This window comes from Sphingobacterium sp. NGMCC 1.201703 (assembly GCF_047784615.1).
Classification (GTDB): domain Bacteria; phylum Bacteroidota; class Bacteroidia; order Sphingobacteriales; family Sphingobacteriaceae; genus Sphingobacterium.
The window spans coordinates 634,388-749,730 of record NZ_JBLOHD010000001.1 but is presented as its reverse complement, the minus strand read 5'-3'; the positions used below and the strand labels follow the sequence as shown (position 1 = coordinate 749,730).

General features: G+C 40.7%; 105 protein-coding genes, 3 tRNA genes, 1 pseudogene and 1 riboswitch (1 of these 110 cut by a window edge). Of the genes and pseudogenes, 45 read left to right on the top strand and 64 right to left on the bottom strand.

All coding sequences use genetic code 11. The features are described 5' to 3' along the window. From ACK8HY_RS02995 to purH, 5 genes are all read left to right on the top strand, one after another. Positions 1 to 928, top strand: partial view of an OmpP1/FadL family transporter gene (locus ACK8HY_RS02995; protein WP_077435484.1) — the 3' portion only. The gene continues 671 nt to the left of window position 1, outside the view; 928 of the gene's 1,599 nt are visible here — the last part of the coding sequence; its start codon lies beyond the left edge, outside the window; the stop codon is at positions 926 to 928. Positions 929 to 1,041: 113 nt separating this feature from the next. Beyond that, positions 1,042 to 1,797, top strand: a complete 756-nt coding sequence (locus ACK8HY_RS02990) for a hypothetical protein (RefSeq protein WP_416132734.1) — start codon at positions 1,042 to 1,044, stop codon at positions 1,795 to 1,797. 11 nt (positions 1,798 to 1,808) lie between these two features. After that, entirely contained in the window at positions 1,809 to 2,726 is a 918-nt protein-coding gene (locus ACK8HY_RS02985; protein ID WP_416132733.1) for a LysM peptidoglycan-binding domain-containing protein, read from the top strand. A 35-nt stretch (positions 2,727 to 2,761) separates the two neighbouring features. Continuing rightward, on the top strand, positions 2,762 to 3,400 hold the full coding sequence (locus ACK8HY_RS02980; protein WP_077435490.1) for a uridine kinase family protein: 639 nt from the start codon (positions 2,762 to 2,764) through the stop codon (positions 3,398 to 3,400). Between the two features lie 115 nt (positions 3,401 to 3,515). Then, entirely contained in the window at positions 3,516 to 5,042 is a 1,527-nt protein-coding gene (gene purH, locus ACK8HY_RS02975; protein WP_416132732.1) for a bifunctional phosphoribosylaminoimidazolecarboxamide formyltransferase/IMP cyclohydrolase, read from the top strand. Positions 5,043 to 5,094: 52 nt separating this feature from the next. Here purH and ACK8HY_RS02970 read toward each other — a convergent pair whose 3' ends face one another. Next, positions 5,095 to 5,466: a YkvA family protein gene (locus tag ACK8HY_RS02970; RefSeq protein WP_077435494.1), complete on the bottom strand. Its 372-nt coding sequence runs from the start codon at positions 5,464 to 5,466 to the stop codon at positions 5,095 to 5,097. Between the two features lie 311 nt (positions 5,467 to 5,777). Next, the gene (locus ACK8HY_RS02965) at positions 5,778 to 5,903 is read right to left on the bottom strand and encodes a hypothetical protein (RefSeq protein ID WP_262507816.1); all 126 of its coding nucleotides are present in this window, start codon (positions 5,901 to 5,903) and stop codon (positions 5,778 to 5,780) included. 870 nt (positions 5,904 to 6,773) lie between these two features. Between ACK8HY_RS02965 and ACK8HY_RS02960 the strand changes: the two genes are divergently transcribed. Both ACK8HY_RS02960 and ACK8HY_RS02955 read left to right on the top strand, forming a co-directional pair. After that, the gene (locus ACK8HY_RS02960; RefSeq protein WP_416132731.1) at positions 6,774 to 8,552 is read left to right on the top strand and encodes a hypothetical protein; all 1,779 of its coding nucleotides are present in this window, start codon (positions 6,774 to 6,776) and stop codon (positions 8,550 to 8,552) included. 258 nt (positions 8,553 to 8,810) lie between these two features. Continuing rightward, positions 8,811 to 9,521: a DUF4397 domain-containing protein gene (locus ACK8HY_RS02955; protein ID WP_077435498.1), complete on the top strand. Its 711-nt coding sequence runs from the start codon at positions 8,811 to 8,813 to the stop codon at positions 9,519 to 9,521. A gap of 106 nt (positions 9,522 to 9,627) precedes the next feature. Here the strand turns inward: ACK8HY_RS02955 and ACK8HY_RS02950 are convergent, their stop codons facing one another. Beyond that, positions 9,628 to 9,933, bottom strand: coding sequence for an FtsB family cell division protein (locus tag ACK8HY_RS02950; protein ID WP_077435500.1), 306 nt, complete (start codon positions 9,931 to 9,933; stop codon positions 9,628 to 9,630). Positions 9,934 to 10,170: 237 nt separating this feature from the next. Here ACK8HY_RS02950 and lpxB point away from each other — a divergent pair, with 237 nt between their 5' ends. Both lpxB and ACK8HY_RS02940 read left to right on the top strand, forming a co-directional pair. Beyond that, on the top strand, positions 10,171 to 11,286 hold the full coding sequence (gene lpxB / locus ACK8HY_RS02945; RefSeq protein ID WP_077435942.1) for a lipid-A-disaccharide synthase: 1,116 nt from the start codon (positions 10,171 to 10,173) through the stop codon (positions 11,284 to 11,286). Between the two features lie 56 nt (positions 11,287 to 11,342). Further along, complete coding sequence (locus tag ACK8HY_RS02940; RefSeq protein WP_077435502.1) at positions 11,343 to 11,978, top strand: hypothetical protein; 636 nt, start codon at positions 11,343 to 11,345, stop codon at positions 11,976 to 11,978. A 78-nt stretch (positions 11,979 to 12,056) separates the two neighbouring features. On the opposite strand, the gene ACK8HY_RS02935 is transcribed toward ACK8HY_RS02940, so the two are convergent. The 4 genes from ACK8HY_RS02935 to ACK8HY_RS02920 are packed head-to-tail and all read right to left on the bottom strand — an operon-like array spanning position 12,057 to position 15,138. Continuing rightward, positions 12,057 to 13,136, bottom strand: coding sequence for a DUF3810 domain-containing protein (locus ACK8HY_RS02935; RefSeq protein WP_416132730.1), 1,080 nt, complete (start codon positions 13,134 to 13,136; stop codon positions 12,057 to 12,059). Positions 13,137 to 13,142: 6 nt separating this feature from the next. Beyond that, the gene (locus ACK8HY_RS02930) at positions 13,143 to 14,201 is read right to left on the bottom strand and encodes a nucleoid-associated protein (RefSeq protein WP_416132729.1); all 1,059 of its coding nucleotides are present in this window, start codon (positions 14,199 to 14,201) and stop codon (positions 13,143 to 13,145) included. Positions 14,202 to 14,210: 9 nt separating this feature from the next. After that, the gene (locus ACK8HY_RS02925; RefSeq protein WP_416132728.1) at positions 14,211 to 14,834 is read right to left on the bottom strand and encodes a histone deacetylase; all 624 of its coding nucleotides are present in this window, start codon (positions 14,832 to 14,834) and stop codon (positions 14,211 to 14,213) included. Beyond that, positions 14,746 to 15,138: a hypothetical protein gene (locus ACK8HY_RS02920; RefSeq protein ID WP_416132727.1), complete on the bottom strand. Its 393-nt coding sequence runs from the start codon at positions 15,136 to 15,138 to the stop codon at positions 14,746 to 14,748. The genes ACK8HY_RS02925 and ACK8HY_RS02920 overlap by 89 nt, the downstream gene beginning before the upstream one ends. A 174-nt stretch (positions 15,139 to 15,312) precedes the next feature. On the opposite strand from ACK8HY_RS02920, the gene ACK8HY_RS02915 reads away from it, so the two are divergent. Genes ACK8HY_RS02915 through ACK8HY_RS02905 form a run of 3 tightly spaced genes read left to right on the top strand, consistent with a single transcriptional unit; the run spans position 15,313 to position 18,037 of the window. Beyond that, positions 15,313 to 15,954, top strand: a complete 642-nt coding sequence (locus tag ACK8HY_RS02915; protein ID WP_416132726.1) for a YceH family protein — start codon at positions 15,313 to 15,315, stop codon at positions 15,952 to 15,954. A 3-nt stretch (positions 15,955 to 15,957) separates the two neighbouring features. After that, the gene (locus ACK8HY_RS02910; RefSeq protein ID WP_416132725.1) at positions 15,958 to 17,148 is read left to right on the top strand and encodes an MFS transporter; all 1,191 of its coding nucleotides are present in this window, start codon (positions 15,958 to 15,960) and stop codon (positions 17,146 to 17,148) included. A gap of 1 nt (position 17,149) precedes the next feature. Next, entirely contained in the window at positions 17,150 to 18,037 is an 888-nt protein-coding gene (locus ACK8HY_RS02905) for a DUF72 domain-containing protein (protein WP_416132724.1), read from the top strand. A gap of 91 nt (positions 18,038 to 18,128) precedes the next feature. Here ACK8HY_RS02905 and eno read toward each other — a convergent pair whose 3' ends face one another. From eno to ACK8HY_RS02860, 9 genes are all read right to left on the bottom strand, one after another. Then, positions 18,129 to 19,424, bottom strand: a complete 1,296-nt coding sequence (gene eno, locus ACK8HY_RS02900; RefSeq protein ID WP_077435516.1) for a phosphopyruvate hydratase — start codon at positions 19,422 to 19,424, stop codon at positions 18,129 to 18,131. Positions 19,425 to 19,636: 212 nt separating this feature from the next. After that, on the bottom strand, positions 19,637 to 20,737 hold the full coding sequence (gene carA, locus ACK8HY_RS02895) for a glutamine-hydrolyzing carbamoyl-phosphate synthase small subunit (RefSeq protein WP_077435518.1): 1,101 nt from the start codon (positions 20,735 to 20,737) through the stop codon (positions 19,637 to 19,639). Positions 20,738 to 20,966: 229 nt separating this feature from the next. Further along, a complete protein-coding gene (locus ACK8HY_RS02890; protein ID WP_416132723.1) occupies positions 20,967 to 21,278 on the bottom strand; it encodes a DUF2752 domain-containing protein in 312 nt (103 codons plus the stop codon). Further along, the gene (locus ACK8HY_RS02885; protein WP_077435522.1) at positions 21,278 to 21,631 is read right to left on the bottom strand and encodes a TM2 domain-containing protein; all 354 of its coding nucleotides are present in this window, start codon (positions 21,629 to 21,631) and stop codon (positions 21,278 to 21,280) included. The genes ACK8HY_RS02890 and ACK8HY_RS02885 overlap by 1 nt, the downstream gene beginning before the upstream one ends. Positions 21,632 to 22,137: 506 nt before the next feature. Further along, positions 22,138 to 23,136, bottom strand: a complete 999-nt coding sequence (obgE, locus tag ACK8HY_RS02880; RefSeq protein ID WP_077435524.1) for a GTPase ObgE — start codon at positions 23,134 to 23,136, stop codon at positions 22,138 to 22,140. A 38-nt stretch (positions 23,137 to 23,174) separates the two neighbouring features. Next, positions 23,175 to 23,744 (bottom strand): adenylate kinase, encoded by a 570-nt coding sequence (locus tag ACK8HY_RS02875; RefSeq protein WP_077435526.1) that lies wholly within the window; start codon positions 23,742 to 23,744, stop codon positions 23,175 to 23,177. A 74-nt stretch (positions 23,745 to 23,818) separates the two neighbouring features. Then, a tRNA-Arg gene (locus ACK8HY_RS02870) sits at positions 23,819 to 23,892 on the bottom strand. A 172-nt stretch (positions 23,893 to 24,064) separates the two neighbouring features. Next, a tRNA-Arg gene (locus tag ACK8HY_RS02865) sits at positions 24,065 to 24,138 on the bottom strand. Between the two features lie 27 nt (positions 24,139 to 24,165). Further along, a tRNA-Arg gene (locus tag ACK8HY_RS02860) sits at positions 24,166 to 24,242 on the bottom strand. A 186-nt stretch (positions 24,243 to 24,428) separates the two neighbouring features. On the opposite strand from ACK8HY_RS02860, the gene ACK8HY_RS02855 reads away from it, so the two are divergent. Beyond that, the gene (locus ACK8HY_RS02855; RefSeq protein ID WP_416132722.1) at positions 24,429 to 25,256 is read left to right on the top strand and encodes an alpha/beta fold hydrolase; all 828 of its coding nucleotides are present in this window, start codon (positions 24,429 to 24,431) and stop codon (positions 25,254 to 25,256) included. 132 nt (positions 25,257 to 25,388) lie between these two features. On the opposite strand, the gene ACK8HY_RS02850 is transcribed toward ACK8HY_RS02855, so the two are convergent. After that, the gene (locus tag ACK8HY_RS02850; RefSeq protein WP_077435530.1) at positions 25,389 to 25,724 is read right to left on the bottom strand and encodes a DUF3276 family protein; all 336 of its coding nucleotides are present in this window, start codon (positions 25,722 to 25,724) and stop codon (positions 25,389 to 25,391) included. Positions 25,725 to 25,988: 264 nt separating this feature from the next. On the opposite strand from ACK8HY_RS02850, the gene ACK8HY_RS02845 reads away from it, so the two are divergent. The 6 genes from ACK8HY_RS02845 to ACK8HY_RS02820 all read left to right on the top strand — a co-directional run bounded on the left by ACK8HY_RS02845 (position 25,989) and on the right by ACK8HY_RS02820 (position 31,572). Continuing rightward, positions 25,989 to 26,870, top strand: coding sequence for a LiaF transmembrane domain-containing protein (locus ACK8HY_RS02845; RefSeq protein WP_077435532.1), 882 nt, complete (start codon positions 25,989 to 25,991; stop codon positions 26,868 to 26,870). 3 nt (positions 26,871 to 26,873) lie between these two features. Further along, a complete protein-coding gene (locus ACK8HY_RS02840; protein WP_077435534.1) occupies positions 26,874 to 27,920 on the top strand; it encodes a sensor histidine kinase in 1,047 nt (348 codons plus the stop codon). Beyond that, positions 27,913 to 28,653, top strand: a complete 741-nt coding sequence (locus ACK8HY_RS02835; protein ID WP_416132721.1) for a LytR/AlgR family response regulator transcription factor — start codon at positions 27,913 to 27,915, stop codon at positions 28,651 to 28,653. The genes ACK8HY_RS02840 and ACK8HY_RS02835 overlap by 8 nt, the downstream gene beginning before the upstream one ends. A 31-nt stretch (positions 28,654 to 28,684) precedes the next feature. Continuing rightward, positions 28,685 to 30,127: a serine hydrolase domain-containing protein gene (locus ACK8HY_RS02830; protein ID WP_416132720.1), complete on the top strand. Its 1,443-nt coding sequence runs from the start codon at positions 28,685 to 28,687 to the stop codon at positions 30,125 to 30,127. 321 nt (positions 30,128 to 30,448) lie between these two features. Further along, positions 30,449 to 31,423: a 2-hydroxyacid dehydrogenase gene (locus tag ACK8HY_RS02825; protein WP_416132719.1), complete on the top strand. Its 975-nt coding sequence runs from the start codon at positions 30,449 to 30,451 to the stop codon at positions 31,421 to 31,423. Beyond that, entirely contained in the window at positions 31,420 to 31,572 is a 153-nt protein-coding gene (locus tag ACK8HY_RS02820) for a hypothetical protein (protein ID WP_175992009.1), read from the top strand. Before ACK8HY_RS02825 ends, ACK8HY_RS02820 begins: the two co-directional genes overlap by 4 nt. Here the strand turns inward: ACK8HY_RS02820 and ACK8HY_RS02815 are convergent. Next, positions 31,569 to 32,435 carry a mechanosensitive ion channel family protein gene (locus tag ACK8HY_RS02815; RefSeq protein ID WP_416132718.1) on the bottom strand — a complete coding sequence of 289 codons (867 nt, stop codon included), beginning with the start codon at positions 32,433 to 32,435 and terminating at the stop codon, positions 31,569 to 31,571. The genes ACK8HY_RS02820 and ACK8HY_RS02815 overlap by 4 nt on opposite strands. 147 nt (positions 32,436 to 32,582) lie before the next feature. Here ACK8HY_RS02815 and ACK8HY_RS02810 point away from each other — a divergent pair, with 147 nt between their 5' ends. The 6 genes from ACK8HY_RS02810 (at position 32,583) to ACK8HY_RS02785 (ending at position 38,315) form a co-directional block, all read left to right on the top strand. Next, positions 32,583 to 33,449 carry a helix-turn-helix domain-containing protein gene (locus ACK8HY_RS02810; RefSeq protein WP_077435544.1) on the top strand — a complete coding sequence of 289 codons (867 nt, stop codon included), beginning with the start codon at positions 32,583 to 32,585 and terminating at the stop codon, positions 33,447 to 33,449. A gap of 2 nt (positions 33,450 to 33,451) precedes the next feature. Next, the gene (locus ACK8HY_RS02805; protein WP_077435546.1) at positions 33,452 to 33,877 is read left to right on the top strand and encodes a DUF983 domain-containing protein; all 426 of its coding nucleotides are present in this window, start codon (positions 33,452 to 33,454) and stop codon (positions 33,875 to 33,877) included. Positions 33,878 to 33,903: 26 nt separating this feature from the next. Next, positions 33,904 to 35,082, top strand: coding sequence for a cysteine desulfurase family protein (locus ACK8HY_RS02800; RefSeq protein WP_416132717.1), 1,179 nt, complete (start codon positions 33,904 to 33,906; stop codon positions 35,080 to 35,082). Between the two features lie 80 nt (positions 35,083 to 35,162). Then, complete coding sequence (locus tag ACK8HY_RS02795) at positions 35,163 to 35,489, top strand: HesB/IscA family protein (RefSeq protein ID WP_077435550.1); 327 nt, start codon at positions 35,163 to 35,165, stop codon at positions 35,487 to 35,489. 340 nt (positions 35,490 to 35,829) lie between these two features. Further along, positions 35,830 to 36,876, top strand: coding sequence for an aspartate--ammonia ligase (gene asnA, locus ACK8HY_RS02790; protein WP_254846206.1), 1,047 nt, complete (start codon positions 35,830 to 35,832; stop codon positions 36,874 to 36,876). A gap of 134 nt (positions 36,877 to 37,010) precedes the next feature. Continuing rightward, positions 37,011 to 38,315: a DEAD/DEAH box helicase gene (locus ACK8HY_RS02785; protein ID WP_077435552.1), complete on the top strand. Its 1,305-nt coding sequence runs from the start codon at positions 37,011 to 37,013 to the stop codon at positions 38,313 to 38,315. Between the two features lie 84 nt (positions 38,316 to 38,399). On the opposite strand, the gene ACK8HY_RS02780 is transcribed toward ACK8HY_RS02785, so the two are convergent. The 4 genes from ACK8HY_RS02780 to ACK8HY_RS02765 all read right to left on the bottom strand — a co-directional run bounded on the left by ACK8HY_RS02780 (position 38,400) and on the right by ACK8HY_RS02765 (position 42,920). After that, positions 38,400 to 39,128 (bottom strand): menaquinone biosynthetic enzyme MqnA/MqnD family protein, encoded by a 729-nt coding sequence (locus tag ACK8HY_RS02780; RefSeq protein WP_416132716.1) that lies wholly within the window; start codon positions 39,126 to 39,128, stop codon positions 38,400 to 38,402. Further along, positions 39,121 to 39,747: a histidine phosphatase family protein gene (locus tag ACK8HY_RS02775; RefSeq protein WP_416132715.1), complete on the bottom strand. Its 627-nt coding sequence runs from the start codon at positions 39,745 to 39,747 to the stop codon at positions 39,121 to 39,123. The genes ACK8HY_RS02780 and ACK8HY_RS02775 overlap by 8 nt, the downstream gene beginning before the upstream one ends. Before the next feature lie 17 nt (positions 39,748 to 39,764). After that, positions 39,765 to 40,964, bottom strand: a complete 1,200-nt coding sequence (gene mqnE, locus ACK8HY_RS02770; RefSeq protein ID WP_077435558.1) for an aminofutalosine synthase MqnE — start codon at positions 40,962 to 40,964, stop codon at positions 39,765 to 39,767. A gap of 132 nt (positions 40,965 to 41,096) precedes the next feature. After that, positions 41,097 to 42,920 carry an ABC transporter ATP-binding protein gene (locus ACK8HY_RS02765; protein ID WP_416132714.1) on the bottom strand — a complete coding sequence of 608 codons (1,824 nt, stop codon included), beginning with the start codon at positions 42,918 to 42,920 and terminating at the stop codon, positions 41,097 to 41,099. Between the two features lie 268 nt (positions 42,921 to 43,188). Between ACK8HY_RS02765 and ACK8HY_RS02760 the strand changes: the two genes are divergently transcribed. Together ACK8HY_RS02760 and ACK8HY_RS02755 are read left to right on the top strand one after the other, a co-directional pair. Then, on the top strand, positions 43,189 to 44,349 hold the full coding sequence (locus ACK8HY_RS02760; protein ID WP_416132713.1) for a pyridoxal phosphate-dependent aminotransferase: 1,161 nt from the start codon (positions 43,189 to 43,191) through the stop codon (positions 44,347 to 44,349). A gap of 124 nt (positions 44,350 to 44,473) precedes the next feature. Next, positions 44,474 to 45,313, top strand: coding sequence for a prephenate dehydrogenase (locus ACK8HY_RS02755; RefSeq protein WP_416132712.1), 840 nt, complete (start codon positions 44,474 to 44,476; stop codon positions 45,311 to 45,313). Between the two features lie 184 nt (positions 45,314 to 45,497). Here the strand turns inward: ACK8HY_RS02755 and ACK8HY_RS02750 are convergent, their stop codons facing one another. The 3 genes from ACK8HY_RS02750 to ACK8HY_RS02740 form a co-directional block, all read right to left on the bottom strand. Further along, the gene (locus ACK8HY_RS02750; protein WP_416132711.1) at positions 45,498 to 46,685 is read right to left on the bottom strand and encodes a hypothetical protein; all 1,188 of its coding nucleotides are present in this window, start codon (positions 46,683 to 46,685) and stop codon (positions 45,498 to 45,500) included. Between the two features lie 81 nt (positions 46,686 to 46,766). Further along, entirely contained in the window at positions 46,767 to 47,150 is a 384-nt protein-coding gene (locus ACK8HY_RS02745; RefSeq protein WP_416132710.1) for a hypothetical protein, read from the bottom strand. 100 nt (positions 47,151 to 47,250) lie between these two features. Further along, complete coding sequence (locus ACK8HY_RS02740) at positions 47,251 to 49,851, bottom strand: TonB-dependent receptor (RefSeq protein ID WP_416132709.1); 2,601 nt, start codon at positions 49,849 to 49,851, stop codon at positions 47,251 to 47,253. Positions 49,852 to 50,258: 407 nt separating this feature from the next. Between ACK8HY_RS02740 and ACK8HY_RS02735 the strand changes: the two genes are divergently transcribed. The 12 genes from ACK8HY_RS02735 (at position 50,259) to ACK8HY_RS02680 (ending at position 61,095) form a co-directional block, all read left to right on the top strand. After that, entirely contained in the window at positions 50,259 to 50,885 is a 627-nt protein-coding gene (locus ACK8HY_RS02735; protein WP_077435572.1) for a Crp/Fnr family transcriptional regulator, read from the top strand. A 152-nt stretch (positions 50,886 to 51,037) separates the two neighbouring features. Next, the gene (locus tag ACK8HY_RS02730) at positions 51,038 to 51,892 is read left to right on the top strand and encodes an NAD(P)-dependent oxidoreductase (RefSeq protein WP_416132708.1); all 855 of its coding nucleotides are present in this window, start codon (positions 51,038 to 51,040) and stop codon (positions 51,890 to 51,892) included. Positions 51,893 to 52,003: 111 nt separating this feature from the next. Then, the gene (locus ACK8HY_RS02725) at positions 52,004 to 52,747 is read left to right on the top strand and encodes a dienelactone hydrolase family protein (protein WP_416132707.1); all 744 of its coding nucleotides are present in this window, start codon (positions 52,004 to 52,006) and stop codon (positions 52,745 to 52,747) included. 133 nt (positions 52,748 to 52,880) lie between these two features. Beyond that, on the top strand, positions 52,881 to 54,044 hold the full coding sequence (locus ACK8HY_RS02720) for a hypothetical protein (protein ID WP_416132706.1): 1,164 nt from the start codon (positions 52,881 to 52,883) through the stop codon (positions 54,042 to 54,044). 52 nt (positions 54,045 to 54,096) lie between these two features. Continuing rightward, positions 54,097 to 54,939 carry a VanW family protein gene (locus ACK8HY_RS02715; RefSeq protein WP_416132705.1) on the top strand — a complete coding sequence of 281 codons (843 nt, stop codon included), beginning with the start codon at positions 54,097 to 54,099 and terminating at the stop codon, positions 54,937 to 54,939. Positions 54,940 to 55,113: 174 nt separating this feature from the next. Next, positions 55,114 to 55,206: riboswitch (TPP riboswitch) on the top strand. 79 nt (positions 55,207 to 55,285) lie between these two features. Further along, entirely contained in the window at positions 55,286 to 56,089 is an 804-nt protein-coding gene (gene thiM, locus ACK8HY_RS02710; RefSeq protein ID WP_416132704.1) for a hydroxyethylthiazole kinase, read from the top strand. Next, entirely contained in the window at positions 56,079 to 56,711 is a 633-nt protein-coding gene (thiE, locus tag ACK8HY_RS02705; protein WP_416132703.1) for a thiamine phosphate synthase, read from the top strand. Before thiM ends, thiE begins: the two co-directional genes overlap by 11 nt. Then, positions 56,708 to 57,550, top strand: a complete 843-nt coding sequence (thiD, locus tag ACK8HY_RS02700) for a bifunctional hydroxymethylpyrimidine kinase/phosphomethylpyrimidine kinase (protein WP_416132702.1) — start codon at positions 56,708 to 56,710, stop codon at positions 57,548 to 57,550. The genes thiE and thiD overlap by 4 nt, the downstream gene beginning before the upstream one ends. After that, positions 57,534 to 58,187, top strand: a complete 654-nt coding sequence (gene tenA / locus ACK8HY_RS02695) for a thiaminase II (protein ID WP_416132701.1) — start codon at positions 57,534 to 57,536, stop codon at positions 58,185 to 58,187. The genes thiD and tenA overlap by 17 nt, the downstream gene beginning before the upstream one ends. 224 nt (positions 58,188 to 58,411) lie before the next feature. Further along, positions 58,412 to 59,155, top strand: a complete 744-nt coding sequence (locus tag ACK8HY_RS02690; protein ID WP_416132700.1) for a GIN domain-containing protein — start codon at positions 58,412 to 58,414, stop codon at positions 59,153 to 59,155. Between the two features lie 232 nt (positions 59,156 to 59,387). Continuing rightward, positions 59,388 to 59,918 (top strand): DUF1572 family protein, encoded by a 531-nt coding sequence (locus tag ACK8HY_RS02685; RefSeq protein ID WP_416132699.1) that lies wholly within the window; start codon positions 59,388 to 59,390, stop codon positions 59,916 to 59,918. A gap of 289 nt (positions 59,919 to 60,207) precedes the next feature. Continuing rightward, on the top strand, positions 60,208 to 61,095 hold the full coding sequence (locus ACK8HY_RS02680) for a helix-turn-helix domain-containing protein (protein ID WP_416132698.1): 888 nt from the start codon (positions 60,208 to 60,210) through the stop codon (positions 61,093 to 61,095). Here ACK8HY_RS02680 and ACK8HY_RS02675 read toward each other — a convergent pair. The 20 genes and pseudogenes from ACK8HY_RS02675 to ACK8HY_RS02580 all read right to left on the bottom strand — a co-directional run bounded on the left by ACK8HY_RS02675 (position 61,092) and on the right by ACK8HY_RS02580 (position 77,614). Next, the gene (locus ACK8HY_RS02675) at positions 61,092 to 61,892 is read right to left on the bottom strand and encodes a hypothetical protein (RefSeq protein WP_416132697.1); all 801 of its coding nucleotides are present in this window, start codon (positions 61,890 to 61,892) and stop codon (positions 61,092 to 61,094) included. The two genes, ACK8HY_RS02680 and ACK8HY_RS02675, sit on opposite strands and share 4 nt — an antisense overlap. Positions 61,893 to 61,918: 26 nt before the next feature. Then, a complete protein-coding gene (locus ACK8HY_RS02670; RefSeq protein WP_416132696.1) occupies positions 61,919 to 62,809 on the bottom strand; it encodes an urea transporter in 891 nt (296 codons plus the stop codon). Positions 62,810 to 62,852: 43 nt separating this feature from the next. After that, positions 62,853 to 63,644 (bottom strand): urease accessory protein UreD, encoded by a 792-nt coding sequence (locus ACK8HY_RS02665; RefSeq protein ID WP_165306253.1) that lies wholly within the window; start codon positions 63,642 to 63,644, stop codon positions 62,853 to 62,855. A 2-nt stretch (positions 63,645 to 63,646) separates the two neighbouring features. Beyond that, positions 63,647 to 64,285 (bottom strand): urease accessory protein UreG, encoded by a 639-nt coding sequence (gene ureG, locus ACK8HY_RS02660; RefSeq protein WP_077435600.1) that lies wholly within the window; start codon positions 64,283 to 64,285, stop codon positions 63,647 to 63,649. Positions 64,286 to 64,296: 11 nt separating this feature from the next. Next, positions 64,297 to 64,986, bottom strand: a complete 690-nt coding sequence (locus ACK8HY_RS02655) for an urease accessory protein UreF (protein ID WP_416132695.1) — start codon at positions 64,984 to 64,986, stop codon at positions 64,297 to 64,299. 13 nt (positions 64,987 to 64,999) lie between these two features. Further along, positions 65,000 to 65,545 (bottom strand): urease accessory protein UreE, encoded by a 546-nt coding sequence (locus ACK8HY_RS02650; protein WP_416132694.1) that lies wholly within the window; start codon positions 65,543 to 65,545, stop codon positions 65,000 to 65,002. A gap of 9 nt (positions 65,546 to 65,554) precedes the next feature. Continuing rightward, on the bottom strand, positions 65,555 to 66,139 hold the full coding sequence (locus ACK8HY_RS02645) for a hypothetical protein (RefSeq protein ID WP_346084622.1): 585 nt from the start codon (positions 66,137 to 66,139) through the stop codon (positions 65,555 to 65,557). A gap of 145 nt (positions 66,140 to 66,284) precedes the next feature. Next, entirely contained in the window at positions 66,285 to 68,006 is a 1,722-nt protein-coding gene (gene ureC / locus ACK8HY_RS02640; RefSeq protein ID WP_108632385.1) for an urease subunit alpha, read from the bottom strand. A gap of 65 nt (positions 68,007 to 68,071) precedes the next feature. Then, positions 68,072 to 68,377 (bottom strand): annotated as a pseudogene (ureB, locus tag ACK8HY_RS02635) (urease subunit beta); the annotation flags it as partial. Between the two features lie 18 nt (positions 68,378 to 68,395). Further along, entirely contained in the window at positions 68,396 to 68,698 is a 303-nt protein-coding gene (gene ureA, locus ACK8HY_RS02630) for an urease subunit gamma (RefSeq protein WP_077435612.1), read from the bottom strand. A 159-nt stretch (positions 68,699 to 68,857) separates the two neighbouring features. Continuing rightward, positions 68,858 to 69,268 carry a hypothetical protein gene (locus ACK8HY_RS02625; protein WP_416132693.1) on the bottom strand — a complete coding sequence of 137 codons (411 nt, stop codon included), beginning with the start codon at positions 69,266 to 69,268 and terminating at the stop codon, positions 68,858 to 68,860. Between the two features lie 113 nt (positions 69,269 to 69,381). After that, on the bottom strand, positions 69,382 to 71,820 hold the full coding sequence (locus ACK8HY_RS02620; protein WP_416132692.1) for a TonB-dependent siderophore receptor: 2,439 nt from the start codon (positions 71,818 to 71,820) through the stop codon (positions 69,382 to 69,384). A 177-nt stretch (positions 71,821 to 71,997) separates the two neighbouring features. Then, positions 71,998 to 72,579: a GNAT family N-acetyltransferase gene (locus ACK8HY_RS02615; RefSeq protein ID WP_416132691.1), complete on the bottom strand. Its 582-nt coding sequence runs from the start codon at positions 72,577 to 72,579 to the stop codon at positions 71,998 to 72,000. Positions 72,580 to 72,648: 69 nt separating this feature from the next. Next, the gene (locus ACK8HY_RS02610; RefSeq protein ID WP_416132690.1) at positions 72,649 to 73,476 is read right to left on the bottom strand and encodes an ABC transporter ATP-binding protein; all 828 of its coding nucleotides are present in this window, start codon (positions 73,474 to 73,476) and stop codon (positions 72,649 to 72,651) included. Then, complete coding sequence (locus ACK8HY_RS02605) at positions 73,473 to 74,489, bottom strand: FecCD family ABC transporter permease (protein WP_416132689.1); 1,017 nt, start codon at positions 74,487 to 74,489, stop codon at positions 73,473 to 73,475. Before ACK8HY_RS02605 ends, ACK8HY_RS02610 begins: the two co-directional genes overlap by 4 nt. Beyond that, positions 74,486 to 75,487 carry an ABC transporter substrate-binding protein gene (locus ACK8HY_RS02600; RefSeq protein ID WP_416132688.1) on the bottom strand — a complete coding sequence of 334 codons (1,002 nt, stop codon included), beginning with the start codon at positions 75,485 to 75,487 and terminating at the stop codon, positions 74,486 to 74,488. The genes ACK8HY_RS02605 and ACK8HY_RS02600 overlap by 4 nt, the downstream gene beginning before the upstream one ends. Beyond that, a complete protein-coding gene (locus tag ACK8HY_RS02595) occupies positions 75,477 to 76,025 on the bottom strand; it encodes a hypothetical protein (RefSeq protein WP_416132687.1) in 549 nt (182 codons plus the stop codon). The genes ACK8HY_RS02600 and ACK8HY_RS02595 overlap by 11 nt, the downstream gene beginning before the upstream one ends. Before the next feature lie 13 nt (positions 76,026 to 76,038). Then, the gene (gene hypB, locus ACK8HY_RS02590; protein WP_120258501.1) at positions 76,039 to 76,767 is read right to left on the bottom strand and encodes a hydrogenase nickel incorporation protein HypB; all 729 of its coding nucleotides are present in this window, start codon (positions 76,765 to 76,767) and stop codon (positions 76,039 to 76,041) included. Between the two features lie 13 nt (positions 76,768 to 76,780). Beyond that, positions 76,781 to 77,125, bottom strand: coding sequence for a hydrogenase maturation nickel metallochaperone HypA (locus ACK8HY_RS02585; protein WP_077435628.1), 345 nt, complete (start codon positions 77,123 to 77,125; stop codon positions 76,781 to 76,783). A 90-nt stretch (positions 77,126 to 77,215) separates the two neighbouring features. After that, on the bottom strand, positions 77,216 to 77,614 hold the full coding sequence (locus tag ACK8HY_RS02580; protein WP_416132686.1) for a hypothetical protein: 399 nt from the start codon (positions 77,612 to 77,614) through the stop codon (positions 77,216 to 77,218). 204 nt (positions 77,615 to 77,818) lie between these two features. Here ACK8HY_RS02580 and ACK8HY_RS02575 point away from each other — a divergent pair, with 204 nt between their 5' ends. Then, positions 77,819 to 78,559 carry a YqjF family protein gene (locus tag ACK8HY_RS02575; protein ID WP_416132685.1) on the top strand — a complete coding sequence of 247 codons (741 nt, stop codon included), beginning with the start codon at positions 77,819 to 77,821 and terminating at the stop codon, positions 78,557 to 78,559. A 90-nt stretch (positions 78,560 to 78,649) separates the two neighbouring features. On the opposite strand, the gene ACK8HY_RS02570 is transcribed toward ACK8HY_RS02575, so the two are convergent. Both ACK8HY_RS02570 and katG read right to left on the bottom strand, forming a co-directional pair. Further along, on the bottom strand, positions 78,650 to 78,949 hold the full coding sequence (locus ACK8HY_RS02570; protein ID WP_416132684.1) for a hypothetical protein: 300 nt from the start codon (positions 78,947 to 78,949) through the stop codon (positions 78,650 to 78,652). A gap of 322 nt (positions 78,950 to 79,271) precedes the next feature. Further along, entirely contained in the window at positions 79,272 to 81,551 is a 2,280-nt protein-coding gene (gene katG / locus ACK8HY_RS02565) for a catalase/peroxidase HPI (RefSeq protein WP_416132683.1), read from the bottom strand. Between the two features lie 268 nt (positions 81,552 to 81,819). Between katG and ACK8HY_RS02560 the strand changes: the two genes are divergently transcribed. Further along, on the top strand, positions 81,820 to 82,401 hold the full coding sequence (locus tag ACK8HY_RS02560) for a DUF4126 domain-containing protein (protein WP_416132682.1): 582 nt from the start codon (positions 81,820 to 81,822) through the stop codon (positions 82,399 to 82,401). A gap of 154 nt (positions 82,402 to 82,555) precedes the next feature. Here the strand turns inward: ACK8HY_RS02560 and ACK8HY_RS02555 are convergent, their stop codons facing one another. The 8 genes from ACK8HY_RS02555 to ACK8HY_RS02520 all read right to left on the bottom strand — a co-directional run bounded on the left by ACK8HY_RS02555 (position 82,556) and on the right by ACK8HY_RS02520 (position 89,994). Then, positions 82,556 to 83,008 (bottom strand): Hsp20/alpha crystallin family protein, encoded by a 453-nt coding sequence (locus ACK8HY_RS02555; protein WP_120258507.1) that lies wholly within the window; start codon positions 83,006 to 83,008, stop codon positions 82,556 to 82,558. A gap of 107 nt (positions 83,009 to 83,115) precedes the next feature. Next, the gene (locus ACK8HY_RS02550) at positions 83,116 to 83,409 is read right to left on the bottom strand and encodes a hypothetical protein (RefSeq protein WP_416132681.1); all 294 of its coding nucleotides are present in this window, start codon (positions 83,407 to 83,409) and stop codon (positions 83,116 to 83,118) included. A 247-nt stretch (positions 83,410 to 83,656) separates the two neighbouring features. After that, positions 83,657 to 83,995: a hypothetical protein gene (locus ACK8HY_RS02545; RefSeq protein ID WP_416132680.1), complete on the bottom strand. Its 339-nt coding sequence runs from the start codon at positions 83,993 to 83,995 to the stop codon at positions 83,657 to 83,659. Between the two features lie 10 nt (positions 83,996 to 84,005). Then, positions 84,006 to 84,563 carry an RNA polymerase sigma factor gene (locus tag ACK8HY_RS02540; RefSeq protein WP_199768592.1) on the bottom strand — a complete coding sequence of 186 codons (558 nt, stop codon included), beginning with the start codon at positions 84,561 to 84,563 and terminating at the stop codon, positions 84,006 to 84,008. Between the two features lie 202 nt (positions 84,564 to 84,765). Further along, positions 84,766 to 85,746 (bottom strand): FAD:protein FMN transferase, encoded by a 981-nt coding sequence (locus ACK8HY_RS02535; protein WP_416132679.1) that lies wholly within the window; start codon positions 85,744 to 85,746, stop codon positions 84,766 to 84,768. 41 nt (positions 85,747 to 85,787) lie between these two features. Beyond that, positions 85,788 to 87,986, bottom strand: coding sequence for a PepSY domain-containing protein (locus ACK8HY_RS02530; RefSeq protein WP_416132678.1), 2,199 nt, complete (start codon positions 87,984 to 87,986; stop codon positions 85,788 to 85,790). 6 nt (positions 87,987 to 87,992) lie between these two features. Then, positions 87,993 to 88,478, bottom strand: a complete 486-nt coding sequence (locus tag ACK8HY_RS02525; protein ID WP_077436736.1) for a DUF2271 domain-containing protein — start codon at positions 88,476 to 88,478, stop codon at positions 87,993 to 87,995. A 4-nt stretch (positions 88,479 to 88,482) separates the two neighbouring features. After that, positions 88,483 to 89,994 carry an ankyrin repeat domain-containing protein gene (locus tag ACK8HY_RS02520; protein ID WP_416132677.1) on the bottom strand — a complete coding sequence of 504 codons (1,512 nt, stop codon included), beginning with the start codon at positions 89,992 to 89,994 and terminating at the stop codon, positions 88,483 to 88,485. A 308-nt stretch (positions 89,995 to 90,302) separates the two neighbouring features. Between ACK8HY_RS02520 and ACK8HY_RS02515 the strand changes: the two genes are divergently transcribed. Next, positions 90,303 to 91,250, top strand: coding sequence for an alpha/beta fold hydrolase (locus tag ACK8HY_RS02515; RefSeq protein WP_416132676.1), 948 nt, complete (start codon positions 90,303 to 90,305; stop codon positions 91,248 to 91,250). 184 nt (positions 91,251 to 91,434) lie between these two features. On the opposite strand, the gene ACK8HY_RS02510 is transcribed toward ACK8HY_RS02515, so the two are convergent. The 4 genes from ACK8HY_RS02510 to ACK8HY_RS02495 all read right to left on the bottom strand — a co-directional run bounded on the left by ACK8HY_RS02510 (position 91,435) and on the right by ACK8HY_RS02495 (position 97,879). Then, positions 91,435 to 92,514, bottom strand: coding sequence for a family 43 glycosylhydrolase (locus ACK8HY_RS02510; RefSeq protein WP_416132675.1), 1,080 nt, complete (start codon positions 92,512 to 92,514; stop codon positions 91,435 to 91,437). 123 nt (positions 92,515 to 92,637) lie between these two features. Continuing rightward, the gene (locus ACK8HY_RS02505; protein WP_416132674.1) at positions 92,638 to 94,482 is read right to left on the bottom strand and encodes a glycoside hydrolase family 2 protein; all 1,845 of its coding nucleotides are present in this window, start codon (positions 94,480 to 94,482) and stop codon (positions 92,638 to 92,640) included. 29 nt (positions 94,483 to 94,511) lie between these two features. Then, the gene (locus tag ACK8HY_RS02500) at positions 94,512 to 96,557 is read right to left on the bottom strand and encodes a beta-L-arabinofuranosidase domain-containing protein (RefSeq protein ID WP_416132673.1); all 2,046 of its coding nucleotides are present in this window, start codon (positions 96,555 to 96,557) and stop codon (positions 94,512 to 94,514) included. Between the two features lie 158 nt (positions 96,558 to 96,715). Then, a complete protein-coding gene (locus tag ACK8HY_RS02495; protein WP_416132672.1) occupies positions 96,716 to 97,879 on the bottom strand; it encodes an aldose epimerase family protein in 1,164 nt (387 codons plus the stop codon). 172 nt (positions 97,880 to 98,051) lie between these two features. Here ACK8HY_RS02495 and ACK8HY_RS02490 point away from each other — a divergent pair, with 172 nt between their 5' ends. Together ACK8HY_RS02490 and ACK8HY_RS02485 are read left to right on the top strand one after the other, a co-directional pair. Beyond that, on the top strand, positions 98,052 to 101,207 hold the full coding sequence (locus ACK8HY_RS02490; RefSeq protein WP_416132671.1) for a ligand-binding sensor domain-containing protein: 3,156 nt from the start codon (positions 98,052 to 98,054) through the stop codon (positions 101,205 to 101,207). A gap of 2 nt (positions 101,208 to 101,209) precedes the next feature. Continuing rightward, complete coding sequence (locus ACK8HY_RS02485; protein WP_139351142.1) at positions 101,210 to 101,977, top strand: response regulator; 768 nt, start codon at positions 101,210 to 101,212, stop codon at positions 101,975 to 101,977. A gap of 328 nt (positions 101,978 to 102,305) precedes the next feature. Here the strand turns inward: ACK8HY_RS02485 and ACK8HY_RS02480 are convergent, their stop codons facing one another. From ACK8HY_RS02480 to ACK8HY_RS02460, 5 genes are all read right to left on the bottom strand, one after another. Then, positions 102,306 to 104,483, bottom strand: coding sequence for a hypothetical protein (locus ACK8HY_RS02480; RefSeq protein WP_416132670.1), 2,178 nt, complete (start codon positions 104,481 to 104,483; stop codon positions 102,306 to 102,308). Between the two features lie 176 nt (positions 104,484 to 104,659). Beyond that, on the bottom strand, positions 104,660 to 105,472 hold the full coding sequence (locus ACK8HY_RS02475) for a DUF3823 domain-containing protein (RefSeq protein WP_077436727.1): 813 nt from the start codon (positions 105,470 to 105,472) through the stop codon (positions 104,660 to 104,662). A gap of 149 nt (positions 105,473 to 105,621) precedes the next feature. Continuing rightward, positions 105,622 to 107,682 (bottom strand): RagB/SusD family nutrient uptake outer membrane protein, encoded by a 2,061-nt coding sequence (locus ACK8HY_RS02470; RefSeq protein ID WP_077436726.1) that lies wholly within the window; start codon positions 107,680 to 107,682, stop codon positions 105,622 to 105,624. Between the two features lie 21 nt (positions 107,683 to 107,703). After that, on the bottom strand, positions 107,704 to 110,883 hold the full coding sequence (locus ACK8HY_RS02465; RefSeq protein WP_077436725.1) for a SusC/RagA family TonB-linked outer membrane protein: 3,180 nt from the start codon (positions 110,881 to 110,883) through the stop codon (positions 107,704 to 107,706). 112 nt (positions 110,884 to 110,995) lie between these two features. Continuing rightward, positions 110,996 to 112,453, bottom strand: a complete 1,458-nt coding sequence (locus ACK8HY_RS02460) for a glycoside hydrolase family 76 protein (protein ID WP_416132669.1) — start codon at positions 112,451 to 112,453, stop codon at positions 110,996 to 110,998. Between the two features lie 391 nt (positions 112,454 to 112,844). Between ACK8HY_RS02460 and ACK8HY_RS02455 the strand changes: the two genes are divergently transcribed. After that, complete coding sequence (locus ACK8HY_RS02455; RefSeq protein ID WP_416132668.1) at positions 112,845 to 115,331, top strand: kelch repeat-containing protein; 2,487 nt, start codon at positions 112,845 to 112,847, stop codon at positions 115,329 to 115,331. The last annotated feature ends 12 nt before the right edge of the window (positions 115,332 to 115,343 follow it).

The window sequence follows — 115,343 nt, the reverse complement described above, 5'->3', positions numbered from 1 at the left end:
CCTGTCTTTCGGAGCAAATTACAGCAATAAATTGTACTTAGGGGCAGCGTTGGGATTTACAGCTTTTAGTTATGACAATTCAAGCTGGTTTACAGAGTATGGCCAGACAATGAATGTCGCACAAATGACAAAAGCGAATCCAAAGTCCGACTTCTTAAAACCAGGCGCCGAATATGCTAGTAAACGTGAAATGTTGGATAAGGACTATGAGTTGTACGATGACTATGCACAAGTGACCGACGGTACAGGTGTAGATTTCAAATTAGGGGTAATATACAAGTTTACACCTACCTTCAGTATGGGTTTTACAGCGAAATCACCGACATTTATGAGCGTCAGAGATGAGTCTTACAGCAATTCGGAGTTCCGTTATTTTAAGCCAAATGAAGATAAGTCTTTTAAAGAATACCGCACCAGCGATAAAGCAGGTTATAGCTATTTAGAGTATAATATGAATACACCATATAAACTCTCCGTAGGCGCCAGTCAGGTATTTTCCAGCGGCTTGATTACCGCGGATGTAGAATGGGTGGATTATGGAGCGATGCGTTTCAAAGATGCTGGGGCTGCTAATAAAACCTTGGAGAAAGACATGAACCAAAACATTAAAAACGCGTACCAAGGTGCATTTAATGCGCGTATCGGTGGTGAAGTTTTGTTTGACAACGTCTTTAGTGGTAGAGCTGGTTTCAACTATAGTGGTAACCCCTATAAAAATGCAGATTATACAAACTATACCGCTTCTGTGGGTATAGGTGCAAAACTAGGTCGTGGGATGTATATCGATTTGACAGGAGCCTATAATGCTGTCAATTACAAAGAAAGCCCTTATACTATCGATGAAGATTTTTGGAACACTGCCAGCCCTGCCGCAGATATAAAAAATCAACGAACAAATGTCGTTTTGACAATCGGTTCAAAATTTTAAGCGATTTTTCTCGATAAAACGTCCAGCCCGTCTGGACGTTTTTCATTTATTACAATCCCACCAATTATAATTTAAAAGCTTTTAGTAAATTTGTCCTCTTGGTTGAAAATCACATGACAAATCAGAAAGTCTCAAAAGCGTTCAATGTTCTATTTACTTATCCCATCTGGCGGATCGAGATCGATGCCGAGAATAGACTGATAGCGATAGAGACGAGGAATCCAGCAGACACACTCCCCTATTTTAATGTGATTTCTTTTGAAGGGGCTAATATTCTTCGGGACTTCAAAGCCATCAGCAAAGAGTGGGTATTGGCTGGAATTCAATGCCAGAAACTGATCCTAAAAAAAATCTCGGATACTTCACCCATCGATGCTGGCATCCAAATTATAGACTGTTATCAACCTCAACGACAGGAAACCTGGTTTAACTACATTTTTCTCGAGATGGTCAGGGATGCTATCCTGCTTAGGCCCAAAATGATCGCGCAAGGATTGCAATTGTTTTTAGATCTAAAGACAATGTCCATAGAAGATAAAAAGGAGGCATCTTTTAAACCTTTTGACAGCCAAATAGTCTACCCAGTAATTTACAATGGTCAAACACCCCATTTTTTGACAGATTTCACAATAGATGACGAAATTTGGCTAAATGTTTTGGAGGACTATTTTATTTGGGCTTTCTATGAAAAAAACAACGATAATCACTATCAAATCCGGATAGTTCGATCAACAAAAGATAGGTTAATTGACGCTGTTGTTGCAGTAACTCAATTGCCGCTAAAGTTTTTCAACATCTATTTTCTTGTTAACAAACAAATATTCCTTTTGACAGACAATAAACGGGAGTTTGTTTCGTATTTAGTATAATTGCAAAATATATGAAACTATTATTCGAATTAAATACATATAAAAAGGTAGCCATTTTATCAATTTCTATGCTATCTCTTCAACAGGTTGAAGCTAAAAATTTCACTTTCACACCGACCACCGCGATCCCCGACTCCGTTGGGACAGAAGTAGTCAATGGTGAAGAATTTGTCCTTTTCAAAATAGAAAAAGGAGATAATTATTACCAACTCAGCAAAAAATACAAAACCACGGTGGGGCAGCTGACGCAGATAAATGGAAACGGTACATTAAGTATCGGACAGATTGTTAAAGTCCCAACTGGTCGAAAACCAAGTCCTATTGCGAATAAAACGCCTAACAACACAGCACAACAGAATCCGCGTGATCCACAACAAGGTTTTACGGCATATATCGTTGGCGAAAAAGAAACCTTATATGCCATATCCAAAAGATTTGGTATCACTGTCGAAGATATCAAAAAAGCCAACAACCTAAAAAACAATACCATTAGTGGTGGTATGAAATTAATGATCCCAAATCAACCGCTACCGCCTGAAAGGCCAAAATTGGTTGAACCTAAAGGCGTTGAAGTCGTTGCTTCCGATTCTACAAACGATGACGATAAAGAAGAGAATCAGATTTCAACAAACCGCTACGGAATACGTGAAAAAGCTGAGCGGGGCATCGGTGTCTGGATGGATGGTTTGTCCTCCCAGGGAACAAGTAATCTCGCCCTCCATAAAAGTGCGCCCGTAGGGACAATCCTAAAAATCACCAACCCAATGACTAAAAGCGTTACGTACGCAAAAGTAGTCGGTAAATTTAATGACAATGCCGAAAACCAAAATGCCATTGTTGTGTTATCAAAGTCCGCAGCGGCAAGTATTGGAGCATTGGATAAACGCTTTCAGGTAGAGATCGCCTACGGATTACCTTTAGAAAATTAATTAAAATAAAATAGCTCTTGCAGCGCAAAACAAGAATGAATAACAAACCGTATGTCATAGGGATTGCCGGAAGCAGTGGTTCTGGAAAAACTTTTTTTTTGAATAGCTTTTTGAAACACTTCAAAACTGATGAAGTGACATTGATTTCCCAAGACGACTATTACATTCCTGCCAATACAAAAACGCAGGAAGAAAATAGACTCTATAATTTTGATATCCCCACATCCATAGACAGAGAAGCTTTCTATAAAGACATCAAAGCACTCTTTAATGGAGAGACAATTTATAAAGAGGAATATACATTTAATAATCCTTCCTTAACACCAAAAATGTTAGAGATAAAACCGGCTCCGATATTGATTATTGAAGGACTTTTCATTTTCTATTACACAGAAATAAATGCGCTTATAAATCATAAGATATTCTTGAGCGCTGATCAGGATATCGCACTCAGAAGAAGACTGCATCGCGATTTGGTTGAACGTGGTTATTTTGAGGATGATGTGATGTACAAATGGGTGAATCACGTCCTCCCCTCCTACAACGAGTATTTATTACCGTTTCAGGATTCTTGTGATCAGGTCATATTCAATAATACAGACGAGCCTGAACCGATTTGGGATATTACCAATCAGATTTCTGAAGAGCTAAAAACAAAACTTAATTTAGTATAACGTAGATAAAGACGGGCTTAGGTATGAATAAGCCCGTCTTTATTTAAAAGTGCTTGATTTATTGACATCAAGATTTTAAATTCATATCTTTGCGCCACGAAACAAATCCATCATAATGAACCATCCTGTAAAGATTAAAAATGCTTTGGTTTCAGTCTATTATAAAGACGGCCTAGCTCCTTTAGTTGAATTATTAAACAAATACGGTGTTACATTCTATTCCACTGGTGGGACAGAAACATTTATCAAAGATTTAGGTATAGATGTCGTTCCAGTTGAAGACCTGACCAGCTACCCTTCGATTTTAGGAGGCCGTGTAAAGACCTTACACCCAAAGGTGTTTGGTGGAATTTTAGCGCGCCGTCCGCTTGAATCGGACCAACAGCAACTTGCTCAGTATGAAATACCAGAGATCGATTTGGTTATCGTAGATTTGTATCCATTTGAAGAAACCGTTGCTTCTGGAGCTTCCGAGCAAGATATCATCGAAAAAATCGATATCGGTGGAATCTCATTGATTCGTGCAGCAGCGAAAAACTTTAATGATGTTGTGATCATTTCTTCCAAAAATGATTATAAAGCGCTTGAAGAGATCCTAGCCAACCAAGAAGGTCATACTTCTTTGGAGCAACGTAAGGAATTTGCGAAACGTGCCTTCAATACATCATCCCATTATGATACAGCAATCTTCAATTATTTCAATCAAGAGAATCCAATTGAAGTTTTTAAACAATCCGAGCAAAACGCTCAGGTATTGAGATACGGTGAAAACCCGCATCAAAAAGGTGTTTTCTTTGGCGACCTGGATAACATGTTCGATAAATTAAATGGCAAAGAGCTTTCGTACAACAACCTTGTTGATGTAGATGCCGCTGTGGCTTTAATCGACGAATTTGAACAACCAACGTTTGCGATCCTAAAACACACCAATGCATGTGGAGTGGCGTCAAGACCAACAATTAAACAAGCTTGGTTAGATGCCTTGGCCTGCGATCCAGTTTCAGCATTTGGCGGTGTTTTAATCACCAATGGCGAAGTGGATGGCGAAACAGCAACAGAAATCAATAATCTATTCTTCGAGGTTCTCATCGCACCTTCCTATTCGGAGGAGGCAATTGCTATTCTTACGGCCAAGAAAAATAGAATTATCTTGGTTCGCAAAGATGTAAAACTACCTAGCCAACAGTTCAAAACCTTATTGAATGGTGTCATTCTTCAAGATAAGGACAATACAATTGAGGGGCCTGAGCAAATGGTAACGGTAACAACAGTAAAACCTACAGCTGAACAATTGGAAGATTTATATTTTGCGAATAAAATTGTAAAACATACAAAATCCAATACCATTGTCTTTGCTAAAAATGGTACCTTGTTAGCATCGGGTGTTGGCCAAACATCAAGAGTCGATGCCTTAAAGCAAGCCATTGAAAAAGCAGTTTCATTTGGTTTTGACTTGAAAGGTTGTTCAATGGCATCAGATGCTTTCTTTCCTTTCCCTGACTGTGTAGAAATCGCATCGGAGGCAGGTATTGCAGCCGTATTGCAACCGGGTGGTTCGATCAAAGATCAATTATCCATTGATATGGCTAATGAAAAGGGCATTGCAATGGTAACTACTGGCGTGAGACATTTCAAACATTAAGAACAATTCAATCACCTCATAAAAAAAGCTACTTTTTACAAAGTAGCTTTTTTTATTTGTTGACCGGCCAGCCCAATCGCTCTGATTTGTATCGTTCGATTTCTTCCGAAAGTTTCCGGATAGCATAGGCAACAATAGCAACGTCATCTAACCAACCCCCTACAGCAATAAAATCCGGAATAGCGTCTACAGGAGAAACCACATAAATAATCGTCCCGATAATAATGGATAGATTCCAGCTATTCATTTTAAACTTTCCCGTAATTGCATCCTTGCACATGGCGATCAGTAATTTAAAATCGTCAACATAACTACCAAGATTTTTGGCCTTAGATTCTGCTTGTGACAGCTCCGCTTCCGTAATTTTACGATGTCTAAAGCGCTCAAACATACCCGATGCAATCTTTTTGATTCTACTGTTCATAACTCAAAATTATCAATAATTTTTGATTAGCCAAACTGTTCCCTTCGTCCCTATAGTCTCTCATTATCTTAATCTATATACTGATCATTTTTCCTATTCCCCGTGACACGTCCTAATAACCTACTGACCATAAAACTGCCTACAGTCCTAGTGCAGCCATTAATATTGTCTGTACAATATCTCCAATAGAAAAGCTCACCCAGGTAGAACATATCCTACCGCCTAATGCCGAAATAATAATACATTCCATTTCATAATATCTTCCTTTCCAAATCGAATTGTCATATTCTTTCCTTTTTGATTTTCGTCCGTTAATTGTTCGGATAGGACTGTCTCTTTATCTGCCCAGGATCGGAAACTTTAGGAAGACTCCCATATTCCTTTAAAGCCTTCTTCAAAATTCCCAATCCAACCACGAAATATTTTAATATATTCATTGCTTTGGCCTGAAATTTTATCATTGATCTATACGAGCAGCTTACAAGAGTAGTGACTTTTAAAATTGTCAAAAGAAGGATGACATCAAACTGAGATCATATTTCAGAATAATGTGAGAAATCTAAAGTTAAATTGCGAAACAACTTTATATTGTCATGTTTTAAAAATGTGCTTTTAGTTTTTAATTGTTTATCGAATTTTGACTCAGTTATATATTTATGTTATTTCGTCTGAATACAGAAAAAAGAGATTTTCCATTAAGATCATCTTTCAAATTGAACGAGTCAGCACACAGCATAATATTGATTATCACCCAGAGATTCGTTTGTTAAAACCGTGTTACAAGCGGTAATCTGATATATTCATACCGCATAAATAATTTCGTGCTATTATTCCTTGTTGACCTAAGTACTAGATCTTATGGATAATGTATACACATACTATTCTTCATTTAACCTCGGCCTTACAGCCCAAGTATAAATAATGCACTTCACTTTTTTTCGGATTTAACTACCTTATTTTTAAAGTATTTCATAAAAAAATAGTCAATTTCTCGGGTTCTTTGATGCAAAATTATAGTTTGGAGAAAAATAAATTATCTTGATCCGCTATTGTGTAACATCTTTTGATACTATCCCATAACGGATGTCATCCGTGCGGAACTTGATTGTTCCCTCCCATCCACAGCATCTACATTCATCTTTCATAAATCCATTAAAAAATAAATCACTGAAAGAAATAATATTATTAAAAAATCTACACTTTTGTGTAGTATTAATAATGAAACACAAAACTTAACTTTAGATAAATAAAAAACTACACTCTAGCTACAATAAATAAATTAAAGAAAAATATAAAAATAAATATATATGAACAAAAACTTTTTAATTCTGCCTCTATCGGTATTTCTTTTAAACATTTCTTGTAAAAAAGACATACAAAATCAATCCGAAAATATGCTCAACACTGAGAGTTCGACCGAGAAATCCAATCTACAAACCTTTTCAATAATTCTGTCCAAGGCAGTAAGTAAAAATAAGCCTTTAAGAGATTTCATAAAGGCCGAAGCATTAAAACAAAAAGATAACGACTTTGATGTTATATATGAATTATGCAAAAACGAAAAAATAGCTGACAATAAAACATTCAGGGATATTTTAATTGAAAATGAAACTTTCGAAGGAGCTATTACAAAAATTGAGACAGAACTACCTACAATTACAGTCCTTGTCCCGACATTACCAAATGATAGTTTTACTCCCTACAATTGGTCCACTGAAAACCAAATACCGATGATAGGTTATGTAAATAATACAGATGTGAACATGTATTTAAATGGTGAAAAGAGTATGACCTTAAAGAACGGACAAGTCCCTGGATTTCCCACCCTAGTGGTGAAAAATAACGAAAGAATAAGAATCCGTGCCGCTGGGATAAAAGCATCAAGCAAGTCCCCCTTAAATACAACTCAACTCGAATTCGTTCATGAAGCTTATGATGGCATAAATAATCCAACTAAACCCTATTCGGAAGCTAAAGCAGAATCGATTACAAAGTTAAATGCATCTGCAACTAGGTTAGCTTCAGCAAATATAGCTTCCAATACATTCGATGCTCCTTATTATTTTGAAACGTCGCAAATTTTAACAGATGCCTATAACAAATTTTTGCCACAAAATGGAGGTTGGCAAAGAGATTATATCTATTATAATTTAGAAAATACTCCAGACGCGAAGGGCGGCTTAAACCAAACAATGACTGAAAGTATAATGGCAATAAAAATTAACCCAAGCGCATTAAGCATAATACAAGATGAAGGAGATCCGACTTATAATACAAATTTTACCATCAGAGCTAACGAAGGCGTTTATTCCACTGCCAAAATGTGGACAGAAGGTAACTTCGACGTACAGATAGATGTTGTCACCAGTGATGTACAGGGTGGTGGATCAGCGATTTCACAAGTTCTCTCAATTCCGGCAATAGAACTCTTTGATGTTCAGTATACGACACAAGGTTATGGAAATCCTAGATACGGTGATTATACAACTGTTTATACTTTTAAGGAAGTTTTACCAAAATATTATTACTGTAACATTCCAATTAAGGAGTGGAATCTGCAACATATGGGTTACACCTGGAAAATCTCAGTAAGAGAAAATGACAAAGCAACTACTTATATTGACAGCGAAAAAGTTTCTACCAAATTTGCTACTAATTTTTCAATAGAACCTGCTACAGGGATATTAAAAAAAATAGGCCTTAAATTTGGGGCCTCCGCTGAAAAAGTACAAGAAGTAACATCTACCGTTCAAAGAACGCAAGAAAACGATTTTATAGGTGATGCTCTAGTTAGTTTTGGCGACGCAGTACTAACTTCCGGTAACAAACTGGAAGATACTCAGATAAATTCATTTATAGTAGATCTTAAGACCAAGGCTAGAAGAGAATCTGCTACAAAATATGTAAATCACGTTGCTACAGCGAGAACTGGTACTAATCCTAGAAATCCAGGCCCGCCACCTTTTTATTCAGCCGAGCAGAATGACATCAAAGCAACGGCTAAAAATGTATATTCATTATCTAACTTTAATAAAGTTTACAATAATAACTTTGAAATCGTAATGGTTCCGGTATACAAATATTAAAGATTTACAATTAAGATAACTTTGGCCAATAATCATAATAAATATGCTTATTGGCCATTTTTTTGTTATTAATCTTTATATATTTCAATTCCTTATCTCAATGAATAAAATAATCTTTAAACTTGAAATGCTAATAACAATACAACCACAATTTTATTATTTTTACAGCCAACTGTAGCAAAGTGTATCTCATCTCCGTATAATAGACAACACAAGCGCAATGTGTTTTACACAAAAAGATTTTAATATTACAAGGTTATGAAAAACTATAGATTATTTAATTTTATTGCTATCGCAGTAGCGACATTCTTCCTATCCAGTTGCTTAAAAGATAACGACAACCAACGAATTCCAGGTGCGTTATTTACCATGGTCAATGGGTATACTGACGCCAATGCGGTTGTATATTACGCCGACGGGGGGCCATTACAAAGTCCATATTATCCCTTGGATTTTAAAAGCTATAGCCAAGTAGGCCTATTTACGGGGGCTAGAAATATAAAGATATCATCGGAGTATAACAGTGCCCTGGTTGATACGACAGTGACGATCAAAGACAGTACAATTTATACCTCATTTGTTTATGGTAACAAAGCGAAGCCAGTGCAGGTGATTACAACCGACAAAATCAACAAAGAAATTAAAAACACGGAATCCGGTGTACGTTTCTTTAATTTTGCTGAGGGAACTGACCAAGTAACCCTACAAATCGGTACCCAGGCTTCTCCGACAGAATGGACCAACCGTGCAAAAGAAACACAAAATTCAGCGACGGCTCATCAAGGTTTTATCGCACAAAAAAGTGGAACCTTTACAGTTATTGCTAAAGATAAAGCTGGGAAAACCATTGCAACCCGTAAGGATATCAAATTGGTCGAAAATTATTACTATTCATTGATATTGATCGGCAAGGCAAATGATGAGAAAAAACCGCTATACATTGGTTTAGTAGCGCAGGCTGCAAATTAAAATACCCCTTTTCTATATACTAAAAAAGACCATCGTATTCATATGATGGTCTTTCTTTATTTTGTACAATATACCGCTCTAACGGATAGCCCTTTTTCGCTGAAAACTAAGGTGTTTCTTTGGGCGCAACTTTAGAGACCACATAGATATCCTCATTATCCTTTTTCATCTTATATTTCTCCCGTGCAATACGTTGCACCTCCTGTGGATTGGATCGAATGTCATTTATCGTTTTTATAATCGCTGCATTTTCTTTTAGATAAAAGGACCGCTCTGTCTCCAAGTTGGCTTTTTGCTTTTGATAACTGTATTGTGTCGCAAAATCATTTCGATCAAAAAACAACATCCACACCAAAAAAGCCAAAGTGGCTAATAAATACTTATTTCTTATTAAAGACCATAATCGTTGCATAGGACAAAAATACTATTTAGCTTTTATACTCCTGATAATTTCTTCCAAAGTTAAACATCTTTAATAAAGATATGGAATAATGTACTCAAATTCATCATATCCTTAGAATAATCTTATCTTTAACAATTCGAAACAACATTAATATTCCGATGAAATATCCGTATTTGAAAAGCATAAATAGCGTGAAAAATAGAATGGATGTTTCATATGGCCATTAAAAGAATAAATCATTTACATATGAAATACTATATCATTGCTGGCGAAACATCAGGTGACCTACATGGAGCCAATCTCATCAAAGCACTTAAAATAGAGGATCCCACAGCTACATTCAAAATAGTTGGCGGTGATTTAATGCAGGAAGCCGCTGGAGAAAATGCATTGATACATACTTCAGCGATGGCTTTTATGGGTTTTGTGGAAGTTTTGAAAAACCTGGGCAAAATAGCTAAAAATTTGAAAGCAGTAAAAAATGATCTGTTGAAAGAAAGACCCGATGCTGTTATACTCATCGACTTCCCAGGCTTCAATTTAAAAATTGCCGAATTTGCCAAAAAACATGGTATCAAAACATGTTATTATATTTCACCAAAAGTATGGGCATGGAATCAGGGGCGTGTGAAAAAAATCAAAAAAATTGTCGATCATATGTTCTGCATTCTACCTTTTGAGGTTGATTTCTATAAAAAATGGCGGATGCCGGTCGATTATGTGGGCAATCCCCTGCTCGATGCTATTTCAGCCTATTCTTTTAATCCGAAATTCAGGGATGAAAACGGTTTTACAGACAAACCAATCATCGCCTTACTGCCGGGCAGCCGAGAAATGGAGATTTCCAAACTTCTTCCCATTATGGCCGAACTCCCCTACTTCTTCCCCGTGCATCAGTTTGTCATCGCCGGTGCACCTAATTTTGCCGAATCTTATTACAAACAGTTCATGAGGGGGATCGATATTCCGGTTATTTTCAATCAAACATATGATATCCTAAACAATGCGGAGGCCGCAGTAGTCACCAGTGGTACCGCGACACTGGAAACAGGTATATTAAAAGTTCCGCAAGTTGTCGTATACAAGGCAAATGCAATATCGGTTTGGATTGCCAAATTAGTGGTTAAAGTGAAGTTTATTTCATTGGTAAACCTGATAAACAACTTTCTATCTGTAAGAGAGTTAATTCAAGAAGATTGCACAGCATACGATATTTCGTTTGAGGTCGGTGAACTGATAAACAACAAGGCACATCGGGCGAGCGTGTTAGAAAATTACGATATCCTCGCCGAAAAACTGGGCACACCGGGTGCCTCGGAAAAAACGGCTAAATTAATTGTAAAATATCTTAGTAAAAATTAAACTCTTTGGGCTTTCAATTGTCAAACTACTAATTAGTTACATATAATTAAAGCTTTATGAAATCGAAATTTATTTTAGGCTTTCTTTTTTGTGTCGCATTTACCTTTGTGGGTAAAGCGCAAGAAACACAGCATTTCTCCAAGCTTGAAATTGGAAAAAAAGCCAAGAAAAATATTGACAGCAAAGACTCCACCGCAGTTATCCATATTGATACATTGATCATGAAGGATAATTCCACCCTTTCCTTTTACGGAAAGAAAAATGTCAAAATCACCATTGGTTACGCGGAGATCGGAAACAAGGCAACTTTCTATGGGACCGATGGTAAGAATAACGGCGCCAATTTTGATATTAACGCCAATTTTCAAAAATTGGGTTCACTGTATATTATTGCGAAAGGCGATGATGCATTTAATGGAACCAAAACATTCCCTAATGGAAATGGTGGCAAAGTGAAAGTTACCCTGGCAACAGGAAGTATAAAGCCACAGGCAACAGATAAGAAATCACCAAATTATATCTATGCCGATGTCGTAGCGGGCGGCAGAGCTGTCAATGCAAACACAGATTTGAGAAATATCTATGATCGGATCAAAACCGCTCCTACAGGCCTTAGAGGTTTGCCACAAGGGCAGATTTACTCCGGTAGCGCAGGGACGGAAGGTTCCTTTGAGCTGATTTCTACCCAATAGGGAGAACGGGACAACATAAGCTAAAAAAGCATCAATATGCATATTGATGCTTTTTTAGTGTCTGTTTTTTTTACAAATTTAATGACAGCCTCTCCTTTTTAGTTCATAGGCCAATACCAATCTTGTCATCCGGTCGTATCTTGCCATTCCCTCCTTCTGATTGTTATGTGTTAGGTATTGATTGTAAAACAATCCCATCAGATCGTTGATCCAACCGGTATAGTCACTCCAAAATAAGCGTTCATCAGCGATATCAGCCAGTACCAGCTTGCTTAATCTTGTTTGATATTCCTTCGAAAGATCTGGATACATGCCGCGCAATTCTCCAAGCATATACAATGTTGTTTGCAAATAAGCGGAATAGCGATAAAAGGATTGCGGATGATGCTGCAATCGGACAAAAGCGATAAAATTGGCTTCATCCTCAAACCCTACCCCTTGTTGGTGGGCGAGCTCATGTACATATGTAAACGGAAAAGATAAAGCTGGCATGGCATAATTTACCTGCGCTTCGTGTGTAAATGGATTGAAATAACCTGAAACACCGAAATACGAAGCAACCACACTGTTTAGAGGCGATTTGGCCTGTACCTGGCTACCTGATAAAAAAGATGAAAATGTAGTATCATTTTTCACCCAATTCGCTAGATCCGCCCGTATATGATCTTTCCGATCTGCCCATTGTGCAGGATTGACCTGTTCCCGCAAGGCATTTGTACTATCCAGGTATTCATCGAGTACCATGAGATAGTCAGCAAGCTTCATGCTATCAACCTGCAGCTTTGCATTCACACTGATCGGCTTCCGATAATAATTTAATCCCCAGGAGATATAGAAAAAAATATATAGCCCAAGCAATAGGTTTACGATAAATAAAAAGGTTCGGCAGGCATCCGACCATTTTTTACCCCATAGCTTGCGTATAAGATTAACCAGCCAATAGAGCAGAAAAATAACCGTGAAGGCGTAAAAAATATCCCCTATGCTAAAGGGAATATAGCCAAAAATAAATTTTGGAATATGACCATAAAACCGATAAAATCCCCGTGCATAAAATTCCTCGATCCATAAACTACTGCTTTCGATCAACGATAAAACGAATAGCAGCCCGATGAATGATCCAAAAATAAAAACAGCTATTTTATCGCGCTTTGTCATAAATTATTAGCTTTCGTTTTCGAAATAGACCTTATAATAGTTCATCCCTTTATCTTCATCAAATCCCTTCTCAAGGTATTCCCGTTTTCCATGCACATAGATATGAAAGTTCTTGTCCAATTTGAGTACAGACTTGTAGGACGATTCCATCTTTTTGACAGCTTTATCCGCTATTTCGAAACTTGACTGAAAGGGTGAATCAAATTCATTTTCAAAGCCAGCTTTATAGTCCTGGAATAGGGCTATCGCCTGGGGATTTCCCAACACTTCTTCTTCAAATTCCTCCTGAACAAAAGTTTCCTTTTCTTTAAAGTAGTTCATGGATTTATTCATCAAATCAATCTTATCGGCCTTCTCCAGTTCAAATGTTTCATCGAGTTTCTCCTGAACAAAATTCTTATAGACTTTTAAGTAGTTGCCTGTCTGATTGAAATTGTCGTTACGCACGCGCAGTTTTAGAAACTCGTCTTTCCAATACACCGCTTCCTGCTGTCTATTGGTCTGATCCAGTACCAGCACCTTATAGCCCTCCTCTTCCTCAACATTGATGATAATACATCCTTTGTCCAACTTGTTGATGTTGATTGCCTCCTGCTCATATTCCAAGGTGAAAGCCCCTTGTTCAGGATATACCTTTAGGTAAGTCTCTTTGTTTTCCGATTTAAATATACCAATAGCATCGTGTTCCTCGCCTTCAATCTGCACATTTTTTAACGCTACCACATACACTTCCCCTGCTTTAATCTTGGGATGGTTGGACACCTCATATAGGTGTTTCGAGATCTGCTGAGAAAAATCGTGAAAGGGTAACTGCTCCTTAAAGTACTGGCGAACAAAATAGAACACCTCGTTCAGATCCAGTTCTTCATTGGGATGATATAGACGATATACTTCGTTCACTTTCGCAAAGGGGCTCATAAAGTACTGCATCAAAAGTCCGGGCAATACTTCATCGCCTTCAAGGGATACAGGGGCGTCAGACAGGATATAAAACTCATCCTGTGCTTTGTTTCCTACACGGTGTATAGATAATGCTTCAAAAGTTGCGTCTTGGTGAAAAAACATATTCTTATTTTATAAATTATATAAATCTATTGCTATTTTAAATGTTTGACAATGTGCATTGACAATATCTTTGATCTGCGGAGAATAGCCGCCCCCCATGCTTACCTGAACAGGAATATGCTGCTGATGACATAGTCCCAATACAAGTTCATCCCTTCGCGCGCAGGTTGCTGGACTTAAATTCAATTTTCCTAGTTTATCGGTTCCCAAGATATCTACACCTGCCTGATAAAAAACTAAATCAGGCCGGATACGCTCAAATAAATCCCGCAGATTCTCATCCAGGATCTCCAAATATTCTTTATCTGTTATATTTTCAGCGAGTCCGATATCTAAGTGAGAACGCTGCTTGATAAAGGGGTAGTTCTTCTCTCCATGCATCGAAAAGGTAAACACCTGCTGATGCCCTTCGAATATATGCGCTGTCCCATTGCCCTGATGTACATCCAGATCAATGATGAGTATTCGATTTGCAAGCTTCTGTTGTAATAGATAACCTGCAGCTGTCGCTTGATCGTTCATCAGGCAAAAGCCTTCACCGAAATCATGGCCAGCGTGGTGGGTCCCACCTGCAATCGTAAAAGCTACCCCATATTTTAAGGCATAAGCTGCAGCCTGAATCGTTCCATCCAAAAATATAGCGTTCGCGGTCTACTAAGCTCTTGCTTAAGGGAAATCCGATCCTGCGTACCATTTTTGCATCCAAAGTCAAATCAAACAGTTTCGTCACGTAAGCCGGGTCATGGACCAGACAACAGGTTTCAAAACTCGCCAGCTCAGGTCTGAAAAAATTAGCTTCATTGGCCAATCCCTCATGTCTCAGCTGCAGCGGGATCAACTCGTACTTTAACATCGGAAAGCGATGTCCTTCTTTGACCGGATGGATAAACTCGGGATGAAAAGCTATCTTAAGCACTTTAAATCTTATTTTATTCATGCGAAGATAATAAAAACTAAAGCAATCCCATTTTATCCAACAATATCAATCGGATATTTTGGAGTTGTATAGGAAAAAGGGCATCTTTGGGTAAGAACAAATCTTCAGTTTGATGTCAGCCGTCGTTTGACGTTAAACTTATATTCGATCATAAATAGATACATTAAAAATAATATGGAAACGACTAATTTGCCTCAATTGTCTGCAATGGAACAGCGTGTCCTAGGCTCCCTGATTGAAAAATCAAAGGTAACCCCCGAATATTATCCAATGACAATCAATAGCTTACAAGCCGCATGTAATCAAAAAACTTCACGCAAACCTGTCGTTCAATACAGCGAAGAAGACATCGTCAATACACTGGATATCCTGAAAAAGAGAGGGTTGATTTCGACCGTTATCGGTGGTGGATCCCGGGTCACCAAATATAAGCACAATTTTGCCATACAGTTTCCTCTCGTGCCATCCGAACTGACTATTATTTGCCTATTACTTCTCCGTGGGCCAATGACAGCCGGTGAAATCAATTCAAATGCCGGAAGATTATACGAGTTTGAGTCCTTAGGTGAAATTAATGAACAATTGGAGAAGCTTGCTCAAGAGGGCTATTTGAAAGCTCTTCCCAAACAAGCCGGACACAAAGAGGTACGTTATATCCATCTGCTGGGAGATGTAAATATGGAAGCTTTTGAAAGTAGCAATAATCCATCAAGTGGGGCCGCAGATCCTGCGCTATTGGAACGTATCGGACAACTCGAACAGGAAGTCGCTGAATTAAAACAGAAGTTTCAGGAATTGTGGGACGAACTACATTAATCGATGACGAATACCACTGATTCCAAAGCAGGATTATCCCAGGCAACCTTATGGTTGATGACCATTGCTACAGGCCTGGTTGTCGCCAACAACTATTATAATCAGCCACTACTGGGACTAATTGCCAAAGACCTAGATCTTAGTGAAGCCACAGTAAGCAATTCAGCCATGTTAACACAAATTGGTTATGCCTGTGGACTTCTATTGATTGTTCCCCTGGGCGATATGTTTAAGAGAAAGAAAATGATCTTAATTGATTTTATATTCATTATTCTCTCATTGGCCGGAATGGCACTTTCCCAGTCTATTGCAGCTATCCTCAGCTTTAGTTTTTTGATCGGATTTACGTCCGTAATACCACAGGTTTTTGTTCCTATGGCGGCAGAGCTCGCCTCGAAGGGGAAACAGGCAGCTGCTATAGGTATGGTCATGTCAGGGTTATTGATCGGTATCCTATTATCGCGCGTGGTCAGCGGATTTGTCGGTTCCTACTTTGGCTGGCGCGAAATGTATTGGATTGCTACGGTGATCATGATCATTACTGCAATGGCCATCGCGATCAAATTACCCGAAGTTAACCCTAATTTTAAGGGCACTTATAAGGAATTGATGCTTTCAGTATGGAACTTTGCCAAAAAACAACCGGTGCTGCAATTGGCTGCATTTCGTGGTGCAATGGGATTTGGCGCCTTTTCAGCCTTCTTTACAACCCTGGTATTCCATATCCAAGGGCCACCATTTTTTGACGGTCCAGCTACCGCTGGTGCATTTGGCCTTGTGGGTGCCTGCGGTGCCCTTGCAGCTGCTTTTGTCAATCGGATGACCGTATACATGGGTACCGCAAAAATTATCCGCTACGCAATACTATTGATGATCTTTAGCTGGCTGCTTTTTGCGTTATTCGGCAACTATTATTGGGGTCTGATCATTGGGGTGATCCTCATCGATCTTGGATTACAGTCCATGCACATCTTAAATCAGAGTGATTTCTACGCGCTCAATCTTGGCGCCAATAATCGCCTGAACACCGTTTATATGGTCAGTTATTTTATCGGTGGTTCAACAGGCACCTTTTTTGCTGCGCAAGCATGGCAGCATTTCCAATGGCCGGGGGTTATTGCCGTTGGCACGACATATAGCCTTTTAGCTTTGCTCGCACACTTATTATTTGATCATAAACTAAGAAAAAACTAATATGAAATTTGGCCAAGTAGATCATCCCGAAGAGGTAGATTTCACCCTACCAGCTACTCCAAAAGAGACTTTAGCCCTTTTACAGCATTTCAAAAATAAAGAACCATTTGAAGTATATGTCGGCTGTGCAAAGTGGAACAAACAGGATCTAAAGGGTTTTTATCCAAGAGGCACAAAGGACGAACTTGTTTACTATGCCAATCAATTTAACAGCATCGAACTCAATGCCACCTTCTATAATTCACCCAGCCTGGAGCAGGTAGAAACCTGGAAGAAGAAAACTCCGGCAGATTTTAAATTCTTCCCCAAAGTTCCACAGTCGATCAGTCATTTTAGCCGATTGCTTAACGCAACGGATAAAGTCAAGTTATTTACAGATGCTGTGGTTCGATTTGATGAAAAATTAGGTATGGTCTTTCTGCAAATGCATGACAACTATAGCCCAAAAGACATGGTGCGGTTAAAATTATTCTTGCACGACTGGCCAAAAGATGTTCCCTTAGCATTGGAAGTCCGAAATAAGGACTGGTTCTCAAAAGCTGAAGTAACGAATGAACTCTATACCTTGTTGGAGGAGACCGGTGTGACCAATGTATTGGTGGATACGGCGGGCAGAAGGGATATGTTGCACATGCGGATGACTACACCTGTCGCCTTTATCCGTTATGTCGGCGCCAACCATGCATCGGATTACGCGCGTCTGGATAATTGGATAGAAGTACTAAAACTTTGGCGGGATAATGGATTACAGAAACTGTATTTCTTTATCCATCAGAATGTTGAAATTGAGTCGCCTCTGCTGGCAACCCACTTTATTAAGAAAATGAATGAAACATTTGATTTGAACCTTAAATATCCTAATAAAGCAACAGGCAATACCTTATTTTAACGGGGTATTCTCTTTTCCAGAATAAAACTATTCCTAAAAAAAGTAAGGCCTAATCCGTGGATTAGGCCTTACTTTTTAGGATAGGGTAAACCTATTTTTTTGCATATTTAAAGTTTTTGCCGATGAAGCGAGCATTACCGCCCAATTCTTCTTCGATACGCAACAACTGGTTGTATTTAGCCATACGGTCAGAACGGGAAGCTGAACCTGTTTTGATTTGACCACAGTTCAAAGCAACCGCCAAGTCAGCGATCGTCGCATCTTCTGTTTCACCTGAACGGTGAGACATTACTGAAGTGTAACCAGAATTTTGCGCTAAAGTCACTGCATTGATTGTTTCAGTCAATGAACCGATTTGGTTTACTTTGACCAAAATAGAATTTGCAGTATGGGTATCGATACCTTGTTGAAGACGTTTTGTATTTGTTACGAAAAGATCGTCACCTACCAATTGAACGTGATCGCCAATTTTATCAGTCAATGTTTTCCAACCAGCCCAGTCATCTTCAGCCATACCATCTTCAATAGAGATAATAGGATATTTCGCTGTCAATTCTGCTAAATAGCTTGCTTGTTCTTCGCTAGAGCGTACTGCACCTTTATCACCTTCAAATTTAGCATAATCGTATTTACCGTCTTTGTAGAATTCAGAAGAAGCACAATCCAATGCTAAACAGATGTCTTGACCTGGTTTGTAACCTGCGATTTCAATTGCTTTCAATACGGTCTCGATAGCATCTTCTGTACCTTCAAAAGTTGGCGCAAATCCACCTTCATCACCCACTGCAGTAGAAAGACCTCTATCGTGTAAGATTTTCTTCAATGTATGGAATACTTCTGTTCCCCAACGTAATGCTTCAGAAAAAGAAGGAGCACCTACTGGCATGATCATAAACTCTTGGAATGCGATAGGCGCATCGGAGTGCGATCCACCGTTGATGATGTTCATCATCGGAATAGGCAGGGTATTGGCATTCACACCGCCAATATAACGGTATAAAGGTTGACGTGACTCTTGTGCTGCTGCTTTTGCTACCGCCAAAGAAACACCTAGGATAGCGTTTGCACCTAAATTACCTTTGTTTTCACTACCGTCTAAATCAATCATGATTTTATCGATGGCATTTTGCTCGAAAACATCTACGCCTTCCAAAGCTTTCGCTATTTTGGTATTTACATTTTCAACAGCTTTCAAAACACCTTTACCCAAGTATTTTGACTTGTCGCCGTCGCGCAATTCTACTGCTTCGTGAACACCTGTTGAAGCACCTGAAGGAACAGCTGCACGACCAACAAAACCATTTTGTGTAGTAACATCTACTTCAATTGTAGGGTTACCGCGCGAATCCAAAATTTGACGCGCATGAACATCGATAATTAAACTCATCTCTTTATTAGACTATAATTTATTTTCATTACTTAGTGTAAATAAGACACACTCTTATCTACAGTCATTTTTCACAACCAAATATAACAAAAAATGTATTTAATCCGTCATTTATTGTGAATAAAATATGACCAATCTGAATAATTGGTTCTGCAAATCGCATAAAAAACCCTCCACGATAGGGAGGGTTTTTTATGCGATGCTATGTTTGCTTAGTTTTTGATCATTGCGACGAAATCATCAAACAGGTAACGTGAATCGTGTGGACCTGGGGATGATTCAGGGTGATATTGAACCGAGAACGCTTTTTGACCTTTGATACGGATCCCTTCGATAGATTGGTCGTTCAAATTAACGTGCGTTATCTCCACATTTTCCGAATTTTGGATATCTTCAGCTACAACACCAAAACCATGGTTTTGTGAAGTAATTTCACAACGGTTAGCGATAATATTTTTGACAGGGTGATTGATACCACGGTGTCCATTATGTAATTTGCTTGTGCGGATACCATTAGCCAGCGCTAAAATCTGATGACCTAAACAGATCCCAAACATCGGCTTGTTTGCATTCAGGATAGATTTTACGGTTTCGATAGCATAATCCATTGGTGCAGGATCACCGGGGCCATTTGAAATAAAGTAACCATCAGGATTCCATTTTTCCATTTCCTCAAATGTTGTCTTAGCCGGGAAAACTTTTGTATAAACATCACGTGCCTCAAAATTGCGCAGGATATTTTTCTTGATCCCCAAATCCAGCACAGCTACACGTAAAGATGCATTTTCATTTCCGAAGAAATAAGGCTCAGTAGTCGTTACCTTAGAAGACAGCTCAAGACCATCCATCGAAGGAACTTTTGCCAATTGGCTCTTTAATTCCTCAACGTCTAGCGTTTCCGAAGAAATGATTGCATTCATCGCGCCTTTATCACGGATATGTCTTACCAATGAACGTGTATCCACATCGGAAATACCCACCAAATTTCCCTCCTCAAAGTAGCTTTGAATAGACTCATCAGCCATTTTACGGCTATAGTTGATGTTGTAGTTTTTACAAACTAGTCCCGCAATCTGAATTTGATTTGATTCGGTATCGTCCTCATCAATACCATAGTTACCAATATGGGCATTGGTTGTTACCATGATTTGTCCAAAATAAGATGGATCTGTAAAAATCTCTTGATAACCGGTTGTTCCTGTATTGAAACAGATCTCACCAGTAGTCGTACCAATTTTACCAGCGGCTTTACCGTGATAAACTGTACCATCTTCTAAAACTAAAATTGCAGGCAATTTGCTGTAGTTGGTCATTATCGATGTAATATTATAAAATGTGTATCTCTTCTGTTCTGAATCTTAAAGCCTTCCCTATTGGATATAAAAAAAGCCCTCAAATGGGCTAAAATATGAATTAACAATGCATTACGACGATTGACAAACCGTTTCCTAAGGCACCTACCAATAAAGACTCTACTTTAATTTTCACGGGAGACAAAGTTACGACATATCAATTAAAAGTGAAAAACATTTTTCAATTATTTTACAGGGAATCAATTTGTCTTTGTCTAAACCGCCAAAAGTCTCTTAAAATCAAAAAGATGACTACAGGAACGATTCCAAAAATCATTGGATTTGCAGACCAGGCATAGGCCCATTCCATTTTCAGCAGCGCAATTAATGCAGTTGTCAGACCGCAACCGGGACATTCATATCCGGTCACTGCCTTCCAAAGACAAGGAATGAGGATATGAATATCCGACAGCATATACAATACAATTGCAGCGCTAAAATATCCCATAACAATGGTATAAATCCAATGTAATCGCAGATATTTCAGCACCATATAAGCCATTAATTATTATTTACGGGACTTTTGATGTATTGCCCATCTTTATCCTTATACCTTCCAACAATGATCATAATCAGATCGATAAGCGACCAGATTCCACATCCACCCAAAGTAATCAACTGCAGAATAGCTGTTCCGATCTGCCCTAGATAGAAGCGATGTCCTCCGAAAGGCCCCAGAAACAAACAAAATAACAAAGCGGGCAACCAGCGATCATCCTGGATACTGCGATTCTGCTGGAAAGGTTGATTCGCATAGAATATAGGTTGTTTAACACCACAGAGCGGGCAGACCTCAGCTTTAACGTTAATTAGCTGACCACATTCTACGCAATATTTTTCGTCTTCTGATTTCATTTAGATTTTTTTGGCGATGGAACTAAAAACCAGTATCCACCAGGGTTTAAATAATAGGTTGAAATTAATAAAAAAACTTAAAAAACAAATTATATCCAACGCCTTATTACCTACCGCGAATGGAGAATGATCTATAACTGCAATAACTGCGTTCTTTTTGTTACATAAGCGCAGCTTTTTCCTTTATTTTTTTTTCAGCAAGTCAGAAACAATTAGTGACCAACTTTAGCCTTTCGACATTATTTGCTCAGTGATTGTTCAGTGCTTGTTCAGTGATCACTCAGTGCAGACTGAATAAACAGTGAATGAGAACTGAATAATCACTGATTGAAAATTGTGTTTAAGTCGAAGTTGGTATTTGAATGTATCAGTTTTAATGCTTACCTTAATTCTTTATTATCAGCCAATTTGAGCAATTATCAAAAAGGGGATATTGACCACCATTCATATAAACAGGAAAGGCGCTTCATGTCAGAAGCGCCTTTCCTGTTTATATTTTTCAACTCTTACGAGTTTATTGCTTTCCAGATCATATCTTTCAAAGGCAGAATATTTTTACCAGTGACGGATGAGATGAAAATATGTGGAAGCCCTTCAGGAAGCTGCTGTTCCATTTCCTTCTCTAATTCATCATCGAGCATATCAGACTTTGTAATCGCCAATAACTTGGGTTTATCTGCTAGCTCTGGATTATATGCTGTTAATTCATTCAGCAAAATGCCATACTCTTCCGCTATCGTCCGGTCAGTATCGGCAGGCACCATAAAGAGCAGGACAGAATTTCTTTCGATGTGTCGTAAGAAGCGATAGCCAAGCCCCTTCCCTTCGGAGGCGCCTTCAATAATACCCGGAATATCAGCCATTACAAAGGAACGATTATCGCGGTAACTTACCATACCGAGATTAGGCACCAACGTGGTAAATGGATAGTTGGCAATCTCCGGTTTTGCTGCTGAGACTACGGATAATAAAGTTGATTTACCCGCATTTGGGAAACCTACCAAACCGACATCCGCCAGTACCTTGAGTTCGAGAATAATCCATTGCTCTTTACCCGGCATTCCTGATTGTGCAAATCGAGGAGTCTGTTGGGTCGCCGATTTGAAATGCCAGTTACCAAGACCGCCTTTCCCTCCGGGAACCAAGATCTTGGTTTCGCCATCCTCGGTAATATCAAACAAGACCTCTCCAGTTTCGGCATCTTTGGCAATAGTACCCAGTGGCACTTCCAATATTTCATCATGGCCAGTTGCACCAGTCCGTAGCGAACTGCCACCTGATTCACCATTGGAAGCAATGATATGTTTACGGTACTTCAAATGGAGTAAAGTCCAAATATTCGTTGTTCCTTTTAGGATGATATGACCACCGCGGCCACCGTCGCCGCCATCGGGTCCCCCTTTAGCTGTGTGCTTGTCCCGATGCAAATGAGCCGAACCTGCCCCGCCATGTCCCGAACGACAACACACTTTCACATAATCAACAAAATTCGATCCTTGCGCCATTACAATATATTACAGTCTAAAAAAAGTATGTATTTCAATTAATAATTATCGATAATATCCGTGAGGTTTTTGAAAATTGTATCGATATCACCGATTCCATCCACCTTGGATAATTTACCTTGTGCTTCATAATAAGGCAACACATGAATTGTTTTTGTAAAATACTCATCAATGCGTTTTACCAATTTATCAGCATCATCGTCTGAACGGCCAGAGATCTCTCTACGTTTAGCGATGCGCGCTTTCAATTCGTCTTCATTTACATCCAGTGCGATTACAACTGAGATTGACGTGTTGATACCTTCCAAAAAAGCATCCAATGCCTCAGCTTGAGCAACAGTACGTGGAAATCCGTCAAAAATAAATCCTTTTGCATCAGGATTCTTTTTCACTTCCTCTTCCAGCATTGCTATCGTAATCGAATCTGGCACTAAATTTCCCTCAGCAATAATCTGGCTTACTTGTTGACCAAGTGGCGTTTGACCTTTAATATGTGCTCTAAAAATATCACCGGTTGAAATATGGATCAATTGATATTTTTCAATAAGCTTTGCAGATTGAGTTCCCTTACCTGCACCCGGAGGGCCAAATATTACAAGGTTTAGCATAGTTTTATTTAAGAAATTAAAACGAGTTAAAAAATAAAAGCCTAATCACAGATGATGACTAGGCTTTTCAGTCGTGCGCTCCAAGGGAGTCGAACCCCTAACCTTCTGATCCGTAGTCAGATGCTCTATCCAATTGAGCTAGGAGCGCATTAAACCATTACGTTTAGAACTCTGTCCCATTTGTTTTGGTGACGCAAATATAGTCAGAATTCATTTTTTTACAAATTTTTTTTCAAAAAGAAGTTTCCACACCCCTCAATATCCTCCCCTTTCTTCACCTTCTTTTACAAAAAAAGCCAATCTTTACGATTGGCTTTTTGTGCACTCCAAGGGAGTCGAACCCCTAACCTTCTGATCCGTAGTCAGACGCTCTATCCAATTGAGCTAGGAATGCCTCTTTTTAGTATACAGAGACTGTATATGGTGCGCGCCAAGGGAGTCGAACCCCTAACCTTCTGATCCGTAGTCAGATGCTCTATCCAATTGAGCTAGGAGCGCCGGGCTTCCAAAACAAATACGTATCCTTTTCCGTTTTGGTGATGCAAATATCGACATATTTATGGATTTAACAAACATTTTTTCTCTTTTTTTAACTTTATGAAACAACATTTCGTTTATCTCGTTGATAATATTATATTTAAAATATCAACTTTTTTTTTCAGACACTGACAAATGTTATTATTCATGAGCAAAAGAGAATTAAAACTCAGCAAAATCCGTATTGGAGACATCAGCATCTCGTATTATATCCGCCCCAGCAAATCATACCCTGCCCCTAAAACCGTCCTATTTATCCATGGGTTCCCTTTCAACAAGAACACCTGGAAGCAACAATTGCTGGATCTTGACGAAGAATACACGGGGATTGCCATTGATGTGAGGGGACACGGCTTGAGTACCAATGGGCATGGCTTCTTTTCCGTCGATGTGTTTGCAAAAGATCTTGTTGAATTTATCCGGAAATTGGATCTCAATCATGTTGTTCTCTGCGGCATCTCTATGGGGGGCTATATTGCCCTGCGCACCTATGAGCTGATCGGTCAACAGTTAGCAGGTTTGGTTTTATGTGACACCAACTCCCTTGCGGATGACAACAAAGCCAAACAAAAACGCTTTGATTCCATACAGGCATTACTTAAATATGGTCGGAGACCATTTGCCATCGGCTTTACGGAAAATGTATTTTACGAAAAAACGATTCAGGAAAATCCCGAGGCCGTCGAGCTCATTAAAAGCTGTATTCGTAGAAATGAACTTTCCAGTATCTGTGCTACACAACTTGCACTAGCTTCTCGTACAGACACATCACATTCCCTAAGGACGATTATTATCCCTACACTGGTCATTAAAGGCAAACACGATAAATTGATGAGCGAAGAACAGACGAGTATTCTTATTGAAAACATCCCTGATGTTAGGTTTATGGAGTTTGAGGAGTCGGGACATCTGCCAAATCTTGAAGAGCCCGAAAAGTTCAATAGGGTATTGAATGAATTTTTAAGCAGTATATAATATAAGATTGTCGCGACAACGAAGCGATCATGAAGTGATCATAATATCAAGAGATAAGAAAAGTCCGAACACAAAAAAAGCCACATTCGTGGCTTTATTTCTTTTTTCATTGAGATTTCATCCTAAGATACGTTAGAACGAAAAATCATCTTTTGAACGACCATCGGCTTCTTCAGCGTAGGCATCGTCAAAGTTAGGCTCATAACGTTTTTCGATTACTTCCTGATTAGACTTAATGTAATTGACAACATCTGTCAAACCTTCCGCAAACTTTTCAAAATCTTCTTTGTATAAGAAAATTTTATGCTTAATAAACTGGCCATCCTCAAAGCGCTTCTTGCTTTCTGTGATAGTAATGTAGTAATCGTTCGATCGAGTTGCTTTTACATCAAAAAAATAAGTTCGCTTACCTGCTCTCACCTTTTTTGAAAAAACCTCTTCACGCTCTTTGTTTTCAAAATCTCCCATTGGTTGTTATTTAAGTTTAAAGTAATCTTAATCTTTGATAAATATATAATAATTCATTTTAATCCACCAAATAATATTAAAAAAAAAGACAATAAACCGTAAAAATGGCATATCCATTCCATAGGCAATGGATAAAAATTAAACAACAAGATTTTTTACCGACGAAATCAGTACATTTACCGAAAATATAAGTTGTATTACCTAAAGCGAATATGTCTAGTTTATTTATGCGCCTATCTTTGAGTCATAAATAGTAAAAACATTATGGAAAAAGAACCCATCATACCAAACAGCAATAACAGCCGCAATATCGTTGGAGCGATTGTGATTATTATAGGTATATTCCTATTATTACATAATTTAAATTTAGGAGACTGGTTTCCGGGCTGGTTATTTGGATGGCAAATGATTTTAATCATTATCGGACTGGTCATCGGGATAAACTCCCAATTTCAGAAGAAATCAGCGATAATCCTTTTGATTATTGGCGGTGCCAGCCTGATCTCTCGCATGATGCGTACGGACTTTGGTTCGGTAACGGTCCCAATTATCATCATTTCTCTTGGGATTTATTTCATCATGAGTAAACGGAAACCACCCATGGTTCCACCTACTTATCCAAATCCGCCTCAGGATCCTTACGACTGGGACAAACGGGTGAATATAGCAACGGATAATCCCGTAGACACTACAGCCCCGGATGTTGAAGCAAAACCTTTTAACGATCAATACGGATCAAGCCAACAAGCCTCGCCTAACGCGCAGGCTTTTGGCAACAAAGAGAATAGCTCATTTCATCAGTCTTTTGAGGACAGCCTTAATCTAAATTCGATTTTTGCGGGCCAAAAGAAAGTCATCTATTCCAAACAATTTAGAGGCGGTAATTTGACCAATGTCTTCGGAAGTATTGAACTGGATCTCACAAAAGCGGATATCCAACAGCCGATTGTCATTGACACCTTTCAGTTGTTTGGCAGCGCACGCATTATTGTACCGCCGCATTGGACGGTATTCAGTAATGTAGCCTCGATCTTAGGATCTGTCGATGACCGAAGATTCCAGACGATTTACAACCCTGACACCGATAAAAAGATCTATATCACCGGAACATGTATATTGGGCAATTTAACGATAAAAAATGCTTAATAGATGAAAAACAAACTGTCTCTCAGTGTTAAAAGTCGATTAATAGGCATTATTTGTATATCCGTATTTATCGGATATCTTGCATTACAATATTTACTGATGCTACGCTCGGGATTTGATGCCCAACTAGCATTTAAAGATTCGTTGATCAATAGTGCTGTGATGATGTTTTGCTGCTATGGTATGTCCTCCGCATTAAATTTCTACACACCACAACCCCGCGAGATATGGAAGGTACTGATTATAGGCTTAATAATGGCCGCCATCAGTACTGGGTTGAGCCGTTTTCTAATGAACTATTTTATTCAGCCCAACTTTATCACGCTACTGGATTTAACACTACCTTTTCGTGGTATTGTTAACTTCCTTATCCTCACTTCTGTTGCTATTATCAATATCGTCTGGAATATCCAGGAAGATAATATCAATAACATCAAACGGAAACAAGAGTCCGAAAATCTACTTCGCGAGGCGGAGCTCTATAATTTAAGGCAGCAATTACAGCCTCACTTTCTATTCAACAGCTTAAATTCGATCATCGCCCTTATTGGCGCCAATCCGGATGAAGCGCGCAACATGACATTTCAGTTGTCTGATTTTTTAAGGGGCACGATGAGAAAGGAAAACAATCAGATTATCACACTGGAAGAAGAACTGGACCATCTACAACTTTATCTTGATATTGAAAAAGTACGCTTTGGTCATCGCCTGAACACTTCCATCTCCTCTTCTGAGGAAATATTCAGCAATAAATTGCCAGCAATGATCATCCAGCCATTGGTAGAAAATGCCATTAAGCATGGACTATACAATATAACCGATCAGGTTGAAATACAAATTAAATGCACCTCACAGGAGGGACAGCTTCTGATCCAAATTACCAATCCATTTGATATCGAGGAGCAATCAAGCCCCAAAAAAGGTACCGGCTTCGGGCTTTCCAGTATTCAACGTAGATTATATCTCCTTTATGGTCGAAATGATCTTCTGGAGACACAGATTCAGGATAATATATTTACTAGCACCCTAAAAATACCTCAATATGATTAAAGTCGTTATCATTGATGATGAACCCTTAGCGCGCTCCATTATTGCGGGCTATTTAAAAAATGAAGCCGATGTAACCATTATGGCTGAATGCGGAGATGGTTTTGAAGGCGTTAAAGCTATCCAAACACATGCACCGGACCTGGTCTTTTTGGATGTTCAGATGCCCAAATTAACAGGTTTTGAAATGCTCGAACTGGTTGACGATCCACCCGCGATTATTTTCACCACCGCATTTGATGAATACGCGTTAAAAGCTTTCGAAAAAAACGCACTGGACTATCTGTTGAAACCGGTTTCCCCGATGCGTTTCAAAAAAGCGTTGGAGAAATTTAGATCCAACTATTCCGCACCCGATAAGAAGGTTCAACCCAACTATGAGGTACTCACAGCGCAGGACGAAACCAAGATCGACCGAATTGTTGTCAAAACAGGTACCCAGATCAAAATAATTCCGATAGATACGGTCAAGTACCTGGAGTCTTATGATGACTACGTAAAGATTCATACCAAAGATGGCATGTACCTCAAGAATAAGACCATGGCATTTTTTGAAAAATCCCTTGATCCAAATCAGTTTGTACGTATCCATCGTTCGTTTATCATCAAGGTCGATCAGTTGGCTAAATTGGAGCCTTACGAAAAGGATTCCTATATCGCAGCTTTGATCTCTGGTGAGAAGCTCAATATCAGTAAATCAGGCTACGCCCGATTAAAACAATTGATTGGAATTTAAACATTCCGTAGATTTGTGCCTAACAATGGTTATGAAACATTTTTATACAGCAATCTTGTTGGGCATCACATCTTACTCCTTTGCTCAGACAAATCAAGCGGAACAAGTCAACAAAGGAGTTTACAATAGATTTGAATTCTTCATCAATTCCCAGATGACAGATTCTGCCTATAATCTAGCGAGCGATTCTTATAAACAACAATATAGCCTTCCAAAGTTTACACAGATGCTGCAACAGATCTATCCTTTGGGCAGGATCAAAAACTCAGATATCATCAATTTCGAAAAAGGTACAGCAACCTATCGGCTGGATTTTGACGATCAGACTTATGAAGTATTGTTTGCAACAGATTCGACACTCAAGTTTAACAGCCTGCATTTTAGTCAGCTGAACGAAACCACAGCAGATAAAAATACCGACGAGAAACCGCTTGAGGCAACGATCACTTCAAAAGCCGTCGACAAAGAGGATTTTTTCATTGATTCTATTGCAAACTCTTACCTAAAACAACAAAATGCAGCCTCGCTTGCCCTAGGTGTTATTAAAAATGGGCAGTCGAAAACCTATTTTTACGGTGAGACCGCAAAAGGTAACCAAACGTTACCGACGAAGACTTCACCCTACGAAATTGGCTCCCTTAGCAAAGTCTTTACAGCGATCCTATTATCGAACCTTGTTGAGGAAGGAACAATTACCTTGGATCAACCTGTATCATTATTTCTTCCAGATACACTGAAAAAGAATGAGGATCTGGCGAAGATAACTTTTCAGATGTTAGCCAACCATACTTCCGGGCTTCCACGGCTTCCAGACAATTTTGACAAAGTAAAGGGATATAACGAAAACGATCCTTACAAAGGATACGACAAAAAAGCACTTTATAGCTATTTATCCAGTTTCAAAAACAAAAAAACAGCAGGCGAAGAATACGAGTACAGCAATTTGGGCTATGCACTTTTGGGCGATATCATCTGTAGTATCTACAAAAAGCCTTATGAACAGATTGTCCGTGAAATTATCTGCAAGCCATTCGATATGAATAATACCTTTCAGGTATTAGACCCTAAAAGAAAAGATACCTTTAAAGTATACAATAAAGACGGTCAAGAAGTAAGCCCTTGGTCTTTTGATGCTTTTAGCGCCGCTGGTGGCTTAAAGTCAACCGTGGAAGATCTACTTAAATTTGTAAACGCACAGTTTAAGATGCCACAAAGCCCACTGGAAAATGCAATGGCCAACACCAGGTCATTTACCTTCTTTCTCCCTCCGGATACGGACTTGGGTTTAGCTTGGCATATGAATTTGCTTGATGATCTTACTTTCTATTGGCACAATGGCGGAACAGCAGGAAGCAGCTCCTACCTCGCCTTGTCTCCGGATAAAAAAAGTGCTGTCGTCATCTTGTCCAATACCGCACGCCCTGTCGATGACATCGGGAAAAGCATTTTAGACAATCTGCTTCACACAAATTAAGCCGCTCATACTTTCTCACAAGAATCAACAGCGATGAGAATTCACCGAAGACTTTTTCCGGCCAGTAAACCGAAGCTAGCAAGCGTATTGATATTGTAAAAAAACACGAATCAATCAAAACACTACCGGTTAAGAAAAAAAAGCAAAATATGATTAGCAGGGCTATATCGAAACAACGATATAGCTTTTTTTGTTATCATAAAAAGGATTATTTTTTTATTGTTACACAAGTTGTTAAGCATTAACTTTGATGAATAGCCCAAATAAACCGGGCAATCATCATTTTATTTTACAACAGGATCCACGATACATAACATTTACATGAAGATATTTATCACGAAACGAATCCCACAAAAAGGCATTGATCTATTAACGGCTGCCGGACATGAGGTAGCAATACATGATTCTGCTACCCCACTATCTCCTACCGATCTTATCCAAGCAGGGCAGCAGGCCGATTATATACTGAACGGTGGCATGCAAAAGTTTGACGAAGAATTTTTCCAAAGCTGCCCCAATCTTAAAGCGCTCTCTCTGATGAGCGTTGGTTATGATAATGTTGACATCCCTGCTGCGACAAAATATGGCATTCCTGTGAGCAATACACCGGGTGTACTTTCCGGTGCAACAGCTGATGTTGCTTTCCTATTGATGCTGGCCGTTTCCAGGAAAGCTTTCTTCAATCACAAGCAGATTCTACAGGGTAAATGGAAGGGTTTCGACCCTACAGCACATCTGGGTATCGAGCTCAACAATAAAACATTAGGTATTTATGGCCTTGGAAGGATTGGTTTCGAATTTGCCCGAAAAGCAAGAGCTGCATATAACATGGAAATCATCTATTATAACCGTGGGCGGAACCTGGAAGCCGAACGGATCTTGGGAGCGAGATATGTCAACTTTGATGACCTACTAACCCAAAGTGATGTACTTTCCATTCACGCGGCACTCACGTCAGAGACAGCCAATCGGTTTAATCTGGATACATTTAAGCGCATGAAAAACTCGGCGATTCTGATCAACACAGCTCGTGGCGGATTAGTAAAAGAGGACGATCTTGCCAGCGCTTTACGCCTGGGGGAATTATGGGGAGCCGGGCTCGATGTGACAAACCCTGAACCAATGGCAGCGGACAACCCACTGCTAAATCTTGAAAATGTCTGCATTCTACCGCATATTGGATCCGCAACCGTGGAAACCAGAGACAATATGGCGCTAATGGCAGCAAGCAATTTATTGGCAGCAATCAAAGGTGAAAAGATGCCACAAACGATCAATCCAGAAGTCTATACATGAAACGACATTTCTTTCAGTTCCTGAATAAGCTAAATAAAGCAATTCTTCCCAAATATGGGAAGCAGGATCCGCTTAAACTAAAAAAGTACCAGCAGGCCATAATTGCCTACCGGTACTTTATTCTGATCAGAGCCCTTGCAGATGATTAATTATCTGTCTTGACTTGTTTCCCCTGGTCGTTCGCATTGGAAATAATGCTAATCTGTGTCGGATTAGGTGCCACGCTCATATCATTTCTTTCGAGTTCAAGCATAATTTTTTCCTGCATTGAATTGCGTGCCGGCCAATAATGTTCGCGCTTAGCCCATGCTCTTACGGTCAACACTATTGAACTCGTTCCTAATTCCTTCACAAATACTGTCGGTTCGGGGCTAGTCAAAATAGTCTCATTTGAGCGAAGCACTCTAAGGATAATATCCTTTGCGTCTTTTATATTTTTGTCATAAGATATACTCACCGTATATTCAAACATCCGCTGAACGATTTTCGTATAGTTCTTGATCACCGAATTGGCCAATGGACCATTTGGACTAAAAATCCGGACACCATCGTCACCGATTAGTGTAGAGTATAAAATATCTATTCGTTCTACCGTCCCAGCCGTACCATTCGCACTGGAGATGTAATCCCCCACTTCAAAAGGCCTAAACATCAATATGAGCACACCGCCGGCAAAGTTACTTAAACTTCCCTGTAGCGCCATACCTACAGCTAAACCAAATGCAGACAGTGCCGCAATGAAAGAGGTCGTCTGTATGCCAACCTGACTGGCAACCGTCAATAGCAACATCACCCACATCACAATCTTGACGATACTAGAGATAAATGCGCGGATTGAAGGATCGACATTTCTTCTCTCAAAACGCTTGTGCAATAATCGGTTGACCAGATCGATGACGTATTTACCAATAATCAATAAAATAATACCACCTATAATACCCGGTATTGAATCAATGACGATATCGGTCAATCGTCCAAATCTAGTCCCTAGACTATTTAAATTACTTTCCATGTTTGTTAAATATATTTCAATGCATTTTGAAACAAGGATTGTTCCAACATCCCTGTACAGGATTCAAAACTTTAAAATCGTTGAAAAATACCATAAAACATAAAATTATCACCACTGTAAAAAGAATATATACACTAACTTTGTAATATGAATAGAAAAAACACCATTCCTATTATAGATAGTTGCAGTATAGACCTCAACAATAAAACAACTATCCACATTGATGACTTAAGTGAATACGTCATCAAACATGCCGATATGGTGTTTCCTCATAAGCACAATTTTTTTCATTTTGTATTATTTACAAAAGGTTCGGGTGCGCACATCATCGATTTTAATCATTATAAAATTGCCCCCTTTCAGATCTACTTCATGGCCCCAGGCCAGGTGCATACCTGGAATTTTGCTGGCGATGAGGAAGGCTATGTGGTTAATTTTTCGGTGGATTATTTTCAATCGTTTTTATTACGTACAGATTATCTGGAGCGTTTCAGTTTTCTTCAGGGCAAAATTGAGCACTTGATTTTTGAACTGGAAGAACCTTGCCGCGCTCAGGCCACGAATATTCTGGACGAGATTTTATCGGCAAAGTCCAGCGGCCTATCCGAAGATTACATCCGTACACTGCTGCTCCAATTTTTATTATATGTCTCCATCTGTTCTGAAAAAGAACAAAAAGACGGTAGCAACCCCTATAATCATAAAATATTCAATAGTTTTCAGCAATTGGTGGAACAACAGTTTAAATCCACCAAATTACCAAGTGTATATGCGGATCAACTATTTATCACGCCAAATCATCTGAACGCGATCTGTAAATCCTATATCGGTCAGTCTGCGGGTGAGATCATTCGCAACCGGATTGTCCTGGAAGCGAAGCGGCTATTAATCAATCGAAATTTAAATATTACTGAAATTGCAAATGAATTGCAGTTTAAGGACAACTCTTATTTCACCAAATTTTTCAAAAAATCCACTGATCTCACACCTGAGGAGTTCAGAAAACAACTATAACTATGGAAGAAGTTAAATACGAATTATCCGAATTTAAAGCCGCATGGCAGGCAAAATGCCCGAGATGTAGAGTAGGTCATGTTTATCAAGGCCCTGCCTATGGTCTAAAGGTTCAAAAGATGAACAGTCATTGTGAATACTGTGGCTTGCGTTACGAGCGTGAACCAGGGTATTTCTACGGTGCCATGTATGTCACCTATGCATTTGCCATTGCAGAGATGGTCACAGCCTGTATGGCAACTTACATCCTTACCGGCAATGACTCATCCTTCATTCTTTATGCGACTGTCGCTATATTAAGTGTTGTGTTGATGTCTCCCTTCAACTACCGATATTCACGCATCATTTTGATGTACTGGCTCACACCGGGGCTACGCTATGATCCCAATGTCAAAAAGAAGGAAGTTGATGTGAAAGCTTCGGCATAAACGCCATTATCCTTATCTTTATCCTGATGAAGGATACCATATATTTGGACAATAATGCAACCACACGGATTTTGGATGAAGTATGGCAGGAGATGACCCCTTATTTCATCCAAAATTATGCTAATGCGTCCAGTGTTTACCACCAGATGGGTAGAGCCGCCAATGCAGCTGTCCAACTGAGCAGAAAACAGGTTGCCGAGGTTTTAAATTGTACACCTAAGGAAGTTTTTTTCAATTCCGGAGCTACAGAAAGCATTAATACCATATTGCAGGGTGTATTTGACAGATACCGGTCTCAAGGGAATCATATCATTACCGCTGCTACGGAACATAAAGCAGTATTAAGCTGCTGTGAACAGCTGACCAAACAAGGCGCACAAATCACTTATCTTCCTGTTGACAGCCAGGGGCATATCTCCTTGGATGATCTTAAAAATGCTATTACAACCAAAACCATATTAATTTGCCTGATGGCAGCGAATAATGAGACTGGCGTACTGACCGAAATTGAAGAGGTGGCAGCTATCTGTCAAGAAGAAGACATTCTATTTTTTTGCGACGCCACACAAGCAATCGGAAAAGTTACGATCGACCTGCAAGCGCTTCCTATCGATCTTTTATGTCTGAGTGCACATAAAATTCACGGTCCAAAGGGAATTGGTGCACTTTATATCCGACGCAAATCAAAACCCATTCAGCTTACTCCACTAATTTTAGGTGGTGGCCAGGAAAATGGCTTTCGCGGCGGCACCTACAATGTTCCGGCCATCGTCGGCTTTGGAAAGGCAATCTCCATGCTAACCCCACAAGCCTATAGCAACGTTCGGGCGTATCGGGATCTGCTGGAAGCTGAACTGGCTGATATTCCTGAAATTATTATACATGGGCAAAATACCCTACGCCTACCGACGACAAGCTACATCAGTTTCAAGCATGTACTCGCAAGCGAGATCATGACCGCATGTCCTACTTTAGCCTTATCCTCCGGCTCCGCCTGCGTCACCGGATCAAGGGAACCTTCACATGTACTGCTGGCTATGGGCATATCCAAAGAAGATGCACTTGCTGCGATCAGATTTAGCCTAAGCATATTGACTACGCGTGAAGAAATCCTACAATGCGCGCAACTGATCAAAGAGGCTGTACAAAAAATAAGGGATCAATCGCCGATATGGCAACTTTTTAAGGCTGGTTTGATCGGTTAATTTATGACATTCTAAAAACTTAAGCGCAGACGAAATATAGCGAGATTGTATGTATCTTTGTTGTAGACAAAGATACAACTATGATTACAGTTACTGATAAAGCAAAAACTCGTATCGAGGAAATCATGAAGGATGAGCAATATGACAGCAATTACTTTGTGCGTGTTGCTGTAGAAAGTGGTGGTTGCTCAGGCTTAAGCTATAAACTGAATTTCGATAATGAGGAAAAAAAGGGAGATCAGTTTTTCGAAGATAAAGGGGTGAAAATCTGTTTGGATATCAAATCATTCCTCTATTTAGCAGGAACCGAACTTGATTATTCCGATGGGCTGAACGGAAAAGGATTTGAATTTCATAATCCAAATGCAAGCCGTACCTGTGCCTGCGGCGAGAGTTTCTCGGTATAAGCGCCCCCCATTCAATAGAACAAAAAAAGCCCTGAAAATTATTTCAGGGCTTTTTTTGTTCTGAAAATATCTGTTTTCTATTGGTCAGAAAGAAGCTTCAGCTGACTTTCATGGTTGCTGGTGCTTATAGGAGCATGAAGGTTTTACGAGGTCGGCTGAGTTTAGTTGCACCGACAAATTAATAGTTTTATAATTACCTATTGACCTATTCACTTTTTCTTGTAAAATTTATATTTTTTCAACATTTTAATAGATAAATATCAAAAATAACAACAAAACATATTAGCAAATGATATTTTCATATTTTTGTATCAAATAACTGAATAAGAAAAATGATGCGATGTACAACGATCCGTACATGGCTTTTCAATTGACTCATATGGAGGGAAGAAAACTTTTAAATACCGAAGTTGCTATCAGCTTCGTTAAAGATACATTTGTCCAAGAATTAAAAAACAAGTTAAATTTGATTCCAATTTCCTCGCCACTGGTGGTCTTGGATGGCACAGGATTAAACGATGATCTGAATGGCATCGAGCGACCTGTTGCCTTTCCGATCAAATCTTTAAATGAAAAACGGGCAGTCGTAGTTCATTCATTGGCAAAATGGAAAAGAGTACGCTTAAAAGAGCTTGAGATGTTACCGGGTGAAGGTATTGTCACCGATATGAAAGCCCTTCGCCCAGACGAGGATTACACCCCTATACATTCCATTTATGTAGATCAATGGGACTGGGAAAAAGTAATCGGAAAAGAGCAGCGTAATTTGGCTCTGCTGAAAGATACTGTACTCAAAATATACGAATCACTTCGATTTACAGAATTACAGGTGGAGCGTAAATACCCACAGATCAAAGCGATCCTCCCAGAGACGATCACATTTATCTCTTCGGAGGAACTATTGCAAAAGTACCCCGATTTAAGTGCCAAAGAAAGAGAAAATGCCATCACAAAAGAATACGGCGCTGTATTTCTGTACGGTATTGGTGGTGCCCTGAGCAATGGGGTGGCACATGATGGCCGGGCGGCAGATTACGACGATTGGAGCACAACTAACGAGGCCGGCTATAATGGTTTAAATGGCGATATCCTTGTTTGGAACCCCATTCTAAATTCAGCATTCGAGCTTTCATCCATGGGGATTCGTGTCGATAAAAAAGCATTGGCTCATCAGATGGAAATCAGAAATTGCAGCGAAAAGTCTAAGCTAACGTTTCACAGCATGTTGCTTAACGATGAATTACCCGAATCTATTGGCGGTGGTATCGGCCAGTCACGTGTCTGTATGTTTATGCTTAAAAAGCAACACATTGGCGAAGTACAGGTCAGCATCTGGGAAGAAGATAAAAAACAAGCACTACGCGAAGAAGGTATTGATATACTTTAAAACAATACCCTTAAAGTATAATATATTGGAGCGTTAAAGCATATTTGCTATAACGTCCAATAAAAAAATCTGACAAAGGTAATCCATCTGAAAGAGGTGGGTTACCTTTTCGTTTTAATTAGTACTTTTGTGCTATGCAGCTAGAAGCTATTTTAAATAAATTCGGTATTTCATCCCTGAATGAAATGCAACAAAAGGTATTGGACACCTACCAAAAAGACAAAGATTTCATTTTGCTCTCCCCTACTGGATCAGGAAAAACCTTAGCCTTTTCATTATTAATACTACAACAGCTAAAAGATATCGCGCGTGAAGTACAGGTGCTGGTTTTAGTCCCTACCCGTGAACTCGCCTTACAGATCGAACAAGTCATCCGCAAACTGACCACGGGATACAAAGTGACCTGTGCCTATGGCGGACATAGCACCCGTATCGAAAAAAATGCCTTCAAAGATGCGCCATCTATTCTTATCGGCACCCCTGGCCGAATAAAACAGCATCTTGAAGAGGGGAATTTCGATCCTACCCAAATCCATACCCTCATACTGGATGAATTTGACAAATCCCTGGAGCTTGGCTTTCAACAGCAAATGGATTTTATCATTCGGCACATGCCAAAAATTAAGTCGCGTATATTGACCTCGGCAACAACAATGGAGAACATTCCGGCTTTTACGCAGATTATGGATCCTATTAGGGTCGATTTCCTAAAAGATGCAAACAATATCCCGCGGATCACGATAAAAAAAGTAGTTGCCAGCAGTCAAAAGAAACTGGAAGCGCTTTTAAAACTTATCTGTAAGATCGGCACAAAAAAAATGATTATTTTTTGCAACCACCGGGATGCTGTCGACCATATCAGTGCGCTATTGGACAATCGTAATATCATCCATGACATCTTTCATGGTGGACTGGAGCAACAGGACAGAGAATTGGCGCTGCTAAAATTCAGAAACCATTCCAACAATGTCCTGATTACGACGGACCTTGCTGCCCGGGGATTGGATATTCCTGAAGTGGATGCAATCATCCACTATCAGCTGCCCCATAAAGAAGAGGATTTTACACACCGCAATGGACGCACAGCGCGTATGCAGGCAAAAGGTGACGTGTATGTCATCTTAAAACCCGAAGAAAATTATCCCTACATTTCTGCTGATACCCAAGAGGAGGAGTTCCCTGACTTTTATGACCTACCCGACAACTCGCCTTTCGCTACACTCTATGTCAGCGCCGGAAGGAAGGACAAAGTCAACAAAATTGACATCGTCGGCTTTCTGTTGAATCTGGATGGTATCGAAAAAGACGATATCGGAATTATCGAAGTCAAGGACAAAATTGCTTATGTTGCTGTCAAACGTAAACTGGCTTTAGCAATCATCAATGCCGCTAACGGACAGAAAGTCAAGGGCCGAAAAGTAAAAGTCGGGAGGACATAAAAATGCCCCAAATAGCGTCTAACTTTTTGGGGCATATCTACAACAAACCTCTTTTCGTATGCTAGCGTGTTAAGCTTTATTTGATCAGTCTAATTCTTTTAGATAGCCAAGATAGCGTTTTACAGCCTCGCGCTTTTGATCCGTTAGATGAAAATCAAGATGTGCGGTTAAATATTTTGTATAGTCAAACCCCTCAAATTCGGGCAGTCCTGCAATGACATCCGTTGCATGGGCCACACCATAAGCAAGTGCATCATTGAAATCCTTCACAAACGATTCAGGCAGCTTTTTGTTACTTACCCAAAGGGCAAACGCAAAAGGCAATCCTGTAAAATCAAACCATTCCTTACCCAGGTCATAGACATAGGGCACAGTATTCTTTTTACCAAAGGTACGGTCACCGATCAGGACGTAGGCATCTGGTTCCACGCTATCGTCCGTAACCAACCGAACGTCTCTTTTCCAATAATTCTTTAGCAGCACTCGGGCCAGACCATTAGAAGTACGCGATTGCTTATCGAGTCTAAGGGTCTCGATCTCTGTAATGGGCTTATTGGAAAAAATAAACACCGAATCTACGGCGCCTTCAGTGCCGATACAAAAATCGGTATTGATATAATATTCAGGAAGACTGAGCAATGCGGCAGTCGGAATAATTCCCATATCTGCCTCGTCATCTATTACTTTTTGTGCACAGGCACTTGGATAATCGACACTTAGATCGATCTGATCCATTACCTTTGATTTGCGTATTCCGTTCAAAAACGGATAAGTGTTTGTATACGATACGGCTGAAACTCTAATTTTATTCATTCATCAATGCTTCTAGGTGATCTGTATTATAATGGTCTATAATTTCAAATTGACCATTATCATACAGCAATTTATATAAAGCAGTATTTGTGTGTGGAAAATCATCCATATAGCGGGCATCAATACCAGTCATGAGGCAAAGCATGATACGTAAGGCACGACCATGCATGCATACTAGAATATTTTTTTCATTTGCTTGGCCCAGCATATGATTCAATGCGACCTGCTGGCGTTCCATTAATGCGTTAGGAGACTCTCCATTTTCAATACTGACATCCAATTCTCCGTTGCGCCATGCAGCGACCAATTGTTCAAAACCAGACAATAACTCAGGTGTTTGCTCCTTCCCTTCGTAGATTCCCCAGCTGATTTCATCCAAGCCGACAAGCTGTTCCCAGGGTAAATTCAGGTCGATAAAGCCTTTTACTGTCTGATGTGTCCGCAATAAGGTCGAGGTATATATTTTGTCAAAAGGCACTGTATTGTACCGTTCAAAGAAAGCCTGAGCCTGGGCCATTCCGGTTTCATTTAATGGAGAATTAACCCCTCTCCCCTGCACGATGCCTTTTAGATTTAGATCAGTCTGTCCGTGTCGTATAAAATAAAATGTCTTTTTCAAAATGAGTATGATCTAATTTATGGGTTCACAACAGGCAATGCGTAATAACTTTTCTTTTTGGTATCCTCTTCAAAGACGACATCATTGTAGTCGGTCACCACATTATACAAGGTATCACGTTCAATGGGATGGCGGCCTACCTTTTTAATCAATTCCACAACCTCTTGTGTCGTCATTCCGGGTTTTTGCTCTTCCGCACCGGCCATACTGTATATTTTGGTCGTATCGTCCAAGGTACCATCAATATCATCCACACCAAAAGCCAAAGACAATTGCGCTGTATCCCTTGATATCATGGCCCAGTAGGCTTTGATATGATCAAAATTATCCATGTAGATCCGTGCAATCGCATAATTTCTTAAATCCTCGATAACAGAGACCTCAGGGATATGTGACATCTGATTTTCCTTGTTCCTAAATTTCAAAGGAATAAAAGTCTGGAAGCCACCGGTTTTATCCTGAAGCTGCCGCAAACGTTCCATATGGTCTACCCTATGCCAAAATTGCTCAATATGACCATATAACATGGTCGCATTTGTGTGCATACCCAGACTGTGAGCTTGCTCATGAATATCTAACCACTGCTCAGCCGTACACTTGTCATGCGCAATCTGCTCCCGGATTTCCGGATGAAAGATCTCTGCGCCACCACCGGGCATGGAGTCCAGACCACAGGACTGCAAGTATTTCAGTCCATCATAGTGGCTCAACTTTGCTTTCTTGAAGATGTAATAATATTCTACTGGTGTGAGTCCCTTGATATGTAATTCTGGCCGATGTGCTTTACATCTTCTAAAGAAATCGGCATAAAATTCGAGATTTTGCTTTGGCACTACCCCACCGGTAATATGCACTTCGGTAACGGCTTCATTGTCATATTTCTTCACAATATCCATCATGCCATCGACCTCCATTTCCCAGCCTTCAGCGCGCTCTTTGATCAGTCTGGAATAGGAACAGAATTTGCAGTCATATACACAGACATTCGTAGGCTCAATGTGAAAATTGCGATTAAAGAAGGTATGGTCTCCATGACGTTTCTCACGGATGTAATTGGCAAGAACACCAAGATAGCCTAATTCACCTTTTTCGTATAAAAGAACTCCCTCATCAAAAGTGATACGCTCCTCTCGCAAAACTTTCTCGGCTATATTTCTTAATTCAATGTCTAAATGTTTATCATTGATCAAGAAATTTAATTTATCTACTGCGTTCATTAATGTATCTCCTATCTTAAACAAATGTACCTAAAAGGCGACAAAAGTTATAATAAAATGTGATAACACTCATTCAGGATTGCGTCATGTTTAGTCTTGGAAAGACAAAAAAAACTCCCCAAGACGATATGCTTAGTCGGTAAATTGCTGCATCTCAATCAACTTCTTATACAAGCCGTTATGCTGTAGCAGTTCGCTATGGCTACCTGTTTCAACAATTTTTCCTGCTTCGATGACGACAATCTTATCGGCATTCTGAATGGTACTTAAACGATGGGCAATCACGACTGTTGTCCGATTATCCATCAACTTATAAAGGGAATCTTGTACTAGTTTTTCAGATTCGGTATCCAAGGCCGAAGTAGCCTCATCGAGCAGCATAATCGGTGGATTTTTCAATACAGCACGTGCAATACAAATCCGCTGACGCTGCCCACCTGACAATTTACCGCCGCGGTCACCAATATTGGTTTGGTACCCTTGATCTGTCTTTAGGATAAACTCATGTGCGTTGGCTATTTTTGCCGCTGCTTCGATTTCTTCCTGACTGGCGGCGAGATTGGCGAATGCGATATTATTGAAAATCGTATCGTTAAATAAAATCGACTCCTGATTAACAACCCCAATCATGCTACGCAAAGAATCCTGATCCAGATCCCGAAGATCTACACCGTCGAACAGGATCTGTCCGTCAGTGACGTCCATAAATCGTGGGATGAGATCCACTAATGTGGATTTTCCTCCACCTGATGGCCCCACCAAAGCAATTACTTTACCTTTTTCGATACTCAAGTCTATTCCCTGAAGGATCTGCTTATCTTTCGTATAGGCAAAATTTACATCTTTAAAAACAATATGCTGTTCAAAGCTTTCGACCTTTTTAGCGTTCGGCTTGTCGGTTACTTCACTGCGTTCATCAACTAATTCCAATACCCGCTCTCCTGCTGCAAGACCATTGTGAATACCACTAAATGCATCTGTCAATGCTTTTGCGGGACGCATCACCTGTGAGAAAATAGCGATATAAGCGATAAATGCAGGCGCCGTCAAACTTTTGTCTCCAGATAGAACCAAATGCCCACCATACAACAAAATAATTGCAACCATGATCACTCCCAGCAGCTCCGAAACAGGCGAACTCAATTGTTGTCTTTTCGCCATTGCCCGACCAATATTGGCATATCGTTCATTCTCATTATGAAATCTATTTTTGATAAAAGAGACTGCATTAAAGGCTTTAATGATTTTGATACCAGATAATGCCTCGTCGAGATAGGAAATCATATTTCCATAGGATTCCTGTGCTGAGCGTGCCTGGCTTTTTAAATTTTTTACAATTCGCGCTATAAAAAATGCCGAAATTGGAATGACTAACAACGAAAAGAAGGTCAGTTTCGCCGAGATATTAAACAGCATCACAATATAGGCAATCAGCTGCAAAGGCTCTTTGAATACGACCTGTAAAGTACCCGTAACTGAATACTGTACAACCTGTACATCGGAAGCAACTTTGGAAACGATATCCCCTTTCCGCTGTCCCGTAAAATAACCGACATGCAGATCCATCACATTGTCAAATACTGCCCTGCGGAGTTTCAGCAAGGTGTGGATACGAAAATTTTCCATAATCCGCTGACAAAAATACCGGAAAAGATTGCTGATAAATACGGAAATTACGATAACAATACAAACGTACTTTAAAGCGCCATAAGCACCGAACTGGGTATTTGCCACATTCGCATAGTAATTAAACCAAGCTAATATATCCGTATAAGTCTCGGGCTTTACAACTTCAGTGGCAGATTCACCCGTATTAAAAAGTGTATGGAGTAATGGAGCGAGTAATGCTAAATTTAACGTGCTAAAAACAACCGTAACCAAGGTGCAGATCACATACGGAATCGCAAATTTCTCAATGGGTTTAGCAAATGATAAGAGCCTAAAATATGTTTTCATTTATTTTGAACTAAGACAAATTAATTTGACACAAAAATAATTTGTCGACCTCTCCTCTTCCATTAAAATTCTTTTGAGCGAGGAAATCGAACAAAAATAACAAATTAATCAAGAAAAGCACTCATACTGTTCTATTCAATAAAATTCCCAAGAGGCAGTATATAACGACCAGCTTACTATTCATTTGAAAAAAAGACAAAAATAGCTGCTTTTTATAGATAATTCCCTAATTTAGCTTCATTCAAATACCAAAATTATTAAAAATAAAATGCAAATAGACGTTGCCAAAAGATTGCAGCAAACTGAAGAATACTACTTCTCAAAAAAACTAAGAGAGATAGATGAGCTTAACAAACAGGGTGCACGTGTAATCAACCTAGGAATTGGAAGTCCTGACTTACCCCCTCATCCGGAGGTAATAGCGACATTGAATACAAATGCCCAACTTCCAAATGTACATGGCTATCAAAATTACAAAGGAGCTCCAGCTTTAAGACAAGCTGTTGCAGATTGGTATCAACGCTATTATCAGGCCACTTTTAACCCCAATACGGAAATCCTACCGCTGATTGGATCAAAAGAAGGTATCGTTCATATTTGCATGACTTACCTACAGGAAGGAGACAAGGCTTTAATCCCCAATCCCGGCTATCCGGCCTATGCTGCTGCCGTAAGATTGAGTGGAGCGGAGTCGATCACCTATAAGCTTACGCAGGAAAAAAATTGGCTGATTGACTTTGAGGAACTTCGGAAACAAGATCTGTCAAACGTTAAGTTAATGTGGATCAATTATCCGCACATGCCCACGGGTGCCTCAGCATCGGATACATTTTATAAAGAGCTGATTGAATTTGCAAAGGAATTCAATATTCTTATCTGTCATGACAATCCCTATAGTTTTATCCTGACGGACAAACCACGTAGTATCATGAGCGTGGAAGGTGCAAAAGAGGTCGCCATAGAATTAAATTCATTGAGCAAATCATCCAATATGGCTGGGTGGAGAGTCGGAGCACTGGTTGGTAGCGAAGAGCGGATCAATCAGGTGTTACGCTTTAAAAGCAATATGGACTCCGGCATGTTTTTGCCTGTCCAATTGGCGGCAGCAAAGGCCTTACAATTGGAGGCTTCATGGTATCAGGAGCTTAATAAAATTTATGCCGATAGACGTCAGAAGGTATATGAAATCATGAACTTACTGGGCTGTTCATACCAAAAAGATCAGGTTGGTTTATTTGTATGGGCTCAGATCCCAGATTCCTATGCAGATGGTTATGCGCTTAGTGATGCTGTCCTGGACAAAGCACGGGTATTTATCACACCGGGAGGCATTTTTGGAGACCGAGGAAATCAGTATATCCGCATCAGTCTCTGTGCCACAGTCGAAGTACTTGAAGAATCCATCCAACGCATTAAGGATAACTTCTAGACACATTTTTCAAAATTAACATTTCAATCCCATGAAATATCCGTGGTTACCCCAGACAAATAAATATAATCCGGATAATTCATATGGGCTTTGAAAGACAAACACGAATAATAATTATTCATATATGAATATTGCCATTGTAGGCGTAGGCTTAATAGGTGGCTCAGTTGCCATCCGCTTAAAAGAAACAAAATTCTGCAGTAAGATCATTGGTGTAGATAAAAGCGAAAAAAATCTTGATAAAGCCAAGCAGATAGGCTTTATCGACGAAGCAATGACTTTGGAAGAAGCAATAAAGAACTGTAAGGTACTTATATTGACTATTCCCGTTGATGCGATTTTGCAGGTCGTTCCTCAGATCCTTGATCAGGTGACGGACCAGGTCGTTATCGATATGGGATCTACCAAGACTAACATACTGAACAAAATCAAAGATCACCCCAATAGAGGACGCTATATTGCAGCTCACCCGATGGCCGGTACGGAATATTCTGGCCCTGAAGCTGCCGTAGCGGGTTTATTCAAGGGCAAGATGATGGTGTATGTTGAAGCCTTTCGAACGGATGAAGATGCGTTCGAAGTTACTGATGCGATCACAGATCAACTGGAGATGCGTACCTGCTTCATGAATGCAGACGAACACGATGTGCATACAGCTTATGTTTCGCATATCTCCCACCTTACTTCATTCGCACTAGCATTAACAGTATTGGAAAAGGAGAAATCCCAGGGACGTATATTTGAGCTGGCAGGATCAGGTTTTGAATCCACAGTCCGTCTGGCTAAAAGTTCACCCGATATGTGGACACCTATTTTCAAACAGAATCGCGAAAATGTACTGGAAGTCCTCGAAGAGCATATCAAACAATTGCAATCCTTACATGATTCAATCGCCAGCGAAGATTATGACAAGTTGCATAAACTTATCAAACGTTCCAATAAGATTAAACGTATCATTAAGTAGGGTCTGAACTGGTTTAATGTTGAACAATTGCAGTTTCAGAGGGAACTGATCTAAAATAAAAACGGGGCTGTCCAAAATTTTGGATAGCCCCGTTTCTATTTTAGTTTATTCATGCTCCCCACATTTCCTGTCCAACTATTAAATTCTCCCGAGGAAGCTTTTCTTTTGGATGGCTTTCTTCTCTCTACTCGTCCTCCAATTCATTGAACTTATCCAAATCAAGCTTCGCTCCCACCGCATCGCCGAGCTTCTCTTTGATAGCAGCACGATAAGAATACAAGTCCGAATAATAAGGATTCAATTCAATAGCTGTTGAATAATCTACCAATGCGCCATGCATATCCTCCAATTTTTCCTTGAGATCAGCCCGTAAAGAATACACATAAAAGTCCTCTGGATTCAGTTCGACCAAACGGTCGAAATCAGACAATGCCTCGGGTAGACAGCCCAAACGTTCGAATAAAGAAGCCCTTTCTTCATACACTATAGATGAGTTGCTGTCATTTTCTTCCGCTTTCGCATAATCGCTAAGTGCTTTTTCTGAATAACCATAAGATTCAAATACCTTTGCACGGAATACATAAGCAGCCGTTTGATTTTCATCCAGCTCGATCGCCCGGTTAAAATCATTTAAAGCCAATTCAAAGCAGGTCAATTTAAGATAGAGACTTCCTCTAAAAACAAAAAGGTTACTGTCTCCTACTGTATTTTTATTAATGGCCAAGGTATACAATTCGATCGCCTTCAGGTAATCATAACAGTGGACATATTCAAGTCCTAATGAATTCAGTTCGTCCGGACTGAGTTCTTTGGGGGTAGATTCCAGCTCCTGAATGACTAGATTTTCTGCTTCAAAATAACTTACTTCGGCCTGATTTTCCTGCCATTCCAATACACTGTGATAATTAAAATCCAATCTTTTGGCAATCTGGTAATCATAAAATGCGCCCTCATCTTCCCCAATCAGGCGATAGACAAGGCATCGGCTTGCATAAAAATAAGGTTCCTCTTTAAAATGTTCAATTGCCCTACTGTAGACAGCAATTGCTTCATTGTAGGCTTTTATTTTAAAATAATAGAGTCCAAGGTAACTGTATGCCAGCGCGTTGTTTGACAGCGCAATGACTTGTTCGAGTACTTCTACAGGGTCGTTATCAGCAATAATCCCCATTGAAAATCCCTTTAAGAGGAGCTGGATGTCTTCTTGTTGGATGTGGTCAAACTCATCCGGGGAAAAGGAAATGATATCTGTTGGGAAAAAAGACGAAATTGGCAAAAAAGAAAATTTAGCGAGCAATACAGCTGAGGGAAGTTTAAAATCCGCTGCAGTAACAGCATCGCCCCGAAGGGTAACAGATAGATTTGACATCATTTGCTTCATACCCAAAACTAAGCTAAATTTCGATACAAAAGAAATTTAAACGTCTCCCATTCCTGCTTAAATAGAAAGGATTTAATTCAGTTCACCGGTCAAATAGAGATATTTGTACCGAACGATATCCCTTGAATTCGTAAATCTGACAAGCTTTTCATGTTTAAATACATAATTGGAAACCTTGTCTTCCATTAAACGTAAAAACTCAACAAATTCTGCGAAAAAGCCTTGGCGCTCACCAGCTGTAAATTGGCTATTTCTTACGATCCAAAAAAATTGGTCTTCATTGACGTGAAAAGACACTTCATTTTTCTTCTCTTTTCGAAAAATAAAAATAGGGTCATTTTCTTGGTTAATAAATAAAGCAAAACCAGTAGTTCCACCATCCAGGTTTACCACAAAAGCGGAAAAATGAACGGTGCCTATCTGTAAATTTTCCAGACAAATTAATTTATGCAACATCAGGTTAGCAGTTAGATCACCTAAAAGTATTAAGTTTTTATTAAAAAACAAAAAAAAGACCCACAATAATGTGAGTCTTTTTAATTCGAATAAGATTTTATTAGAATGTGAATTTCACCGAAGCGTTCCAGGTTCTTCCTAGACCGATCAATACAGTGTTAGAGGTATTGATTCCATTCCAATATTCATTCTTCTCGCCGGCCTTCGTGTTTTCAAAAATATTTGTAGTCGCCTCAGAAATATAGAATTTGTTGAATAAGTTATTGATGTTAAATCTAAAACTTATTGCATTCTTCTCACTGATATCTATTTTATAAGAAACACCGGCATCAACAAGTTGATACGAAGGCAATTCTAATACTTTGCCCTGACCAGCTTGTCTTGAAGAATACAAACGATCATAAGATCTCCAGTCTCCATCCACAGATAAACCTTTCGTGATAAAATACTTGGCACCTAAACCATAGGTTGTTTGTGCAGCATCCCCAACTTCTCCGTTCGTTAGATCGGTTTCTTGTGTTGCCAACACCACTCTGTTTTCATTACGGACAATCGTAACGGATTTTCCATCATATTTCCAGTCACCAATAGAGGCAAAACCCTTAACAGTAAATCCGCTGAACGGACGGGCAGCAAAATCCAACTCTACCCCTTTGTGGTTTTGTTTTACACCATAATTCGAGAAATAAAGATAATCTCCCTCTACTAAGATGTTTGGATCATTGGTTGGATTATACTTGGCAACATCTGCTTTTGAGGCGTTTAATGTGTTACCAGTCACTCTATTTTCCCATGTTGTCTTATAAGCATTCACATTCACATCAATGTATCTTGACATAAATTTATAGCCTAATTCAAGACCTAAGATCTTCTCGTTCTCAGCATAAGGGTTCACGTCATTTCTATAGTTCATGAAGATGTTGTTCTGATAAGGCTGACGTGAATAGTAACCAGCATTAGCAAAAAGACTATGTTTGCCTAGGGTATAGCTTACCCCTCCTTTGGTATTATATCCAAAATTATTGACATTTTCCGATTTTGAGTTCTCCGGTTTCTCTAAATAATATTCTCTACGGCTATTTTGCTGTTGCGAAACTGATCCTTGGAAAAATGCGGTAAAACCATTTTTAGCATATTCCAATTGACCAAATAAGCCACCGTAACGGATCATTTGCTCATAATCCCATGCTAATCTATTTTCTGTCGTTTTAGGTTGACTTGAAAATGCCTTCCATGGATTGGTTGAATACGTCTCTGTAATAAAGACATTATTGCCCAAGTTTACGTTACCTACGTTGGCAATAGATGACTTACCCAACATATCCGTTACCTGACGATAGTGCTCACCTTTATAATCTCGTAAGTCAAATCCAACATTGAAATTTAAATGCTCATTTAATTTACGGTTATAGTTGGAAACGATACCATACCATTGGTGATTGTTTACATCAGCTGCTAAGTAAGGACCTTTATTGAACTTATCTGTTCTTTTGGTTTGACCACCACCACTCGCTACTGAAGCATAAACAACGGTAGATAATGAAGATTTGTCATCGATAGTCCAGTCCCAGTTGAAATTGGCTACCGGTTTATGGTAGTAATTTTTACGGTAGTTAACTTCAGTACCATCAACGGTCTCGACATTGCTATTGTATCTTCGTCCATTTTTCAGGTAGTTATCCAATGTCGAAGTGAAACCTTGGTTATGCCATTGTGGAGCACCAGTAACCATTAAGTTAAAGTTATGCTTCTCGCTCGCTTTATAACCCACAGACAAGAAATAATTTTGTCCCTGTCCTTGCGTACCATTCACATATCCATCACCAGACCAATGGGTAAACATTGCTGAAACAGCAAAACCGCTTTTCATCATTCCAGTACTATAACCTACAGTTCCTTTCATCAACATGTCATTACCGACTGTCGTCCGCACAAAACCACCTTCTTTCATATCCGTGGACTTGGTCACAAAGTTGATCGTTCCCCCTACGGATGAAATCGCCAGTTTGGAAGACCCCAAACCACGTTGGATCTGTACCAAAGACGCAATATCGGTAAGACCAGACCAGTTAGACCAATATACACGGCCATTATCCATTCCATTCACAGGCTGACCATTCAATAAAAATGCGGTATTGGATTGATCAAAACCACGTGTAGTCATTGAAGACTCACCAAAACCTTTCGCCTGTCCCGTAATGTAAACAGATGGTGTATTCGCCAAAGTTGACGTAATATCTTGCGCACCTACTTTTTCTTCAATTTCAGTTCTATGAATTGTCGAAACCGCAATAGGCGTTTTTCTACCTACAGCAATATCAATAACACCATGACCAACAACAACAACCTCATCTAAATCCGTTGAAGAACCTTCCGAAAAAGTCGGATTAATATTCAACGATTCGCCCGATTTCAACATGATGTTTTCAATGACAACTGGCTTTTCACCAATGTAGGTCACTTCCACTCTGTAGGGACCGCCCTCTTGAAGATTTGAAATTTGAAATTTTCCTTGAGCATCAGCTGAGCCGCTTACAACTTGTCCACTTGGGATGTGGGTGATTTTAATGGTTGCTCCTTTAACTGTTTGTCCAGTAGCCTCTTTTACAACTCCTGAAACCGAACTAGTATTTGCCGTTTGTGCATGAACCGCGCCATAGCTAGCAAAAACAAGTGCAAAAAAAAGTAAAGACTTTTTCATCTTAGATGTGATTGTTTTGTTTTTTGTGCCGCAAAATTAGGAATTGATTGTCTTTTTAACTAATTTTAACACTAGCACAACTACAAACAGTCCGTTTATATCCACTTCGAATTTTAATCTTCCATAGATTAAGCTTAGTTTTGAGATCAAAACAGCAAATCAAAAATAAGCTCGTTAATAGAAATACAATAAAAACATTCTTTTAATGGAAATATATCAAAAGTAGTCAGAATAAAATTTTGTCTTATCTGAATAAGTCAATACATTCTTTTATTTTCATTTTTATCTCGATATCTACCTAGGACATCCTTTATTACTACAGCAACGCATAAGGTCTTGGCCTTTTTAGGGTGAACAGCAGCCGCCATAAGATCAAAATGGCTATATTTAAGGATTAATAAAAAACTATGTTGTCCATTGAACAAGCTTACGCAGGTGTTCTTGAACCTGCATTGATTGAAGAAATTATAAAGAACGCCCGCATCAAAACTTTCCGTGAAGGCGATCTCATCATCGATACCGATCAATACATCAGCGCAATGCCCCTATTGCTAGCAGGAGCGATCAAAATCGTCCGCGAGGATGAAGACGGAGGCGAACTCCTACTCTACTATCTTGAACAGGGACAGACCTGCACCATGTCTATTGCCTGCTGTCTGGGTAATAAAAAAAGTGAAATCCGTGCCCGGGCTGAAAAGGATACAACCGTAGCCATGATCCCCAATGAACTGGTTAATAACTGGATGGCAAAATACCCATCCTGGCGGAATTTCATTATATCAAGCTATTCCAGCCGAATGAATGAAATGCTTCAGGCCATAGATAATCTTGCATTCTCCAATATGGAAGAGCGTATCCTCAATTACCTGAAAGCTAAAGTCAATCTTACCAACGACCGAATTCTTACCCTTACTCATCAGGATATTGCTTCCGATCTGAATACTTCCCGCGTTGTCGTTTCCCGGATCTTAAAAAAACTGGAGAATGAAGACAAAATCGTATTGCTAAGGAATGAGATCAGGGTATTGATTTAGCAACAAAAATAAATTCATATCCAGCGGATATAAAGTCTACAGAGACAGATTTCAATACCTGTGCTGTTGTCTTAGCTTTGTACCCCATGGATCCAAAAACATTTGTACCTTTATCGTGAGCTGAATGTTCGATTCACATGACACAATTTAAAATGAATAGAGAAAACATAGGATTTATAGGATTAGGGAACATGGGGAATCCCATGGCAAAAAACCTCGAAAGAGCAGGTTTTCCACTTGCCGTTTACAACAGAAACATCGCCAGAACGACAGACTTTGCAGCACAATCAACTGTTTATAGTGAAGTCACGGATCTGATCGAGGCCAGTGATGTTGTTTTCACCATGCTGACAAACGACGAAGCTGTCGAAGAAGTTTATGGTAAAATTCTCGAACAGCCTATCAGCGGGAAATTATTTGTGGATATGAGTACCATCGCTCAAGATGTGAGTATCAATCTTGCCAATAAGCTAAAAGCAAAAGGCGCTGCATTTCTGGATGCTCCAGTTGCCGGAAGCACCAAACCTGCTGCAGAAGGTACATTGATCATTATGGTCGGTGGGGAACAAACGAATCTCGAACGCGCCAGACCGTACCTTGAAAAGATGGGAAAATCCATTAAACATCTTGGTGAAAATGGCAAAGGTATTGCCGCAAAACTAGCCATTAATTACTTCCTATCAATCCTTTATCAGGGTCTGGCCGAAACCATCTTATTCTCCGATCAATTAGGGATTGAACGCAGTGAAATGTTAGCGATTATCAACGAAAGTGCCAGTGGTAGCGGAGCAACAAAAGTAAAAACACCTTTGCTCGTGGAAGGAAATTATACCGCAGCATTTGCACTGGATCTGATGTTAAAAGATATCCGGCTGGCACAGCAAGCGGGAGCAGCCTATCCCCTACTGGACACCTTGCTCGAAACCTATCAAAAGGCACATGACAAAGGTTTGGGACAATTAGATGTGATCGGAATTATTGAATCAATAAAACCATCCGGAGTCTAAGTTTGTTTATCTGACACAATTTTGCTTATCAAGCGCAATAAGGACTTTCACAGGACATAAAGGTATCTTTAATCACACAGCCCATCTGACGGCTAATAAAATTAAGAACAGATGAAAACAGCTTTGACATTTTTTCTATTAACTATGGTTACCATGGGTATGAAAGCACAGGAGTTAAAACAAGTATCCTACAAAGACGGAACACAGCAACTGAACGGACTTATCACGTCCAACGCTAACAAAAAAGGACCCGCTGTCCTTATTTTACCCGCATGGAAAGGCATAGATAACGAGGCGAAACAAGCTGCATTGCAACTTGAAAAAGAAGGTTATATTGCTTTCATTGCCGATATCTATGGTGAAGGAAATATCCCCACAGACAATACGGCGGCTTCGAAAATTGCCGGACATTATAAAGCAGACTACAAGGCCTATCAGCAGCGCATTGCGGCTGCGCTTAAAAAATTGAAAGATGCAGGAGCTGATCCCGAAAAAATTGCAGTAATTGGTTACTGCTTTGGCGGAACCGGGGCACTGGAAACAGCACGCGCTGGTTTTCCTGTGGCAGGGGTGGTCAGTATTCATGGTGGACTCTCCAAATCAGCTGACAGACCTAATGCAGCGATTAATGTGAAAGTATTGGTTGAACATCCCGCCGCTGACAAAAGTGTATCAAAAGAAGATTATGACGGGTTAGTTAAGGAACTTAATGAAGGAAAAGCAGACTGGCAGATCATTACCTATGCCAATTCTGGTCATACCTTTACCAATCCGGAATCACCAGAATATAACCCTGTCATGGCCAAACGTGCCTGGGAGCATACTTTACTATTCCTAAAAGAAGTACTAAACTAAGACATATAAAGCCGAAGCTTCCCCTATTCAAATGAACTGTCATTCCAGATCAATAGCGCCTCATCCGATTATTTTTCAGTTATTGGTACTTCTGTTGTGCACGACTGTGGCACGATCCCAAACGATAAAATCAATGGAAATCGGGGCGCCTACCCAAGCGATCCTGTTCGTTACCAATGAATCCGATAAATCAACGGATTTCGCGATGCGTCTCCATGATCAAAAGGCAAATGAAATTATTAGACAGGTTCCCTATAGTACCACCAGACTCCTGGTCTCAAAAACAGATGCCCAAAAATTTACTTTTGTTGTCAACAAGCGTAAGTGGACAGTGGATGTACCGACCCTCAAACAACGAAATGCCATGATCCTGTTTGATGGTCAGAGCAGACCGAAAGTGATCTATGACAGTCAAAGCTATCTCCAGGCAGCAAAGCCTATATTGACAAATACTAAGCAGACAAGTACAGCTCAAAAAGCGCTTAAATACGATGCGAAACTATTCTTCGATTCAATAGCTGCTATTCCGTTTAAACCCTCCAGGCAATATGCTGCCGCCATCATTTCGCGGTCCAATCTTCCGATCTACTCCACGCAGAAAAAAGGCAAATATGACGGAACTTATATTTCGCAGACCTTTACAGGGGAGAACCTCGAAAAACCCAGCGGCATTATAACAACCGTTTATCAGCAAGGCAAAGAACTCTCGGCAAACAATTTGTCTAATGGGGTCAATTTTTACAGCAAATATTTTTACAACAAATGGGGATTAATCGATTCGATACAACAGCTTCAAGATAGCAAATGGTCCTCTAGTACAATTTATCAATACTTACCGCGCGCTATTCTCATTACCGATCCTGAACGGCAAACCGCCTCCATCCATCATTTAAATGATCAATATCAAGTGATCAGGGAGGAGTCCATCCACTTCGTTTACCAACGCATGCATTGGGTCGACCACCGTTACAATGAAAATGGGCAGCTTGTTGAGGAAGTTTCAGGGCTAAATGACGCTATCGAAAAACGTACATTGTATTATTATGAGAACCCAAAAGCAGACAATTTCTCTTCGTGGCAGGCATTTGACACGGCGGGAAAGCTCACTGCCGAATCCAAAATAGCTGTGCAAGGCAACGAAAGCACTTACCTGTTTTATCGTGATGGTACATTGGAATTGAAAATAGTATCAAAAGACCTGGGCAACCACCAATACGAGAGCACCGTATTTGACAAACAGGATAAAATTACCTCTAAAACAATACAAACAAAGGAAAGTTCCTCCAATTTTCAATAATTTAAACGCGCAAACTGAAATAGGAGGAAGCAATACACATTATTCGTCATTAGTGAAAGAACGGAAATTAATAAGTCAACGTCACCCTTTACTGTATTTTCTCGCTGTTTGGGCGAGAAGGACACAAAGAAAAGCCATTTGGTTATTGGATAATAAAAAGTACACAAAAACCAAATCTACAACAGCGCTGCAGTATCGCATCAAAAAACACCAGTCTGTTTTATTAAAAAAGCTGGGGGAAAACAATATGCAGCTGCAGATCAATAAAGTGACCAATCTAAAGATTGCAGCAAAGCAGATCAATGGTGTACTGATCCACCCCGGCGAAACTTTTTCATTCTGTAAACTAGTCGGTCAACCCACACGAAAAAAGGGCTATCTTCCAGGGATGGAATTGTCTTTTGGTGAAGCCCGGGCAGGTATCGGTGGTGGAATCTGCCAGATCTCCAACCTGATCCATTGGCTTGTTATCCATAGCCCACTGACAGTCACGGAGCGTTATCACCATTCTTTTGATCCGTTTCCCGATGATGGGCGTGTATTACCTTTCGGAAGCGGTGCAACAGTGTTTTACAATTATCGGGACTATCAATTTACCAACAATACACCCTATACGTTTCAGATTAATCTTTGGTTTACCGAAAAATGTCTTGAAGGTGAGCTCCGGATCGATCAGGAGCTCGATTTTGCCTATCACGTCATTGAAAAAGAGCATCAATTCCTTAAGATAGGTGATCAATTCTATCGAAAAAATGAAATCTGGCGGGAAAAATTCCTGAAATTTCAGGGTGGAAAGGTTGTTGATACGGAACTCCTGACGAAAAATTTTGCCCGCGTCACTTATAGCCCACCTGACTACACGGAATTGCCAACTGAAGATAATAAAAGTTTCTAGCAATTAAGCTAACTACGAAAGATCATTTTGACATCATCCTCTGCTCATTGTCGGCTCAATCTATTTCCCTACTCATACTGAAAATGTCGGTCAAATCGCTCGCAGTCATTTTTACTATTCCGGGACCGAATAAAAACAGGGGTTATAAAAAGTCCTTTTTTTTGTCTAAATTTGATATGGCTTTGGGGGTATTCTGTATAGAATTGAGATAGTCCCTTCGAACCTGATTCGGTTTATACCGGCGTAGGGAAAAGCAACCGCTTAGGTATATTGAAATATACCGGACAGCCCATCTGTCTCATTTCTTCCTGTCAAAGCCACGTACAAACATAGCGAACAAAAAGGAATGGAAGATTTAATTATCGATCTGTTAGCACAGGTCAGACGACAAAAACCACTTGTACATAATATTACGAATTTGGTGGTGATGAATAGCACCGCCAATGCGCTCCTTGCTCTTGGAGCTTCCCCAGTCATGGTTCACAGTCCATCCGAAGTGCGCGAGGTTGTTGACCTTGCCCAGTCATTGGTCCTCAACATCGGCACATTGAGTGAACTTACCGCCGAGTCCATGCTTGTAGCGGCAGAACATGCCAATAACATTGGCCGCCCTTGGGTGTTGGATCCAGTAGGCGCGGGAATATCCGCTTTTCGCAATGACTTACTGGCAAATCTCCTGGAGTTAAAGCCCACTGTGATACGGGGAAATGCATCAGAGATCATGAGCCTCTACAATTTCAACGAGGTCAATACCAAAGGTGTAGACAGCACTGCAGACAGCAAAGCTGCTATTGGCTTTGGTAAAGCATTACAAGAACAATTAGGATCTATCATCTGCATCTCCGGAAAGGTAGACTATATCCTGTCCGAACAGCATACCGCAGAGGTACACAATGGACACCCCTTGATGACCCAGGTTACCGGACTCGGTTGTAGCGCGACGGCACTCATCGGCGCATTTTTAGCAGTCACAGACCATCCTTTTGAAGCCGCGACCGCCGGTGTCTCCCTTTTGAGCTTAGCAGGTGAACTGGCAACAGCGCGATCCGCTGGTCCGGGTTCCTTACAGATGCATCTCTATGATGAGCTCTATCTGCTGAATGAAGAGCGTATCCGGATGCATCTCAACTTGAAGCATTATGGCAATTAATCCTCTATTTCCTTACCCCTTGTATCTGGTGATCTCCGAACGGGACTGCTACCCAAACCCTTGGCTCCATGTTGCCGAAGAAGCCATAATCGGCGGTGTGGATATTATTCAGTTGCGCGAAAAGAACGAAACGCCGACAGGCTTTCTGGAAAAAGCCAAGAAGCTAAAAAAGCTTACCGATCGTTACGGAATCCCTTTAATCATCAATGATGCCGTGGATATTGCGATTGAAATCGAGGCCTGGGGGGTGCATGTCGGACAAAATGATCGTCAACCTCTAGCAATAAGGGAAAAATACGGACATCGTCTTCAAATTGGCTGGTCGCTGGAAGTTCGGATACAACTTGACAGCAAACAGATGGCCGCTGTAGACCACCTTGGTATAAGCCCAATTTTTCCAACAAAAACAAAAACAGACACCATTACAACCTGGGGAATCAGTGGACTGGCTGAGTTACGTGATCTAACTGAAAAGCCCTTGATCGCCATCGGAGGCATGAACCTGGATACCAGCACAAGTGCCTGGCTGGCTGGCGCAGATTCCATTGCGGTCGTCTCGGCAATTTGCCAAAGTAAAAATCCAAGAAAGCATAGCGCCCAATTAAAGGAATTATTAACATGAACATAACGAAAAAATATACAGTGCCCACTGTACTGAGCATAGCGGGGTTTGATGGCAGTGGCGGAGCCGGTATCCAAGCCGATACGAAAACTATATCAGCCATTGGATGTTATGCCATGAACGTCTTAACGGCATTACCCGTGCAGAACACGCAAGGGGTACGAAATATTTACGAGATACCGACCCAAGCAGTACGTGAGCAATTGGATGCGATCTTCGATGATATTTATCCCGATGCGATCAAAATCGGGATGGTTCACACGGTTGAACTTGTCGAACTGATCAGCAGCTATTTGAAGGAATACCGTGGAACAATTGTCTTTGACCCCGTGATGGTGTCGACAAGTGGTCACAAGTTAATCCATGATGATACAATTCAAGCTTGTGTTGATCTACTTTTTCCAAAAGCCTCGGTTATCACGCCCAACCTGGATGAAGTCAGTGTACTTGTCGGAAGGACTATAGCTAAGGTCGAAGAAATGGAAAAAGCGGGCATTGAACTTCTTGAAAAAGGATGTCAGTCAGTGCTTATTAAAGGCGGACACCTTCAAAGTAGCGAGCTTACCTCTCTCCTCTTTCAGCAAAACGCATCAGCATTGGTATTTAAATCACAAAAAATTGACAGCAAAAATACACATGGATCCGGCTGCTCTCTTTCTTCCGCAATAGCGAGCCAATTAGCGCAGCAATTTCCCCTTGCTGAGGCCGTCGCTACCGCTTTAGATTATGTCCATGAGGCAATCAAAGGAAGCAAAGATCTCGTTATCGGCAAAGGAAATGGGCCACTTAATCATTTCCACAACCCTATTAAACTTATTTTTCATGAAATGGAGCGATAAAGCCTGGAATGCTATAAGACCAATTTATGCTGATATCCTAGCCATGCCTTTTATTTCCGAACTGAGCAATGGCAGTCTACCGCTGGACAAATTTCAATTTTATATGCGTCAGGATGCTTTCTATCTGGAGGAATTTGGACGTGTTTTAGCTTTCATAGGTGCAAAGAGTGCAGACAATCAACAAGCCCTGGATTATTTTGAATTTGGACGCAATGCCCTTATCGTCGAAAAAGCGCTCCATGAAAACTATTTTAAAGAATTTGGTCTGGACCCGGAAGACGACAACAAGATAGAACCCGTTTGTCACCATTACGTACACTTTTTAAAAAGTGTAGCTGCCTTTGAACCTATTGAAGTCGCTATGGCCGCGACTTTACCCTGCTTTTGGATTTATAAAGAAGTTGGCGACCACATCGTTTCGATCGCCAGTGGTGACCACAACCCCTATTCCAAATGGATCGAAACCTATAGTGGTGAGGACTTTGCCGAGGGTGTGAACAAAGCCAAAAATTACGTCGATCAAATTTCTGAACAAACTACTGCAACAAATCGGGAGAAAATGCGACAAGTATTTATAACAGCTTCCCGATTGGAATATCATTTCTGGCAGGCAGCTTACGACAAGAGCATGTGGTAACCGCAAAAACAACGGTTAAATTGTTCGATAACGAACAGCAGTTGTTCAAAAATGGGCAATAGAAAAAACGTCTAAAAGCAAAAAGAGCTATTTATAAACGATTTACATGGTTTTTAAATTTTGGCACCACTATTATAGATGTAAGCAAGGAAATGAGGCTGTTTTCAGAAATAAAAACAAAAATTATCATAGCATAAAATTAAAAACTACTAATAGACAAAACCATGAAAAGAATTTTAACTATCGCCTTTATTTCATTTTTATATGTAGCTCAGGCCCAAGAACGTGAAACCCGTAAGATTTCAGCTCCCGACGGCATTTCGGCAGCCACTTCGCTACGTGTTGACTATGTTCACTCCAACCGCAATGAAGTTGTTGTTGAAGCGGACAACGCAGAGCATCTATCGCTGATCGAAACCAATGTAAAAAATGGCGTATTACATGTACAATATAAACGGAATTCGCAGATCAGAAATGCGAGGAACAACCGTGTAACGGTATATTCGAGTAAAATTCCGACAAGTTTTTCGGCCTCATCCAGTGGCTCTATTTTCACCAACGAAACCATCAAGGCAAACAAAATATCTGTCAACGTTTCTTCATCGGCCAGAATTACACTTAAAAAATTAATTGCCGACGATATTTCGCTTTCGACAAGTTCCTCAAGTAGATTAACGGCCGACGTAAGTGCAAAGAATCTAACGGTAAATTCCACAAGTTCGTCAAAACAGGAAATTGCTGGAAGTTCGAGGAACCTGAATTTAAATGCCAACTCCTCTACTTCAGTTGACATGGCCGCTTTTACAACAACCAACGCGGAGGTCAATGCCAGCACATCGGCTGGTGTTACCTTAAGTGTTAAGGATAATCTGCGCGGTAAAGTTTCTACCTCAGCGAAAATCTCCTTAAAAAATCAGCCACGGAATGTCCAAGTTGACAAATCGACAAGTGGCCGGGTCGTTATCTAATGCTAGTTTAGGTTTTTAAAAAGACTGTTTATTTATGTTTAATGTTTAGTTAGCTAAAGGTGGTACCTTCCCCAGTGCCACCTTTTTTTCCTGCCTGCCCTACCCGCATCGATAAAAAACTGGACTAGAATGCCCCTCCAACAGCCTATTGAGAGGAACCAATTCACCAGATATAAGCTGATATTTTCGTACCTTGTGTTAAGAAACACAAGCACACATAACACAGAATCCAATGGATAATTTTTTAGCAAGTAGCCTCAAGCAATTTCGGGAGTTCAAATCTCTGGGAGACAAAACCTTCGCTCAATTGACGGATGAGCAATTATTCTGGCAATTCAATCCTTCCAGCAACAGTATTGCCATTATTGTGAAACACCTCCATGGGAACATGCTTTCGCGTTGGACAGACTTTCTACATTCGGACGGCGAAAAAGAAGGAAGAGACCGCGATATGGAATTCGAGCCTACTGAGATGAGCAGGGCACAGCTGCTCAAACTATGGAACGAAGGTTGGGATTGTTTATTTCTAGCCCTGGAATCTTTAAATGAGCAAGACCTGACGAAAACAATCTTTATCCGCGGAGAAGGACATAGCGTATTGGCAGCCATTCATCGCCAACTTGCCCACTACCCCTATCACGTAGGCCAGATTGTCTACATCGGAAAAATGTGCCAGGATGAGCAATGGACTTCGCTATCCATTCCAAAGGGAAAATCTGCAGATTTTAACCAGGAAAAATTCAGTCAAGGCAAAAAAGTATAACTTATAGCGATCGAATAACGCTGCCCAATTGTCGATTGGGCAGCGTTGTCGTCTAAATTTTTCTATTGCAATCCTATACTACAAATCCGTTTAAAACGTTACATGGAAGGTACTGTTTTAGGTGTCCGTTAGCAAAGAATTGATTATATTTGTGTGATCTACCGTTACTAATTCCTTTGCGATTCAATCCCATGGGAATTAGCTTGTTTTGGGTTGTAAAACAAATAGCAAGTGCAGGGAGTTCATTGATCCACTTGAGCGTAGACAGGTAATTTATAATTATTTATGAATGAAAAATTCGATTAAGATCATCAACAATTACGAGTATAAAAAGTTATTCTTACCTGATGTTTCTGAGCATAATTTATTTAACGAAAATAAAATTCAGGTTTATCGAATTGAAAATTATCTCCGGAGCATCTTAATGCCCGTCATTCCTTATCGTACTACCTTCAATTTTCTAATTTTCGTAACGAAAGGTTCCCTGACACAACACTTGGAATCAGCCTCCTATACGCTGACTGAAAACCAAGTCATCAATATCAAGCAAGGGAATATCACCGCAACACTGGCCATATCTGACGATGTCGAAGGCTTTTTTGTCGTTTATGAAAACGAAATTGTCACTGATATCGAACTTGGGATCAATGACATCAAATTTTTCAATTCCCATCCCTTCACGACGTTAAAACCGCATGTTGCCAATTGGATTCAGCAAATGCTGATTCTTTTGGAAGAAGAACTTTTTACCGAAGGTCGCGTGATGGAGGTATGCATCTCGATGATGCAATGCATCTTATTGAAGGTCATCAAATCGGATATCGAAACCAAGGCACCGATGAGCAGACAGTTGGATATTGCATTTCGCTTTCGGGAATATGTCCAAAAGTTCCATATTGACCATAAAAATGTATTGTTTTACGCCAATCTATTGCATATCTCCGAAAACTACCTAAACAAGTGTGTGAAGGAGGCAACCAATAAGCCACCCAAGCAATGGATTACTGAAATCAGCATCTTGCATAGCCAGATCCTCTTGCAGGACGCCACGAGAGATATTGCGGGGATAGCTTTCGAACTGAAGTTCCAATCGCCCTCCTATTTCACCAGGTTATTTAAAAAAATCACCGGGTATTCACCCAGTGATTATCGAAAACATAAGTTTATGGCAGACTAATGTTTATGGTAAGGCAGGTTCCAAATGAGATCGACCGCCAGATAATGCACCCCGAAATCCACCTGATCATAGCCCTTGATCAAATCATTCATATAGCCGACATCCAATCGTAATGGTGTCTTTGGAATATCTGTCATGTAGTAAAAGCCCAAACGCGTTTCCTTGTACCCAAAGCTCGACCAAGCATCCGGTTCATTCAGTTTACTGATTGCAAAAAGACCTTCGGCACTCAGTGCCAGTTCCTGCTTATTTTTATCGGATATTTTAAAATTCACCTGCGATTTTAGTCGGGTTCTAAACTGGAAGTTCTCTTCTGCTTTATGAAAGTTTGCTGTAAAAAATTTCCGGAACTCCTGCCGTAGTGTATTTTTCCATTTCCAGCGCTCAGCCAGTTTAAAAGTATACGCATACCGTCCATACAACCGGAATTCCTGTTCCACTCCTTCATTGTGGTAGGGCGCTTTTCCATCATATACATTTTGACGCCTGTAGCTCAGCGCATAGCTATATTGCTGATTCGGCGCAAATTTGTTATAGACCTCATGATTCAACACCCAGATGGCCTGCTTATGAAAAGGATTGGAGTCCTCGGGTGTACTTTTGGTTCCCAGGCCGATATAGGTCAGTGCTTCCTTTGTTCCGGCACTGTCCAGCTTGCGTCGCAGGCCCAACACCGACCAGGAGGCCGTTTTGGCTTTACCAAGCCCAGGCGGACTTACCTGCCCATATACGGTGTTTATATGAATTCCCAATAAGAGCATTATTGGGAATAGATTTATGAAACGAAATTTCAACATCAGATAAAATTTTAGTAAAAAAAAGACTAGGAAGTCTCCGCTGTCGCAGAAAATTTAGCCACCAACCAATTGTCCAGTCGTTTGACAGGCTCCATTGCCCACATCGCGACCACAAAAGGAAAGGTTAGCGTCGTCCAACCATTGTGGATCATGCAATGATCAAAATAGGTCGCTATTATAACCGCAATGAGTACATAGATACCATCTCTGACGCGTTGGCCACTTAACGCAATTCCACATAAAACCGCATTGAAACTAAAGATACCGTTGTTGGTCATATCAGTTGACTCATGCCCATGATGCGAGATATAAACGCTAATAATGACAGCGGCGGAAGCATATAATGCCGCGATCGGCTTACTGATAAAGACGCCAATAAAAAAGATCAGTCCCGCAATTAAGCTACCCTGAAAAATAACCTGACCAAAGGCATGTCCTTCAATAAGGAAATCGTCCATTTCTTCAATATCCACAAAGTGCTCTGGAACGGTCCGTAAAGCCAATTCTGGAATACTCAATACATATAGCGCAATCCAGGTGATCATGATAAAAGGAAACGTAAACACAGGAATATTTTTCTTCAGTGCAAAGCCCATTAAAATCGTGGTCAATACAGAACCGATGATCAAGGCAGCCCATACCCAGATATTAGCCTGAAAATAAAAGACCAACGCAATCCCATATAATGTGGCATTAAATCCAAAGAGCCCATCATTAATATGGTCCTCGTCAAACTTCATCAATTTCGCTGTTATTACCCCAACAAGATTCGCCAGTATCCCGGCAAATCCCATGAGTGCGGAATCATAAATAATAGCCCCAATAAACAGGACTCCAGTCCAGATGTTACCCTGTAACATAATCTGTCCAAATCCCTTAAAAACAGCTTTAACAAAAGCCAGGATGTTATTTTTCATTAGAATAATTTGTTATTTAAAAATTGTATTCAGTCCCCGTTATTTAATTCAGGAATAATTTTTCCCACAAAGCACTTTGCATCTCTTTAAAAAGAAGGTAAAGTTGCTCGGCACCATAGCCCAGCACACGCACCATAAAACCATCATGTTGCAAAGCACTGATACCAAAGGCAACATCCTTGGTTTCTCCATATTTTTCATAGAATGCTTCGATCCATTCATCTGGACTTAACCCGGCACTATTCAGGTAAATCAACGTCCCTTGGTGTGTGTACCCTTCCAGAATGCCCAATCCCTGAATGGGCATACGATCCGGTTGTAACAGCACATTATCTTTTACAACCAGTCGACCATTCACATAACATTCCGTCAGATTCTGAAAATGATTGTACTGAAATTCCTCCCCGGACATTTTCCTTCCACAGGTCACGATTTCACTTAGTAGTAGATGGCAATTGGAAGCAAGATGGATAATATTGTGGCTCAAAAAATGAGAGGAATGTTGTGGCACCACTGGGTGAGGCACATAGGAAAACACGGAATCTTCGCCCAGGGTCACCTGCATTGTTTGCGAAGAATGCCCCTTCATATGAAACAGACGCTGATAAGCCTGCGTCTGCAACTGTAATTTTGCTCCCGGCGCAATATCAATTTTGATCTGATGATCATCACCATCCAATAATCCCGGTGAGGAACTCATGATCATCAAATAAGCCGCATTGTCTTTTTGATATTGACCGACAGGGACAATGCGAAAAGGTTGAGTGACATAAGCATCCTTCATAAAGGATTTCCCTTCACGATGTGCTATTTTGACGGCTAAAGAACAAATCATAATTAACGAAGTAAATTAGGTTCTTCAATATCTTGAAGCAATGCATATTTCTTGATCCAGCCCACAATCTCCTCCAGACCGTCGCCAGTTTTCAAATTGGAGAACAAAAATGGAGCACCTTTGCGCATCATACGGGCATCATGTTCCATGACCTCCAGGCTTGCACCCACATAAGGCGCCAAGTCTTTCTTGTTGATCAATAACAGATCCGAACGTGTAATCGCAGGACCACCTTTACGTGGCATTTTTTCACCCTCAGCGACATCAATGACGAAAATGGTGATATCTGCCAAATCTGGGCTATAGGTTGAAGTTAGGTTGTCGCCCCCACTTTCGATCAAAATAAGTTCCAGATCAGGAAAACGGCTAGCCAGTTCGTCTACAGCTTCCAGATTCATACTCGCATCTTCACGGATCGCGGTATGTGGACAACCTCCTGTTTCAACACCGATAATACGTTCGCGGGGTAATAAGCTATTTTTCGCCATATACTCCGCATCTTCTTTGGTGTAGATATCATTTGTAATAACCGCCAGATCTAACTCATTTGCCAGACGTCTGCTCAATCTTTCCAATAACGCTGTTTTGCCGGAACCCACCGGACCGCCGACACCGATCTTAACATATTTTCTATTTTCCATTTTATTTGATTTTAAGAGATATAAACTCTAGAATATAATCGTTCGTGTTGCATGCATCGGATATCAAATCCGATATTGCACAGCCCCACTAAATTTCGTTCAACTGCTAAAGTCTCGTGACAGAGCCCAAGTATATCATCGTGTAGGCCAAAAAGAACATCCTGACCATCGAGCTGTCCGAGCGGCACGAGTTTCACGGCATTCGTCACCATGGTGATGGCCGCATTGTAATAAAAGCCATGTAATGCTTCTTCCAAAGGAATTTCCAATAACGAAGCCAGCATACCATACATCAAGCAATAGTGGCTATCTACTTCCTTTTTCTGAATCAATTTGCCCCAGGCAACAACAAAATCCTGTTGTTGATAACGGCTAAATATTTTGTAAATGCGTACGCCCAGTTTTTTACTGGCTTCCCGGATCTCTTTTGGACTTTTCAATGCTGTACACTCCTGGTCCAAAGCGATCAATGCATTTAAATCCTCCGATGTGGTGGCTTCGTAGGCCAATTTCATCAGGGCAGCATCGTTATACTTTAGATTGTACCATAAATTATGGCGGACATAGTTGTCAGTAGTTGCTTTATCACAGACCAAGCCTTGCTGCACATAGGTTTCCAGCCCATTTGAATGGGTAAATCCACCAATCGGTAGCGTCGGATCTGCGAGATGGAGCAATTTGCCCAGAAAAGTATTTTTCATTGACATAAATTATTTATTCATTATTTGTAGATTCAACGGCTGGCGCTGTACCAATATCCTCCTGCTTCTGAATGAACAGCGGAATATTTTTTGTTGAAAATTTCAACTTTTGATGATGCTTTGGGTCTACGTTTGCGTGGAGTGGGTTCAGCAGCTGCTGCATACAGCACACAGGGTCAAATCCATTTTTGGTCAACCACTCGTACATGGAGCGTTCGTAGGGCATCAGCAATTCATTTGCCTCTACGAATAGAGGCAAATGTTTGTTTCCTATTTCACTGCTGACAAAAGCAATTTGAAGGAAATCAATTGCCATCACTTTAATAACTTCACAAGGTCTGATGGTAACCACAACTACTTTTTCTTCGTCTTCATACAGGATATCGCCGTCCTGCAAGCAGGAAGTATTGCCCAATAGTTTTACAGCGATATCCATCCCCTCCGCTGTACGAAGTCGCTGAATACGTTTGGTGGATTCATACCATTCAATCGACAGCAGATCATGACGCTTATTGTTCTGCTCGCGATTGATATTCCTTGTGATTTCTGTGATAATCATTTTCGTGCTTTAAAAAAATAGATTTTTTGACAATCCCAATCCCACAGTTGATCCATTGATCCCTGTAATCACCTCGTGATCATCTGGAATAACAGCATCCTTACCATGCTTCTTCTTGTAAGAGAGCTCCGCGACTTTTGCTTTCAAAGCCCAGCCTTTTCCGAGGTCAATACCCACTAACGGATACACTCTGAACAGGAAACCATTGTAGCTTCCATCCACCATGCCTCCGGATGCATTAACAACATGCTGGTCACCCCAAATGTAATGTGCATCCACTTGACCGATCAACATAAAATGTTCTCCTAACGGCCAGGTGTTGCTGTAGAATGGACCAACTTCATGGGAATGATCCGTAAAGTCAAGCGCCTTCGTATAGGCGTTGTTGAACCCATAATTTATCCCCACATTCATGTTGTCATTAAAAAAATAGCCTACGCCCACTGGTGCCGCACTAAATTGGTGGCCAGCAGCGGTTTCATGGTAATTGAGCGAACCATACAGCATGATTCCGCCTTTTTGAGCAGAAGCCGATTGTATCGAAAAGCAGGCTATTGCCAGACAACATCCCAAAAATATTTTTAAATTTTTCATTGATATATCGTTGTTTTTAAGGGCAATAAAACGATCATGAGCCTTCCTTTGCCCATTGATCATCAGCGCTACTCATGACCGTTTTATTTGTTTTTCATTTATAATGACCTGATGCAAGATCAAGCCATGGTAGTCTCCATACAGATTAAAACAAGAAATACAACTGTCCTAAAGAAACGGTATCAATCGGCTGTGAACGCAAAATTTCTCCATCCAGACTTACTTCATAGTTCTCCGGATTAACGATAATTTCGGGTGTAGCGTCGTTGTGGATCATATCTTTTTTGGAGATGTTTCTACAGTTTTCTACAGGAAGTACCCCTTTTGCTAAGCCGTATTCCTCTTTAATGCCGTTTTCGAATGAAATTTTGGAAACAAAGTTGAAACAGGTGTTATGAACAGCTTTTCCCAATCCGCCGAACATTGTACGTAAGATAATCGGTTGTGGTGTAGGAATGGATGCATTGGCATCCCCCATTTTGGACGCGATGATCATACCACCTTTGATAATCATTTCCGGTTTCGCACCAAACAAGGCTGGGCGCCAGATAACCATATCTGCGATTTTACCCGGTTCGATAGAACCTACGTATTTTGAGATACCATGTGCAATCGCTGGGTTGATTGTATATTTTGCGACATAACGACGTGCACGGAAGTTATCGTTGTTTTTTCCTTCATCTTCAGGTAGCGGCCCCACTTGTTTTCTCATTTTGTCCGCTGTCTGCCAGGTACGTGTGATAACCTCACCTACACGGCCCATTGCCTGCGAATCTGAGCTCATGATGCTGAATACACCACGATCTTGTAATACATCCTCAGCAGCGATTGTCTCCGGACGGATACGTGAATCGGCAAAAGCCACATCCTCAGGAATTTCTTTACTCAGGTGGTGACAAACCATCAACATATCCAAGTGCTCATCAATCGTATTTTTTGTAAATGGACGTGTCGGATTTGTGGAAGCTGGCAATACATTTGGATACATTGCCGATTTGATAATATCCGGAGCGTGACCACCACCGGCACCTTCCGTATGGAAGGTATGGATTACACGACCGTTGATCGCCTGAATGGTATCTTCTAAGAAACCCGCTTCATTTAATGTATCGGTGTGAATGGCAACCTGTACATCGTATTTATCAGCTACCGTTAATGCTCTATCAATTGTTGCGGGTGTAGCACCCCAGTCTTCGTGAATTTTAACCCCCAAAGCTCCGGCTTCAATCTGTTCAACAATGGGTTGTTCAGTTCCCACATTTCCTTTTCCAAAGAAGCCAAAGTTCATCGGTAGATCTTCCACCGCTTGCATCATACGACGGATATTCCACTTCCCTGGTGTTACGGTGGTTGCGTTTGTTCCGTCCGCTGGACCGGTACCACCGCCGATCATCGTAGTAATACCACTGTATAAGGCTGTTTCGACCTGTGTAGGACTGATATAGTGAATATGGGTATCTATCCCCCCCGGTGTTAAGATATAGCCAGATCCGCCATGCACTTCGGTAGAAGCGCCAATAATCATATTTGGCGTAATGTTATCCATTGTATCCGGATTTCCAGCACGGCCGACACCGACAATCTTACCATCCTTGATACCGATATCACCTTTCACAATTCCCCAGTGGTCAATCACGATAGCATCTGTGATCACCATGTCCAAGGTACCTTCATCACGTGTGTGAACGGAAGATTGACACATACCGTCACGTACGGTCTTACCACCACCAAATTTTGCTTCGTCGCCATAATAAGCGTAGTCCTTTTCAACTTCGATAATGATATCGGTATCGCCTAAACGGATTTTATCGCCACTTGTCGGACCAAAGATGGCGCTATAATTTACTTTGCTAACTTTTAAACTCATGATACTTTGTTTTTAAAGCCTTGTTCTTTCACTTTTTTCATTGCATTTTCTTTCGCGACTTCGGTTTCAGTATCACCGTTTACCAAGTCGTTGTGCCCGTAGATTCTTCTGGCACCTGCATAAGGAACCAATTCTACATCTTTGGATTCTCCCGGTTCAAAACGCACCGCTGTACTTGCAATAATATTCAATCGCTTGCCAAAAGCTTTTGCACGGTCAAATTCCATCATCTTGTTCACTTCAAAGAAATGAAAATGTGAACCTACCTGAATTGGTCTGTCCCCTGTGTTTGTTACGGTAATCGTCGTAACTTCTCTACCTTCATTACAGATGACATGGCCATCCGCTATAAAAAATTCTCCTGGAATCATAAATTCTATTTTTAACAATTATCGAATCGGATTATGAACGGTCACCAATTTGGTACCATCCGGAAAAGTCGCCTCAATCTGCACATCGTGAATCATTTCGGGCACACCTTCCATGACATCTTCACGTGTCAATAATGTCGCGCCATACTGCATTAAATCAGCCACAGTACGGCCATCACGTGCAGCTTCCAAAAGCTCACTGCTGATCAATGCAATAGACTCCGGATAATTTAGTTTAAGTCCTCTAGCTCTACGTTTTTTCGCTAGTTCACCGGCAAGATGAAGCAATAGCTTCTCTGTCTCTCTAGGTAATAAATGCATATAAAATATTATTTAAATTGTTGTTATTTCAGTCGAAAACAAGTCAGTACAAGCCCCGACGACTTTAAAAAATCGTTCAAAAAACCTGGTAAACGAAGCCCATAGCAAAAGCTTACGGCATAGCGTTTCAGTTCTCAGCGTTGTAAGAAAAGGAAAGGATTATCCCTGAAATGGGATCTTTAAACTTTGGAAAAGAATGTATTTTGGTGGTAGGACCAATCGATCCAAGTAAGGTGTTCTGTTATTCCGCATGTTGAGGCATACAGGATAACAAAATATAAAAAGACAAATGTACAATACGCTCCAACCGAGGAGCTTATTCCATTCATCTTTTAAGTCGACCTGTTCACTGACATCATAAAGGTCATGATCGTGTACAGCAGCAACTATATTTTCTCTTTCGGGTTGATCAACAGCTTTATCAATTTGTTTATGTGTGCTGGATAAACCAAGATATGTACCTGAGGAATTATGAACTTTGAGCTGTTCAGAAATAGTCATTCCTTTCAGGAGCAGGACGCTCAAAAGAAAAACTAAAAAAACTAAACTATGCCTAATCATTGTATTCACAATCCTATTATTTGTTGCCCAAATTTACAACCAAAGCAGGCCAATCACTAGTACAAATCTTGAATTAAATAGTCTAAATTTGTCGAAAAACCTACTTTGATTGTTTTTTTTAATTAAAATGAATATCCAATTGAAACCATAATGTTTCTTGGTGCCCCTGCGAAGGCACGTGTGTAGTCAAATCCCCCTAAGAAATAGTATTTATCAAATACATTGTTAAGGTTAAGCGCCATTTTCATGGCCCCGATATGATAATAAGCCGCCGCATTAACTGTCGTATAGGAAGGCCATTGTCCCCAAAGGGCATTTCCTTCGCTATCCTTCCCAATGCTATTGTCCATGCGTTTGCTATCAACATAATAAACACCAGCACCAAAGCCGAGTCCTTTTAAGGAAGTATTGGAGAATACATATTTTAACCATGCGCTGGCCATATTTTTAGGTGCTCCCGGTAGCGCCTGCCCAACTTCAGATGCAACAGAAGAAGCCTTCACTTCGGTATGGTTAAACGTATAATTTGCCATCACCTGGAATTCTTTGGTCAGCTGCCCGCGGACATCCAGTTCCACGCCCCGCGACAATGCTTTTCCAGATTGTCTATACTCCGGTAATCCCGAATCATTGATTGTTCCTGTCGCAATAAGCATATTTCTACGCTCGATCTGAAACAAGGAAAGATCCATTTGCAGCTGATCCTTAAAAAAGCCCGTTTTCAGCCCTGTTTCAATTTGAAAACTACGTTCAGCTTCAAAAGGCTTATCTGCACCATAGTCTTTATAGTTCTGGATAAAATTAGCGCCGACCGGTACAAAACCCTGCGAGTAGCTTGCGAAGTAATTCATCTGTTTGTTGATTCCATAAGTCAGACCGAAACGGGGTAACAAAGCATTTTGTGTAGCATGAAAGCGATTCTGTCCGTCAATAGTTTCCGAAGAATAATGTTCATGCCGCAACCCCACAATTAATTTCAGACGATCCGCAATGCTGATCTGATCCTGTATGTATTTACCGGTCGTTTTATAGGGACTCAAAAAAGGATAAGCGACCTGTGTACGCCAGACGTAGTTGGTTAGATCATGTGTGGTATAGGTCGGGTTGTTCAGGTCAAAAGTCAATGGCACCACTTTGCCATCCACAGTTTGCTGTCTGGCTTCCCGTAACTGATTTTCTTTGTCACCACGATACTGTGCGAAGTCAATCCCCGCAACGATATGGTGGTCAATTTTATCCCCGAGCAGATCCCATTTGACATATCCGACGACGTTGTCGGTATAATCACGGCCATGACGGTCAAAGAAACGCATATTCATGATGGTGTTATGTGGAGCATCCGCAAAAGTATTTAGCGTACGGTGCTCGTTGACATCTTCCTGATAGATGGATTTCATATAGCTCAGGTTCAGGCTCACATTTTCCGCCAGCCTTTGCGCCAATCGTCCACTGAATGAAAAAGTCTTAGAATTATAGAAATCAGAAGGCTGACTTAAAGTAAACGAACGTGGCAGGGCATAAAAGTTATTTTCCTTTATCCCCATTCCCCGATCCAGATAACCGTTGAACTGATTGTATACCACATCGATGTCTACGGTTGTCCCTGCAGCGGGCTTAAATGTAAATGAAGGTGCCAGCATCATCCGTTTTTGACGGTTCACATCGCGAAAGGTTTTGGTATCTTCATAGCCTGCATTAAAGCGATAGAGAATTCGTTTTGCATTATCCAATGGACCGCCCAGATCCACTGTGGTGCGCATGGTTTCAAAGCTTCCGGCAGCAAAACTGACATGACCTTTAAAATCTTCCAAAGGCTTTTTCGTCGTCATATTGATGGTACCACCGGGTACAATGTCGCCAAATAGAGAAGCTCCGGGGCCTTTCAGCACCTCAAGGTTTTCGAGATTGATTGTTAGTGGGGAATTATAATAACTATTGCCGTAACCATAGCCCGAACGTAGACCGTTCACCAAACGGACTCCAGTTTCATAACCGCTTTTAAAACCACGGATCACCACATCATCATAAGATGAAGCCTCAGTGACACCTGCAAGGTCCTGCACCAGTGCCCCTGTTGTAAATGCTTGCTTATCTTCGATAAATTCCTTACTCAGTACAGCCACAGATTGTGGTAGGTCTTTCAGCTTTCCAGCGAACTTACCGCCCAACTCCATGTTGTTGGTCAAATAGGAATTATTACGACGGCCGGTAACCAATACTTCATCCAAGGTCCGCCCTCCCTCTTCCATCATGAGTCGAATTCCTTTTTTCGGATTCCAGGTAGTCTCATCAATACGAATAAGTTGTGATTTATAGCCGATCGCTTCGGCGCGCAATTGTACCGGAAGGGTTGTCGCTGTAGTAAAAGCAAATTCGCCATTCGTGGCAGTACTGATCTTTTGTCCTTGGTTTTCAAGTGTCAAAGTCACTCCTGGAATTGGATTTCCGTTTTCGTCCTGTATCTTCCCAAAAATCATAAAGCTCTGTTGGGCGTAAACAGCTGCTGGTGTGACAGCACTTGCCAATAATGCGAAAGCGAGTGCTTTCATTGTGTTTTTCATCTGTATTTTTTCATTAGCCAGATGGCACATACCCTGTTTAAAACTCACCTACGATGATCTTATTGAAATAAGATGCTAAACAGGGACAGTTCCTCTGGAATTATTTTTTATCTTCTAGTGCTGATTTATTTTATTTCTTGCATTCAGCGCGAATGCAGTTCACAAAACCGAATTGCCTTATTTCGACAATTCCAGTTCCGCTGAATATTTCCGGTGATTGGGTTGTTCTAACATTTGCTCCATGTGAATTGTCGGGAAGCCCGATTCATCGCAATATTCTTTGAGATAGAATCCTTGTTTTAACCAGAACTCATGGGCTCCCTCCAAAAAAGGATGGGTGTGTAAGTAAAGTCTTTCGACCGCTTTCTCCTTGGCCACCTTTGTCAATTGGTGGAAAAGTGCTGTTCCAAGTCCAGAACGACGGTAATCGGGGTCGACAAAAAGACGCGCGACCTCAACAGTCTTTCGGGTGTCTAACCCGAGATGCGGAAATCGATAGTCATAAGCGAGCATGCCGATCACACCGACCAGTTTTCCGCTCTTTTCCCTTGCCTGTAGAAATGTTCCAGTTTGCCCATCCAGATACAGCTGTTTAAAGTCCAGCAAATCGCTGGGAATCTTTTGCGGGTCAAGCATGGGAAACAGCTGTTTCCGAAATTCAATAACATAAGGTAACACCGTTTCCAGATCCTGAACAGTGACTGTACTTATCGCAATATTTCTGATTGAATCTGTCCTTTGCATGCCTATTTTATTCATACTATTTTCGTTTTTAGCGTCCATGCCGCCACTAGGATCTGTACCTTATCCGCACATTGTTTACAGCCTTTATAGCTTATTATTTACGCCTTCCAGTTCAAGGGATTTTATCGGAGCCCAGTCATGTGCATGAAGCATGGGTGCAAACATCCATTTCCCTTGGTTTTCCAAACTGATCAATGGCAACTCATAGGTCTGTTCCAATACTTTTCGAACCTGCTCTCTGTTCATTCCATGTAGATCGACCAGTGTATTGTCCTGCATCAAATAAAAGTGGTCACCAAAAAGATAGGCCATATTGGGGTCATGCATCACACAGAGCACCGTTGTTCCCTCCTTGACCAGTTCTTTAGCGGTCTGCAAAACGGCAATCTGATAGTTCAGGTCAAGATGGTTTGTCGGTTCATCCAAAAGCAATAGATCAGGCTGTTGCACCAATACCCGACAAAGCAAGACCAGCTGCCGCTCGCCTCCTGACAGGGAAGTATAAGATTTATCTTTTAAATGTGCGAGATTAAATTTTTCCAGAATTGCATCCACAGCCTCAAAATCTTCACGGCGCGGTGAAAAGCGGGAGAATGATGCACGTCCTGTTAAAATAACATCTGCCACCTTAAAAGGGAAAGTTGTCTGATGAAACTGATTTAAAAAACCCAGTTTAAGCGCATTTGATTTACCTACCTTCCAGTTTCTACGTTCCGTCTCACCGATCAATACCGATCCCTGATAATGTTTCTCCAACCCGGCAATAACATTGAACAAGGTCGACTTACCGCTACCGTTCCGGCCCAGAATAACCGAAAGCTTTCCTTCCGGAAAGGACACATTGACGTCCCGCAAAATAGTATCCTTACCATAGGCAAAGGATAGGTTTTTGATATGGATGGATTTGCTCATGAGTTCCAGTTAATTTCGTTCCGGCGCATCAGGTAGATAAAGAGTGGCGCGCCAATAATCATTGTAAATACCCCTATCGGAATTTCGAAAGGCATGACTGCACGTGAAAAATCGTCAATCAATAACAGGAATGTCCCACCGATACTGATATTCGCCCATACGACAATATTATTGTTGGGACCAAAAATCATGCGGCTGATATGTGGAACAATGAGTCCAAATAAGCTAATCACGCCTACCGCAGCAACAGCTGATGCGGTGATCATGGTCGCAACCCCGATCATCAGCAATTTCAGGAGTTTTGGATTCACCCCCACAGCAATCGCTTCCTGATCTCCCAATGCCAACAAATTCAATTTCCAACGCAATAAGATCAATATGATCAACCCGATCACTATCGGTAAAAAGGCGTTCTGCACTTTTGACCAGGAGGCGGTATGGAGGTTTCCCATCGTCCACTGCACAATAGCCTGTAATTTATAAGGATCACTGATATATTGTAACAGGGTAAGCATCGCTGTAAATACCCCCGAAATAACCATTCCTGCCAAAACCATCCCAATGATGGATGTTTTTAAACCGGCATTGGATACCAAGTAAGTCAAGGCCACAGCACAGACACCAAAAAGAAATGCCGAAACATTGACAGACAAAAGTGGAAACAGCATGGCTAAGGCGGCACCGAAAGCAGCACCAGAAGATATTCCCAACGTAAATGGGTCTACTATCGGGTTGCGAAAGATAGCCTGTAAGGTCCCTCCAGATGAGGCAAGGGCGGCACCGACCATAAAGGTCAATAAAATCCGCGGTAAACGTACTTGCCACAAAATGGTATCCATGCTGCCCATCAATACCGTCGTATCATTTCCTTTATAAAGCCCTAATTCCAATCCGATACGTTGGCAGAGTTCAATAAAACCAATATGCTGACTTGAGCCAATCAATAATGAAAGCAGGAGCAGCACTAATGGCAATATCACCAGCAATAAAAGCTTTTTTAATTGAAGTATCATTGCAGAAGCCCCGCTTTACCGTATAATTTTTCAAAAGCCATTGTCATATCCTGATCGAGTTGCTCCTTGGTATAACTCGGGAAACACCAATGCCGCACCTGTTTGGCGAAGAGCATAAATTTCACGGTATGTGGATCAAAAGGAAAGGACGGTGACATCACAAATACCTGTTTATTTTTTACGGCAGGCAGTGCGGCCAATTCTTTCAGGTTGTAAACATCAGAACTTTTGGAATTCCATAGAATCATGAGATCGGGATTCCACTTGTAGATCGTTTCAGCGCCTACGTTTGGCGCTTCCATTTCCAAAGGACAGGCATTTGTCGCCCCAGATAGGCGGATGGCCATATCGATAAGACTACCTCTTCCCGAGGTCGAAAGTACACGTCCTTTGGACCAGGCATAATAGACCTTCTTTTGCGGTTGATCGAGCGGAACGGCCATCTTTTTAACTTCATCGCCGACAAATTTCACAATTTCCTCAGCCCGTGCTTTCTTGTCCAAAAGCGTTCCCATTCCGATCAATTCGTTAAAGATACTGGTTTCATCTTTCGATGAAAAAGTGAAGACAGGAATACCCAAATTTTCGAGCTGTGTGATATTATCCTGATCGGTATTGAATGTCAGAACAAGATCGGGGTTCAGGCTTACGATGCTTTCTACATTGTTGGCCTGACCACCAAAAGTTGGTGTAGCGATACTTTTCTGAACGATACGTGGGTCTAATTTCGATAAAAAAGCATAGGTATCTTCCATTTGATAGACTTGCTCAGGAATGCCGACCAATCGGTCACTGGCCTGTAGCATATAAACCTCATCCACCAGAGAGGGATACAGGACAACAACACGTTGGGCCGGTCGCTCCAATGAGATTTCCTTGCCGCGGCTATCCATGGCCTTCACCCCATTTTTACTTGCATTGGACTGTTGGTTTTGGCAGGCTTGTAAGCATACAAGCAAGACCAGTGACAACAGCACTATATATATTCTAATTTTCATGCTTTCTGCTATTCTTTAGCTGCTGGCGAATCCGATTTTCAGACAGCAATATCGCTTCTTCCAATTGGACAGACGTACCATATTTTGCTGCAATTTGCTCATAGAGTCGACCATCATACGGCAAATGGAGAGACTGGAGCTGATCAACCTGGAATATCGGTAAATGTCGGTTACCGACGAAATAACCAAAATCTGCCAGTTGAACCAAATCCGAAGGGTTAAACCTGATCGCCAAGGTCGGCTTAACAGTGACGATTGCCTGCAGTTCTCCATTGTGGTACAGCGCATCTCCATGATGCCACTCCTGCCCCTGCTCCAATTGCATCAAGATCGTATTTCCAAACAAGGTATTTCTGGTCAAACGGCGTTTATTAATTTCAAACCATTCGATGTATACCCGATCTACCTGATCAGTGATGGCTTGGTACTGGGGCACAATGGTATCTATCGTTACAGGCAATCTATTCATTGTTGTATAGGATATATCATTCAAACTTTGCGCTGTGATCAACCATCGTTCGATCTGATCGTTGATCACCTTCGCAAATTTACTATTTCGCCGCAGCTACTTTCTGTTGTTCTTTTTTCAGTTGGACTTTCTCTTTCAACCAGTCACACCAGCTATCTAGGCCATCTCCATTCAAGGTACTGATCGTAATCACTTCCAGGTTTGGATTGACTTCACGTGCATCTTTTGTCACGGCATCTACAGAGAAAGGCACATAAGGTAACAAGTCTGCTTTTGAAACAAGCATCAATTCGCTGGTCAAAAACATACGTGGGTATTTTTTTGGTTTATCATCACCCTCAGTTGTCGCCAGTAAAGTGACCCGATAGTCTTCACCTAGATCAAAAGCCGAAGGGCAAAGTAAGTTTCCGACATTTTCGATAAATAACAAATCAATGCCTTCGATATCGATGTGATCCAGTGCCTGCAGAATCATTTGTGCTTCGATATGGCACATACCGCCTGTAACGATCTGCAATGCATTGATTCCAACATCACGCATACGGATCGCATCACGTTCCGTTTCAGGATCTCCCACCAACACAGCAATGTTTAGATCCTTTGAGAGACGCTTTCCAGTCTCTTGCATCAAGGTTGTTTTACCAGACCCCGGAGAAGAGCATACATTGATCACACATACATCTTTCAGCCTGTCGCGAATACTTTTGGCGACAAAATCATTTGCCTTTAATAAATGTAGGGTTGTATTTTCACATTGGACCGAACCGACGCGGTTACCTAAACTTTTAGGATTTTGAGTATTGTCTGACATGATAAATGATTTTTTAATCGTGTTTAAAAATTACTTTGGAAATATAGAGTTCATTTCCTTGAACAATTGTACTCGAAGGCTGCCCACAATCGCAGACAAATCGGTGAAAATGAACAGGAAAATTCTTCTGACAGTGCTCACAATAGGCAATGATATCATTTACCACAACCTCCATTTCCATATCGCGGTAATGGGTATTTTCGGTGATAAATGCGTCAAAAGCATTTTGGATCAGCACAGGCTGCACATTGGACAATAGTCCGGCTGTCACCTGAATTTTCTGGATATCATCCACTCTGGTCTCGTAATGTGAGGTCAGCGTATCGAAGATATCCTTCACTATACTTAGCTCGTGCATTGGTATATTTTAAGAAATCAATAAAATAAATTTAGAATAGAAATTACGATTTTTCTTTCAGCTCTCTTCAAGAATGAAAGCTCTAAATCGCTAAAAGGGGATTTTTATTTGCTCAAAAAGCAGGAACCGTGCTATGGGAATCGGTTCAATATCCAAAACATGTAGATAACGATAATCGTTTTGCGGTGTTGAAGGCAGTAATTCATGCCAAAGCAAATCGACCATAACTACCCAGCGGTCTGTCAACCAATCCTGATTATTCTCGACGTCCAATTCGGCGATGGATTGCATCGATGGGTATAAAGGATCTAAATTTGGATTGTCTATTTTTAGCAGGGTTGAAAGCGGAAAATCAGCTTTATTTGGTTCAGTTTTTAGGGAAGAAATGCCGCAATGAAAACTATCACTTTTCGGTACAATACTGTTTGCATTTAAACTTTTAAATGAAACAAACAGAACTGTAATTAGAAAAATAAAGTGCTTCCACATAGTTGCAAACTAACAAAGTAACAAGTTTCCCTTTGAAAACAACACAAAGTTACCACCGATCAAACAACAAAAAGTAGCACAAATCTTGAATTTTATTTCACAAAATAGGAAAAGCCCAAAGAAAATTCCATAATTCTTCATATATTAAATTAAAATTTGGTTAAAGCGAGATTAAAATGATCTTAGAGGCATAAATTGATGATTTTGGCGCAGAAAATTAAAACAATTTTAAGCGATGATAATCATCGTCCATGGCCTATGTCAACTAACCCCTGGCGATACTATCAGGAATGGCTTGATCTACTTTTTTTACATTTTCAAGTCCATTATGATCTACTCCGCCCATTAGTTCCCGCCGAATTACAAATCGATCAGCATGAAGGTAGCTGTTATGTATCTTTGGTTGCTTTCAAAATGAAAAATATCCGTCCCAGAAATTTGCCTGCATTCCCGCCTATCTCGGACTTTTATGAGATCAATGTACGTACCTACATCGATCAGGATGGTAAAAAGGGTGTTTATTTTATCCATATTGAAGCCAGTAAATCCTTATCCGCATTCATTGCAAAAAAATTATCGGGTCTACCTTACGAAAAGTCCACCATGCTGCGGAATACGCAAGGGTATCACAATCTTAACCAAGAAAGGGACTTTAGATTGAAAACGATCTTTGCTGTGACCGATGAGGTTAAAATCAAATCTAGCCTTGATACCTGGCTTACTGAACGCTACTGCCTTTACCTGGACAAACCCGATGGAATATATTGTTTCGACATCCATCATTCGGAATGGCCCTTATTTTCAGTGCAGTTGCAAGAATGCCAGTTGAACTATAGAGTTGGTGATATTCATCTCCACAACGAAAATATTGCGCTTATACACTACTCTCCAGGTGTACAGGTGCTGGCTTGGAATGCGGTAATGATTAAGCCTCAGCAACGATAAAAATAGTAGTTACATTCACGTTTTCTGGGTAAATTCATCTGCTGAAATGCAAAATCTCAGGAGAAGACTATACTTTCCCTTTAGGGAATCCTACGTCCCTCGAGGGGAATTTGTTTTTCCCTTAGGGGAATCTTCCATCCCCCGTGGGTGATTTACTTTTCCCTTTAGGGAATCCTGCGTCCCTCGAAGGGAATTTGCTTTTCCCTTCGGGGAATCTTCTGTCCTCCGAGGAAAATTTACTTCTCCCTTCGGGGAATCTTCCATACCCCGTAGATGATTTGCTTTTCCCTTTGGAGAATCCTGCATCCCCCGAGGATGATTTACTTTTCCCTTTGGAGAATCCTGCATCCCCCGAGGATGATTTACTTTTCCCCTCGGAGAATCTTCCATACCCCGAGGGGAATTTGTTTTTACCCGAAATCTAGGCTTGAGAAAGCTGAGCAACAAATTATGGGATTAAAGACAATAGACTAAGTTATTAGCAAAAAACAAATTGTAATTCAATAAAAAAATAGGGTAAAATTCCGCCAAAAAGTTTTTCGTACTTCCTGAATTTTGGCGGAATTTTACCCCTACTATCCCCCTTTAATTTTGTATACAACACAAAAAAGGCCTGTACGACTGATCGTGTACAGGCCTTCCTATTATTAATCGCTTGTCAGGCGCCGCTACTGTGCTTTGAGATTATAATAGTGAGCGGTGCTCCGTCCAGTTATCTGTGTAAATCAAAACGATCCAACTCCATCACTTTATTCCAGGCAGCGACAAAATCCTTCGCGAACTTTTCTTTCGCATCAGCACTACCATAGATTTCAGCAACAGCCCTTAATTCGGCGTTAGAACCAAATACCAGATCCGCACGTCCAGCAACCCATTTCTTTGCGCCCGTTTTACGGTCTGTTCCCTCAAAGAGTTCCCGATCCTGCGAAATTGCTGTCCAAGCTGTTCCCATGTCCAATAGGTTCACAAAAAAGTCATTGGTCAACTGTCCAGGACGTTCGGTCATGACCCCCGTCTGAGAGCCATCAAAATTAGCTTGTAGTACACGCATACCACCGATTAAAACGGTCAATTCCGGAACAGATAAAGTCAATAATTGCGCTTTATCAATCAATAATGATTCTGTGGAAACTGTGTAGGAACCCTTTCGATAGTTTCTAAAGCCATCAGCAATAGGTTCTAAATATCCCATTGATTCCACATCAGTTTGCTCCTGAGAAGCATCCATACGTCCCGGATTAAACGGAACTTTGAGCGTGTGTCCACCAGCTCTTGCCCCTTGCTCGACTGCTGCCGCACCGGCAAGGACAATTAAATCGGCTAGAGATATTTTTTTACCCCCCTGTTGCTTACCATTAAAGTCCTGTTGGACCTGTTCCAGCACAGTTAGCACTTTTTGTAATTGCGTTGGGTTATTAACCTGCCAATAACGTTGTGGCGCTAACCGAATTCGAGCTCCATTTGCTCCACCACGCATATCAGATCCCCGGAATGTTGAAGCCGAAGCCCATGCAGTCGTCACCAACTCCGCGATACTAAGCCCTGAAGCCAAAATAGTGGCTTTTAAATCTTCGACATCGTGTTCGTCGACCAATACATGATCTACGGCTGGAATGGGGTCTTGCCATAACAATTCTTCGCTGGGTACTTCAGCTCCAAGATAACGTTCACGCGGACCCAGATCACGGTGTGTCAATTTGAACCATGCACGGGCGAAAGCATCGGCGAAAGCATCCTGATCCTCATAGAATTTACGCGAAATCTTCTCGTAAACAGGATCAAAGCGCAAAGACAGATCTGTTGTCAACATCGTCGGTCTGCGTTTTTTATTTGGGTCAAAAGGATCAGGAACAGTGGCTTCCACTCCCTTGGCTACCCATTGATGTGCGCCAGCGGGGCTTTTTGTAAGCTCCCATTCATTTTCAAAAAGATTTTTAAAGAAAAGGTTCGTCCATTCTGTGGGTTTCTGGGTCCAGATAACTTCCAGACCACTGGTAATGGCATCTGTACCGACCCCAGTACCGTAACTGCTTTTCCATCCGAGCCCTTGCTGTTCAATCCCAGCAGCTTCAGGTTCCTTACCAACATTATCGGCTGGTCCGGCACCATGTGTTTTTCCAAAAGTATGTCCTCCTGCGATTAGCGCAACAGTTTCCTCATCATCCATCGCCATACGACCAAAAGTGTCCCTAATATCCTTTGCCGCTGCAATAGGATCCGGATTTCCATCTGGTCCCTCTGGGTTCACATAGATCAATCCCATCTGTACAGCTGCCAAAGGCTTTTCGAGATTGCGCGAATGTTCTTTACCATCAGCATTATCATCCGCTGATAAAACACCATGCGATTCAACCACACCTTCAGAACCATGTGCATAACGTACATCACCACCTAACCAAGTTTTTTCCGATCCCCAGTATACATCCAATTCCGGTTCAAAAGCATCTACACGTCCTCCTGAAAAGCCAAAAGTTTTGAATCCCATTGATTCCAGTGCAACATTTCCCGTTAGGATCAATAAGTCTGCCCAGGAAATATTCTTACCATATTTTTGTTTGATCGGCCACAATAGTCGACGTGCCTTATCCAAGCTCACATTGTCTGGCCAACTATTTAAAGGAGCAAAACGCTGCTGTCCGGTACTAGCACCACCACGGCCATCGCTTACACGATAGGTTCCTGCGCTGTGCCAGGCCATCCGAATAAATAAGGGACCATAATGTCCAAAATCTGCGGGCCACCAATCCTGTGAATCTGTCATCAATGCATGCAAATCTCTCTTAACGGCTTCCAGATCCAACTGCTTGAAAGCTTCAGCATAATCAAAACCTTCATCCATTGGATTTGATTTTGTCGCATGTTGTCTCAAAAGATCCACACGAAGTCTATTTGGCCACCAATCTTGATTTTGGGTTCCCCCTCCCGCAACGGCGTTGCGCATCGTTCCATTGTGAAATGGGCATTTGCTAATGTCTTTTTCGTTGTTGTCCATATTAAAAGAAAGTTTATTTATATAATACCTTAAATGATCAAATTGTTTGACTTTTACTTTCATAAAATTAAACAAATACACGATCGTCTACTCATCGAATGATTCGATACAATATAATCAAAATCTATAAATAGAACTAAACATTATAAAAAACAAACAGTTACAACGAACACGAGACGCCATTTGTTCCGCCGTTCACAACAATTTTAAAAACAAAAAACACGCTTTTTTTATTCTACTAATAGATAGAACTAAGCATCCATTTGTCATGGGGGAATTATCCACATATCTGGTCAGTGCATTTATTGGTATTAGTCTGGCTGCGGCAACAGGTTTCCGAATTTTTATGCCCTTGTTTTTGCTCAGCCTGGGCTGTCGTCTGGAATTATTTCAGGTAGGTAATGAATGGGCTTGGGCAGGTTCCAATTTGGTACTGATCACCACAAGCATCGCGATGGTTATCGAAATTGCCGCTTACTACATACCCCTTGTTGACAATATTCTTGATACCATATCCATTCCTTTGGCAACGATTGCGGGAACATTACTATTTGCGGTGCAGTTTACAGATATTTCTCCGTTTTTCCGCTGGTCAGCGGCCATTATCGCCGGAGGGGGAACTGCGGCGACGATAAGTACAGTACTGGCTGGTACAAGAGCCGCTTCTTCCATCGGTACCGCGGGTCTTGGCAATTTTATTATTTCGACCATGGAGACTATTGGTTCCTCCGTCTTAACCATTCTAGCCATATTCGTTCCTTTTATGGCTGTTTTGGTCGTTTTTGCCTTATTCTATTTCTTTGGAAAGTTTGGAAAAAAACAACTGCAAAAGAAGCTCAAAAAAACATAAAGGGAAAATCCTCCAAAAATAAAAGCTCCCTTAGAATTGAGTATTCGAAAAGAGATTATAGGGAGGGTGCCAACTAAATTAAAGAAAAAGGGGGTGTCCACAATGCAGACACCCCTTTTTCTATGCGCTGTAAAAGCGTTACAATCCGTCAAACCTAGTCTATAATGACTTCTTGTGGTCTTTTTACCTTGTCAAGGTCCTTGGGAAGAATGACGGTTAGTACACCATCTTCGAAACTGGCATGTACGTTATCTGTAAGCACTTGTTCATTTAATTGAAATTCACGTTCAAATGCAGTGCCCAAATGCTCCTTATAGATATAAGCTGTCGCATCGTTTGTATTTTCTGTACAGGAAATCGTTAAGATTCCTTCATTTATACTCACCTGAAATTGCTCCTTCTTTCGGCCTGCAGCAAATACCTGCACTTCGTAGAACTCAGAATTTTCAGAAATATTTACAGGAACAAATTGCTGCCCCTCTCCGCGCTGCCCTGCTTCGCCTTCAAAAAAATGCTGTTGAAATTTTTCAAAGCGGTCTTTGAAATGTTGACCGCAAAATCTATTTTGATTTGAATGTCCGCTGGAATAATGATCTCTTTTAAACATGTCTTTATTTTTTTAGTAATAATTATTGTGTATTGCGCAATGAGCAGTCCAAGGGACTTCGCTATTGCCGCTATTTATGTTATTTGGTTTTCTACCAAGTCCTGCTATTAATATACCGGAACAATTGTCGCATTCTTAACCCGTTGTTGTTTGTGTAAAGGAACGATTGCACTATTGGTCCTCGAAGCACTGTACATTCCGGGATGGACCGGAGCCTTGTGCATTTTAAATGAACGCATTTCTCTCCTGCGCATTTTGGCCATTGCAAAGCTTCCTATTCCGAATAAGATCGTTGCAACCAACAACAGCTTAAAGATCGCTCCCATAATCAAGCTGGCTAAACCCACTATTACCGTCAATGCGATCAAGCGGGGTAATATAAATCGAATTTTATTTTTCATTTTTTCTTTCATTTAATTGTTCTTTAAACCCAAAATCTGTCAATCCACTTATTGGTAATCCTATTAGATATACTTCTTTCGTTGTCAATTTCTCAACCCGTATAATTGTTGTATATCGCTAGTAACAGATCATCGCGTCCTGTCATTACCTTTACAGTGTTTCTTCAGCTTTTGGCATAAAAAAAGGCGCCTTTATAGAAGAAGACGCCTGTATCAGGTTTTTACTTTAAAAAATTTACTTTTTTTTTCAGAATCCGCATCGTCCGCTGAAACGACGTTTCCATTCCTCCCGCAAGCGCTCCCTTTCCTCCTCTGAAAGATTTTCATGGCGGCCCATATCAGGGGGGAAATTTTTACGGAATCCACCTCTTCCCGGCTTACCAAATCCACGTCCAAATAGAATGCGTGATAGCACAAACAGTCCAAACGCCTGCCAATACGTGATTGCCTTCAAACTGAAAATATCACACATTAATGTATTCCACAGATATTGCAACAAGGCTACCAGCAAGAAAACTCCAATGATAATGGCAACAAACACAAAAGCAAATTTACCTTTTCCTTGTCTTCTCATTCTTCTATTCATAGCTTTATTTTTAAAATTTTAATTCTTCATACAAGTTCCGCAAACGTAAACGCAGATGTTTTACAGCATAGCCCTTTCTGCTTATTATCGTTTTCAGATTTTCATTTTCCATGTCGGCAATCTCCTGCAAGGTTTTATCTTCAATTTCATTGAGCATAAAAACCCGACGTTGTTTTTCGGGCAATTCTTCGAGGGCTTTCATCAATTCATCCCAAAAAATGTCTTTGAATAATTTAAGTTCAGGATTGTTAGAATCATCGGCCAGTAGAAACTGACGTATCGGAAAGGCTGTATCCACTTCCTCTCCATCCGCCATTAAATCATCAAGTGACTCATCTTTCTTTTTTCGATAACTATCCGTAATCTTATTTCGCGTTACAGCATACAACCATGCCCCAGCATTTTCCAGTTCGTCCATATTGGTCAAACGACTGAATTGATACCAGACTTCCTGCAAGATATCCTCGGCATCTTCCGTCTTTTTGACCTTTCCTTTTACAAAACGCAGCAATTGACTCCCATAGGTCTTGACGATGTCTGTAAATGATCTGGAGTTTTTTTCTGCCATATGATTTTGGTATGCAATGTCCATAATTACATAGACGAACCAACAAAGCTTTTACTCTAAATTATTTTCAGCTGTGACGCAGCTATCTGATTTATTCATGCCTGTATGTTTTAAGCGGCATTCATGAGCTCAATCGTTCGGTTCACCCAGTGTAAAGAAATCATGATGTTTGCGTGAACATACAGGTTGTTATTTAATAGGATTACTTGCGTTTATCCCGGACAACCTTTCCTTTGTCAGTAATAAAGATAAAACGATAATTTGGGAAATTACGGATTATTTTCTTTCCTTCTTTCTCACCCAGCACCATAATGGAAGTACTCAGGGCATTGGCTATTTCTGCCGACGGTCCATAGATTGTTACCGAAGTCAGTCCCGTAGCTGGATATCCGGTGACGGGATTAATAATATGAGAATAACGTTTTCCATTGATTTCGGCATATTTTTCATAGCTGCCTGAGGTAGCGACAGCCATTTCATTCAAGCGAAGAACCCGAACCATCTGATGTGATTTGAAGGGGTTATTCACCCCAATCTTCCAGGGGTCACCATCTGGTTGGCTACCCCAGGTGGATAGATCCCCGGAAGCATTGACGATTCCAGCAGTGATTCCACGGGCTTTCATGATTTCCCTTCCCCGATCGGCGGCATAGCCCTTCCCGATCGAACCAAAGCCAATTTTCATGCCCGGAAGTTCCAAGAAAATAGTCGAAGCAGCACTATCCAAAACAATATGTTTATAGCCAACTTTGGCAACCGAATTCCGGATCGCATCGGCAGAAGGCATCGTATCCATACTGCCATCAAACTTCCATATTTTATCTAAAGCCACAATACTAATATCAAAGGCTCCTTGTGAATTCCGGCTGTATTGAATTGCCCTTTTGGTCAGGTCAAATACTTCGCGGTCAACTTTAACAGGTTTAATGCCTGCATTGCGGTTGACCTCCGAAATCTGCGTATATGGACGCCACTCCGAAATTAGGTTTTCGATACGTTCAATCTCTGCAATGACTTCGACAATATGCTGGTTGGCCTGTACGCTATCCTGATCAACTAGGGTGATCTCAAAAACAGATCCCATAAGGGTCACCTGTTTTTTGAGCAATACCTGTGAAAAACCGTTAGCGACGGCTATCAACCAAAATATTGAAATCAGTAGATACTGCTTATAATAATTCATCACACATTGTCAAAATAAATGATAGCATAAGATCGTCGTGTTTAATAACAATCTGTCAGGATCTGACCATTTTCTTTGTAGATGCTGATCGATTTACCTGTACTTACCAGCAGTATCTCGTTTAAGGTTGCTTCGACATCCTGTTGCATTCGGAGTGAACCACACAATAAGATACAGCCCTGTTGTTCGAGCAATTCAACAAAGTACGTACCATCCTGACGGATCAGATCCATCACATACTGCCCCTGCTGTTCCCGTGAAAAAGCCAGTTGTACATCGTTCAGTTGTCCCAGTTTTTTTTGTTCATCGGTAAATTCCAAATATTGTGCCGTCATCTCATTGTTCTTGCGGAAGCCTGCATAGAGTTTGACAGGTATTTTATGCTGATTTTCTGCAATCATACCCAAAAACGGTGCAATACCGGTTCCATTTGCAATCAAGGCCACAGCAGGTGCTGCCTTTGGAAAATGAAAACTAGTGTTGGCCATGACACGTGCTTCCAGAATCTGATCAGCTTTTAGTTGGTATAGAAATCCCGAACCAAAACCATCAGGAAATAGCTTGACGACCAATTGAACCATCCCATCCTTACATCCAATGGAATAGAAACGTTCCCGTTGATCCTGCGCCGGATAGATAGCCAACAAATCTCCGGACTGTACTTTCATTTTTCCAAGAGGTTTCAATAAAAGTGTAAAGGTACTGTTGCTCTCTGAAACAGTTGATCTGGCCATAACTTTAAATTTCTTCAATCCAACAACTTTGGAACTGTATATCGCTGGAGCAGAAGCCAAGGCAATATTGGTATGTTCACTCCAATGATGTACCCATGAAATCAGTTCATCAACACTTTTGTCATTGACCGTATGTGGGGCTATCAGTCGGGAGGCCCATGTTTGCTCACTGAGCAACTTGTCTATTGCATACGCATAAGCGCAAAAATCAGGGTATGCTTTCGATCCAAAACCGAGAACAGAGAAATTAATCGACTGCTGCTGTGGATAGGCCAACAGCTTTTTCTCAAACTGAATCGCATTGGAAGGCGCTGTTCCCAGACCGTAGGTGGACGTAAACAGCAAAAGATGTTTTGCTTTTGGAAAATATTGAAAGTGGTTCATGCCAAGCAAAAGGGATTTTTTACCATCAGCCAACAGCTGTTTGTGAATCTGATTGGCAAAAAACAAGGTACTTCCATTTTCAGTACCTACCAGAATAACAATTTCGGCATCGGCTGCCTTATACTTATTCCTGATCTTTGTTCGCGTACGTTTGAAGGTAATGACAAAACCTGTATAAATAAAAAACACAATATTCAATGATGCAAGCCCCAAAATGATGGCCCATATCATATTGGTTTTACCGGTGTGAAGATCGAGTGAAAATTGCTCTGCAAGTGCAGTAAAGGGATACTTGACTTCTTTATGTACGGCACCGTTCAATTGATTTACTGTCAACTCACGGTCTTTCAGTTTGAGGACGTAATATTCGTCAGGATCTCCTTCCATAAAAGGAAACTCCACCTTCACGACATCGTTAAGCTTCGTTTTTTTGAAGATCGAAAAATCCGCTATCGTCCGTTCCTCGGTCTCATTTTCCTTCACTGGATATTCAACCGTTTGGTTTGTCTTCTTCAACAGTTCGATTCGGACCATAAATAAATAGGTCCCCGTCAAAGCCAAAATTAAAATGGGTATCAGAAACAAGCGCCCTGAAACAACATGAAAATATTGTGCGAAGAAATCCCGATTGATCTTGGCAAAGAAATGTCGAACGCCTTGTTGACGTTTGATAATCAGCACCAAACCTGAAATTGTAATCAAAAATAGTAGAAAAGAAGCGATGCCAATAATAATTCGGCCTGTCACCTTTAAGAATAGGGAACGATGCAGGGCCGTAGTCCATTGAACAAACTGTGTTTTGTTCTTTTGCGCACCCAGATATTTGCCGGTTTGCGGGTCAATATATCCTTTTACAGTATTTCCCTCAGCATCTATGGCATCAATGCTCACAAATTCATTGTGGTCAACCGAAATTTCAACAATTTCGGGATAAACCTTTCGCAGACCAGTAATAGTCTGCGAAAGATTCAAAGAATCTATATTTTCTATTCGATAGGGTGGTATTTTTTCATTGACGGCGTCAATGGCTAAAATTACTCCGGTGACCGATAATAATAGTAAAAAAACAGAAGAAACAAGAGCTAAGGCTAAATGTGCATACCTCCAGACAGATACCAACATTTTTTCTTATTGTACTTTATTTAATTTGACAAGCTTAATGTATCCCTTACCATTTGCTTTTTCAGTGATAGCCTCTTTTGTTAATGGGATTTCTACATCTGCAGTATGATATTTCTGTTCTTCGACAGCGGATTCAAAGCGAAGTTTATACCCTTTGTTGAATTTAGACTCATCTATTTCCAATGTACGCATCGCACGGTCACCTCCACCAACGGAAGCACCGGTCACTGCACTCAGCTTTTCTTTGGTTTTAGCCTGAAATTTATACCATTCTTTCAATGTATTATACCATTGTTTATCCGGCCCCAATACAGCAAGTGTTTTTTCGTATGCTCCCTTCGGGTTTATGAGTGAAATAACAACATAAGCTCCCTCCCCTTGATAAGCATTCATTTGGATCATACATTTATATTTACCCGTTTGGGCAAATGTGCTAACAGAAATTGCAGAAAACAAAAGTGTGATTAGCGCGATCTTAATTATAGTATTCATCTTATTATTTTAAAAAGTCCAACTGTACATTTCCTTTTGACAAAAAGTCATTTTCTTTTGCCAAATCGTATGCGGTTTCATCAAATTCGGTTTTCAGTTCTTTTTTTGCGCCCAAAGCAAGCAGTGTTTTCAATAAAGAATCGTTTTTGGCAATCAAAGCGGCTTTATGTAATGCAGTAGTGCCCTCTTTATCCTGAGCATTGATATCTACTCCCAGTTCACTTGCTTTCTGAATGAGGTTTGTGCTTTCTTTAGCAACGGCAAGATGATAGAGTGTGCTACCGTTTTTCTGTGGTGCGACCACATCCAGTCCGCCCGCTTTAAGCACAGCTAATTTTTCTTTAAAATCATCTACCTGTGGGCTATTAGATTGCGTAGCCTGTTGCGGACGTCCACCCTGCGGAGCCTCCCTAAAAGAATTGAACCAGTAAACAGCTAAGTTGTTACCATCCTTGTCCAATAATTTGGCATCCGCACCGTTTTTAATCAAGAGTGCTGCGATCTCAGCTGTACCATTACCCACCGCCTTGGTCAATGCAGATTCACCTTTTTCATTCACAGCATTCACATTCTTTGCTTTGGAAAGTAGCAGTTCCACTAATTTTGCGTCTTTGCCATTCGCCGCAACCATAAGCGCTGTATTGCCTTCATTATCCGCTTTTGCAACATCAACTCCCTTATTTAAAAAGTAATCGATCACCGCCATATCTGGACGGCGTACAAGCGCATGTAATAAAGTCGCACCGTCTTTATTGATATATTTAGGGTCCAATTTTAGTTTCTCCACCAAATAGGTATAAGTCTCCAGTCCATTTGATGCTTGTCTAGATCCTTGTGTAGCAAAAAACAAGGCATTATTTGTCGGTTTTACACCACGGGCGATAAATTTTTCGACCAACGGCATGTTACCTAATTTCGCTGCATAATCCGTAACGACACGGCCGTACTCATCTTTATCTTGAATAGAAAGTCCCTTCTTGATAAAGTAATCGGTCAATGTAAGATCTTTATCCGCAGAAGCCGCCAGCATCATTAACGTAGCTCCACCTTCATATTTTTGTTTTGGGTCTACTCCAGCTTTAAATAAAGCATCATAAACAGCAGTATTGGTATTTCCTGTCGACGCAGCATAGGCAATGATCGGGTAGCCATGGCTATCCTGGTAGTTGACATCAGAACCCTTTGCAATTAGATAATCCACCAATTCAGCATTACCACTTGAAGCCGCCCAATGCAGGTAACTCCGACTATGGTGTGTTTTCTTCGTTACACTGTTCCCTTCTTGTTCAATCATGAATTTGACAACATCTGTCGGAGCTCCATTTAGGATTGCCATCGTTACGGGATCAAAAGATGCCGCATTGGGTTGTGAAGGGCTATTTCCTTTTGTAATTTCCTCCTTAACGGTAGCCAAAGTAGGTTTACCTTTCCAAAACTCACCATTCATCAATGAGTTTGTTTGTGCTTGGGCATAAGATGCCGCCAAAAGTAAAGCTGCTAAAAGTGTCTTTTTCATTAGAACGTATGTTTATTGATAATGAAGTCATCATGAACAATCGCTATTCCCGCTAGCTGTTTGTGAATATCGTATGGCTCTTGCTAACCTCAGCTGAATACAAATATTAAACCGAAGAACTAATCGCTTATTTAAATTAATTCTAAATTACTGCAAATCTAAAAAATATTCTGATACTAAAAAATTAATACGGACTAAATTTGCTCATTATACTCACCTTTAGGATTTTTTTATCCAAACCCGACAAGCCCAACTTGCAAATCCAACAAAATTATCTTAGTTTACACTTACACTAAGGAAGCGACATAATGAATAGGGTATCGTCCAATCTTTTTCCAATAAGTTCTTTTGAAGGTAAACCAAGCCATAAACTCTTCTACAGTATATTTGAACCTGTGCACCAAAAGGTATTAGCGACAATATTGATTGTTCATGGCATGCAGGAACATAGTGGCCGTTATCACAAGCTTGCCGATCATCTGGCTAACCGTGGTTTTGCTGTACTCAGCTATGATCAGTTGGGTCATGGGAAGACCGCAGTTAATACAGATGGATTAGGGTATTTTCAACAATCTGATCCAGCAGAACAATTGATACAGGATGCGTTAACAATGAGCACTGTCTTGCAACAGGGCTATCCCGATCAACCCCATTTTATCTTGGGGCATTCCATGGGATCTTTTGTTACCCGTTGTGCTTTACAAAAGGCAGGAGATCGTTTTAAAGGGGCGATAATCGTTGGGACGGGCGCGCGACAAAAGGGATCCACCGCTTTTCTTATGCTGCTGGCTGTTCTCAACTCCTTTGCACCTAAAAAACGAAGCCGATTGATTAACAGCATATTTGATCAGCGTAATAATGCCGGATTTAAAAATGAACCCAATCAAAATAACAGCAACTGGCTGAGTGTCAACAAAGCCAACCGCATTGCTTTTATCGAAGATCCACTCTGTGGTGGTTTATTTACGAACAATGGATTTTATACCGTATTGAGTTTATCGCTGCGCGCGACAGATAAAGAACTCACAAAACGCATTCCGAAAGGTTTACCGCTATTATTTATTAGTGGACAAGATGACCCCATCGGAGAATTCGGGAAGGGAGTGGAAGATACTGCCGCCCAATTACGTATGCAGGGACAGGCCGATATTACTGTAAAACTGTATGAAGGCATGCGTCACGAAATACTCAACGAAGATTGCAAGGAAGAAGTCTTTCAGTTCATTGATCATTGGCTTGACGAGCATTTAAGCTAATCGTCGCTCAGAGTAACTGCGGATTGGTTTATCGACATATTATGACAGCAAATAAGAAAAAATAATCAGGTTAACAATATCCTTGCGTTTGATTCAGCATGTATATTTTCTGAGGGAAACTGCAATGGGGACAAAGTCTTTGCCCAATTACGGTTATAAGGTTAATCAACTATTACTTTAAGATCTATTTAAATATCGGAGCCTTTTTCGCGATGACACTGCTTGTCTCGCCTTCAATCATCGGCCAATCTTCTTTCCAAATTACCTGATCCAATAATAGCATGCGACGATTACCCCCTGTTGAAACGCGTGGTCGTTTAGGGTCCATGGCGTGATAAAGTAACCAATCATTGCCCTGATCATCGGTTATAATCCGGGAAGTATGCCCTGTCCCAACAAATTTATCATTCCCCTTCAGCAATAAGGTTCCATTTCCTCGCTGGGCCAAATCACGACCTTCCCGATCCAAATAAGGTCCCATCAACTTTTTCGATCGGCCAACGAGTACGTGGTAACTACTTTTTTCACCTTCGCAACAGGAGCCCTTCGAACCGATAAAGTAATAATAGCCTTTTCTTTTATGGATCACCACAGCTTCAAAATCGCCAGCCGCAACTTTAAATTTCTTATTCAAATCTGGTACTTGCGTTCCATCGTTATCCAGAGGTACTCCATAAGTTCCTTGTGTAGCGGCATCGCTAAAACTTCCCCAGAAGAGGTAGTTATGGTTCTTTTCCCTAAAAAAATAGGGATCTATCGAATTAGGCACATCGATCGATTTACTATCGAACAGTTTGCCCCGATCTATAAATGGCCCCTCGGGTTTGTCTGCTACAGCTACTCCGATACCTGGATTAGGATCACCCCAGGTGGAGTACGCATAGTACATCACATATGTTCCATTCAATAATACCACATCAGGTGCCCAAATCCCACCTGCTGACTTCCAGTTTGGTTTGGCCGAAAATGCTGTCCCGATCCAGGTCCAATGCGCCAAATCTTTGGATTGCAAAATAGAAACAAGACGCTGCCCTTTGCCATCACCCCAGTTGTCCGCTGTTCCATAAGCATAAAATAATTTATTCTGCGGATTACGTACCACCGTGGGATCTGCAAGTATCGGTTCAAAAACAGGATTTATGTAGGTTGTCTTCTCTACGGATGCCCCGGTAGTCTTTACAGCTTGTGCACCTGAACCTGAAGAACTTCTGCAGGAGTTCAACAGGCACAGGCACAAAACTCCACTCCAATATTTTAGCAACATTGACTGCAACATTTTATTATTTTTATTTTAACCTGATACTTCCACACATTGTATCCGGAAAATTATTTCTATCCTGCTACAGTCTCCATTAATGGAATCGATGGAGTCCAAGCATTGACTGACTTACTTCGTTGACGCTTGATATAGGGTTTGATGGGCAGTATTTAATTCCGCTTCAGGCATTTTTACCACCTTACGATCATAAGTCATTAAACCATTGGTCTCCACTTCCACATCAGTCGTCTGTGTATAAACTGCAGCTGACAGTCCCATTGGAATAAGTCGTGTCAGATCACGGATGAGTTGCTTATATCGTTCGAGAAGTTCGGTTTTATTTTTAAAGCTCTGGTAGCCCCAGTTATCCTTTTGCTGCCAGGAATGGCCATCGATCGGCAGCCCCAGTCCACCAAATTCACCCAGTGCAAGTACCTGTTTCGCTCCAAATAATTTTGGATCTGGCATCGCTGCATCCGGGTAATTGTGTATATCCAGTATATGACCTGTTTCCATAAAATTACCACCGCTGGCGCTGTTTACCAATCGGGAAGGATCATTGGCCATTGTCCATTCGGTAATCTCCTTTGTCTTAAACTGGCCCCAGGCTTCGTTAAAAGGTACCCAGATCACAATGCTCGGGTAATTGTGCAGCACGTCCATAATGTTCTTCCATTCTTTTCTGTAGTATCCTTCAGACTCCTGAGAACGTGTTTTATCCCGATTTCCACCTGATATTTTTCCGGGCTGCATATCCCAATGATTTCCCCCCAGGTCACCACTTGGCATATCCTGCCACACAAGCATACCGATGCTATCGCAATAGCGATACCAGCGTGCAGGCTCAACCTTGATATGCTTACGGATCATATTGAAACCCATTTCCTTTGTCTTGATCACATCAAATTTTAAAGCTTCATCCGTAGGAGCAGTATGCAAGCCATCAGGCCACCAGCCCTGATCAAGTGGCCCGTATTGAAAGGTAAACTTGTTGTTCAACAGCATACGCTGTATCCCATTTTCGTCTTTTTCCATTGAAATCTTTCGCATGGCAAAATAGCTTTTTGCTTGATCAATGACCTTACCCTTGCGAAGTAACTGAATTTCCAGGTCATAAAGTTTTGGATTACTTGGTGACCAGGCTTCTAAATTGGGGACAGAAAGTTCAAAATCCGCATTTGGTTGGCCCACTTGCTCTTTAATCACTTGCGTTCCATTTAATGCGCGAACTTTAATTTCATCACCCGCTTGACTACCTGCTACTGTGGCCTGAAAGGCAAGTACACCTTCATCTAATTTTGGCGTCTGTTTTGTTTTCACAATGTAAGCCTTTGGTACGCTTTCTAACCATACCGTTTGCCATATCCCTGTAACCGGTGTATACCAGATACCATTGGGACGGTTAACCTGTTTACCGCGTGGTTGTGGCCCATCATCGGTAGGATCCCATACGCGAAGGGCAATTTCCTGCTTGGCTCCCTTTTTGAGATAAGAGGTCACATCCATCGTAAAAGGATCGAAACCACCTTCATGTCTTCCGACCAATTGATTATTTACATAGACATCACATTGCCAATCCACCGCGCCAAAATGGAGCAACACATTGTTTTTGTTGACAGACTTGTCCAAAGTAACCGTATTCGTATACCAAAGGGCTTTATCCTTGCCAACTTCCTTACCCACCCCAGAAAGTGCCGATTCTATAGCATAAGGAACCAGTATACTTCCATCCCACTGCTTAGGAATTTCTTTTGTATTTATTGGGGTAATGGCATATTTCCATAAACCATTTAAATTTTGCCAGTTATTGCTTCTTACCAGCTGTGGTCTTGGGTATTCTGGATGGGGCTTTTCAGCTGTTACTTTTTCACCCCAAGGCGTCAGAATGCGCGAACCAACAGGTTTCCATTCCTGCGCAAAATTCAGTTGAGCAGCCATCATCAGACTGGCAAAAAATAAGGTTTTCTTCATCATAAAAATCGTTATGTCATTTATATCTTTAATTACTTTACTGTGGGAAACGCCGCAATACGTAAACGGGCGGCACCCATGGGAATCAATTCTACTTCCTGTACCGCAGCTTGACTCGCTACAGGGCTCAATGGCAATACCCCTGTCAATCCATTTTCATCTATTTTCCAACCATCAATTTTTTTTGCTTTGACCATAATGGAAATCGGTACTGCGTCCGCCTCAAATGGAAAAGCATCTTTTGGCCAAGCCCGCTTAACCACCTTTAATTGATCCGGTGCTGTCAACTGATTTTGAACAAGACCATAATTCCAATCACTTGCCGGAAGGATCTCATAGGAGGGCCATTTTGTCGGATCAGCGGTTTCCTGCCATTTTGAGTCACCAATAGCAGAAGCTTTACTATCCTTCTGCACATAATTCTCCTTGATTTTCAAAGCGTAGGTCAATGGTCCCCTCTGGATACTCACCGCATTTTTATTCGCTGTCCAGTTATTCAATACAATGGACATCGGCAGCGAAAGTTCAACCTGATCGTTATCTTTCCATTTTCGATCAATCCGGATATACTTTGCCCCCGATTCAACCTTTTCTATCTTTCCATTAATTTTGATCTGCGCCTGTTTTGCCCAAGCCGGAATCCGTAAGTAAAATGGGAAATCGATTGTCTTTCCATTTGTTCCGATGACAAAACGAATAGACTCTTCAAATGGGTAATTAGAGCTTTGTTGAATTCGGATCTTCTGATTATTTCCGACCTTAACATCCGCGTTGGATGCAGCGTATAATACTGCGGCAACACCATTATCGTTTGTTGCCATATATAGATGCTCCGCATAATACGGCCATCCCTGACTATGGTTGTGCTGGCAACAACGTGAACTAAAGGGATTCATCATCAAAAAGGGACCATTGTTATCAATGCCCGGAGCATGATTGTGGCTATCGCTAATGGTCATATTGGGACTGGTGATATAACGTAGTGCCTTAAAATCTGCTGTTACTGCTGCAGGATATGTATTGAAGGCCACATCTTCGGCATGATCAGCCCAAAAAGGATCTCCTGTTATTCCCAGCAGGATCTCATTGGAAGCCATTTGTTCAACCATACCACAGGTTTCGACGCCCTGCCGTGGATCGGTATACCCTGGGCGGGCATTTTCATCAGCACCAAACATGCCTCCCGGCACCTGGCCGAATACCTGTCTGACAAAGTGAAAATTAGCGTAGGTCGCCTTCAGGTCGTCACTTGATTGGCTCTTAAGATAGTAGGTAGCCGGCTCCCTGAAACACTGTGCGATATTGACATTGTGCCAATTGGGTAAATCATCCTTCTGTCGCCAATTTGCTGTATTGCGATGGATTTTATCGGCCAAATCCATCAACCATTCATTCCCTTGCGTTCTATTATAAAGCCAATAGACTGACAATAAATTGTCTCCACCACGACTGTTCTCCCAATAATCTTTTAGAAAAAAACTATCCGGTAAACTTGCCTGCCACTTGAAATAATTGGTCATTAAGGTCAGGACACGCGGATCAGCGCTATATTCGTAATACGATTGCAGACACCAAAGCATAATCATATTACCCCATAAATCCGGTTTATTGTTGCGCAGGATCAGGGGGCCAAAGTAGCCATCCGGCCGCTGACTTTTAATCGCTGCTTCCAACCATATTTTTGATTCCGCTATTATTTCAGGATCTTTCAGAATATAGCCCAGGTTTGCATAACCTTTCAACCAATAAGGTACTTCCTCCCAGCCGTATTCACCTTTTCCATCCGAACTCAGCCAGGCATTATTTTTTTTGGATAACCAGGCGCTAATCTCTCCCAAATGTCCCGTAAGGCCATTTTTCTGTAATTCCAAATATTTCCCCAACCAACCTTGAGGAACAATGCTACCGACGGGCAGTTTCAGCAGCGCATTCTGTTTTAGCGGTAAACGGTTATTAATATAATTTAGATTCTTCCCTTCAACCGGCAACTGATCAACAGCGATTACAGCATTGTTTTGTGCCGAACTGAGAAAACAAATTCCAATTAAATAAGATAATAGACCTATTTTTTTTGTCATTATTGGCTTGATTAGTTTTATAACTGATTATCCAAATTTAAGTTTTAATCAATGAGTTGGATGATTGATTTTTCTCAAAACACTGCCTATTTGTATCAATAGAAGAAAGCACATCTCTATCGAGATGTACTTCCAAAACCAATCATTATAAATATGTATTATTTTACCGAAAAACGATACAGGGATTTCGTTTGATAAACTTGCCCAGGACTTACAACTGTCGTTGGAAACTTGGGTTGATTTGGTGCATCTGGAAAATGCTGTGGTTCGAGACAGAAAGCTGTTCGGAAAGCATCCTTTTTCCCGTTTTTCAACTGCACTTGCTCATTCATAAAATTGCCGCTATAGAATTGGATCCCCGGTTCACTCGTCAAAATATCCATGACAATACCGGACTTATCGCCTACGACATGAGCGGCTTTATACCATTCGCCTTCCTTGTCTTTGTTCAAGACAAAATTATGGTCATAACCTTTCCCATAACTGAGCTGCTGATCATTGGTATTGATATCTTTTCCGATCGCCTTGGGCGCAGTAAAATCGAAAGGAGTTGCTTTCACTGCTACCAATTGGCCGGTAGGTATCAATGTACTGTCAACAGGCGTATATTGATTGGCAAACAATTGAAGTTGATGGTCCAGTATTGTACCACTCCCCTCACCATTCAGATTAAAGTAAGCGTGATTTGTTAAGTTAATGACTGTTTTTTTATCTGTTTCGGCACGATAAGCAATCATCAGTTCATTGTTGTCATTCAGCGTATAGGTAACTTCCATCTGAATATTTCCCGGAAACCCTTCCTGTCCATCTGGCAATGTATAGGCGAAAGTAAGGGATGAATGATCGGCTTTCTTTAAGATCCAATGCGCAAAATGTACGCCCTTAAAACCGCCATGTAATGTATTCGGACCATTATTCACAGCCAATTTATAGCTCTTGTCGTCCAATTTAAATTTTCCTTTTGCAATCCGATTGCCAAAAGGCCCTACAATTGTTCCAAAAAATGGTTCTTTCGGATTATTATAATCACTGGCCTTCGAGAACCCCAAAACCACATCACACAATTTCCCCTTGTTATCGGGCACCCAAAGACCAACTAGACGCGCTCCATAATTCGTAAAATAGGCCTGTACACCATTCTTATTGGTCAATTCGTATAAATAGACTTTTTTCGTGTCAATCGTTGTGCGAAATGATGAAGTGTCCATCAAGGCTGCGACAGTGTCGTTTGGGCTGGTTTTTGAACTATTCGTTTGCTGACAAGACAGACAATAATAGCTAAGTATACCAGAAATACCCAGCAACATCAATTTTCCTTTCATTTGTTATGGTTTAATAGTTTATAATCTTTATTGAATGACAACCCTGTTGTTTTCTATATTTTTTATAATTTTATTGGTTACAATACAAATACTAAAATCCTATTTTTTTTTATTTTTTTGGGGATTAAATTGTTTCAATTTTAAGCTATTTTGTATCAATAACCAAATGATCATGATCAACCTAAAGCCGGTCCGTTTTCTATTTTTCTTGTTGCTGTTTCCTCTTCTGATCCAGGCACAGCCCTATTACTTCAACCATTATCAGATTAATGAAGGGCTTTCAAATAATGCAGTGATCTGTAGTATGCAAGATAGCTATGGGTTTCTCTGGTTTGGCACAAAGGACGGCCTAAATCGCTTTGATGGAAATAGTTTCAAACATTTTGATGCCTCGGCCTCTGGCAAGAATAGTTTAGGAGGCAATAATATCATCTCCCTGAAAGAGGATTTCAAAAAAAGAATCTGGATTGGCACCGATCAGGGGATCTATTGTTACAATCCCATCGACGAACAGTTTAAGTTATTAGACAAACAGTTTGAGCATGCAGATGTACCCGTTATCATTACGGACCAAAGAAAAAGGATCTGGTTTATATCCAATGGGATGCTCTACTACCACAATCTGATCAACAATGAAATCAAACAGATTACCACATCTGATCTTTATATTACTGCTGTAAGCTGCACAAAAAATGGAACCATCTTCTATGGTACTCCAGAAGGTAAAATCTTCCAGATCAATCGTGCGGACAAATCCTCACTCCTATTGGATTTTCAGGTAAAATATGGTTCAAAAGATTGGTTCAGCATAGAAAAAATCACGGAGAACCGTAAGGGAGAGCTCATGATCGGCACCTCTAAATCTGGCGTTTATGTTTACGATTTTAAGGGAAAAACTTTAAAATCTATGCTTGGTCCGGACCGACTCAAGCAATTTCTCTATGTCCGCGATATCCTCCAGCCGAATGATACTGAATATTGGTTTGCGACCGAATCAGGGTTATTTATTTACCAAATTGCTGACCAGAGCTTTATCAATATTCAAAAAGAACAGGAAAATCCATGGGGTATTTCCGACAACGCAGTTTACAATATCCTGCAGGACAAAGATCAAGGAATCTGGATCGGCACGTACTTTGGTGGAGTCAACTACTACCACAAGAACAACAGCATTATCGAAAAGTTTTTACCTCAGGACAAACCCGGCAGCTTAAAAGGTTCGGTCGTACGTATCATTACCAAAGATCCGACAGGCAAGGTCTGGATCGGAACCGAAAATGGTGGTTTGTCCAAGTTAGATCCCAGTGCAGGACAGATTCAAAATTTCTCTGAGAAAAAGGGAAATCTGGCAAACAATAATATTCATGGCATCCTGCCCTATGCCAATAAATTATTGGTCGGAACTTTCGTCAATGGCCTAGATATTTTCGATCCGATACAAGAAAAAGTTGTTTACCATATCGATCGAAATAGTTCCCCGAATCCCGAGCTGCAGAGTAATTTTCTCTTTTACCTGTATAAAACTACGAAGGGCGAAATTTTGGCAGCTTCCACCCGAGGTTTATATCGTTTTGATTTCGCCAATAAATCCTTTCATTTGATACGGAACGTTCCGGAATATATGTTTTATACGACCGTGCTTGAAGATAAACAGGGAAATATCTGGCTGGGTACCTGGCGAGATGGCTTATATTGCTATAATCCCAATAATGGAGATCTCAAGCATTATACGCATCAAAAGGACAATCCGAGCTCTCTACCCAACAACCGCATCAATAGTCTATTTGAAGATTCTAAAAAACAGATCTGGATTGCCACAGAAGGAGGTATGGCAAAAAAACTTCCCACAGGTGAAGGTTTTGAAAAGATTGGTATAAAAGAAGGAATGCCCAGTAATGTGATCTTGGCGATTCTAGAAGACCAGCAAAACAATCTTTGGGTAAGTACTTCCAAAGGGCTCGTCCGTTATCATTTATCGAATGGAAAAAAAAGGATTTTCAACCTGGAATCTGGCCTACCTTCCATTCAATTTAATTACAATTCTGCATTTGACGATGGCGAAGGTCGTTTTTACTTTGGCACAATCAATGGTTTGATCCGTTTCGATCCAAAAAAACTCAATCAGATCAATTACAATACCCGGATCCCGATCTATGTCACCAACCTTTACATCAATAACAGAGCAATCAATCAGTATACAGACGGGCATATCCTTTCGAAATCCATTTTATTTACGGATAAGATTCAATTGAAACATGATGAATCGTCGTTTAGTCTCGATGTGGCGGCACTTCATTATCAGGCCCCCCATTCTGTCCATTACAGCTATAAGATGGAAGGTCTTGATAACAATTGGGTTGATATCACCGGTAATCAACGGGTGTATTTCACTAAGCTTGCACCGGGAAGTTATGTTTTTACCGTCAAAGCTGAAGATCCCAATGGAAATGTCATCCCCACTGCTGCAAGTCTTAAAATTGTTATTCTGCCGCCTATCTGGGCAAGCATACCAGCGTATATCTGTTATGCGCTCATTCTCATTGGCCTGATTATATTTATTATTTATCATTTTAATGAAAAGATAAAACAACGTAACCGACAACATTTGCTCACGGTGCAGAATCTTCGGGAACAGGAGCTCTATCGAGCGAAAATCAATTTTTATACGGATGTAGTCCATGAGATACGTACACCATTAACATTGATTAAAGCACCTTTGGAAAAACTCATGGACAAAGTCGAACACAATCCGGTAACAGATAAGCTGCTTTTGACCATGCAGAACAATACGGAAAAACTAATTGCACTCAGTAATGAGTTACTGGATTTTAGACAGGTCGAAACCGAAGGTTTTAAATTACATTTTGAGCTGGCAAATATTAGCCAGACGGTGCAAAAAATCAGCAACGATTTTGGCGTCACCATTCAGGCGCAAGGAAAAAGTATGCAGGTTTTCATTACTCCTGACATCATTGGATCCGTTGCGATAGATGCTTTCGAAAAGATCTGTTATAACCTGTTCAATAACGCCCTAAAATACTCATCACAGGTCATTGAAGTGAATTTAGAGCTGGATAAACAGAAAAATATTGCTATATTGACGGTGAAAAACGACGGTGGATTAATTCCTTCGGAGGAAAGGGAAAGAATTTTCGAACCATTCAATCGCTTAAAACAAAACAAGAACATTCCAGGAAGTGGTTTAGGCCTGGCGTTAACAAGATCCCTGGTCTTAAAACATCAGGGTAGTTTAGTGTATGATGTTGAAAATTTTCAATGGAATGTATTCCGCCTAACTTTACCGCTAAACCACAACTCAAACCAATAATTATGAATGCAAAAGCCAATTTATTAGTGGTAGATGACCATGCTGAATTACTTGAATTTATTGCAGACGACCTCAATGAAGATTACCATATCACCACCAGTACAAATGGAAATGAGGCCTTGGATCTACTTGCATCTGAATACTTTGATTTGATCATAAGCGACGTGATGATGCCCGAGATGGATGGCTATGAACTCTGCCAAAAAATTAAAGAAAATATCGCTTACGCACATATTCCTGTTATTCTATTAACAGCAAAAAACAGCATCGAATCAAAGATTCAAGGATTAGAATATGGCGCTGATGCGTACATCGAAAAACCCTTTTCGCCTGCATTTTTACGGGCACAAATTGCCAGCTTGCTAAAAAACAGGATTAAAGTCAAGGAATTTTTCATCAAGAATCCGATGTCTCAAATCCAGCAAATCGGACAGAACCAAAACGATCAGGATTTCCTGCTCAAGATAGAGGAAATCATTATGCAACATTTGGACGACCCGCAATTTAATGTCGATAGAATGGCGGATATACTCTGCATGAGTAGACCAACACTGTATCGAAAAATCAATATGGTGTCGAGCCTTTCGCCAAATGAGCTAATCAATCTTACCCGGCTCCGCAAAGCGGCGGAACTGCTTAGTTTACGACAATACAAGGTCTACGAAATTTCCAATTTATTAGGCTATAGCTCGGCGACACATTTTTCCCGAAATTTCCAAAAACAATTTGGACTAAGCCCAACAGAATTCCAGGAATCGCAATCGAAATAATATTCTTTTCGGATGATAGCTCCGGTTAGAATCTCGATTTCCGTTAAAGATGTACTCTCCTTCGAACTTAAAATTTTAACCGCGGATCATTGTAGCTATCTGATTGAAACAATCGCAAAGAACCTGCCTTGAAAAAGGTTCAGACTGGTATTCTGAATTCAGTTGTTCACAAAAAAACCAGATTAGAGTGAATCTGGTTTTTTTGAAATCTAATATGGGAACTAAGGCTTATTTCGTCCCAAGTTTACCGCATCGCGTTTTATATCCTCCTTTTTAAATGGACAGCACACGCTCTTTCATCATACTAAAATTCAAGCGATCTAACATGCTACCATTTGATATCCACGTATACACCCTCGGGGCTATTTTCAAATTCCAGCAGATAGGTTTTTGTTTTCGTATCCCAATTTGCTTCTGCAAAAACTTCCTTTTTATCCACGACAAGACTCTTGGGTTTGCCGGGTAATAATATCCGCGAAATGTTTGTAGTATTGATGGGGCTTTTGGCTGTAAATGAGTATTGATGGCCGCTCGATTTTTCATCGTAAATACGACTTGCCGATGCCAATACCTGCGGTTTTTGTTTATTTGCAACACGATCTATATTGACAAACAGGCACTGTTCATTCGGTTGGATATTTTTGGAAGTAACAATCGGTAGAGTCGGATCAAAAAGATCGATTAAATTCCCCTTTACCTGATAAGGCTGATTGCTTACACTCTCATCCAATACAGCGATCAGGTCATAAATACCTCTTGTCAACGTAAAATAGTTTTTAAATTGAAGTTTCCCGGAGTTGCCCTTAGCTTCGTAAAGACTTTTAGTCAGGTTCAACAGCTTCTGACTGTTGCTCGGCTTGACAACAAATTCTTTGGGATCTGAACGCAAAACATAGAAAGTGCCTTTCCCGTAGTTATATTGCCCCTCCTTAGCCATTCCGTCCCGCAAGCCCATTTTTTCAAATAAATGATCTGATGGTCTTTGATATTGGTTGCCATTTGTATTCCACCATTCCTGTACAGATTGAAAGGGATCGAGATCCGTCGCACAATATATAAGTACGCCCCCATTTTTTACCCAATCCGCAAGATACTGATGGGCCTCGGGAGCCAAGGGCTTCATGTTAGAATACGACATCAACAGCACCTTTGTCTCAGCTAAGGCATTTTTGACAGCCAAATTCTCCAGGTGAACTGTTTTAACGGGAACACCACGTTTTAAGAAAGGAAGAGCAAGTCCGTAAAAATTGGCCAATTGTGGATCGTCGTATCCGGCATGTGTCGGGAAACGCTGGAACATCAGTGAATTTGCCAACAGGACACTTATCCCTGTCGACCCAGACACTTTACTGGTCGTTTTGGGCATGCTGTTCAGACTATTGATCATCACCTGCATCTGGGTCGAATAATGTCGTGGTATTTTTTCTTTTTGGTCACTCTTGGCACTTGTTTTATACAATCCCTCATAGATACGTTCCGGCCAGGGCATGACTTCATAATCGGCAATATTCGGATATAAAAGCTGCGCGGTAAAAGTCGCTTGGTAATTTTTCTTGTAATCTGCCCAGTCACGAGGCCAATCTTCGATCGGATCCGTCAGAAAAAACATCTTTCTTCCGGTCGGTGCGGTCATGGATTCCATTGCGCCGTACTCTAAAAATGCCGTTTCGAAAACACGTTCTTTCGCCACACCATTAAAATAATTGGGTTCACGTGAAGTCCCCGTCCATACCTGTGCGATATATCCATCGACACAGGGTAGCGAGGCCAAGCTTGCCTCAGGACTGACAATCATCCATTGTGAATAATTGATCAACGAGTGTGTGGGCACATAACATTTTACATCCATCCCTTTGGTTTTCCCATAGGCTTTGGCGTAAGTAAAGACTTCATTCAGTGCATTGAGGTACAAAGCGTACTTTAATTTATTGGATAAGTAGGTATTCTCAGGCGATTCGTGCTGTGGGCGCCAATCAAAACCGTAATACTTTTTCCATTCCTTCTTAAATGATTCGCTATAACCTGCCCTTGCCCAGAATTCGGGTTCCTCCATAAAAATGGCATCAATTCCCGCATCAATAACACGTTTGACATGCATCTCCTTGATGTATTTCAAATAATTTTCAGTCGGGACAATATAGGGAACCATGTGACCATGCCAGATGGTATCACCTTTTACATCAACTTGTCCCTCATCCAGGTGCATTTTTCCATCCCATTTTCCCGTAAAATAATCCTGATACTCCCCCCAGGCAATACCCGTCATAAAATGTGTAATATATCCCCTATCACGCCAGGATTTTACCCGTTCCTCAAACGGAATTTTTCGGGATTTGTCGGAAGGGTTTCCCCCTGTTCCATATATCATGACAGCATCTGCACGGTTGTCAATTGTCGGACGCCATTCTCGGGAGCTCTGAAAGGTCGTCTTTACAGGATCTCCTTTTTGGGCGGTCGCTGTGAACGTTGCCAGCAACAATAAAGCGAGTATATTCGTTTTTATCATAATCTATTGTTTATTTTTCACCTAGAAATAATTATTGATTGAGCATCCGTAATTGTTATTTTAAATAAGCGGATTGGTTCCTTTTATGATTTGCTCAAATGGAGCCGTCCTTGTTTAAGATTCATTTTCATCCATGAGGCCTTAAACAGGACGGTTCAACATGTGTATTGATTCTCTTATGGGATATCCACCCGTTTGGCTGCATTGTAGTTCCACCTACGATTGCCCGTTCCACGCGGAGTATCATAGTTGATACGGGAGGCTGCACGAACAAAGACCGTACGTCCTTTCGGAATTTCGCCAGTGGACACAATATCAATAACCTGCCCTAACTTAGTCTTAAAGCTGTCGCCATTGTATTCGATTTTGCTTGACCAGCGTTCATCTCGTGCGCGATACCCAACCGTAGCGGAATAGCTAACAAAGAGCTGTATATCTGTAACATTTAAAAAATCTGGATTGTAATTTCCCAGTGGCTCGATCTTATCGCGGAAAAACTGCTCAGTTACGGCACGGGTAACCTTGACTTTCGCTTTTATCTTTCCATTTTCAACCACTGGATCACCCACCCATTCCACTTTAAGAAAAGGGTGAACTTCCATTTTTATGTCATGTGAACCATTCAGCTCCATATTTTTGCTATCGTCTGACAGTACCTTACCGTCTCCGTCTGTGCGTACCAAAGGAATAAATGGACCATCTACGGTGATATTATAATTCCCCTTAAACAATTTTGTATTTTGGAATGTTCCATCGGGCATGCAATAGAAGTCAGGATTGTGCTCCACATTATCTCCCCAACTAAGCTCGGTCAATCGAACACGGATACCTTCACTTCCCTGATCTGTCAATACAGGTTCGCCCGTTTGCGCGTTGACTACTATACCCTTCAATTCAACAGAGGGGGCTTCGTAGTTATCTGCCTCAAAAAGACTACACGAACTCAACATACTTAGTATGCCCAGTGCGCTTAAAATGCTATTTTTCATTTATTATACGTTTAGTGGTGGCCCGGACTTTTGGGATTTATTTCCACCTCCGATACTTTCGTTTTTTCCACCAGTTATTGTTTTATTAAATTTCACTCCTTCCCGACAAGCTGTGCTGGGACATTAATATGCTCAGCACAATTTCTTGTCTATCGATTAGGCTGCTGATCTATTACCTGACTTTTAGCCACTTCGTCGCCTGGTATTTCAAAATAATAGTCTACAGGTGTGTATCGAAATGTTTTGGTACTTACCCATTGGAAGCGTGCATCAAAGAAGTATTTCCCTGTTGCTGTGGAAAAAAACGGATACAGTCCCCTGAACCTAAAGTTCTCGTTGTTACTATATAGATTTTTATCCTTTTGTGTTCCCCAGAAACCGTCGCGTCCTTCAAAATGCAGTACGCGCCAACGGCGCAAATCCCATTTCGCTTTATGTTCAAATGCTAGTTCCTTGCGACGTTCTTTTCGAACAATATCTCGGCCTGTATTATCTCCTGAAATCGTACCTACCAAAAGATCTGCTCCTGCACGAGTACGAATTTCATTGACCGCAGTCGTCGCTGTTTGCAGCAGGTCGCTTCCATCTGCCGGACTAGCGCCCAACATTTTGAGTTCAACGGCTGCTTCGGCGGCATTCAATAATACCTCCGCGTAACGCATCAAAATAAAAGGTTGGTCAGATTTTCCTTCTCCAACTTCTTTGGCTGGATTTGTATTGAGCCATTTACGTACATAAAAGCCTGTTAAGGTTGCTTCACCATTATCAAAGAATGGTCCTTCGTTGCCAGCGGCATTCATTTTTTGTCCATTGTAATCCACTGTTTGTTGTCCGCTACCATCTCTTGGGCTCAGATACAAGTTTTTTGGTGATCCTGTGTAGGCCCCCAACTGTTGATAGCGCGTGTCAGCTGTTGCATAAGAATAATCTGTAAACAGAGGCTTTATAGGAGTTTGACCAGTATAAACCCCTGCTCGTATATCCATTTTTCTTTGCTTGAAGATATCATCCGGGAAAATAACATAGGCACGTAATCTAGGCTCCGCATTTTTAAAGAAATCCATTGGTTTGTCATACAGCTTATATTCCCCTTCCCTGTTGCTTTGTCCAGTAGTCACTTTGACTGTTCCATCCGGATACTTGTCAAATCCATCAAACAACTCCATAAAATCTACGGTAGGACAGGTACCCGCAGAAAGTGGAGATCTGAATGTGAAAGGTGAGCTAAAGGCATCAAAACTATGTGTCAACGTTGGATAGACATATTCTTTGACGTAGATATTTTCAGGACTACTGAGATCACTAAACATATCCACCATATTTTGATATTGTGCTTCTTTATCGTTCGCTGCCCATTTCTTTTTATAAAGTGAATAGCCCCCTGCTGTCATCACCTGCCGTGCAGCCGAATAAGCTTCTGCAAAATACTTTTGCGAAGCTGTTTTTGCTCTAGCGGCATCGAAACCGATAACCCGTACACCAGTTTTTCTTCCGAGGCCTGTCAAGCGACCAGAAACAGTTTCGTTGTATTTGGCCACACTTCCTGCGTAGAGCATAGCTTCGGATTTAAAAGAAAGGGCTACGAACTTATTGGAATATCCTGTTTTGGGACTCTTTGCCATGAGTAACTTAATGGCTTCATCATAATCTTTCAAGATCTGATTCCAGGTGTCTTCCTCACTGGAACGAGGTATTTCCAGATTATCCAAGGTATTCGGATATTGTAGTTCTTTCGTCACCAAAGGTATCCCTCCAAAACGTCGCGCCATGGCGTAAAATACTGTTGCCCGAACGTAATATCCTTCGCCCAGATAATGATTATAAAGTTCTTCTGAAAATTTATCCTTGTAATTGGGCAGGGTTTCAATTAGATGATTTGCATCGCGAAGTAATTCGAATGCTCTTCCCCAATAAGCAGTCCTTTCACCTGTAAAAGATGTACTAATGCCATCCCTGGTCACAGCTTCTCCCGTTCCTTCAATGCCAATGGCAGCCAGCCAGCCGTTGAATTCAATCCCCCATTGTGCCATGTATTTGAAATCTTCAAAAGGCATTAAACTGTACATCCTGGCCATATAAATATCCATACCTGCTGGTGTATTCAATAGGTCTTGATCCGTTACAATATTTTTAGGTGTAATATCTAGATCAGCGCAACCTGTAAATCCGATTGAGCCAACTAATGATAGTATAATGAGTATTTTTTTCATTGTAATAGTTTTTAATGAATGCTAAAAAGTAAGTGATAAACCCAGTGAATAAGTCTTATTCAATGGATACATACGACCTAGGTTATCATCCGGATGCTCCGGGTCTACAAATCGCACACCTGTAATCGTGAATAAATTATAGGCATTGGCATAAACACGGAGACGCATGGATGACGAAGGTTTTAAATTTGAAAAGGTATAGCCCAATTCGATACTTTTTAAGCGCAAATACGCTGTACTGACGCGATTGAATTCAGAATTTGATTTTGGATATCTACCCGTAAATCCATAGTAGCCTTTCACCCATTCTGTCGCTGGATCATAAGGATCAGCCATGGGATTTACAGGATGCCAACGATCAAGGTACTGCTCTAAGGTTCCGCCACCATTGGATCCCCAGATCGCATAAAGCGGTTCTTTGTATTCCATCGAACCCAAAGCCGATCCCTGAAACAATATATTCATATCGAAATTCTTATAAGCTGTTTCGAGATTCATGCTATAGTTAAGCCATGGAGTCTGATCAAAGGCAAAAGGATGTTCATCTTGACCATTTATTTCGCCATCACCATTCCAGTCCAGGTATTTATAGTCTCCGGGTAACACATCACGTTCCTTATAAATCGGATAGCTCCAGATATCTTCCCAATTCTCAAATCTTCCAGCCGATTCATAACCAAATTGAATCCCTTGATATCTATTGTTGAAATTGTCATTGCGCCAACGGTCGTACGAATTTCTATAGGGGCCATTTTGAACAGCAGTCAAGTACTTATTTCTGGTCACAGTAGCTATAGCTCGAACATTATATGAGAAATCATTGATTTTATTGCGATGTTTCAATTCCAATTCCAATCCCATGTGGCGATCACTATTGGCATTTTCCATCGGAGCCGTAGCGCCAATTACGGTTGGAAATTCACTCGTACGACGTTGAAATAGTCCCGATCGCGTGCGTTCAAAATAATCCAATGTAAAACCAAACAGTCCATTCCATCCTTCGAAATCTAAACCAACATTGAAGGTTTTCGCTTTATACCAAGTAATTAATTCATTGGCAATGGCTTTTCGACTTACCCCGGTAATGTATTTATCCCCGAAAATGTATCCTGGCGCATATTGATTATTGTAGCCATTTTCAGCATTTCCGCTCGTCGCAGGATAAACATAGCCGGGTACCCAACCAAAATCCCAAGAAGAGGATAAGTCATCCCCTAGCACACCATAGCTACCTCGAAATTTTAGTTGATTGACAAAGGAAAGCGCCTCAATAGATTTGAAAAATGGTTCCTCGGATATCCGCCACCCCAAAGAAGCCGAGGGAAAAAATCCCCATTGGTGCCCTTTAGCAAAACGGGAGGAGCCGTCATATCTAAATTGGAATTCGGCAATATATCTGCCTGCAAAATCATAATTAACCCGTCCGAATAGCGCTGACTTGGCTTCATTGTAATAGTCACTGATACCACCATACATGGAAGTCATCTGACCATCTTCTACACCAGCGAGCAATTGATCGGAACCGAAGGCAAGATTTTTCAGCCCATAAAAGTTATCGCCATCGTTCTTTTGTGATTCCCATCCCACAAGTCCTGATACTTTATGCTGATCGCCAAAGGTGCGATCGTAATTCAATATCAATTGACCTAAAACCTGTTGTTTATCAAAAAACTCCCGTTTCATTTGATTTGGGCTACTCAAATTATAGAGTTTCTGATCATATTTATTGGTCGTTTTATTGAAGGCATATTGATAATATTCCTTTCTGAACATAGAATTGTTATCTGCACGGTAATCATAACCAATCAATGCCTTTGCCGAAAACCCTTGAAGAATCGGAGATAAATTACTCAGGTCATAATTCAATGCAGCTGAGGACTGAAAGGTTTTCTTTTTGAATTTGCGATAACCAGAAATATCCGCGTCCATCATCGCTACGGTATTTTGCTCCAAATCCAACCCTTCATAATTTAACAGGGTATTTTCGGGATCAGCATACGCGGCAAACAACATGCCCTGTTTCCAATAGTTTCTAATAATGTCAACCGAACTTGTGTAAGGGCTATTTTGCTGATCGGCCATCCCACTGATGTTCAGATCCAATTTCAATCCCTTGGCCAATTCTGCTGAGATATTCGAACGCAAATTGTATTTATTGTAGTTGAGATCACCCGATTTAAAGAAGCCTTGTTGATAGGAATAGCCACCACCAATGTAGTACTGCACCTTATTGCTTCCCCCCGAAAAACTGACGTCATGTTGTGTCTGCGGCGCATATTTTGAAAAGACCAATGAGGTCCAATCCGACGAGCGTCTTGTTCCATTTCTAAAATCTTCAAAATCTTTTTCGGTATACACGGGACTTCCTCCATTAATGTTGTTCATGGATTTCTCATTGTAAATCGTCATAGCACTAATCGCATCGGCCAATACCGGCATACCGGAAGGCTTTTGGAAAGTATAGGAGCCATTATAGCTGACTGTGGTCTTCCCTTCTTTTCCCTTTTTGGTTGTAACCAATACCACACCATTTGCGGATCGTACACCATAGATGGCAGCTGAAGCATCTTTTAATACCGAAACATCTTCAATATCGCTGGGATTCAGGCGCTGAAAATCTTCGCTTGTCCGTGGTACGCCGTCGATCACGACCAATGGAGCGCCAAGCCCACGAATGTCGAAATTTGCACTATAGGTACCTGGTTCTGCACTTTTCTGCCATACGCGTACACCAGCCACACGGCCAGTCAGCATATTTTGTGGATTTTCATTCTTTGTCTGCCTCATTTCAGTTCCCTTTACGGATGCAATAGCACCAGTCAGCGATTGCTTCCGCTGTGTACCGTAACCGACGACAACAACAGTCTCCAATTGTGTATCATCGTTTTCAAGAACAACATTAATTGTGGTTTTCCCATCTGTAATCTCTTCCTTCGCACTAAAACCTAACGATTTAAATAAAAGCTTCTTCCCTTCCGGAACTACGATCGTATAACTACCATCTGCGTTGGTTGTGGTTTCTATACGTGTGCCCGCATTCTGAACAGAAACCGTCACCCCAGCGATAGGCTTATTGTTACTATCCAGCACTTTTCCGCTGACATTTTTCTGCTGCGCCCAACTTATGGACGGAATACCCAGCGCCATCAGCACAAGCAGTGTGCTCAGTCGCCGCCTTGATTTCCCTAAATCCTTTTTCATCTTTATAATTTGGTTTTAAATAGTGATTAAGCTATCTGATGTATTTTTTAGGCTCGCAAGCCTGGTTTTATTGGTATTTTTTTTGGTATCACAATTGTTGACGTCGATCTCGCTATTTTTCGATCTGGTATTGGGACAACATTGCATACTGTGCCGCATAAGTGAACATGAACATTCCCTCCAGGTTATTTTTGTCTTTGTCTATATGCCATCCACCAAGAAGATCTGGCGGCAATAAACCGGAACGTAAAAAATGGGCATATCCGTAATCCAAATTCTGCTGGAATGAGTCCATATAATGTCCAGCTTTGTCGAAGACTGGAGAAATCTGAAAAAATCCTCTTAGTAATACGCCGTTAAACCAATTATTGAACCCATCGGAAGCATAAGTGTAATGTGCCGGTACCTGTGAACCTAATTTGGCAAAGTATTGAAAACTGGCATCGCTCAGCTTCTTTCCATCCTCCAAATAGACCTTAGATCGGGTCGCCCGGTACAGATCAGCGGCGCCAGAAATCATGGTTCCACTGTTATAGGAAAATGAGGTTCCAACGGCTTTCTTTAATTGGGTATTTTTGCGATACTTTATACCATTGACGATTTCATAGACAATACTGCAATCGGGATAACAGTCCCCCATCATATCATCGTAAACACCTTTACTGTTCAATAAATGATCTTTTTGCCAATCATAAATCCTTTTAGCAAAATCCAAATAAAAATCAGCTTTTCGCAGCATTTTAGAACGACGCGACTGCCTATCTCCGGCATCAATATAGTTGTATGTGATCTGATCGTTCTTTTTCTTATAGATTTCATGTAGCCACACCAATGAACTGATCATGGGCGCATTGCTACAGGCATGTTTGGTCACGTAGCCTGGTCCCCAGGGAATTCCACCATTTTCATTGCCCTGATCATCTAGTGTGCAGTCCCAGCCATCCAATACATAGGTGGTTAGGTATTCTGCCTCCTTTAAATAGCGCTCTTTTCCTGTCAGGTGATAGGCTTCAATCAGTTCCCGAATTAGCCACATTTGATCGTCATAAACATTTAATACCCCAGTTACATTTGCGGCCCCCTTTGCCTTAGCACGATCCACAGCATAAACTGTCCAGTCTCTGGTCTGTGTAAAAGAAACAAGATTAAATGTTCCTAAATAATAAGCGGCATTTTCGTGAAGTTGAGCCAATAAATCCATATACCGCTTGTAATGTTTGTCAAATTGGTTATGATTTCCTCTTTCCTTTTGAGCTTTAAGTCCATGTAAGATTGCATTGACAGCCTCTATCGAAGCAGAGTACATCCACACACTTGCCTTTTCCTCCGAGCGCACCTCCGTATCGGGATTGTAGAAACGATGCATAGACTTTCCGTCTGCGGAGAAATAAACTTCCATTGACCGGTCCAAGAGCGCCATCGCACGCACCAGGTTTTGCACCTGCAGAGCTTGATCGCTTTTGATATTGTCAACGGAAAAAGGAATTTGGGTTTCAGCTTGAACCTGCCGTACCATTACCATGGTTACGGAAGCAACAAAAATAAATTGCAGCTTTTTAAAGACTTTCATAAGTAAGATTTCGATTTATAATTAGTTCGAATCTCTACCGAAAATATCGGCAGGAATTCTAACGCAAGGTAAAGCTGACTGATTAATTTTTGGGTTAAAATTGGGTTAAAATGCAAAAATAAAACGATAACCCGCTACTTTATTTCCTCAGTTCCCATTGTTTGTGAAATCAATACAGACAGCAATTGTAACACAGCTTTTATTTTACTGAGCGCTTTTTTTTGCATACTTTTAAGTCCTGTAAGATATTTGATAAGGGATATACTAACCGTTACTATATTTCATAAAAAGCCGGCAGCTGACAAATTATTGTGAATAGGTCTTTGTCGATAACTATTGGTTTAAGTTTTTTGATTGCGCTATGCGACCCTGTATATTATATATTATTTTTTTGCTTTTAATTCCTCGACTTTCCCAATCCCAGGGTCTCAAATTTAGAGGTGGACATGAGCCTATAGACAAACGCAGCTCCTACGAGTTATTTGACAAAAGGGCAATTTCGTTTGAACAGGAGTTTACGCTAAAATTTCAGCTTTCTATTTATTCATCAAATTCGTTAGGCAATATTTTCCGTGTCAAGAATAAAGACAATAACACAGTTTACAATTTATTTTACGATGAGGAGGCCGGTAATTGTATTTTCCGTCTGAATGAAGAAGGTAAAAGCAGTCTAATCATCGCAAAAATAAATCAACAGCAATTATTCAAGGAGGAATGGATCACGATTCAGTTGACTTTTGACCTGCAAAAGGAATTATTTAAGCTTCAGATACAAAACCAGATTTTTCAATCGCCAAAAGTGAAACTGCCCTCTCAGTATAGTCCTCAAGTGATTTTTGGAAAAAGTGACTATCTGATCGATGTTCCGGCCATGTCTATCAAAAATGTACAGATTGGAAATACAGCTAAAAGCTATTTATTCCCATTAAAAGAAAGCAAAGGTAATGTCGTACATGATGAAAATGGGGTTGCTTATGGTTCCGCTACAAACCCTAACTGGCTCATTGTGGATTCTTACAAATGGAAAAATCTCTTTGCAAGCAGTTCCTTCTCACAAGCTGGTTCCAACTACAATCAACAGACCAAAGAGATCTATTATTTCAATCAGGATTCTATAACCATATACAACGTAAAGACCAATCAGACAAACAAACGAGCATTTCAGAAACCATGTCCCGTAAAATTGGTTTTAGCAAACAATTTTATAGACGCTACGACAAATAAACTGTATGTCTATGAACTTTTCTATACTCAGCCCTATCAAGGTCCTACGGTAGCCAGCCTTGATCTGGAAACTTTCGAATGGACGGTGGAAAGTGACGAGCTGATGAAGAAAGAACTGAATCATCACGGTTCTTTTTATGATGCACAACAGCGACAACTCTATATTTTCGGTGGCTATGGAAACATGGCCTATAGTGGGCAGTTTAATAGATACGATTTAGATTCCGGCAAATGGCAAATCGTTGACGGATGGAAAGGCGATAAAATTTTGCCACGCTATTTTCTTTCGGCTGGCCAAGGGAGCAATAATCGAATCGCTTATATCTTTGGAGGTATGGGAAATGAATCCGGGGAGCATATTGTAGGCCGAAAATACCTCTATGATTTCTACCAGATAAATTTGGACACCAAGGAAATTACAAAAAAATGGGATGTTCTTTGGAAGGATAAGCATATCGTACCTGCCCGTGGTTTGGTGTTCGCCGATAGCAGCCACTTTTACGCCTTATGTTATCCGGAATATCTAACCAAGTCCAATATTCAATTGTATCGCTTTTCTGTCAAAGATGGAAGTTTTGATATCCTAGGGGACTCTGTTCCGATCTATTCAGATAAAATAAGTACCCATGCCCAACTTTATTATGATCAACAATTAGGTAGGCTTCTGGTACTGGTACAAGAATCAAAGGATGATATACAGTCGACATTAAAGGTTTATTCCTTAAATATGATACCAGTAAGTTCTGATGATTTAAATAGCTTCCCTTCATCCGGACCAAACCGCAGACTATTATTTATACTATTGGCATCTGCTACCTGTGGAATCGGTATGTATTTCTTTTGGCAGCGAGGCAGGCAAAAGCGAAAAATAGCAAGCATAACTGAAAAAGGAGCCCTCGAGGTTCCAGCGATAGCAGATACTGGAATCCTACAAACAATACAAAAAGACGAGTTTGTACATGCCAACGCTATTTTTCTATTTGGTGAATTCCGCGCTTTTGACCGCAACAAACGTGATATCTCCCATTTGTTCAGTACAAAACTGAAACAGGCATTTTGTCTTATTCTGTCGAACAGTGCCGGTATTAGTTCACCATATTTCAGTCAGATCATGTGGCCCGACAAATCAGAAGATAAGGTAAAGAACTCAAGAGGTGTCACTATCAATCATTTACGAAAAGTATTGAGTGAATTTGCTGGAATTGAACTCGTATACAAGCAGGGAAGATTCCTTATTGAACATAGCGATGAATTTTATTGTGATTATGTAGATTATATACAGTTGCTGGCAAACCCTTCGACTGCTTATGAAAGTAGGTTAATTCAGATTATTCAAAGGGGTAAATTCTTACAGGGGCTGGATCTGCCTGTGTTTGATACATTGAAGACTGAGGTTGAACAGAATTTATTACCCATTTTACTGGCGGAACTTCATAAGGCTGACCTCTTACACCTGCATAAAAAAAGCATTGAGATCGCGCATACGATATTCTTATTGGATCCGCTGAATGAGCAAGCATTATTCTCCGAAATGAGAGCGATGTTTGCTTTAAATCTGCACAACGAAGCCCGCATTAAATTTCAGCAGTTTTGTCTGAACTATAGACAGCTGATGGACGAGGACTTCCCCTACAACCTGGATAAAATGATATAAATAAGCCCCACC

Bases quoted from the DNA above. Each gene is read 5' to 3' on its own strand.
- ACK8HY_RS02990 (WP_416132734.1), top strand. From the start codon at position 1,042: ATGACAAATCAGAAAGTCTCAAAAGCGTTCAATGTTCTATTTACTTAT.
- ACK8HY_RS02985 (WP_416132733.1), top strand. From the start codon at position 1,809: ATGAAACTATTATTCGAATTAAATACATATAAAAAGGTAGCCATTTTA.
- ACK8HY_RS02980 (WP_077435490.1), top strand. From the start codon at position 2,762: ATGAATAACAAACCGTATGTCATAGGGATTGCCGGAAGCAGTGGTTCT.
- purH (WP_416132732.1), top strand. From the start codon at position 3,516: ATGAACCATCCTGTAAAGATTAAAAATGCTTTGGTTTCAGTCTATTAT.
- ACK8HY_RS02970 (WP_077435494.1), bottom strand. From the start codon at position 5,466: ATGAACAGTAGAATCAAAAAGATTGCATCGGGTATGTTTGAGCGCTTT.
- ACK8HY_RS02965 (WP_262507816.1), bottom strand. From the start codon at position 5,903: ATGAATATATTAAAATATTTCGTGGTTGGATTGGGAATTTTGAAGAAG.
- ACK8HY_RS02960 (WP_416132731.1), top strand. From the start codon at position 6,774: ATGAACAAAAACTTTTTAATTCTGCCTCTATCGGTATTTCTTTTAAAC.
- ACK8HY_RS02955 (WP_077435498.1), top strand. From the start codon at position 8,811: ATGAAAAACTATAGATTATTTAATTTTATTGCTATCGCAGTAGCGACA.
- ACK8HY_RS02950 (WP_077435500.1), bottom strand. From the start codon at position 9,933: ATGCAACGATTATGGTCTTTAATAAGAAATAAGTATTTATTAGCCACT.
- lpxB (WP_077435942.1), top strand. From the start codon at position 10,171: ATGAAATACTATATCATTGCTGGCGAAACATCAGGTGACCTACATGGA.
- ACK8HY_RS02940 (WP_077435502.1), top strand. From the start codon at position 11,343: ATGAAATCGAAATTTATTTTAGGCTTTCTTTTTTGTGTCGCATTTACC.
- ACK8HY_RS02935 (WP_416132730.1), bottom strand. From the start codon at position 13,136: ATGACAAAGCGCGATAAAATAGCTGTTTTTATTTTTGGATCATTCATC.
- ACK8HY_RS02930 (WP_416132729.1), bottom strand. From the start codon at position 14,201: ATGTTTTTTCACCAAGACGCAACTTTTGAAGCATTATCTATACACCGT.
- ACK8HY_RS02920 (WP_416132727.1), bottom strand. From the start codon at position 15,138: ATGAATAAAATAAGATTTAAAGTGCTTAAGATAGCTTTTCATCCCGAG.
- ACK8HY_RS02915 (WP_416132726.1), top strand. From the start codon at position 15,313: ATGGAAACGACTAATTTGCCTCAATTGTCTGCAATGGAACAGCGTGTC.
- ACK8HY_RS02910 (WP_416132725.1), top strand. From the start codon at position 15,958: ATGACGAATACCACTGATTCCAAAGCAGGATTATCCCAGGCAACCTTA.
- ACK8HY_RS02905 (WP_416132724.1), top strand. From the start codon at position 17,150: ATGAAATTTGGCCAAGTAGATCATCCCGAAGAGGTAGATTTCACCCTA.
- eno (WP_077435516.1), bottom strand. From the start codon at position 19,424: ATGAGTTTAATTATCGATGTTCATGCGCGTCAAATTTTGGATTCGCGC.
- carA (WP_077435518.1), bottom strand. From the start codon at position 20,737: ATGACCAACTACAGCAAATTGCCTGCAATTTTAGTTTTAGAAGATGGT.
- ACK8HY_RS02890 (WP_416132723.1), bottom strand. From the start codon at position 21,278: ATGGCTTATATGGTGCTGAAATATCTGCGATTACATTGGATTTATACC.
- ACK8HY_RS02885 (WP_077435522.1), bottom strand. From the start codon at position 21,631: ATGAAATCAGAAGACGAAAAATATTGCGTAGAATGTGGTCAGCTAATT.
- obgE (WP_077435524.1), bottom strand. From the start codon at position 23,136: ATGGCGCAAGGATCGAATTTTGTTGATTATGTGAAAGTGTGTTGTCGT.
- ACK8HY_RS02875 (WP_077435526.1), bottom strand. From the start codon at position 23,744: ATGCTAAACCTTGTAATATTTGGCCCTCCGGGTGCAGGTAAGGGAACT.
- ACK8HY_RS02855 (WP_416132722.1), top strand. From the start codon at position 24,429: ATGAGCAAAAGAGAATTAAAACTCAGCAAAATCCGTATTGGAGACATC.
- ACK8HY_RS02850 (WP_077435530.1), bottom strand. From the start codon at position 25,724: ATGGGAGATTTTGAAAACAAAGAGCGTGAAGAGGTTTTTTCAAAAAAG.
- ACK8HY_RS02845 (WP_077435532.1), top strand. From the start codon at position 25,989: ATGGAAAAAGAACCCATCATACCAAACAGCAATAACAGCCGCAATATC.
- ACK8HY_RS02840 (WP_077435534.1), top strand. From the start codon at position 26,874: ATGAAAAACAAACTGTCTCTCAGTGTTAAAAGTCGATTAATAGGCATT.
- ACK8HY_RS02835 (WP_416132721.1), top strand. From the start codon at position 27,913: ATGATTAAAGTCGTTATCATTGATGATGAACCCTTAGCGCGCTCCATT.
- ACK8HY_RS02830 (WP_416132720.1), top strand. From the start codon at position 28,685: ATGAAACATTTTTATACAGCAATCTTGTTGGGCATCACATCTTACTCC.
- ACK8HY_RS02825 (WP_416132719.1), top strand. From the start codon at position 30,449: ATGAAGATATTTATCACGAAACGAATCCCACAAAAAGGCATTGATCTA.
- ACK8HY_RS02820 (WP_175992009.1), top strand. From the start codon at position 31,420: ATGAAACGACATTTCTTTCAGTTCCTGAATAAGCTAAATAAAGCAATT.
- ACK8HY_RS02815 (WP_416132718.1), bottom strand. From the start codon at position 32,435: ATGGAAAGTAATTTAAATAGTCTAGGGACTAGATTTGGACGATTGACC.
- ACK8HY_RS02810 (WP_077435544.1), top strand. From the start codon at position 32,583: ATGAATAGAAAAAACACCATTCCTATTATAGATAGTTGCAGTATAGAC.
- ACK8HY_RS02805 (WP_077435546.1), top strand. From the start codon at position 33,452: ATGGAAGAAGTTAAATACGAATTATCCGAATTTAAAGCCGCATGGCAG.
- ACK8HY_RS02800 (WP_416132717.1), top strand. From the start codon at position 33,904: ATGAAGGATACCATATATTTGGACAATAATGCAACCACACGGATTTTG.
- ACK8HY_RS02795 (WP_077435550.1), top strand. From the start codon at position 35,163: ATGATTACAGTTACTGATAAAGCAAAAACTCGTATCGAGGAAATCATG.
- asnA (WP_254846206.1), top strand. From the start codon at position 35,830: ATGTACAACGATCCGTACATGGCTTTTCAATTGACTCATATGGAGGGA.
- ACK8HY_RS02785 (WP_077435552.1), top strand. From the start codon at position 37,011: ATGCAGCTAGAAGCTATTTTAAATAAATTCGGTATTTCATCCCTGAAT.
- ACK8HY_RS02780 (WP_416132716.1), bottom strand. From the start codon at position 39,128: ATGAATAAAATTAGAGTTTCAGCCGTATCGTATACAAACACTTATCCG.
- mqnE (WP_077435558.1), bottom strand. From the start codon at position 40,964: ATGAACGCAGTAGATAAATTAAATTTCTTGATCAATGATAAACATTTA.
- ACK8HY_RS02765 (WP_416132714.1), bottom strand. From the start codon at position 42,920: ATGAAAACATATTTTAGGCTCTTATCATTTGCTAAACCCATTGAGAAA.
- ACK8HY_RS02760 (WP_416132713.1), top strand. From the start codon at position 43,189: ATGCAAATAGACGTTGCCAAAAGATTGCAGCAAACTGAAGAATACTAC.
- ACK8HY_RS02755 (WP_416132712.1), top strand. From the start codon at position 44,474: ATGAATATTGCCATTGTAGGCGTAGGCTTAATAGGTGGCTCAGTTGCC.
- ACK8HY_RS02750 (WP_416132711.1), bottom strand. From the start codon at position 46,685: ATGATGTCAAATCTATCTGTTACCCTTCGGGGCGATGCTGTTACTGCA.
- ACK8HY_RS02745 (WP_416132710.1), bottom strand. From the start codon at position 47,150: ATGTTGCATAAATTAATTTGTCTGGAAAATTTACAGATAGGCACCGTT.
- ACK8HY_RS02740 (WP_416132709.1), bottom strand. From the start codon at position 49,851: ATGAAAAAGTCTTTACTTTTTTTTGCACTTGTTTTTGCTAGCTATGGC.
- ACK8HY_RS02735 (WP_077435572.1), top strand. From the start codon at position 50,259: ATGTTGTCCATTGAACAAGCTTACGCAGGTGTTCTTGAACCTGCATTG.
- ACK8HY_RS02730 (WP_416132708.1), top strand. From the start codon at position 51,038: ATGAATAGAGAAAACATAGGATTTATAGGATTAGGGAACATGGGGAAT.
- ACK8HY_RS02725 (WP_416132707.1), top strand. From the start codon at position 52,004: ATGAAAACAGCTTTGACATTTTTTCTATTAACTATGGTTACCATGGGT.
- ACK8HY_RS02720 (WP_416132706.1), top strand. From the start codon at position 52,881: ATGGAAATCGGGGCGCCTACCCAAGCGATCCTGTTCGTTACCAATGAA.
- thiM (WP_416132704.1), top strand. From the start codon at position 55,286: ATGGAAGATTTAATTATCGATCTGTTAGCACAGGTCAGACGACAAAAA.
- thiE (WP_416132703.1), top strand. From the start codon at position 56,079: ATGGCAATTAATCCTCTATTTCCTTACCCCTTGTATCTGGTGATCTCC.
- thiD (WP_416132702.1), top strand. From the start codon at position 56,708: ATGAACATAACGAAAAAATATACAGTGCCCACTGTACTGAGCATAGCG.
- tenA (WP_416132701.1), top strand. From the start codon at position 57,534: ATGAAATGGAGCGATAAAGCCTGGAATGCTATAAGACCAATTTATGCT.
- ACK8HY_RS02690 (WP_416132700.1), top strand. From the start codon at position 58,412: ATGAAAAGAATTTTAACTATCGCCTTTATTTCATTTTTATATGTAGCT.
- ACK8HY_RS02685 (WP_416132699.1), top strand. From the start codon at position 59,388: ATGGATAATTTTTTAGCAAGTAGCCTCAAGCAATTTCGGGAGTTCAAA.
- ACK8HY_RS02680 (WP_416132698.1), top strand. From the start codon at position 60,208: ATGAAAAATTCGATTAAGATCATCAACAATTACGAGTATAAAAAGTTA.
- ACK8HY_RS02675 (WP_416132697.1), bottom strand. From the start codon at position 61,892: ATGTTGAAATTTCGTTTCATAAATCTATTCCCAATAATGCTCTTATTG.
- ACK8HY_RS02670 (WP_416132696.1), bottom strand. From the start codon at position 62,809: ATGAAAAATAACATCCTGGCTTTTGTTAAAGCTGTTTTTAAGGGATTT.
- ACK8HY_RS02665 (WP_165306253.1), bottom strand. From the start codon at position 63,644: ATGATTTGTTCTTTAGCCGTCAAAATAGCACATCGTGAAGGGAAATCC.
- ureG (WP_077435600.1), bottom strand. From the start codon at position 64,285: ATGGAAAATAGAAAATATGTTAAGATCGGTGTCGGCGGTCCGGTGGGT.
- ACK8HY_RS02655 (WP_416132695.1), bottom strand. From the start codon at position 64,986: ATGAAAAATACTTTTCTGGGCAAATTGCTCCATCTCGCAGATCCGACG.
- ACK8HY_RS02650 (WP_416132694.1), bottom strand. From the start codon at position 65,545: ATGATTATCACAGAAATCACAAGGAATATCAATCGCGAGCAGAACAAT.
- ACK8HY_RS02645 (WP_346084622.1), bottom strand. From the start codon at position 66,139: ATGAAAAATTTAAAAATATTTTTGGGATGTTGTCTGGCAATAGCCTGC.
- ureC (WP_108632385.1), bottom strand. From the start codon at position 68,006: ATGAGTTTAAAAGTTAGCAAAGTAAATTATAGCGCCATCTTTGGTCCG.
- ureA (WP_077435612.1), bottom strand. From the start codon at position 68,698: ATGCATTTATTACCTAGAGAGACAGAGAAGCTATTGCTTCATCTTGCC.
- ACK8HY_RS02620 (WP_416132692.1), bottom strand. From the start codon at position 71,820: ATGAAAAACACAATGAAAGCACTCGCTTTCGCATTATTGGCAAGTGCT.
- ACK8HY_RS02615 (WP_416132691.1), bottom strand. From the start codon at position 72,579: ATGAATAAAATAGGCATGCAAAGGACAGATTCAATCAGAAATATTGCG.
- ACK8HY_RS02610 (WP_416132690.1), bottom strand. From the start codon at position 73,476: ATGAGCAAATCCATCCATATCAAAAACCTATCCTTTGCCTATGGTAAG.
- ACK8HY_RS02605 (WP_416132689.1), bottom strand. From the start codon at position 74,489: ATGATACTTCAATTAAAAAAGCTTTTATTGCTGGTGATATTGCCATTA.
- ACK8HY_RS02600 (WP_416132688.1), bottom strand. From the start codon at position 75,487: ATGAAAATTAGAATATATATAGTGCTGTTGTCACTGGTCTTGCTTGTA.
- hypB (WP_120258501.1), bottom strand. From the start codon at position 76,767: ATGTCAGACAATACTCAAAATCCTAAAAGTTTAGGTAACCGCGTCGGT.
- ACK8HY_RS02585 (WP_077435628.1), bottom strand. From the start codon at position 77,125: ATGCACGAGCTAAGTATAGTGAAGGATATCTTCGATACGCTGACCTCA.
- ACK8HY_RS02580 (WP_416132686.1), bottom strand. From the start codon at position 77,614: ATGTGGAAGCACTTTATTTTTCTAATTACAGTTCTGTTTGTTTCATTT.
- ACK8HY_RS02570 (WP_416132684.1), bottom strand. From the start codon at position 78,949: ATGGAAGATTCTCCGAGGGGAAAAGTAAATCATCCTCGGGGGATGCAG.
- katG (WP_416132683.1), bottom strand. From the start codon at position 81,551: ATGGACAACAACGAAAAAGACATTAGCAAATGCCCATTTCACAATGGA.
- ACK8HY_RS02560 (WP_416132682.1), top strand. From the start codon at position 81,820: ATGGGGGAATTATCCACATATCTGGTCAGTGCATTTATTGGTATTAGT.
- ACK8HY_RS02555 (WP_120258507.1), bottom strand. From the start codon at position 83,008: ATGTTTAAAAGAGATCATTATTCCAGCGGACATTCAAATCAAAATAGA.
- ACK8HY_RS02550 (WP_416132681.1), bottom strand. From the start codon at position 83,409: ATGAAAAATAAAATTCGATTTATATTACCCCGCTTGATCGCATTGACG.
- ACK8HY_RS02545 (WP_416132680.1), bottom strand. From the start codon at position 83,995: ATGAATAGAAGAATGAGAAGACAAGGAAAAGGTAAATTTGCTTTTGTG.
- ACK8HY_RS02540 (WP_199768592.1), bottom strand. From the start codon at position 84,563: ATGGCAGAAAAAAACTCCAGATCATTTACAGACATCGTCAAGACCTAT.
- ACK8HY_RS02535 (WP_416132679.1), bottom strand. From the start codon at position 85,746: ATGAATTATTATAAGCAGTATCTACTGATTTCAATATTTTGGTTGATA.
- ACK8HY_RS02530 (WP_416132678.1), bottom strand. From the start codon at position 87,986: ATGTTGGTATCTGTCTGGAGGTATGCACATTTAGCCTTAGCTCTTGTT.
- ACK8HY_RS02525 (WP_077436736.1), bottom strand. From the start codon at position 88,478: ATGAATACTATAATTAAGATCGCGCTAATCACACTTTTGTTTTCTGCA.
- ACK8HY_RS02520 (WP_416132677.1), bottom strand. From the start codon at position 89,994: ATGAAAAAGACACTTTTAGCAGCTTTACTTTTGGCGGCATCTTATGCC.
- ACK8HY_RS02515 (WP_416132676.1), top strand. From the start codon at position 90,303: ATGAATAGGGTATCGTCCAATCTTTTTCCAATAAGTTCTTTTGAAGGT.
- ACK8HY_RS02510 (WP_416132675.1), bottom strand. From the start codon at position 92,514: ATGTTGCTAAAATATTGGAGTGGAGTTTTGTGCCTGTGCCTGTTGAAC.
- ACK8HY_RS02505 (WP_416132674.1), bottom strand. From the start codon at position 94,482: ATGATGAAGAAAACCTTATTTTTTGCCAGTCTGATGATGGCTGCTCAA.
- ACK8HY_RS02500 (WP_416132673.1), bottom strand. From the start codon at position 96,557: ATGACAAAAAAAATAGGTCTATTATCTTATTTAATTGGAATTTGTTTT.
- ACK8HY_RS02495 (WP_416132672.1), bottom strand. From the start codon at position 97,879: ATGAAAGGAAAATTGATGTTGCTGGGTATTTCTGGTATACTTAGCTAT.
- ACK8HY_RS02490 (WP_416132671.1), top strand. From the start codon at position 98,052: ATGATCAACCTAAAGCCGGTCCGTTTTCTATTTTTCTTGTTGCTGTTT.
- ACK8HY_RS02485 (WP_139351142.1), top strand. From the start codon at position 101,210: ATGAATGCAAAAGCCAATTTATTAGTGGTAGATGACCATGCTGAATTA.
- ACK8HY_RS02480 (WP_416132670.1), bottom strand. From the start codon at position 104,483: ATGATAAAAACGAATATACTCGCTTTATTGTTGCTGGCAACGTTCACA.
- ACK8HY_RS02475 (WP_077436727.1), bottom strand. From the start codon at position 105,472: ATGAAAAATAGCATTTTAAGCGCACTGGGCATACTAAGTATGTTGAGT.
- ACK8HY_RS02470 (WP_077436726.1), bottom strand. From the start codon at position 107,682: ATGAAAAAAATACTCATTATACTATCATTAGTTGGCTCAATCGGATTT.
- ACK8HY_RS02465 (WP_077436725.1), bottom strand. From the start codon at position 110,883: ATGAAAAAGGATTTAGGGAAATCAAGGCGGCGACTGAGCACACTGCTT.
- ACK8HY_RS02460 (WP_416132669.1), bottom strand. From the start codon at position 112,453: ATGAAAGTCTTTAAAAAGCTGCAATTTATTTTTGTTGCTTCCGTAACC.